The 94,301-nt window shown below is 74.7% G+C and carries 93 protein-coding genes and 2 pseudogenes (1 of these 95 only partly in view); 43 read left to right on the forward strand and 52 right to left on the reverse strand.

Translation table 11 applies throughout. The features are described 5' to 3' along the window. A protein-coding gene (locus ACZ6PY_RS09740) for an erythromycin esterase family protein (protein ID WP_466070881.1) crosses the window boundary here: on the reverse strand, positions 1-57 show its 5' portion. 1,200 nt of this gene lie to the left of the window's left edge; 57 of the gene's 1,257 nt are visible here — the first part of the coding sequence; it begins with the start codon at positions 55-57; its stop codon lies off the left edge, out of view. Positions 58-147: 90 nt separating this feature from the next. On the opposite strand from ACZ6PY_RS09740, the gene ACZ6PY_RS09745 reads away from it, so the two are divergent. Further along, on the forward strand, positions 148-339 hold the full coding sequence (locus ACZ6PY_RS09745; protein WP_313718415.1) for a DUF2795 domain-containing protein: 192 nt from the start codon (positions 148-150) through the stop codon (positions 337-339). Positions 340-345: 6 nt separating this feature from the next. On the opposite strand, the gene erm is transcribed toward ACZ6PY_RS09745, so the two are convergent. Together erm and ACZ6PY_RS09755 are read right to left on the reverse strand one after the other, a co-directional pair. Beyond that, a complete protein-coding gene (gene erm, locus ACZ6PY_RS09750; protein WP_466070882.1) occupies positions 346-1,164 on the reverse strand; it encodes an ErmE/ErmH/ErmO/ErmR family 23S rRNA (adenine(2058)-N(6))-methyltransferase in 819 nt (272 codons plus the stop codon). 367 nt (positions 1,165-1,531) lie between these two features. Then, positions 1,532-2,431, reverse strand: coding sequence for a Gfo/Idh/MocA family protein (locus tag ACZ6PY_RS09755; protein WP_466072028.1), 900 nt, complete (start codon positions 2,429-2,431; stop codon positions 1,532-1,534). A gap of 168 nt (positions 2,432-2,599) precedes the next feature. Between ACZ6PY_RS09755 and ACZ6PY_RS09760 the strand changes: the two genes are divergently transcribed. Both ACZ6PY_RS09760 and ACZ6PY_RS09765 read left to right on the forward strand, forming a co-directional pair. Next, positions 2,600-2,995: a hypothetical protein gene (locus ACZ6PY_RS09760; protein ID WP_355056084.1), complete on the forward strand. Its 396-nt coding sequence runs from the start codon at positions 2,600-2,602 to the stop codon at positions 2,993-2,995. Continuing rightward, positions 2,988-3,447, forward strand: a pseudogene (locus tag ACZ6PY_RS09765) (hypothetical protein). The gene ACZ6PY_RS09760 and the pseudogene ACZ6PY_RS09765 overlap by 8 nt, the downstream one beginning before the upstream one ends. Here ACZ6PY_RS09765 and fabG read toward each other — a convergent pair. Together fabG and ACZ6PY_RS09775 are read right to left on the reverse strand one after the other, a co-directional pair. Further along, positions 3,420-4,178: a 3-oxoacyl-ACP reductase FabG gene (gene fabG / locus ACZ6PY_RS09770; protein WP_262284779.1), complete on the reverse strand. Its 759-nt coding sequence runs from the start codon at positions 4,176-4,178 to the stop codon at positions 3,420-3,422. The pseudogene ACZ6PY_RS09765 and the gene fabG overlap by 28 nt on opposite strands. A 55-nt stretch (positions 4,179-4,233) precedes the next feature. Beyond that, positions 4,234-5,886, reverse strand: coding sequence for an alpha-amylase family protein (locus tag ACZ6PY_RS09775; protein WP_466070885.1), 1,653 nt, complete (start codon positions 5,884-5,886; stop codon positions 4,234-4,236). 72 nt (positions 5,887-5,958) lie between these two features. Between ACZ6PY_RS09775 and ACZ6PY_RS09780 the strand changes: the two genes are divergently transcribed. Both ACZ6PY_RS09780 and ACZ6PY_RS09785 read left to right on the forward strand, forming a co-directional pair. After that, entirely contained in the window at positions 5,959-6,558 is a 600-nt protein-coding gene (locus ACZ6PY_RS09780; RefSeq protein WP_466070886.1) for a DUF1349 domain-containing protein, read from the forward strand. Positions 6,559-6,651: 93 nt separating this feature from the next. Continuing rightward, the gene (locus ACZ6PY_RS09785; protein ID WP_466070888.1) at positions 6,652-7,314 is read left to right on the forward strand and encodes a DedA family protein; all 663 of its coding nucleotides are present in this window, start codon (positions 6,652-6,654) and stop codon (positions 7,312-7,314) included. A gap of 13 nt (positions 7,315-7,327) precedes the next feature. On the opposite strand, the gene ACZ6PY_RS09790 is transcribed toward ACZ6PY_RS09785, so the two are convergent. From ACZ6PY_RS09790 to ACZ6PY_RS09805, 4 genes are all read right to left on the reverse strand, one after another. Further along, on the reverse strand, positions 7,328-8,893 hold the full coding sequence (locus tag ACZ6PY_RS09790) for a cellulose binding domain-containing protein (protein ID WP_466070890.1): 1,566 nt from the start codon (positions 8,891-8,893) through the stop codon (positions 7,328-7,330). A gap of 136 nt (positions 8,894-9,029) precedes the next feature. Beyond that, the gene (locus tag ACZ6PY_RS09795) at positions 9,030-10,454 is read right to left on the reverse strand and encodes a carbohydrate-binding protein (protein ID WP_466070892.1); all 1,425 of its coding nucleotides are present in this window, start codon (positions 10,452-10,454) and stop codon (positions 9,030-9,032) included. Between the two features lie 78 nt (positions 10,455-10,532). Then, positions 10,533-11,276, reverse strand: coding sequence for a YidC/Oxa1 family membrane protein insertase (locus ACZ6PY_RS09800; RefSeq protein ID WP_466070893.1), 744 nt, complete (start codon positions 11,274-11,276; stop codon positions 10,533-10,535). Between the two features lie 120 nt (positions 11,277-11,396). Then, positions 11,397-11,666: a DUF6412 domain-containing protein gene (locus ACZ6PY_RS09805; RefSeq protein WP_466072030.1), complete on the reverse strand. Its 270-nt coding sequence runs from the start codon at positions 11,664-11,666 to the stop codon at positions 11,397-11,399. Between the two features lie 314 nt (positions 11,667-11,980). Here ACZ6PY_RS09805 and ACZ6PY_RS09810 point away from each other — a divergent pair, with 314 nt between their 5' ends. From ACZ6PY_RS09810 to ACZ6PY_RS09825, 4 genes are all read left to right on the forward strand, one after another. Next, positions 11,981-13,129 carry a carboxylate-amine ligase gene (locus ACZ6PY_RS09810; RefSeq protein ID WP_466070895.1) on the forward strand — a complete coding sequence of 383 codons (1,149 nt, stop codon included), beginning with the start codon at positions 11,981-11,983 and terminating at the stop codon, positions 13,127-13,129. 39 nt (positions 13,130-13,168) lie between these two features. Then, positions 13,169-14,548 (forward strand): FAD-dependent oxidoreductase, encoded by a 1,380-nt coding sequence (locus ACZ6PY_RS09815; protein ID WP_466070896.1) that lies wholly within the window; start codon positions 13,169-13,171, stop codon positions 14,546-14,548. 81 nt (positions 14,549-14,629) lie between these two features. After that, on the forward strand, positions 14,630-16,051 hold the full coding sequence (locus tag ACZ6PY_RS09820) for a WGR domain-containing protein (RefSeq protein WP_466070898.1): 1,422 nt from the start codon (positions 14,630-14,632) through the stop codon (positions 16,049-16,051). Between the two features lie 46 nt (positions 16,052-16,097). Further along, positions 16,098-16,964, forward strand: a complete 867-nt coding sequence (locus ACZ6PY_RS09825) for an aminoglycoside phosphotransferase family protein (protein WP_466070900.1) — start codon at positions 16,098-16,100, stop codon at positions 16,962-16,964. Between the two features lie 87 nt (positions 16,965-17,051). Here ACZ6PY_RS09825 and ACZ6PY_RS09830 read toward each other — a convergent pair whose 3' ends face one another. Further along, entirely contained in the window at positions 17,052-17,645 is a 594-nt protein-coding gene (locus ACZ6PY_RS09830; RefSeq protein ID WP_466070902.1) for an NADPH-dependent FMN reductase, read from the reverse strand. A gap of 114 nt (positions 17,646-17,759) precedes the next feature. Between ACZ6PY_RS09830 and ACZ6PY_RS09835 the strand changes: the two genes are divergently transcribed. Beyond that, positions 17,760-18,599, forward strand: a complete 840-nt coding sequence (locus ACZ6PY_RS09835; RefSeq protein ID WP_466070903.1) for a helix-turn-helix domain-containing protein — start codon at positions 17,760-17,762, stop codon at positions 18,597-18,599. Between the two features lie 51 nt (positions 18,600-18,650). Here the strand turns inward: ACZ6PY_RS09835 and ACZ6PY_RS09840 are convergent, their stop codons facing one another. Next, entirely contained in the window at positions 18,651-19,460 is an 810-nt protein-coding gene (locus ACZ6PY_RS09840; RefSeq protein ID WP_466070905.1) for an Fpg/Nei family DNA glycosylase, read from the reverse strand. A gap of 138 nt (positions 19,461-19,598) precedes the next feature. Here ACZ6PY_RS09840 and ACZ6PY_RS09845 point away from each other — a divergent pair, with 138 nt between their 5' ends. The 3 genes from ACZ6PY_RS09845 (at position 19,599) to rocD (ending at position 22,685) form a co-directional block, all read left to right on the forward strand. After that, entirely contained in the window at positions 19,599-20,360 is a 762-nt protein-coding gene (locus tag ACZ6PY_RS09845) for a thrombospondin (protein WP_466070906.1), read from the forward strand. 295 nt (positions 20,361-20,655) lie between these two features. Next, positions 20,656-21,471, forward strand: a complete 816-nt coding sequence (ddaH, locus tag ACZ6PY_RS09850) for a dimethylargininase (protein WP_262284897.1) — start codon at positions 20,656-20,658, stop codon at positions 21,469-21,471. Beyond that, a complete protein-coding gene (rocD, locus tag ACZ6PY_RS09855; protein WP_466072032.1) occupies positions 21,471-22,685 on the forward strand; it encodes an ornithine--oxo-acid transaminase in 1,215 nt (404 codons plus the stop codon). The genes ddaH and rocD overlap by 1 nt, the downstream gene beginning before the upstream one ends. 60 nt (positions 22,686-22,745) lie before the next feature. On the opposite strand, the gene ACZ6PY_RS09860 is transcribed toward rocD, so the two are convergent. The 6 genes from ACZ6PY_RS09860 to ACZ6PY_RS09885 form a co-directional block, all read right to left on the reverse strand. Further along, the gene (locus ACZ6PY_RS09860; RefSeq protein ID WP_466070908.1) at positions 22,746-23,894 is read right to left on the reverse strand and encodes an FHA domain-containing protein; all 1,149 of its coding nucleotides are present in this window, start codon (positions 23,892-23,894) and stop codon (positions 22,746-22,748) included. Positions 23,895-24,063: 169 nt separating this feature from the next. After that, positions 24,064-25,119 carry a fatty acid desaturase family protein gene (locus tag ACZ6PY_RS09865; protein WP_466070910.1) on the reverse strand — a complete coding sequence of 352 codons (1,056 nt, stop codon included), beginning with the start codon at positions 25,117-25,119 and terminating at the stop codon, positions 24,064-24,066. A 121-nt stretch (positions 25,120-25,240) separates the two neighbouring features. Continuing rightward, on the reverse strand, positions 25,241-28,912 hold the full coding sequence (locus ACZ6PY_RS09870) for an SCO7613 C-terminal domain-containing membrane protein (protein ID WP_466070912.1): 3,672 nt from the start codon (positions 28,910-28,912) through the stop codon (positions 25,241-25,243). Between the two features lie 47 nt (positions 28,913-28,959). Beyond that, entirely contained in the window at positions 28,960-29,280 is a 321-nt protein-coding gene (cutA, locus tag ACZ6PY_RS09875; protein ID WP_466070914.1) for a divalent-cation tolerance protein CutA, read from the reverse strand. Positions 29,281-29,334: 54 nt separating this feature from the next. Further along, positions 29,335-30,363: a 1-acyl-sn-glycerol-3-phosphate acyltransferase gene (locus ACZ6PY_RS09880; protein WP_466070915.1), complete on the reverse strand. Its 1,029-nt coding sequence runs from the start codon at positions 30,361-30,363 to the stop codon at positions 29,335-29,337. Beyond that, the gene (locus ACZ6PY_RS09885) at positions 30,363-31,196 is read right to left on the reverse strand and encodes a patatin-like phospholipase family protein (RefSeq protein WP_466070917.1); all 834 of its coding nucleotides are present in this window, start codon (positions 31,194-31,196) and stop codon (positions 30,363-30,365) included. Before ACZ6PY_RS09885 ends, ACZ6PY_RS09880 begins: the two co-directional genes overlap by 1 nt. A gap of 176 nt (positions 31,197-31,372) precedes the next feature. Here ACZ6PY_RS09885 and ACZ6PY_RS09890 point away from each other — a divergent pair, with 176 nt between their 5' ends. Next, positions 31,373-32,824 (forward strand): serine/threonine-protein kinase, encoded by a 1,452-nt coding sequence (locus ACZ6PY_RS09890; protein WP_466070918.1) that lies wholly within the window; start codon positions 31,373-31,375, stop codon positions 32,822-32,824. Positions 32,825-32,828: 4 nt separating this feature from the next. Here the strand turns inward: ACZ6PY_RS09890 and ACZ6PY_RS09895 are convergent, their stop codons facing one another. The 9 genes from ACZ6PY_RS09895 to ACZ6PY_RS09935 form a co-directional block, all read right to left on the reverse strand. After that, positions 32,829-33,947 carry a glycosyltransferase family 4 protein gene (locus ACZ6PY_RS09895; protein WP_466070920.1) on the reverse strand — a complete coding sequence of 373 codons (1,119 nt, stop codon included), beginning with the start codon at positions 33,945-33,947 and terminating at the stop codon, positions 32,829-32,831. Between the two features lie 74 nt (positions 33,948-34,021). After that, positions 34,022-34,693, reverse strand: coding sequence for a BON domain-containing protein (locus ACZ6PY_RS09900; RefSeq protein WP_466070922.1), 672 nt, complete (start codon positions 34,691-34,693; stop codon positions 34,022-34,024). 133 nt (positions 34,694-34,826) lie between these two features. Beyond that, positions 34,827-36,296 carry a S1C family serine protease gene (locus ACZ6PY_RS09905; RefSeq protein WP_466070924.1) on the reverse strand — a complete coding sequence of 490 codons (1,470 nt, stop codon included), beginning with the start codon at positions 36,294-36,296 and terminating at the stop codon, positions 34,827-34,829. Positions 36,297-36,358: 62 nt separating this feature from the next. Next, positions 36,359-37,903, reverse strand: a complete 1,545-nt coding sequence (locus ACZ6PY_RS09910; protein WP_466070927.1) for a HAMP domain-containing sensor histidine kinase — start codon at positions 37,901-37,903, stop codon at positions 36,359-36,361. After that, positions 37,900-38,601, reverse strand: coding sequence for a response regulator transcription factor (locus tag ACZ6PY_RS09915; RefSeq protein ID WP_200206763.1), 702 nt, complete (start codon positions 38,599-38,601; stop codon positions 37,900-37,902). The genes ACZ6PY_RS09910 and ACZ6PY_RS09915 overlap by 4 nt, the downstream gene beginning before the upstream one ends. Positions 38,602-38,725: 124 nt before the next feature. Further along, positions 38,726-39,355, reverse strand: a complete 630-nt coding sequence (locus ACZ6PY_RS09920; RefSeq protein ID WP_466070930.1) for a PadR family transcriptional regulator — start codon at positions 39,353-39,355, stop codon at positions 38,726-38,728. Beyond that, the gene (locus tag ACZ6PY_RS09925; protein WP_262284806.1) at positions 39,352-40,191 is read right to left on the reverse strand and encodes a DUF4097 family beta strand repeat-containing protein; all 840 of its coding nucleotides are present in this window, start codon (positions 40,189-40,191) and stop codon (positions 39,352-39,354) included. Before ACZ6PY_RS09925 ends, ACZ6PY_RS09920 begins: the two co-directional genes overlap by 4 nt. Before the next feature lie 110 nt (positions 40,192-40,301). Then, a complete protein-coding gene (locus tag ACZ6PY_RS09930) occupies positions 40,302-41,213 on the reverse strand; it encodes a lysophospholipid acyltransferase family protein (RefSeq protein ID WP_466070932.1) in 912 nt (303 codons plus the stop codon). Continuing rightward, positions 41,210-42,100: a GNAT family N-acetyltransferase gene (locus ACZ6PY_RS09935; protein WP_466070934.1), complete on the reverse strand. Its 891-nt coding sequence runs from the start codon at positions 42,098-42,100 to the stop codon at positions 41,210-41,212. Before ACZ6PY_RS09935 ends, ACZ6PY_RS09930 begins: the two co-directional genes overlap by 4 nt. A gap of 171 nt (positions 42,101-42,271) precedes the next feature. Here ACZ6PY_RS09935 and ACZ6PY_RS09940 point away from each other — a divergent pair, with 171 nt between their 5' ends. From ACZ6PY_RS09940 to ACZ6PY_RS09960, 5 genes are all read left to right on the forward strand, one after another. Then, on the forward strand, positions 42,272-42,928 hold the full coding sequence (locus tag ACZ6PY_RS09940) for a hypothetical protein (protein WP_466070936.1): 657 nt from the start codon (positions 42,272-42,274) through the stop codon (positions 42,926-42,928). Between the two features lie 164 nt (positions 42,929-43,092). Next, the gene (locus tag ACZ6PY_RS09945) at positions 43,093-44,031 is read left to right on the forward strand and encodes an ABC transporter ATP-binding protein (protein WP_466070938.1); all 939 of its coding nucleotides are present in this window, start codon (positions 43,093-43,095) and stop codon (positions 44,029-44,031) included. Next, positions 44,028-44,852, forward strand: coding sequence for an ABC transporter permease (locus ACZ6PY_RS09950; protein WP_466070939.1), 825 nt, complete (start codon positions 44,028-44,030; stop codon positions 44,850-44,852). Before ACZ6PY_RS09945 ends, ACZ6PY_RS09950 begins: the two co-directional genes overlap by 4 nt. A gap of 256 nt (positions 44,853-45,108) precedes the next feature. Beyond that, positions 45,109-48,846: a multifunctional oxoglutarate decarboxylase/oxoglutarate dehydrogenase thiamine pyrophosphate-binding subunit/dihydrolipoyllysine-residue succinyltransferase subunit gene (locus ACZ6PY_RS09955; RefSeq protein WP_466070940.1), complete on the forward strand. Its 3,738-nt coding sequence runs from the start codon at positions 45,109-45,111 to the stop codon at positions 48,844-48,846. Positions 48,847-48,938: 92 nt separating this feature from the next. Further along, positions 48,939-49,118: a DUF6104 family protein gene (locus ACZ6PY_RS09960; protein ID WP_089009804.1), complete on the forward strand. Its 180-nt coding sequence runs from the start codon at positions 48,939-48,941 to the stop codon at positions 49,116-49,118. A 9-nt stretch (positions 49,119-49,127) separates the two neighbouring features. Here ACZ6PY_RS09960 and ACZ6PY_RS09965 read toward each other — a convergent pair whose 3' ends face one another. Beyond that, complete coding sequence (locus ACZ6PY_RS09965; protein WP_466070942.1) at positions 49,128-49,697, reverse strand: TetR/AcrR family transcriptional regulator; 570 nt, start codon at positions 49,695-49,697, stop codon at positions 49,128-49,130. 49 nt (positions 49,698-49,746) lie between these two features. On the opposite strand from ACZ6PY_RS09965, the gene ACZ6PY_RS09970 reads away from it, so the two are divergent. The 3 genes from ACZ6PY_RS09970 (at position 49,747) to ACZ6PY_RS09980 (ending at position 53,500) form a co-directional block, all read left to right on the forward strand. Next, entirely contained in the window at positions 49,747-50,250 is a 504-nt protein-coding gene (locus ACZ6PY_RS09970) for a GNAT family N-acetyltransferase (RefSeq protein WP_466070943.1), read from the forward strand. A 74-nt stretch (positions 50,251-50,324) separates the two neighbouring features. Further along, on the forward strand, positions 50,325-52,391 hold the full coding sequence (pta, locus tag ACZ6PY_RS09975) for a phosphate acetyltransferase (RefSeq protein ID WP_466070945.1): 2,067 nt from the start codon (positions 50,325-50,327) through the stop codon (positions 52,389-52,391). Beyond that, the gene (locus ACZ6PY_RS09980) at positions 52,388-53,500 is read left to right on the forward strand and encodes an acetate/propionate family kinase (protein WP_466070947.1); all 1,113 of its coding nucleotides are present in this window, start codon (positions 52,388-52,390) and stop codon (positions 53,498-53,500) included. The genes pta and ACZ6PY_RS09980 overlap by 4 nt, the downstream gene beginning before the upstream one ends. 198 nt (positions 53,501-53,698) lie before the next feature. On the opposite strand, the gene ACZ6PY_RS09985 is transcribed toward ACZ6PY_RS09980, so the two are convergent. Further along, positions 53,699-53,875: a hypothetical protein gene (locus ACZ6PY_RS09985; protein ID WP_466070949.1), complete on the reverse strand. Its 177-nt coding sequence runs from the start codon at positions 53,873-53,875 to the stop codon at positions 53,699-53,701. A gap of 136 nt (positions 53,876-54,011) precedes the next feature. On the opposite strand from ACZ6PY_RS09985, the gene ACZ6PY_RS09990 reads away from it, so the two are divergent. The 3 genes from ACZ6PY_RS09990 (at position 54,012) to ACZ6PY_RS10000 (ending at position 56,657) form a co-directional block, all read left to right on the forward strand. Beyond that, positions 54,012-55,064, forward strand: a complete 1,053-nt coding sequence (locus tag ACZ6PY_RS09990; protein WP_466070951.1) for an alpha/beta hydrolase family protein — start codon at positions 54,012-54,014, stop codon at positions 55,062-55,064. A 32-nt stretch (positions 55,065-55,096) separates the two neighbouring features. Continuing rightward, entirely contained in the window at positions 55,097-55,624 is a 528-nt protein-coding gene (locus tag ACZ6PY_RS09995; RefSeq protein WP_466070953.1) for a nucleotidyltransferase domain-containing protein, read from the forward strand. A 67-nt stretch (positions 55,625-55,691) separates the two neighbouring features. Next, on the forward strand, positions 55,692-56,657 hold the full coding sequence (locus tag ACZ6PY_RS10000) for an alpha/beta hydrolase family protein (RefSeq protein WP_466070955.1): 966 nt from the start codon (positions 55,692-55,694) through the stop codon (positions 56,655-56,657). A 26-nt stretch (positions 56,658-56,683) separates the two neighbouring features. On the opposite strand, the gene ACZ6PY_RS10005 is transcribed toward ACZ6PY_RS10000, so the two are convergent. The 3 genes from ACZ6PY_RS10005 to ACZ6PY_RS10015 all read right to left on the reverse strand — a co-directional run bounded on the left by ACZ6PY_RS10005 (position 56,684) and on the right by ACZ6PY_RS10015 (position 59,382). Continuing rightward, positions 56,684-57,646, reverse strand: coding sequence for a zinc-binding dehydrogenase (locus ACZ6PY_RS10005; protein WP_466070956.1), 963 nt, complete (start codon positions 57,644-57,646; stop codon positions 56,684-56,686). A gap of 75 nt (positions 57,647-57,721) precedes the next feature. Next, positions 57,722-58,897 (reverse strand): NAD(P)-dependent malic enzyme, encoded by a 1,176-nt coding sequence (locus ACZ6PY_RS10010; RefSeq protein ID WP_466070958.1) that lies wholly within the window; start codon positions 58,895-58,897, stop codon positions 57,722-57,724. 140 nt (positions 58,898-59,037) lie between these two features. Next, positions 59,038-59,382, reverse strand: coding sequence for a S24 family peptidase (locus tag ACZ6PY_RS10015; protein WP_466070960.1), 345 nt, complete (start codon positions 59,380-59,382; stop codon positions 59,038-59,040). Between the two features lie 84 nt (positions 59,383-59,466). Between ACZ6PY_RS10015 and sodN the strand changes: the two genes are divergently transcribed. The 3 genes from sodN to ACZ6PY_RS10030 all read left to right on the forward strand — a co-directional run bounded on the left by sodN (position 59,467) and on the right by ACZ6PY_RS10030 (position 60,844). Then, positions 59,467-59,871 carry a superoxide dismutase, Ni gene (gene sodN, locus ACZ6PY_RS10020; protein WP_091262331.1) on the forward strand — a complete coding sequence of 135 codons (405 nt, stop codon included), beginning with the start codon at positions 59,467-59,469 and terminating at the stop codon, positions 59,869-59,871. 65 nt (positions 59,872-59,936) lie between these two features. Then, the gene (locus ACZ6PY_RS10025) at positions 59,937-60,404 is read left to right on the forward strand and encodes a GNAT family N-acetyltransferase (RefSeq protein WP_466072034.1); all 468 of its coding nucleotides are present in this window, start codon (positions 59,937-59,939) and stop codon (positions 60,402-60,404) included. 32 nt (positions 60,405-60,436) lie between these two features. Beyond that, entirely contained in the window at positions 60,437-60,844 is a 408-nt protein-coding gene (locus ACZ6PY_RS10030) for an ATP-binding protein (RefSeq protein WP_466070963.1), read from the forward strand. A 20-nt stretch (positions 60,845-60,864) separates the two neighbouring features. On the opposite strand, the gene ACZ6PY_RS10035 is transcribed toward ACZ6PY_RS10030, so the two are convergent. Beyond that, positions 60,865-61,254 (reverse strand): hypothetical protein, encoded by a 390-nt coding sequence (locus ACZ6PY_RS10035; RefSeq protein ID WP_466070965.1) that lies wholly within the window; start codon positions 61,252-61,254, stop codon positions 60,865-60,867. 43 nt (positions 61,255-61,297) lie between these two features. Between ACZ6PY_RS10035 and ACZ6PY_RS10040 the strand changes: the two genes are divergently transcribed. Further along, positions 61,298-62,248, forward strand: coding sequence for a diacylglycerol/lipid kinase family protein (locus tag ACZ6PY_RS10040; protein WP_433283273.1), 951 nt, complete (start codon positions 61,298-61,300; stop codon positions 62,246-62,248). 447 nt (positions 62,249-62,695) lie between these two features. Next, positions 62,696-62,953, forward strand: a complete 258-nt coding sequence (locus tag ACZ6PY_RS10045; RefSeq protein ID WP_088975879.1) for a WhiB family transcriptional regulator — start codon at positions 62,696-62,698, stop codon at positions 62,951-62,953. 114 nt (positions 62,954-63,067) lie between these two features. Here ACZ6PY_RS10045 and ACZ6PY_RS10050 read toward each other — a convergent pair whose 3' ends face one another. The 4 genes from ACZ6PY_RS10050 to ACZ6PY_RS10065 are packed head-to-tail and all read right to left on the reverse strand — an operon-like array spanning position 63,068 to position 66,439. Continuing rightward, positions 63,068-63,829: a sirohydrochlorin chelatase gene (locus ACZ6PY_RS10050; protein WP_466070966.1), complete on the reverse strand. Its 762-nt coding sequence runs from the start codon at positions 63,827-63,829 to the stop codon at positions 63,068-63,070. Then, complete coding sequence (locus ACZ6PY_RS10055; RefSeq protein ID WP_466070968.1) at positions 63,811-64,575, reverse strand: phosphoadenylyl-sulfate reductase; 765 nt, start codon at positions 64,573-64,575, stop codon at positions 63,811-63,813. The genes ACZ6PY_RS10050 and ACZ6PY_RS10055 overlap by 19 nt, the downstream gene beginning before the upstream one ends. Then, entirely contained in the window at positions 64,572-64,730 is a 159-nt protein-coding gene (locus ACZ6PY_RS10060) for a hypothetical protein (RefSeq protein WP_466070970.1), read from the reverse strand. The genes ACZ6PY_RS10055 and ACZ6PY_RS10060 overlap by 4 nt, the downstream gene beginning before the upstream one ends. Then, the gene (locus ACZ6PY_RS10065; RefSeq protein WP_313718345.1) at positions 64,727-66,439 is read right to left on the reverse strand and encodes a nitrite/sulfite reductase; all 1,713 of its coding nucleotides are present in this window, start codon (positions 66,437-66,439) and stop codon (positions 64,727-64,729) included. The genes ACZ6PY_RS10060 and ACZ6PY_RS10065 overlap by 4 nt, the downstream gene beginning before the upstream one ends. Positions 66,440-66,781: 342 nt before the next feature. On the opposite strand from ACZ6PY_RS10065, the gene ACZ6PY_RS10070 reads away from it, so the two are divergent. Continuing rightward, entirely contained in the window at positions 66,782-68,347 is a 1,566-nt protein-coding gene (locus ACZ6PY_RS10070; protein ID WP_466070972.1) for a glycosyltransferase family 39 protein, read from the forward strand. A 17-nt stretch (positions 68,348-68,364) separates the two neighbouring features. Here the strand turns inward: ACZ6PY_RS10070 and ACZ6PY_RS10075 are convergent, their stop codons facing one another. Both ACZ6PY_RS10075 and ACZ6PY_RS10080 read right to left on the reverse strand, forming a co-directional pair. Beyond that, a complete protein-coding gene (locus ACZ6PY_RS10075; protein ID WP_466070974.1) occupies positions 68,365-69,912 on the reverse strand; it encodes a sensor histidine kinase in 1,548 nt (515 codons plus the stop codon). A gap of 25 nt (positions 69,913-69,937) precedes the next feature. After that, entirely contained in the window at positions 69,938-70,969 is a 1,032-nt protein-coding gene (locus ACZ6PY_RS10080) for an SIS domain-containing protein (RefSeq protein ID WP_466072036.1), read from the reverse strand. A 184-nt stretch (positions 70,970-71,153) separates the two neighbouring features. Between ACZ6PY_RS10080 and ACZ6PY_RS10085 the strand changes: the two genes are divergently transcribed. Next, positions 71,154-72,974 (forward strand): tetratricopeptide repeat protein, encoded by a 1,821-nt coding sequence (locus ACZ6PY_RS10085; RefSeq protein ID WP_466070976.1) that lies wholly within the window; start codon positions 71,154-71,156, stop codon positions 72,972-72,974. A 94-nt stretch (positions 72,975-73,068) separates the two neighbouring features. Here ACZ6PY_RS10085 and ACZ6PY_RS10090 read toward each other — a convergent pair whose 3' ends face one another. Next, positions 73,069-74,661 carry an MDR family MFS transporter gene (locus tag ACZ6PY_RS10090; RefSeq protein WP_466070978.1) on the reverse strand — a complete coding sequence of 531 codons (1,593 nt, stop codon included), beginning with the start codon at positions 74,659-74,661 and terminating at the stop codon, positions 73,069-73,071. A gap of 115 nt (positions 74,662-74,776) precedes the next feature. Between ACZ6PY_RS10090 and ACZ6PY_RS10095 the strand changes: the two genes are divergently transcribed. Continuing rightward, positions 74,777-75,346 carry a TetR/AcrR family transcriptional regulator gene (locus ACZ6PY_RS10095; RefSeq protein WP_466070980.1) on the forward strand — a complete coding sequence of 190 codons (570 nt, stop codon included), beginning with the start codon at positions 74,777-74,779 and terminating at the stop codon, positions 75,344-75,346. 28 nt (positions 75,347-75,374) lie between these two features. Here the strand turns inward: ACZ6PY_RS10095 and ACZ6PY_RS10100 are convergent, their stop codons facing one another. Beyond that, positions 75,375-75,887, reverse strand: coding sequence for a GNAT family N-acetyltransferase (locus ACZ6PY_RS10100; RefSeq protein ID WP_466070981.1), 513 nt, complete (start codon positions 75,885-75,887; stop codon positions 75,375-75,377). Next, positions 75,884-76,099, reverse strand: coding sequence for a biotin/lipoyl-binding carrier protein (locus tag ACZ6PY_RS10105; protein WP_466072038.1), 216 nt, complete (start codon positions 76,097-76,099; stop codon positions 75,884-75,886). Before ACZ6PY_RS10105 ends, ACZ6PY_RS10100 begins: the two co-directional genes overlap by 4 nt. 228 nt (positions 76,100-76,327) lie before the next feature. On the opposite strand from ACZ6PY_RS10105, the gene ACZ6PY_RS10110 reads away from it, so the two are divergent. Next, positions 76,328-76,402, forward strand: coding sequence for a 50S ribosomal protein bL37 (locus ACZ6PY_RS10110; protein WP_369700219.1), 75 nt, complete (start codon positions 76,328-76,330; stop codon positions 76,400-76,402). Between the two features lie 101 nt (positions 76,403-76,503). On the opposite strand, the gene rsrA is transcribed toward ACZ6PY_RS10110, so the two are convergent. The 5 genes from rsrA to ACZ6PY_RS10135 all read right to left on the reverse strand — a co-directional run bounded on the left by rsrA (position 76,504) and on the right by ACZ6PY_RS10135 (position 79,928). After that, the gene (rsrA, locus tag ACZ6PY_RS10115; RefSeq protein WP_154228517.1) at positions 76,504-76,791 is read right to left on the reverse strand and encodes a mycothiol system anti-sigma-R factor; all 288 of its coding nucleotides are present in this window, start codon (positions 76,789-76,791) and stop codon (positions 76,504-76,506) included. 2 nt (positions 76,792-76,793) lie between these two features. After that, on the reverse strand, positions 76,794-77,600 hold the full coding sequence (locus tag ACZ6PY_RS10120; protein ID WP_313718336.1) for a sigma-70 family RNA polymerase sigma factor: 807 nt from the start codon (positions 77,598-77,600) through the stop codon (positions 76,794-76,796). A gap of 298 nt (positions 77,601-77,898) precedes the next feature. Next, on the reverse strand, positions 77,899-78,516 hold the full coding sequence (locus ACZ6PY_RS10125) for an alpha/beta hydrolase family protein (protein WP_466070982.1): 618 nt from the start codon (positions 78,514-78,516) through the stop codon (positions 77,899-77,901). A gap of 102 nt (positions 78,517-78,618) precedes the next feature. Then, complete coding sequence (locus ACZ6PY_RS10130; protein WP_355056140.1) at positions 78,619-79,011, reverse strand: WhiB family transcriptional regulator; 393 nt, start codon at positions 79,009-79,011, stop codon at positions 78,619-78,621. Between the two features lie 209 nt (positions 79,012-79,220). Beyond that, positions 79,221-79,928 carry an SOS response-associated peptidase gene (locus tag ACZ6PY_RS10135; RefSeq protein ID WP_466070984.1) on the reverse strand — a complete coding sequence of 236 codons (708 nt, stop codon included), beginning with the start codon at positions 79,926-79,928 and terminating at the stop codon, positions 79,221-79,223. Between the two features lie 102 nt (positions 79,929-80,030). Here ACZ6PY_RS10135 and aroA point away from each other — a divergent pair, with 102 nt between their 5' ends. The 4 genes and pseudogenes from aroA (at position 80,031) to ACZ6PY_RS10155 (ending at position 84,358) form a co-directional block, all read left to right on the forward strand. Continuing rightward, positions 80,031-81,332 carry a 3-phosphoshikimate 1-carboxyvinyltransferase gene (aroA, locus tag ACZ6PY_RS10140; protein ID WP_466070986.1) on the forward strand — a complete coding sequence of 434 codons (1,302 nt, stop codon included), beginning with the start codon at positions 80,031-80,033 and terminating at the stop codon, positions 81,330-81,332. 162 nt (positions 81,333-81,494) lie between these two features. Continuing rightward, on the forward strand, positions 81,495-82,445 hold the full coding sequence (gene rsgA, locus ACZ6PY_RS10145) for a ribosome small subunit-dependent GTPase A (RefSeq protein WP_466072040.1): 951 nt from the start codon (positions 81,495-81,497) through the stop codon (positions 82,443-82,445). Positions 82,446-82,505: 60 nt separating this feature from the next. Continuing rightward, positions 82,506-83,324 (forward strand): histidinol-phosphatase, encoded by an 819-nt coding sequence (gene hisN / locus ACZ6PY_RS10150; RefSeq protein WP_466070987.1) that lies wholly within the window; start codon positions 82,506-82,508, stop codon positions 83,322-83,324. Positions 83,325-83,384: 60 nt separating this feature from the next. Next, positions 83,385-84,358 (forward strand): annotated as a pseudogene (locus tag ACZ6PY_RS10155) (hypothetical protein). Here the strand turns inward: ACZ6PY_RS10155 and ACZ6PY_RS10160 are convergent. Next, positions 84,253-85,506 carry a glycosyltransferase gene (locus tag ACZ6PY_RS10160; protein WP_466070989.1) on the reverse strand — a complete coding sequence of 418 codons (1,254 nt, stop codon included), beginning with the start codon at positions 85,504-85,506 and terminating at the stop codon, positions 84,253-84,255. The pseudogene ACZ6PY_RS10155 and the gene ACZ6PY_RS10160 sit on opposite strands and share 106 nt — an antisense overlap. Positions 85,507-85,743: 237 nt before the next feature. Here ACZ6PY_RS10160 and ACZ6PY_RS10165 point away from each other — a divergent pair, with 237 nt between their 5' ends. The 3 genes from ACZ6PY_RS10165 (at position 85,744) to ACZ6PY_RS10175 (ending at position 88,182) form a co-directional block, all read left to right on the forward strand. Further along, positions 85,744-86,742: an SDR family oxidoreductase gene (locus ACZ6PY_RS10165; RefSeq protein ID WP_466070991.1), complete on the forward strand. Its 999-nt coding sequence runs from the start codon at positions 85,744-85,746 to the stop codon at positions 86,740-86,742. Positions 86,743-86,801: 59 nt separating this feature from the next. Next, positions 86,802-87,530: an ATP-binding protein gene (locus ACZ6PY_RS10170; RefSeq protein WP_466070992.1), complete on the forward strand. Its 729-nt coding sequence runs from the start codon at positions 86,802-86,804 to the stop codon at positions 87,528-87,530. A gap of 79 nt (positions 87,531-87,609) precedes the next feature. Further along, complete coding sequence (locus ACZ6PY_RS10175) at positions 87,610-88,182, forward strand: DUF5709 domain-containing protein (RefSeq protein WP_313724605.1); 573 nt, start codon at positions 87,610-87,612, stop codon at positions 88,180-88,182. A 3-nt stretch (positions 88,183-88,185) separates the two neighbouring features. On the opposite strand, the gene ACZ6PY_RS10180 is transcribed toward ACZ6PY_RS10175, so the two are convergent. After that, the gene (locus ACZ6PY_RS10180) at positions 88,186-88,818 is read right to left on the reverse strand and encodes a response regulator (RefSeq protein ID WP_466072042.1); all 633 of its coding nucleotides are present in this window, start codon (positions 88,816-88,818) and stop codon (positions 88,186-88,188) included. An 11-nt stretch (positions 88,819-88,829) separates the two neighbouring features. Continuing rightward, positions 88,830-89,954 carry a MacS family sensor histidine kinase gene (macS, locus tag ACZ6PY_RS10185; protein WP_466070994.1) on the reverse strand — a complete coding sequence of 375 codons (1,125 nt, stop codon included), beginning with the start codon at positions 89,952-89,954 and terminating at the stop codon, positions 88,830-88,832. Between the two features lie 115 nt (positions 89,955-90,069). Between macS and ACZ6PY_RS10190 the strand changes: the two genes are divergently transcribed. Next, positions 90,070-90,534: an ATP-binding protein gene (locus tag ACZ6PY_RS10190; RefSeq protein ID WP_466070996.1), complete on the forward strand. Its 465-nt coding sequence runs from the start codon at positions 90,070-90,072 to the stop codon at positions 90,532-90,534. 21 nt (positions 90,535-90,555) lie between these two features. Here the strand turns inward: ACZ6PY_RS10190 and ACZ6PY_RS10195 are convergent, their stop codons facing one another. Together ACZ6PY_RS10195 and ACZ6PY_RS10200 are read right to left on the reverse strand one after the other, a co-directional pair. Beyond that, on the reverse strand, positions 90,556-91,494 hold the full coding sequence (locus ACZ6PY_RS10195; protein ID WP_466070997.1) for a ribose-phosphate diphosphokinase: 939 nt from the start codon (positions 91,492-91,494) through the stop codon (positions 90,556-90,558). A 53-nt stretch (positions 91,495-91,547) separates the two neighbouring features. After that, positions 91,548-92,381, reverse strand: a complete 834-nt coding sequence (locus ACZ6PY_RS10200) for a phosphoribosylaminoimidazolesuccinocarboxamide synthase (protein ID WP_466070999.1) — start codon at positions 92,379-92,381, stop codon at positions 91,548-91,550. Positions 92,382-92,585: 204 nt separating this feature from the next. On the opposite strand from ACZ6PY_RS10200, the gene ACZ6PY_RS10205 reads away from it, so the two are divergent. Continuing rightward, complete coding sequence (locus tag ACZ6PY_RS10205) at positions 92,586-93,908, forward strand: ABC transporter substrate-binding protein (RefSeq protein ID WP_466071001.1); 1,323 nt, start codon at positions 92,586-92,588, stop codon at positions 93,906-93,908. A 45-nt stretch (positions 93,909-93,953) separates the two neighbouring features. Here ACZ6PY_RS10205 and ACZ6PY_RS10210 read toward each other — a convergent pair whose 3' ends face one another. Further along, positions 93,954-94,202 carry a hypothetical protein gene (locus ACZ6PY_RS10210; protein WP_262284856.1) on the reverse strand — a complete coding sequence of 83 codons (249 nt, stop codon included), beginning with the start codon at positions 94,200-94,202 and terminating at the stop codon, positions 93,954-93,956. Between the last annotated feature and the right edge of the window lie 99 nt (positions 94,203-94,301).

Raw genomic sequence — 94,301 nt, forward strand, 5'->3', positions numbered from 1 at the left:
GACGCGTTCCAGCAGCGGGTCGAAGTCGCTCGGCGCGCCGAGCCGCTGTACCAGCATGCGAGCGGCTACCCGGGACCCGTCCGGGCAAACCGTCGCCACGGCCGGGCCGGCGGGCATGGCGCCCGGCACAGCGGGTAGCCCGCCGGCATGACCGTCACCGGGGCGCAGTTGCAGGAGTTCCTGGCCGGGCTCGACTACCCGGTCTCCCGAGCGGACCTGGTCCGCTGGGGCCAGGAGAACGGCGCCAGCACCGAGATGTTGCAGATGCTCAGGGCGCTGCCGGCGGAGGAGTTCGACTCCCCCGCCGAGCTCGGCGAGGCCCTCAACACCCTGGTCTGAGCCGGGTCACCACCCACCCGCGCCGGGGTGCCCGGCGTGCAGCAGCCGGAACAGCACCAGCCACTGCTCGGGCCAGACCAGCCCGACCGGGGTGTCCGGCCCGAGCCGGGCGGCCCGCAGCGCACCGTCGACCCGCCGGCGCGGATAGCCGGTCCGCAGCGAGGCGGCCAGCGAGCCGCCGACCCCGCCGAAGCCCAGCTCCACCATCCGCCGGTACGCGGGCAGCGCCGCCCGCGGCAGCAGGGGCTCCGGGCGGCGCTCCACGCGCAGCAGCCCGCCGTCGGCGGCGGGCACCGGCCGGAACGCGTTCCGGGGCACCCGGCCGGCCAGCCGCCAGTGGTGCTCGGGCCAGGTGAGCACGGTGAGCCGGCTCCACCGGCCGTGGTCGCCGGTGCGCTTGCGCGCGTAGTCGAGCTGGGTGAGCAGGGTGGCCGACCGCAGGCGCGGCGCGGCGAGGCACCAGCGGACCACGGCGGCGGTCAGCGACCAGGGAATGTTGCCGACCACCGCGAACGGCTCGGCGGGGGCGACGGCGGCCAGGAAGTCGGCCGCCCGGACCTCGACGTGCGGCAGGTCCGCGCAGGCCGCGGCCAGCTCCGGCAGCACGGTCGGGTCCACCTCGTACGCGACCAGCCGGCCGCACCGGGCGGCGAGCGGCCGGGTCAGCTGGCCGCGCCCGGCGCCCACCTCCAGCAGCAGGTCGTCCGGGCCGGGGCGGGCGGCCCGGAGCACCCGCGCGACGGCGGCCGGGTCGGCGAGGAAGTTCTGGGACAGCGCGCGACGGGACCGGTCGCGTGCGGTGGTACGGAATCGGCGGGGCGCCACGGGATCGTCCTGTCTGTCGCCGGACGGCGACGGGAACGGACAGGCGGCGCGGAGGCGGGCCTGTCCGAGCGGATCGGGACTCGGACGACCCTGGAGATTCGGCGGGGACGCGGTGGCCACACCCCGATCGGGGCGGGCGGCGGCGCGCCGGGCAGCCGGCGGCGGCCGGCCCGGTCAGGGGCCGGCGGTGCGGACGGTCAGGTCAGGCGCGGTGGGCGTCCCGGCCGGCCAGGGCCGGGCGCCGGACCCGCGGGCGGGCGACCAGGAGGAGCCCCCGCGCGGCCGGCGCGACGGCCACGTCGATCAGGGCATGCGTGAACATGCCGGCCAGGCTAGCGGCGGCCCGGCCGGCACGCGACGGAATTCCTCAGAGGTCGACGGTGCGCCGCTCGCTGCGGGCGGTCTCGGCGGCGTCCAGCACCGCCACCACCTCACGCCCGAACCGGACGTCGCAGCGGTGGTCGCGGGTGCCCGCGTCGACCTCCTCCAGCAGCTGGTCGATGGCCGTGCCGAACGCCTGGAGCACGCTGCCGTCGCCAGGCGGGACGGTCTCGGTGCCGTTCTCGCCGAAGAAGACGAAGTCCCGGGTGACCGCCTCGGCCGGCGCGTCGAGGGTGAGGGAGAGGGTGCTGGTGGCGCCGCCGTCGTGGGTGAGCAGCAGGTGCACCAGGCCGCTCGGGCCGTCCATGGCGGCGACCCGGGTGACCCGGCCGAGCACCGGCAGGATCAGCGACAGCGCGTGCGGGCCGATGTCCCAGAGCGCGCCCCGGTCGCGCCGCCACTGCGAGTTCCCGTACGGGTTTCCCGGCTGGTAGATCGAGGCGAACATGGTCGCCCGGGCGTGCTGCCAGCCGCCGGCCGCCGCCGTCGAGGCGAGGAAGCCGGTGACGTTCGGGTGGAACCGCTGGGTGAAGAAGACCACCGAGGCCACCCCGGACGCCTGCGCGGCGGCGACCACCCGGTCGGCGTCGGCGAGGCTCAGCGCCAGCGGCTTGTCCAGCAGCAGGTGCCGCCCGGCGGCGGCGGCCCGGACGGCGATCTCGGCCTGCACGTCCGGCGGCAGCGCCACGGCGATCGCGTCGCAGGCGGCGAGCAGCGCGTCCACGTCCTCGAAGACCGGTACGCCGTGCCGGGTGGCCAGCGTGGCGGCCTTCGCCGGGTCACGCCCCCAGACCCCGGCCAGCTCGGCCCGCGGGTGCGCGTCGATGGCCGCGGCGTGCGTCTCCGCCGCCCAGTGACCCGTGCCGAACAAGCCGAACCGCACCAGGACCCCCTGCTGTCGTCCTCCGCCACGGCGTACGCCGGTGGCCGTGATCCACGCTAGTCGCCCGGCCGGGCCGGCGCGCCGCGACCCCGGCGGAGAGCCGGGCGACGGTGGCTACTACGCCGATTAGTAGGCTGTGCCGGTGAACTCGACTGCGCCGGAACGGCGTCGATGACCACCGCGGCGGCGGCCGGCTCGCCGGTGGACGGGATCCTCGCGACGGCCTCGATCGTGCTGTCGCTCCTCATCGCGGTCTGGGCGCTCGTGGCGGCCGTGCGCCACCGCGCGCCCGACCGGCTCCAGTTCGTCGGCCTGGCCGTGCTGGAGGTGGCCCTGCTGGCGCTCGCCGTGGTGGCACTGGTCGCGCTCGGTGGCGGCGAGCGGCCGGGCGAGCCGGGGGCGTTCTTCGGCTACCTGGTGACGCTGGTGTGCCTGCCGCCGCTCGCCTGGGTGCTGGCCCGGATGGAGCCGACCCGGTGGGGCTCGGCGATCGTCTGCGCCGTCTGCCTGGTCACCCCGGTGGTGGTGGTCCGGTTGCAGCAGACCTGGGAGGTCGTCGGTGGCTGAGCAGCGGGCGACCAACCGGGGGCCGGGCCGGTTGCTGATCGCGGTCTACATCCTCTTCGCCATCGCCGCGACCTCGCGGGCCGGGCTCCAGATCGCCACGAAGTTCGACGAGGCGCCGGTGGCGTACCTGCTCTCCGCGCTGGCCGCGCTCATCTACATCGTGGCGGCGGTCGGGCTGGCCCGGGCCGGGCACACCGGCCGCCGGGTCGCGCTCGCCTGCTGCTCGGTGGAGCTGGTCGGGGTGGTCGGGGTCGGCATCCTCAGCCTGGCCGACCGGAAGCTGTTCCCGGACGAGACGGTCTGGTCGGGCTTCGGCAGCGGCTACGGCTACATCCCGCTGGTGCTGCCGGTGCTCGGCCTGTTCTGGCTCTGGCGTACCCGGCACGACCCCGCCTGAGGGCCGTGCCGGGCGCACCCGCCCGGATCAGTCCTTGGGACCGCCGGCGACGTAGATGACCTGGCCGGAGACGAAGGACGCGCCCTCGCTGGCCAGGAACGAGATGGTGTGCGCGACGTCCTCCGGCCGGCCGGTGCGGCGTACCGGGATCTCCGCGGCGGCGTGCTGCTGGAGCGCCTCGAAGTCGACCTTCATGCGGGCCGCCGTGGCGGCGGTCATGTCGGTGACGATGAAGCCCGGCGCGACCGCGTTGACGGTCACCCCGAACGGGCCCAGCTCGATGGCGAGGGTCTTGGTGAAGCCCTGCAAGCCGGCCTTGGCCGCCGAGTAGTTCGCCTGGCCCCGGTTGCCCAGCGCCGAGGTGCTGGAGAGGTTGACGATCCGGCCCCACTTCCGCTCGACCATGTGCTTCTGGGTGGCCTGGCTGAACAGGAACGCGCCGCGCAGGTGCACGCCCATGACGGTGTCCCAGTCGGCGTCGGTCATCTTGAACAGCAGGTTGTCGCGGAGCACGCCGGCGTTGTTGACGAGCACGGTCGGCGCGCCCAGCCCGGCGGCGACCCGCTCCACGGCGGCCTCCACCTGGGCCCGGTCGGACACGTCGGCGCCGACGCCGAGCGCCCGCCCGCCGGCGGCGGCGATGGCGTCCACGGTCTCCTTGGTCGCCGACTCCTCGATGTCGACCACGGCGACGGCCATGCCGTCGGCGGCCAGCCGGCGGGCGGTGGCCGCCCCGATGCCGCGCGCGGCTCCGGTCACGATGGCGACGCGGGGCTCCTCCGACATGATTACCTCCCGGTAACTTGGGCTCGATCGAAGGAGCTTAACGCCGGGCCGGCCGTCAGAGGCCGCTGCCCCGGCAGATGCGGATCCACCGGTAGCCGTAGCCGGCGAGCTTCAGCCGGTCCAGCTTGCCGACCTCCTCGTAGTTGCGGTCGGTGAGCACGTCGATCGGCAGGTCGGCCTCGGGGGCGAGGACGCTCAGGTCGACCTCGGCGTCCTCGGTGCCGAGGTTGTGCAGGAAGACCATCGTCCCGGTCGGCCCGTCGGCCCGGTGCGCGAGCACCCCGGGCGGCATCGGCACGTCGATGTGGCTGGTGCTTCCCGAGCCGATCTCCGGGGCCTCCCGGAGGGTGCGGATCATCCGCTCGAACCAGCCGAGCAGCGACCTCGGGTCCTTGCGCTGGGCGGTCACGTTGACCTTCTGGTAGCCGTACTCGCCCTTGTCGAGGACGGGGCGGACCAGCTTCTCCGGGTCGGCCGTGGAGAAACCGCCGTTCTCCTTGTACGACCACTGCATCGGGGTGCGGATCGCCTCCCGACCGGGCAGCGACAGGTCCTCGCCCATCCCGATCTCCTCGCCGTAGCGCAGCACCGGCGTGCCGCGCAGCGAGAACTGGAGCGCGTACGCCAGCTCGATCCGGCGGCGGTCGTTGCCGAGCATCGGGGCCAGCCGGCGGCGGATGCCCCGGCCGTAGAGGCGCATGTCCTCGTCCGGGCCGAACTGCGCGTACACCTGGTTGCGCTGTTCGGCGGTGAGCCGGGACAGGTCGATCTCGTCGTGGTTGCGCAGGAAGGTGGCCCACTGCCCGCCCTCGGGCAGGGCCGGGGTGTCGCGCAGCGCCTCGATCACCGGCTCCGGGTCCTGCCGCGCCAGGGCCAGCATGAGCCGCCCGTTCATCATGAAGTCGAAGAGCATGTGGATCCGGTTGGCCGAGCCGCCGCTGTCGCCGAAGTAGACCGGCAGCTGGTCGGGCTCCACGTTCGCCTCGGCCAGCAGGACGGCGTCGCCCCGCCGCCACTGCACGTGCTGGCGCAGCTCGGTGAGGAAGTCCAGGTCCTTGGGCGAGTTCGGGTTGCCGGGCTCGGTCAGCTCGATGATGAAGGGCACCGCGTCCATCCGGAAACCGGAGACGCCGAGCTGCAGCCAGAACGACATGACCTTCTTGATCTCGGCGCGGACCTCGGGGTTCGCGACGTTCAGGTCCGGCTGGAACTTGTAGAAGCGGTGGTAGTACCAGGCCTTCGCGGTGCGGTCGTAGGTCCACGTCTCGTTCTGCTCGCCGGGGAAGACCATGCCCTGGTGCCGGTCCGGCGGCGCCGCGTCGCTCCACACGTACCAGTTGCGGTACGGCGAGTCGGGCGAGGACCGCGCGGACTGGAACCAGGGGTGCTCGTCCGAGGTGTGGTTGACCACCAGGTCGATGATCACCCGGATGCCCCGGTTCCGCGCCTGGTGCAGCAGCTCGGCGAAGTCGCCGAGGGTGCCCAGGCGGGGGCTGACGTTGTAGAAGTCGGTGGCGTCGTAGCCGTCGTCCCGGTTCGGCGACGGGTGGATCGGGTGCAGCCAGAGGCAGGTCACCCCGAGCCGGGCCAGGTAGTCCAGCCGGCCGATGAGGCCCCGGAAGTCACCCACCCCGTCGCCGTCGGAGTCGGCGAACGTGTCCACGTCGAGGCAGTAGACGACCGCCTCCTGGTACCACCTGTCACCCATGCTGCGTCTACTTCTCCGGTCCGCGGCTGCGGCAAACCCCACGGTCCGCCGCCCGGCCGGTACGGTGCCCGCATGAACGCCGAAGCACATGTCCTCGACTGGTCCGTGGGCACCTGGCTCAACCCGCCGGAGCGGGCCGAGTCCGCCGGTGACGCGCTGCTGGTGCAGCCGCGCGGAGGCAGCGACTTCTGGCGGCGGACCAGTTACGGCTTCGTGCACGACGACGGTTCGGCGCTGCTCGCCCCGTTCCCCGTGGACAGTGCCGTGGAGGTGAGCTTCCGGCTCGACTACGCCGCCCAGTTCGACCAGGCCGGGGTGCTGGTCCGGGTGGACGAGCGGCGGTGGACCAAGGCCGGCGTGGAGGTCAGTGACGGGCAGCCGCAGGTCGGCGCCGTGGTCACCGACGAGCGGTCGGACTGGTCGGTGGCGCCGGTGCCGGAGTGGTCGGGGCGGGACGTGACGGTCCGGGTCAGCCGGGCCGGGGACGCGCTGACCGTCCGCGCGCGGGTGGACGCCGAGCCGTGGCGGCTGGTCCGGGTGGCCCCGCTGGACCCGGAGGCCGGGGCGGCGGCCGGGCCGTACTGCTGCTCGCCGAGCCGGGGTGGCCTGGTGGTCCGCTTCACCGGCTGGCGGCGGGGGCCGGCGGACGCCGCGCTGCACCCGGAGGGCTGAGCCCGCGGTCCGTGGGGCCGATCACCGGCAGGTGTGACCGGCCCGGCTCGGGGTACCTGTTCCGGATCCCCGGCACCGCACGGAAGGACGCCCATGGCACACGCCCAAGACGTCGATCCGAACCAGTTCACCGGGCTGACCGGCTGGGTGGCGACCGTGATCGACTCGTTCGGTGCGGTCGGGGTGGCTCTGCTGGTCGCCCTGGAGAGCATCATCCCGCCGATCCCGAGCGAGGTCGTGCTGGCCATGGCGGGTTACCTCGCCGCCGAGGGCCGGTTCAACGTGGTGCTGATCGTGCTGGCCGCGACGGCCGGCTCGCTGCTCGGCGCGCTGGTCCTCTACTGGCTCGGCGCGGCGCTCGGCGAGGAGCGGCTGAAGCGCTGGCTGGACCACATCCCGCTGGTGGACCGGGAGGACCTGGAGAAGGCCGACCGCTGGTTCGAGCGGCACGGCCGGTGGGCGGTGCTGTTCGGCCGGGTGGTGCCGGTGGTGCGCAGCCTGGTCTCCGTGCCGGCCGGTGCCAACCGCATGCCGCTGGGCGAGTTCGTCCTGCTCACCACGCTGGGCAGCGGGGTGTGGAACGCGCTGATCGTCGGGGCCGGTTTCGCGCTCGGCTCCCGCTGGCAGGAGGTCGACCGCTACAGCCACTGGTTCAACTACGCGATCTTCGCGGTCTTCGGCGTGACCGTCGCGGCGTGGGTGATCAAGAAGGTACGCCGGCGGCGCGCCCGGCAGTCGGTGACCGCCGGGCGCTGACCGCGGCGCGGGATCAGAATCCCGCGGTGATGCTGGTGAACTCCCAGGTGTTCTGGGCGGTGCCGGAGCAGTTGGACACCACGCCGCCGCCCGGGCAGGGCCGGTCCCGGTTGACCGACCAGAAGGTGAACCGGGCGAGGCCGCGGGCCTTGGCCCAGTCCCGGATCTGCGTCCAGGTGGCCGGGGAGGTCAGCTCCTGCTGGTCGGACAGGCCGTTCATGCCGGAGATGCCCATGTGGGCGTAGGCGGTGGCGTCGGACCAGCCGAAGGCCGTCTTCAGCGCGTTCTTCAGGCCCTCGGCGGCGTTGACCGTGCTCTGGTACATGTTGGCGCCGCCGCCGAAGTCGAACGGCATGATGGTGAAGACGTCGATGTTGGCGCCCCTCGCGGCGGCCTGGTTGATCAGCCGGGTGCCGTAGTACGACGGCCCGGTGGTCGAGGTGCCGAAGGTGACGATCGTCTTGATCCCGGGGTTGTTCTGCTTGACGATCTTCAGGGCGTCCAGGATCCGGTCCTGCACCACCTCGTTCTCGAACTCGTCGCTGTTCTCGATGTCGATGTCGATCGCCTTGAGGCCGTAGGCGTTGATGACCTGCTGGTAGGCGCCGGCCAGCGCGCTGGCCGAGGAGCAGTTCGGGCCGAGCTTGTTGCCGCTCCAGCCGCCGAAGGACGGGATGACGTCGCCGCCGGCCGCCTTGATCGCGGCGATGGTGCTGGCGTGCGCGCCGCCGGTGAGCGGGCCGCTGCCGTCCCAGGCCGGGGTGCAGCCGCCGCCGGAGAGCACGAACGCGATGGTGAACCACTTGATCCCGGTCGCGCCCATCACGGTCGACGGCGCGGGCGGGTCGCCCCAGCCGGGGTAGAGGTAGGGCGCGGCGGCCATGGCGCCGCCACCGCCGCCGGTGCAGCCGGTGGTGGTGGCCGACACCGCCGGGGACTTCGCCGACTCGCCACTGGCGTTGTACGCGGCCACGGTGTAGCTGTGCCCGGTGCAGGCGGCCAGCCCGGAGACGGTGGCCGAGGTGCCGGTGACGGTGGCCCGCACGGTGGTGCCCTCGTAGACGCGGTAGCCGGTGACCGTGCCGGAGACGGCGTTCCAGGCCAGCGAGACCGAGGTGTTGGTGGTGCCGGTGACCCGGAGGCCGCCCGGGGTGGCCGGGGCGCCCGGGTTGCCGCCGCCCCCGCCGGTGCACGAGCCGCCGTTGACCGTGCAGTTGGTCGGGTTGCCGGTGCCGTTCACGTTGAAGCCGAAGGTGGTGCTGGCGCCCGGGGCGAGGGTGCCGTTCCAGGACTGGTTCACCGCGGTGACGTGCTGGCCGGAGGTGGTCAGCCGGGCGTCCCAGAACGAGCCGAGGGTGCTGCCGGCGGGCAGGTCGAACTGGACGTTCCACGAGGAGATGCTGGCCGAGGTGTTGTTGGTGACGGTGAACTTGCCCTCGTACCCGGTGTCCCAGGTGGTGGTGCGGACGAAGGCGGCGGTGGCGGCGGAGGCGGGCGGCGCGGCCAGCACGGTGCCCGCCACCAGGGCGGTGGCGAGCGCGACGGCGAATGTCGCCAGGCGGGTGGAGCGGAGTCTCACGGCGTCCTCCAGGGGGACCGTTGTGGTGGAGGGTGGGCATTTACGACCGTCGACGTGCGCTCATTATTAAGACTGTTAACTGTTTCTGTCCAGAGGCAGACCGGGGGTCCCCCGCGGGGACCCCCGGTCCGGCCGCTCAGCGGCGGAAGGTGAACCAGTTGACGTTGAGGAAGTCGGCCGGCTGGCCGCTGCTGAAGGTCAGGTAGACGGTGTGCCGGCCGGTGACGGCGGCGACGTTCCCCGGCACCGAGCGCCAGCTCTGCCAGCCGCCGGTGTTGGCGACCGCGAAGCTGCCGATCGGCGCGTTGGTCGGGCTGTCCACGCGGACCTGGACCAGCCCGCTCACCCCGCCGGGCGCGCCCGAGGCGACCCGGGCCACGAAGTCCTTCGGCGGGGTGGCGCCGAAGTCGACGTTGTCGTATCGGGCCCAGTCGCCGTTGGCCAGCCAGCCGATGTCCTGGCCGCCCTCGGCGCACGTCTCCACCTGCACCCCGTTCTGCCCGGTGAACGCCTCGGCCTGGATGGTCGAGTACGCGTCCACGACTCCGCCGGGCGGGGGCGTGGTCGGGGTCGGCGACGGCGTGCCGCCACCACCGCGGGTGTAGGCGGCCACGTAGTCGACGACCATGGGCCGGCCGGAGACGGTCGACGCGGTGGGCGTGGCGGAGCCGGCCACGCCGTCCGGGAAGCCACCGCCCATCGCCACGTTGAGCAACAGGAAGTAGCCGGCGTGGTTGGTCATCTGACCCCAGTACGGTTCGCCGACCTGGCTCTGGCTCACCGTGTGGAACAGTTGGCCGTCGACGTACCAGCGCAACTGCTGAGGGCTGGTCGAGGCGTCCCACTCGAAGCGGTAGGTGTGGAACGCCGACTGGCAGGTGCTGCCCGGGCAGGCGCGGGACGCCCCGATGCCGTTGAACTCGTTGCACGGCCCGCCCGGGGCGACGCCGCAGTGCAGCACCCCCCAGACCGAGTTGATCCCGTTGACGTTCTCCATGATGTCGAACTCGCCGATGCCCGGCCAGTTCTGGTAGTTGCCCCGGTACGGCGAGCCGAGCGCCCAGAAGGCCGGCCAGTAGCCGGCGGCCTGCGCCCCGGTCACGTTGGGCATCTGGATCCGGCCCTCCAGGGCCAGGACTCCCCCGGCCGGTGGCTTGAAGTTGGCGCGGACCGTCTCGATCCGGGCCGAGGTCCACCGCCCGGAGGCGTCCTTGAGCGGGGTGATCCGGAGGTTGCCGGCACCGTCGTGGGCCAGGTTGGCGGTGCTGGAGGTGTAGGTCTGGATCTCACCGGTGCCCCAGTTCGCCGGGCCACCCGGGTAGCTGGTGCCGGTGTCGATGATCCAGTTGGCCGATGAGGGCAGGGTGCCGGCCGCGCCGGTGAAGTCGTCGCTCCACACCAGACTCCAGCCGGAGGGCGGCGGCGGCACGGCGGCGTGCGCGGTCATCGTGACGGTGGCGAGGGCGGTGGTGGTGGCGAGCACGGCGGCCGCCAGGGAGAGCCGCCGGCGGGACCGGCGCACGGCGGAGGGGGCGGCCGTGGCCGCCGGGACAGGGTTCATCGGGGTGCCTCTCTGCGGGGACGGGCAGGAGAGAGCGCTCTCTTGAGAGCGATTTCTACGCGCCCGTCCCCACAGTTGTCAACGTGCGTCGATGCCTTCGGGCTGCGGCCGGCGCAGCACCGCCTGCTCCAGCACGGTCCACGCCGTCGTGGTGACCAGGTAGATGACCGCCGCGAGCGGCACCACCAGCGCCACCAGCACCGTGGTGAAGGGCAGCAGCGGCACCAGCCGACCCAGCACCGCGGCGCCCGGGCCCTCCGTCGGCGCACCGGCGATGGTCCCGGTGGCCGCGGCCGTCCGGCGCGCCCGCCGGGCGGACCACCAGGCCAGCACCAGCAGCACCGCCAGCAGCACCCCGAAGACCGCCACCACCGGGCCGGTCAGCCCGTCGCCGAGATGCCATCCCAGGGGTACGCCCGCCAGCTTCTCGTCCAGCAGGTGCGGGTGCCCGTCGCCGGTGGCGAAGAGGCGGTACATGACCAGGAAGAACGGCGCCTGCAACAGCGCCGGCAGGCAGCCCGCGACCGGGCTCGCCCCGGCCCGCCGGTAGAGCGCGAACAGCTCGCTCTGCAGGCGGCCGGGGTCGTCGGCGTACCGCCGCTGGAGGTCGCGGACCTCCGGGGCGAGTGCCGCGCGGCGCCGCTCCCCGCGGACCTGGGCCAGGGTGAGCGGCGAGATCAGCAGCCGGACCCCGACGGTGAACAGGACGATCGCGGCGGCCGTGGCGGCCCCGCCGGCCAGCGGGGCGAGCGTGTCGGCCAACCAGGTGACGACGGCACCGGCGGCGGACGCCGCGGCGTGCAGTGGTGCGAAGGCGAGCATGGGAAGACCCCTCGGTCCGATTCCGGGTGCCCCGGCGGGACGGCGCGTACCGCGCGGGACGGATGACGACGGAACCGGCCGCGCGGCGGGCCTGCGCCGGCGGAGGACCCGGCGAGGTGGCTACGCGGCCGAGGGGCGCAGCCCGGGCGCGCGGGGGCGCGGTCGCCCCGGCGCGTCCGGGTCGACCTGGCGCGGCACCCGGCGGCGCCGGGCCCGGGCCCGCAGGGCGACGGCGAGCGGGCCGGCGGGCGGCGTGGGCAGCGCCCGGACCCGCAGCGCGAGCAGCGTGGCCAGCAGCAGCGCCGCGGCCACCGCCGCGCCGGCCAGCAGGCCGGCCGGGCGGTCCGCGAGCAGGGTGAGGGCGTACGCCCACGTCCCGCTCGCCAGCATCCCGATCACACGCCGACTCTAGAACCCGCTGTCACGTCCCGGGACACGATCGCGACGCCGCCGCCCGCTCGGCCCCGTCGTCACCGTCCGCGATGGGGCGCCGCAGGTGGGCCCGACCGCCGGTACGCGGCCGGGAAGCCCGCCCGCGCGGGCGGAATCCCTGTCCCCGCCGGGGCTCGGCGACCACCCGAACGGGGGACGTGAACCGGCGCGTAGCCGACGACACGCCGTCCGGCGCGTTTCCCCGCGCCGACACGGTGGGTAACAGTGCGTCGACCGCGCGGCACGGTGCCGCGGCCGGTACGGAGCGGACGGTGGTCTCGATGAGCGGGTCAGTGGCGGAGCGGGAACGGAGCGCCGCACCGGGCGGCACGGACCTGCTGACAGTCGGCGTGGAGGAGGAGTTCCTGCTCGTCGACCCGCACACCGGGACCGCGGTGCCCGCCGTCGACCTGGTCATGGAACAGGTGCCGGCCGAACTGCGGGGGCAGGTCGAGCGGGAGTTCCAGACCAGCCAGATCGAGATCGGCAGCCCGCCCGGGCTGGAACTCTCCTCGATCCGGCACTCGCTGGGCATGCTCCGCGCCGAACTGTCGGCCGCCGCCGAGCGGGCCGGCGTCCGGCTGCTGGCCATCGGGACCGGCCCGGTGGACGGGCCGGTGCCGCCGGTGGTGGACAAGCCCCGCTTCGACCGGATGATCGAGCGGTTCCGGCTGCTGGTGCCCGGGCCGGGCAACAACGGCATGCACGTGCACGTCGGCATCCCCGACGCGGAGATCGGGGTGCAGGTGCTCAACCACGTCCGGCCCTGGTTGCCGATCCTGCACGCGGTCACCACCAACTCCCCGTTCGCCAAGGGCGAGGACACCGGCTACGCGAGCTGGCGCTCGGTGGAGTGGGAACGCTGGCCGTCGGTGGCGCCCACCCCCTGGCTCGAGTCGCACGAGCACTACGAGCGGCTGATCCGGCAGCTCATCGCCAGCGGCGTGATGCTCGACGAGGGAATGCTCTACTGGTACGCCCGGCTCTCCGCCAAGTACCCGACCGTGGAGATCCGGATCGGTGACGTCTGCCCGTCGGTGGACGACGCGGTGCTGGTCGCCGCCCTGGTCCGGGCCCTGGTGGCCACCGCCATGACGGAGATCGCCGAGGGGCGGCCGGCCATCAACACCGACCACCACCTGCTGGTCGCCGCGCACTGGCGGGCGGCCCACGACGGGCTGGAGGGCGACGGCGTCGACCTCACCGACGGCGAGCTGCGCCCGGCCTGGGAGCTGCTGAATGGGCTGGTCGAGCGGGTCCGCCCGGAACTGGAGCGGCACGGCGACCTCGACCGGGTGACCGACCTGCTGGGCGGGCTGCGCCGGCACGGCAGCGGCGCGGCCCGGCAACGGGCGGTCTTCGCGCGTACCGGCAGGATGGTCGACGTGGTCGCGGACGTGGCGCGGCAGACCCGCGGCTGAGCGCCCCGCCGACCGGGCCGGCGTGACAGGATGAGCGTCGTGGCGGAGCGGATGGTCGTCGTCGGCGGGGACGCCGCCGGCATGTCGGCGGCGTCCCAGGCCAGACGCCTCCGCGACCGGGCCGACCTGGAGATCGTCGCCTTCGAGCGCGGCCACTTCACCTCCTACTCGGCGTGCGGCATCCCCTACTGGGTCAGCGGGCTGGTCGGGGGGCGGGACCAGCTCGTCGCCCGCGACCCGGCCACGTTCCGGGACAACTTCGACGTCGACGTCCGGCTGCGCCACGAGGTCACCGAGATCGACCTGGACCGCCGCGAGGTGGTCGCCCGGGACCTGGAGGGCGGCGGCGAGGCCCGCACCGGCTTCGACACCCTCGTGTACGCCACCGGCGCGCGCCCCGTCCAGCCCGAGTGGGCCCTCGGCGGCGTGGCCGGCGTGTTCGGCATGCAGACCCTCGACGACGGCACCGCCCTGCTGGACTGGCTGGACAGCGATCCCCGCCCCCGCCGCGCCGTGGTGGTCGGCGGCGGCTACATCGGGGTCGAGATGGCCGAGGCGCTGCTGCACCACGGCCTCTCGGTCGACCTGGTCGAGCAGGCCGACCAGCCGATGTCCACCGTGGACCCGGACATGGGCGAGCTGGTGGCCGAGGCGATGCGCGGCACCGGCATCGGCATCCGCACCGGCCTGACCGTCACCGGGCTCGACGAGCGGGACGGCCGGATCGCCGCGGTGGTCACCAACGAGGGGCCGATCCCCGCCGACGTCGTGGTGCTGGGCCTGGGCGTACGCCCGAACACCGCGCTCGGCGAGGCCGCCGGCCTGCCGGTCGGCCCGTCCGGGGCGATCCGCGTCGACCGGAGAATGCGGGTGCCCGGGGCGCCCGGCGTCTTCGCGGCCGGCGACTGCGTGGAGACCCTGCACCGGGTCAGCGGCCTGCCGGTGCACATCCCGCTCGGCACCCACGCCAACAAGCAGGGCCGCGTCGCCGGCATCAACATCGGCGGCGGGTACGCGACGTTCCCCGGCGTGATCGGCACGGCGGTGACCAAGGTCTGCGAGTTGGAGGTCGGGCGCACCGGCCTGCGCGAGCGGGACGCCACCGCGGCCGGGTTCGAGTTCGTCACCGTGCTCGCCGAGTCGACCAACCGGGCCGGCTACTACCCGGGCGCCCGGCCCATGACGGTCAAGCTGATCGCCGAGCGGCCCAGCGGCCGGCTCCTGGGCGCCCAGATCGTCGGCTGGTCCGAGGCGGCCAAGCGGATCGACGCGCTGGCCGTGGCGCTGTGGAACAACATGACGGTGGACGAGATGACCGCGCTCGACCTGGGCTACGCGCCGCCGTACGCCCCGGTCTGGGATCCGGTGCTGATCGCCGCCCGCAAGGCCGTCGACGCCCTCTCCCACGCCGGCCGGTAGTCGAGCCCCCGATCCTGTCGGGGGGCGGCGTTAGTTTGTGCGGGCTGTCGCCGGTTCCGGCCCTTCCCCTCGGAGGCTTTCATGTCGCAGGAGACGACGTACCTCGAACTGTCCGAAGTGGACGGTGGAGCGCACAAGTTCTACGAGGTGGTGGTCGACGGCACCACGATGACCGTGCGCTACGGCCGGATCGGCGACCAGGGCCAGGTGAAGATCAGCAACCATCCGGACAACGCCCGCGCCCGGGCCGCCGCCGCCAAGAAGATCGGCGAGAAGGTCCGCAAGGGCTACGCGCCCGCGGTGCCCGGCGTACGCCAGAAGCGGGCCGTCTCCCGCCGGCAGATCGTCAGCACCCGCTCGACCGCCCGCACCGCCCCGGTCCTCTGGCGCTACGCCTCCGGCGCGCCCGCGTTCGGCATCTTCGTCGACGGGCGGACCTGCATGGTGGGCAACGAGCACGGCGTGATCACCACCCTCGACCACGACGCCCGGGTGCTCCACCAGGTCCGCCTCCCCGACGGGGTGAAGTGCATCGTGGCCGACGACGCCTGGATCTACGCGGGCTGCGACGACGGCAACGTCTACGACCTCTCCGGCAAGGTGCCCCGGGTGGCGTACGCGATCGCCCCCGACATCGACATCTACTGGCTGGACATCCACGACGGCGTGCTGGGCGTCTCCGACCGCGAGGGCGGCATCGCGGCGGTCGACCACGAGGACGAGTTCCTCTGGCGCCGGCCGGGGCGCGGCCGTTCCGCCTGGATGGTGCGGTGCGACACCGACGCCCTCTACCACGGTCACTCCCAGGGGGTCACCGGCTACGACTGGCGGACCGGGCGGGAGCTGTGGCACACCCGCACCGGGGCGGTGCTCTTCGGCTGGCAGGAGCGCGACGCCGTGTTCGCCGGCACCGGCACCCGCGAGGTGGTGCGCCTGCGCAAGGACGGGCGCGCCGAACGCACCTACCGGTGCGACTCGGCGGTCTTCTCCTGCGCCACCGCCGAGGGTGGCCGGTACGTCTTCGCAGGCGACAGCGCCTCCTCGGTCTACTGCTTCGACGAGGCCGGCAACCGGCTGTGGAAGCTCGGCACCGGCTGCGGCTCGGCCTACTCGATGCAGTACCACGACGAGCGGCTGTACGTGGTGACCACCGGTGGCTACCTGGCCTGCATCGACGCGAGCGAGCCGGCGATCCGGGCGGCCGAGGCGGGCAGCGTGCCCGAGGTGGTCGACGTGAAGGCCCCGGCCCGGCTGCCCGGGCCGGCCGCCTGGACCACCGTCGAGGTGACCACCGACGACCGGGCCGGCGTCGTGGTGCAGTGCGTCGAGCAGGGTGGCCGGATGCGCATCCAGGTGCTCTCCGACGGCTACCGGCGGGACTGGTCGGTGCAGTTCCCCAAGGGCATCCGGGAGCCGGGCGCGCGCTACCTGGTCACCGAGGTCCGGGAGGCCGGTCGGGGCGGCTTCTACCGGGCGTACGGCGACATCCGCCGGCTGCGCTGAGCGTTATCGCGTTGTCGGTGCCCGCTCACACCCGCAGGATGGCCGGGTGGAGATCCCCGAGGGGTTGCGCTGGACCGAGCGGACGCCGGTCGGTCGGGCCTGGCTTGCCGAGTTGCCCGACCGGCTGGCCGGGTGTGTCACGCGCTGGGAGCTGCGGGTCGGCCAACCCTTCGCGTACGCGTTCGCGTCGCTGGCGCTTCCGGCGGAACTGCCCGACGGCACGCGGGCGGTGCTGAAGCTCCAGTACCCGGACGACGACAGCGTGCACGAGGCGACAGCGCTGGCGCACTGGGCCGGCCGGGGAGCGATCCGGCTGCTGGCCCACGACGCGGCGCGGCGCGCGCTGCTGGTCGAGCGGTGCGACCCCGGCACCCCGCTGCACGGCCTGCCCCCCGATGCGGCGCTGGACGTGGCGGTCGGGCTGCTCCCCCGGCTCGGCGTGCCGGCCGGCCCGCCGTTCACCCCGCTCGCCGAGGAGGCGGCCGGCTGGGCCGAGCGGATGCCGGCCAAGTGGGAGCGCCTGAACCGGCCGTACGAGCGGCGGCTGCTCGACACCGCGCTCGGGATGCTCGCCGACCTGGCGCCCAGCCAGGGCGCGCAGGTGCTGGTCAACCAGGACCTGCACGCCGGCAACGTGCTGGCGGCCGGCCGCGAGCCGTGGCTGGTCATCGACCCGAAGCCACTCGTCGGCGAGCGGGAGTTCGCGGTGGTGCCGCTGGTGCGCGGCCCCGAGCTGGGCCACTCGCCGGCGGCGCTGCGGCACCGGCTCGACCGGCTCAGCGGCGAGCTGGCCCTGGACCGGGAGCGGGTCCGCGGCTGGGCGGTCGGGCAGACGCTCGCCTGGAGCATGGGCGAGGACGAGGTGTTCCCGCACCAGGTCGAGACGGTCCGCTGGCTGCTCGACCTGACGTGACCGGTCCTCGCGGGCCCGCCAGCCAGGTCCGTCGGCTGCCCGGCCCGGCGTGACCGGTCTGGGGACCGGTCACGCCGCGGACGGCGGTCAGGCCGGGTACGGGACCGCCGCGCGGGCCGTCCGCAGGGCCCCGGCCCACCAGGCGAGCTGGTCCAGCAGGGTCTTGGCGTATCCCGGCGCCGCCGGGTCGAGCGGCTGGCCGTCCTGCCACGCCATGTAGTAGTTCGGGAAGGCCAGCCCGTCGCGGATGGTCACCGCGTGCAGTTCGGTGAGCACGTTCTCCAGGTGCAGCACGGCGTGCCGGCCGCCGGCCGCGCCGCCGTAGCTCACGAAGGCGACCGGCTTGGCCGTCCACTGGGTGAAGTGCCAGTCGATGGCGGCCTTCAGCCCGGCCGGATAGCTGTGGTTGTACTCCGGGGTGACCAGGATGACCGCGTCCGCGTCCTCGAGCGCGGCGGTCAGCGGCGCCATGGCCGCCGGGCGCGGGTACGCGTCGCTCGCGCCCTTCGGTGACTGCGCCGGCAGCGCCAGCGGGATCTCGACCTCGGCCAGGTCGACGACGTCGACGTCGAACCCGCCGTGCTCGCGCGCCCGCTCGGCGACCCAGGACGCGACGACCGGCCCGAACCGGCCCTCGCGGACACTTCCGATGAGGATGACCAACCTGTGCTTCTCGTTCATGCGCTCCACGGTCCGCCGCCACGGCGGCGGTAACCAGACCGGGCGCAGGCTGGCCCCCGCAGGGCCACGCTACGCGGGCCGGGGCGGCCGGAATCCGACCTAGACTTCCCACCCATGGGTACGCCACTGGGCGACTTCGTCCGTGCCAAGCGCGACAGCATCCAGCCGGAGTCCTTCGGCCTGCCCGATCGGGGCCGGCGCCGCTCCCCCGGCCTGACCCGGGCGGAGGTTGCCACCCGCTCGGGGATCAGCGTGGAGTACCTGACCCGCATCGAGCAGGGCCGGGACCGCAACCCCTCGCACGCGGTGCTGCACGCCCTCGCGGACGGCCTGAGCCTCGACGCCGGGGAGCGGCACCACCTGCGCTATCTCGCCAAGATCACCGGCGGGGGCTGCCCCGGGCACCGGCCGCCGGCGCCGCCCAACCGCGAGGTACGGCCCACCGTGCGGGAGACCCTCCGGCTGCTCGAACCCGGGGTGGCGTTCGTCACCAACCGGCTGGGCGACGTGCTCGCGCACACGGGCGCGTTCGGGCTGGTCATGGGCGGGATCGGGCTGCTCGACACCGACGAGCCGAACCTGACCCGCTACGTGTTCACCGATCCGCGCGCCCGGAGCGTGTTCCCCGACTGGGACCAGGTGGCCGACGAGCGGGCCTTCGACCTGTGGCTCGGGCCCTCCGCGGAAAGCTCCGAGTGGTTCCGGGTCCAGCTCGCCCCCGTCGCCGGGCCGGAGTTCACCCGGCGGCTCCAACGGCACCTGCCGCCGCCACAGGTCCCGCTCCGGCTCGACCATCCCGCCGCAGGCGAGCTGCGCTGGCACCGGGAGAGGCTGGAGCTGCCGAGCACGGATGCCCAGGAGTTGGTCGTCCTCCTGCCCGCCGACGAGACGACGGCGCGGGCGGTCGAGCGGCTCCGGCACCACCGCCACGGCGCCCTCCGCGCCGTCGGCTGACCGGGCCGGTCAGCCCGGCCGGCAGGTGGCACACGTCGTTGACGGGACAGGTCAGCCGGCCTGGCAGGTGGCGCACCAGTAGAGGTTGCGGCCGGCGAGGGCACCCCGGCTCACCTCGGTGCCGCAGACGTGGCAGGGGTCGCCCGGCCGGCGGTAGACGTAGACCTCGCCGCCGTGCCGGTCGACCCGGGGCGCCCGCCCCATTGCCTCCGGCAGGTGCTCGTCGCGCACGGTGTCGATCCGGCCCCGCTCGACGGCGACGGCCATCAGCGCGACCAGGTCGGCCCAGAGTTCCGCCCAGCCGGCCGGGGTCAGCTCCCGCCCGGGCAGCAGCGGCGGCAGCCCGGCCCGGAACAGCGCCTCGACCACGAAGATCAGGCCGGTGCCGGCCACCACCGACTGGTCCAGCAGCAGCGCCGCCAGCGGGGTGGGGCTGCGCCGGATCCGGGCGTACGCCCGCTCGGGGTCGGCGTCGGCGCGCAGCGGGTCGGGGCCGAGCCGGTCGCGCAGCGCGGCCACCTCGGGCGGGGTGAGCAGCTCGCACGCGGTCGGCCCGCGCAGGTCCAGCCAGTGCCGGTCGCTGTTGAGCCGCAGCCGGATCTGGCCGATCGGGGGCGGTGGCTCGCCGGGCCCGTCGGTCACCTTGCCGTAGAGCCCGAGGTGGATGTGCAGGGTCAGCTCGCCGGCGTAGTGGTGCAGCAGGTGCTTGCCGTACGCCTCGGTGCCGTCCAGGACGGTGCCGGTGAGCCGGGCCGCACCCTCGGCGAAACGGCCCTGCGGGCTGGTGGCGTGCACCTTGTCGCCGGCGAAGAGCTCGGCGTGCCGGGCCGCCAGGCGGTGGATGGTGTGTCCCTCTGGCACGACGGCAACCGTAGCCCGCCGGGCGGCACGCCGCCGACCAGGAGCGGCGGCGACGTCGACGGGTGTCGACGTGTCCGCCACGGGGTACCTCAGGAGTGTCACGCGCGGTCTCCGCGCCGGAGATCAGGAGGTGTCCCAGTGAAGATTCTGTCCCGCCGGAACGATCCGGCGCGTACCGATGACGTCAACGGCGACGGGGTGGTCGACGACCGCGACCGGGTGGCGGACCGGCCGGTGGTCACCGACCGGGACGCGGAGCGCACCACCTACCGCGGCGCCGCCACTGCGACCGACGGCGAGCGCGCCCGCGACGCCGCCCCGCCCGTCGGGGGCGAGTCCACCACCGCGACCGAGGGCGAGCCCGCCACGGACGCGCGGCGGCGCGCGGCGGACCGGGCCGCGGCGGCCCGCGCGGTCACCGGCCGGCGGCCGGACACGGGCGCCCGGCCCGTGGGGCCGACGGCCGTCCCGGAACCGGCCGCGGAGCGCACCGTCGACCTCGACCGTGACGGCCGGCCGGACCGGCCGGCCGACCGGGACCCGGCCGCGGAGCGGGTCGAGCCGGTCACCACGAAGCGGCCCCGGGCCAGCCTGCTCGCCACCCTGGGCCTGATCGTCTCGGTGGTCGGCGCGCTGTTCGTCGTCTCCGGCACCCTCGCCGGCTACGGGATCGGCCTCGGCGCGGTCGGCGCGGTGCTCGCCGTGCTCGGCCTGATCGCCACCCGCCGCCGGCACGTGGCCGGCAAGACCGACGCGCTGATCGGCATCGTCGTCGGCCTCGCCGCCGTGGTGCTCGGCATCGTGGCGATGACCGGCCAGTTCGACTGGCCGACCACCGACGGCGACTGGGTCGGCCGGTTCCGGGAGTGGCTCGACTCACAGTTTGCGGATCTCTTCTGACGGGCAGTTTTCCGGTCGCCGGCGCAGCGCCGGCACGCCCGATCAGCTCTGGTGGTTCACCAGCCGGGCAACCTCTTTCGGGGGCGGCGGTTCGCCGCCCCCGAAGTATGTCCGGGGTCGGTCGCCCTTGACGCAACGATCGGTCGCGCAGTGGCGGGCAGACGCAACGATCCGTCGCTGAACGCAACTTCCGGCGGTGGATGTCGTCGACCCGAGCCGCATACCGTTGGACCACGGCGCCAGCCCGTGGGCCACGGTGGCCGGGCGCGCCCGACCCTGGGAGCACGACATGACGATGGACGCGACCCGCCAGCGCTTTCTGATGTGCCGGCCGACGTACTTCGCCGTCGACTACGCGATCAACCCGTGGATGGACCCCACCGCCCCGGTCGACGCCGACCTGGCGATCCGGCAGTGGGAGCAGCTCCGCCGCACCTACCTCGACCTGGGCCACGAGGTCGAGCTGATCGACCCGGTCAGCGGCCTGCCGGACATGGTCTTCGCGGCCAACGGCGGCACGGTGATCGACGGCAAGGCCATGGCCGTGCAGTTCCGCGACCCGCAGCGCGCCGACGAGGCGCCCGCCTACCGGGCCTGGTTCGAGGCGGCCGGCTTCGAGATGTACGACCCGAAGCACGTCAACGAGGGTGAGGGCGACGTCCTGCTGGTCGGCGACCACCTGCTCGCCGGCACCGGGTTCCGCACCGCGCACGCCTCGCACGCGCAGCTCCAGGAGGTCTTCGGCTACCCGGTGATCACCATGCAGCTGGTGGACGCGCGCTTCTACCACCTGGACACCGCGCTCACCGTTCTCGACGAGCGGACCGTGGCGTACCTGCCGGAGGCGTTCTCCCCGGGCAGCCGCGCGGTGCTGCGCCGGCTCTTCCCCGACGCGATCCACGCCACCATGGCCGACGCCGAGGTGCTGGGGCTGAACGCGGTCAGCGACGGCCGGCACGTGGTGCTGCCCGCGCAGGCCACCGACCTGGCCGCGAAGCTGCGCGACCGGGGCTACGAGACCATCGGTATCGACCTGTCCGAGCTGCGCAAGGCCGGCGGCGGACCGAAGTGCTGCACGTTGCGACTCCGTCAGGGAAAGGCACTCAAGTGATCATCGACGACATGCTGCGGACGCCCGCCGCGGTGCGGGACGCGGAGCGTCACACGGCGCACAACTACCACCCGCTGCCCGTGGTGATCTCGTCGGCCGAGGGCGCCTGGCTGACCGACGTGGACGGCCGGCGCTACCTGGACTGCCTGGCCGGCTACTCGGCGCTGAACTTCGGCCACCGCCACCCGAAGCTGATCGAGGCCGCGCACGCGCAGCTCGACCGGCTCACCCTGACCAGCCGCGCGTTCATCCACGACCAGTTCGCCGACTTCTGCCGGGAGCTGGCCGCGCTCTGCGGCAAGGACCTGGTGCTGCCGATGAACACCGGCGCCGAGGCGGTGGAGACCGGCATCAAGGTCGCCCGCAAGTGGGGCTACCAGGTCAAGGGCGTGACCCCGGGCCAGGCCAACATCGTGGTCGCCGAGGGGAACTTCCACGGCCGGACCACCACCATCGTCAGCTTCTCCACCGACGAGGACGCCCGCGCCGACTTCGGGCCGTACACGCCGGGCTTCACCGTGGTGCCCTACGGCGACCTGGCCGCGCTGACCGCCGCGATCGACGAGAACACGGTGGCCGTGCTGCTCGAGCCGATCCAGGGCGAGCAGGGCGTCGTGGTGCCGCCGGAGGGCTACCTGCCGGGCGTCCGCGAGCTCTGCACCGAGCGGAACGTGCTCTTCATCGCCGACGAGATCCAGTCGGGCCTGGGCCGCACCGGCGCCACGTTCGCGTGCGAGCACGAGGGTGTCGTCCCGGACATGTACCTGCTGGGCAAGGCGCTCGGCGGCGGCATCGTGCCGGTCTCGGCGGTCGCCGCGAACGCCGACGTGCTCGGGGTGCTCAAGCCGGGCCAGCACGGCTCGACCTTCGGCGGCAACCCGCTGGCCTGCGCGGTCGCCACCGAGGTGGTCCGGCTGCTGGCCACCGGCGAGTTCCAGCGCCGCTCGGCCGAGCTGGGCGAGCGGCTGCACGCCGGCCTGCGCGGTCTGATCGGCAGGGGCCTGGTCGCGGTCCGGGGCCGGGGCCTCTGGGCCGGCCTGGACATCGACCCGGCGCTGATGACCGGCCGGGAGGCCTGCGAGCGGCTCATGGAGCGGGGCGTCCTGGCCAAGGACACCCACGGCTCGACCATCCGGCTCGCCCCGCCGCTGGTCATCACCGAGGAGGAGATCGACCACGCGGTGGCGCAGCTCGCCGCCGTGCTGGCCGGCTGATCCGCGTACGCGAGGGAGGGCGCCGGGACCACGACGGTCCCGGCGCCCTTCCGCGTCGCGTCAGGGGCGCGGCAGCCGCATCGCCATGGTCGGCGCCTCGGCCATCACCGAGGTCGGGCTGAACTTCGCGTCGCTGGCCATCGCGTCGGCGCGGCCGATCTGCACGCCCGGGTAGAGCTCGACGAGGTCGCCCTCGCCGAGCACCCGGGACTGCTGCGGGGCCAGCGCGACCCGGTCCGGCTCGGCCATCGAGCCGCCCGGCCGCACGCCCGAGCCGTTGGTGCTGGTGTCGGTGACCACCACCTCACCCACCCGGAGTTCGAGACGGATGTGGTTGCGGCTGATCCAGCGCCGCGCCTCGTCGTTGAGCCACTGGCCGAGCACGATCCCGCCGGTGGCCTCGGGCGCCCGCCCGACCGCGACCGGCTGGTTCTCGGTGAGCGCGAACCGCTGCCGGACCAGCCCGCCGATCCGCACCGCCAGCACGGCGGTACGCGGCCGCGGCCCGGCGTCACCGAGCCGGGTGCCGTGCCGGGGGCAGGTCGGCACGCCGTTGCGCAGCGTGGGTGGCGGCTGCCCGGCCGGGGCGCGGTCCACCCGGGCCAGGTCGGCGAAGGCGCCGCCGCCCCCGCTGCCGCCGAACAGGGCGCAGCCCGGCTCGGGGCAGCGCCACTGCCGGGCGAGCAGCTTCGCGCCGACCGGCGAGCGGCTGCCGGTGGCCGGGTTCTGCCCTCCGCCGACATGCGCGATGAAGACCGGGCCGCCCGCGCCGGGCACCGGGGCGAGCACCCGGCCGGCCTGGCCGAGCCACGGCCACCGGCCGCCCAGCCCGTCGAACCGGACCCGGGTGAGCACCGGCAGGCCGAGCAGGTCGGCCACCTCCAGCATCCGGTCACCGGGGTGGTCGAGCACCTCGACCAGGCCGTCGTCGGCCCACCGCCGGACGACCATCCGCTCGTTGGAGGTCAGGTCCGCGTCGGAGAGCAGGGCCCGGTGCACGATCGCGTAGACCGGGACGCTGTCCTCCTCCATCTGCCGGGACAGCGCGTCGATCACCATGCCGAGCCGCAGCAGGCTGGCCGGCCGCCCGCCGTCCAGGTCCTGCCAGCGGATCACCTCGGCGAGGTCGACCACCGCCCGGGCCAGCGAGGGATCGGTGCAGACCCGACCCTCGATGGCGTCCAGCACCTTGCTGATCTCGAATCTCATGCCGCGCTCCGGACGGTGTCGTCGGTCCGCCGGGCCGGGGCCGGCCGCCCCGCCTCGGCTCGCACCGCCGCCGCGGTGAGCAGGTCTGCCATGCGACGACCCTACCGGCAGCCCCGACCGGCTCCCCGCGACGCACGCCGGAAATCGAGCCTCGTCGCTCACCGGCGGCTCAGCCCTGCCGCAGCGGCCGGCCCACCTCGTGCATGTGCGCGAGCGCCTGCCGGTACGACTCGACCAGGCCGGTCTCCGCGTACGGGATGTCGTGCTCGGCGCAGTAGGCGCGGACGATCGGCCGGGCCCGCCGCAGGTTGGCCCGGGGCATGTTCGGGAAGAGGTGGTGCTCGATCTGGTAGTTGAGCGCCCCCAGCGCCACGTCGACGAACCGCCCGCCGCGCACGTTGCGCGAGGTGAGCACCTGCTTGCGCAGGTAGTCGAGCTCGTCCTCGGCGGTGGGCATCGGCATGCCCTTGTGGTTCGGTGCGAACGCGCAGCCCATGTAGAGGCCCCACAGCCCCTGGTGGACGGCCGCGAAGAGCAGCGCCTTGCCGGGCGACATCACGGCGAACAGCAGGCCGAGGTAGCCGACGGTGTGCGCGAGGAGCAGCACCCCTTCCACCGCGCGGTGGCGGACCGGGGTGCGCCAGCGACCGTCCGGCTCCCGGCCGACCAGCGCCCGGACGCTGGCCACGTGCAGTGCCAGCCCCTCCAGGAGCAGCAACGGGAAGAACAGCCACGCCTGCCGCCGGGCCATCCACCGGCTCAGGCCGCGGGTCGCCGCCGCCTGCTCGTACGTCCAGACCAGCGCGCCCGCCCCGACGTCGGGATCCTCGTCGGCGTGGTTCGGGTTGGCGTGGTGCCGGTTGTGCTTGTCCACCCACCAGCCGTAGCTGAGCCCGACCGCGAGGTTCCCGGTGACCATGCCGGCGGCCTCGCTCGGCCCGCGCCGGCGGAACATCTGCCGGTGGCCGGCGTCGTGGCCGAGGAACGCCACCTGGGTGGTGGCCACCGCCATGAGCGCCGCCAGCGGCACCTGCCACCAGGAGTCGCCGACCGCCACCACCACGGCCCAGCCGGCCAGGAAGGCGCCCAGGGTGAGCGCGATCCGGGCCGCGTACCGGCCGGGTCGCCGGTCGAACAGGCCGGCGGCGGCGACCCGGCGGGACAGCCGCGCGTAGTCGCTGCCCCGCCGGGTCTCCGCCGGTGCCGTCACCGTCGATGAGGTCATCCGCTCCCCCGCTCCTCGGTTCGCGCGCCACGCCGGCGACACGACTCTGCGTAACCGATTCTGCGGGAATTGACTGCGGTGGGTAATCCTGGCAACCCCCCAGCCCGGGGTGGTGCTAGCCCTACCTCATCCCGCCCACCGCGGCCCGGAGTCGGACCAGGTCCCGCCGGCGCCGCTCGTAGGTCGCCGCGAGCGCGATCAGCGCCAGGCCGCCCAGGCCGAGGAAGATCCAGCGGGGCAGCAGGTCCCAGCCGCGGGCCAGCTCGTGCAGGGCCAGCGGGACCAGGGTCGCCGTGCCGAGCAGGACCGGCGCCTGCCAGCGCCGGACCGCCCCGCCGAGCACCGCGCCCAGCGCCACCAGGCCGAGGGCCAGCCGGCGGGCCGGCTGCGCGTCCGGCGCGGCCAGCACCGACACGAGGCTGGGCAGCAGCGCCGCGCCGAGCCCCGGGCCGAGCGCCAGCCAGCTGTTCAGCCCCGGCCGGGTCCGCAGTGCCAGCAGGCCCGCGCCGAGGGCGAGCGCCGCCGCCGGCAGGGTGTACGCCTCCAGCACCGCCACCCCACCGGCGGCCAGCAGCAGCCAGCCGCCGAGCAGTTCGCTGCCCCCGGCGACCGCCGCGAGGCCCCACCGCCGGGCCGGCGTCTCGCCCCGGCGCAGCACCCGGACGGCCACCACCACGCCCCACAGCACGCAGACGGCCGCCGCGTGCCGCAGCGCGCCGCCGGTGAGCAGCAACGCCAGCAGCGCCACCGCCTGGGCCGCCGCCTCCAGCGCCACGGCACCGACCGCCACGCCCGCGCGGGCCGGGGCGGCCGCCCGTGCCGCTTCCCCACCCGCCGGCTGCGACGGTCCGGACGCGCCGGCGACCCGGGCGCGCAGCGCCGGCACCGCGTGCAGGGTCACCGCCGCGACGGCCAGCACCGCGAACCCGGCGGTACGCAGCGGCAGCCCGCCGGCCAGCGCCGCGGTGACCGCGAAGCCGGTGGCCGTCGCCACGGCGCTCAGCCAGCCCGCCAGCCGTGCCTCGGCCGGCCGGCCGGCAGCACCCACCACGGCCGCCGCCACCACCAGCACCCCCAGACCGGCGAGGGTCCCGGCCCGGGTGGCGACGAGCCCACCCAGCCCGGGCGCGGTGAGGGCGAACCCCAGCGGGAGCAGGACCAGCGGCGCGGCCGGGCGAGGGCCGCCCAGCGCGGCCAGCAGCAGCACGGCCACCCCGGTCCCGAAGACCAGCGCGGGCACCACCGGCCAGGGCGCGCCGGCCGCCGCCAGCAGCACCGGCAGGGCCACCGCGCCGAACGGCAGCCCGGCCAGCGCGGGCAGCCACCGGCCGTCGCTCCCGCGAATCCAGGTCGGCGCGTCCGACGCGGCGCGGTCACCCGGCGCGGGCGCCATCCGGGCGTACGCCGCCGCGGCGGCACCGAGCAGCAGCAGCACCAGCCCCGCGCGCCAGGCACCCGGCGCCGGCTCGACGGCGGGCACCCCGGACCAGGGCCGGACCGGCAGGTCCAGCAGCGTCGCCAGGGCGGCCGGGGCGGCGGCGAGCAGCGCCAGGCCGGCCAGCACGGCGCCGACCGCCCGCGGGGCGGGACCGGGCCGGACGCCGCCCCCGGCGGCCAGCGCCAGCAGCGCCCCGGCGGCCGCGTAGAGCGCCACGGGCTCCCCGGCCACCAGGGCCAGCGGCCCGAGACCGACCGCCGCGACCGCCACGGCGAGGCCGGTCGAGGCGTACCCGTGCAGGTCGGGCCAGTGGCGACGGACGGCGAGGACGGCGACCACCGGCACCGCGACGGCGGCGGTCGCGCCCCGGAGCTGCCACCAGGGCGGCGCGCCGAGGCCGAAGAGCGCGACGGCCACCCCCGCCGGTACGGCGAGCAGCGCCACGGCCAGCGCCACCCCGGCGACGACCGGCTGCGCGCCCCGGCCCCGGCGGCCCCGTGCCGCCACGACCGGGCCGAGCACCGCCAGGACGGCGAGCACGGCGCCCGCGCCGCCCGGCGCGGCGCAGCCGACCAGCAGGGCGTGCCCGAGCAGGACGGCCGCGGTGAACGCGGTGACCACCACGGTGGGGAACCGGCGGCGCGGCCGGGCCACGACCACCAGCAGCAGCGCGGTGGCCGCCGCCAGGTCCGCGACCAGCACCAGCGGCCACGGCGTGGCCGCCACGGCCGGCGCGGCCAGCACGGCCAGCGCGCCACCGACCACGCCGACCAGCGGCCGGGCCGCCCGGGGTGCCAGCAGGGCGAGCGCGACGGCCGTGCCCAGCACGGCGACCGGGAGCTGCCACCCCCAGGACGGGACCGTGGCGGCCCGCCCGCCCTGCCAGGCGGGGAAGGAGGCGGTCACGGTGGCCGTGGCGACCAGTCCGGTGAGGACGGTGGCGACCTGGCCGAGACCGGCGGCCACCAGGACGGCGCCCAGTCGCGGGCCGGTCCGCGGACCGGCCGGCAGGGCCCGGACCGCACCGGCCAGCGCGACCACCACCAGACCCGCCGCCAGCAGCAGCAACCCGGGCCGCAGCGCGGCGACCGGCCGGATCAGCGCGGCGGCCAGCACGGGCACCAGCAGCCCGGCGGTGACCGCCCGGTAGGTCCGGCCACCCGCGGCCAGGGCCCCGGCGGTCAGGGCGAGCGCCACCACCAGCAGCGGACCGCCGGCCAGCAGCGGCGTCCCGGCCGCCCGCCCGAGGGCCAGCGGCACCAGCGCGCAGCCGGCCGCCAAGGCCAGCGCGACGCCGTGCCCGGCCCAGGCGAGCACCCACCCGGCCAGCAGCGCGGACGGCACACCGGACCGGACCGGGAGGGGCGGCGGTGCGGCGGCCGGCCCCCCGCCGGCCGCCGCTCCCCCGGCCCCCGGCCCCGCGTCGGGCTGGACCGGCCCCCCGCCGGCCAACCCGACCCCGCCCACCGGACCGGCCCCCACCCCGGCCACCCGACCGGCCACCGGGCCGGTCGAGGCGACCCGGCCGCGCAGGGCGACCACCACCACGAGGTCGCCCAGCGCCAGCGCGGTCAGGACCAGCGCCCAGGCGGCGGCGGACGGCTCGACGGACACCGCGGCCAGGGGCAGCACCGGCTGGGCGGTCAGCAGCGCCGCGAACCAGGGCACGGTCAGCCGGCTCAGGCGCGCGTACCCGGCCGCGACCGCGGCGCCGATCCCCCCGACCAGCGCGGCATACCGGGTCCCCGGCCAGCCGGCCACCCCGAACAGGTCCACCGACCAGGCGGCGTACCCGTCGAGAAGCACCAGGAGCAGGCCCACCGCCGCGAAGGTCTCGGCGGTGCCGCGCAGCCCGCGCGCCCGGGCCACCAGCGGCGCGGCGAGGGCCAGGGCGGTGAAGGCGAGCAGGATCAGCGCCCGCCCGGCGACCCCGAACGCGGCCCAGGCGACGGCGGTGAAGACCACCGCCGCGGTGCCGAGCAGCAGTCCACCGAGGACGAAGAGCAGGCTCTGCACGGCCCGGGTGGAGGTCTCCGCCCCGCCGGGGCGGGCCGGGACGGCGGCCGGCTGCGGGCGCACCGCCGGCGCGACCGGGACCGGGCGCGGCGCCGGGATCTCCAGGCGGATCCGGGCGGCCAGGTCGGCACGCCGCTGCCGGGCCGTGGACAGCCGGCCGGACAGCTCCTGGTACGCGGCCCGGGCCGCCTCGACCCGCGGCGCCAGCTCGGCGATCTCGTGGTCCAGCCGGACCACCTCGGCGGCCGGCGGGTACGGCGGACGGCCGCAACCGGGGCAGCCGGAGGCGAGGTCGGCGGGGGCGCCGCAGCCGGGGCAGGGGTAGCCGGTGTTCTCCACCCCGCCAGCATCCTGAGCGGCGGGGCGGGGAGACAGAGTAGGCGTACCTAGGGACGGGTGTGGTCGTGCACCCAGGCCGCGTAGTCGGGGTTGCCGCTCTCCACCCGGGTGACCAGAATCTCCGGCACCTCGTACGGGTGGTTGGCGCGGAGCTGGTCGACCAGCGCGTCCACCCGGTCCGGCGCGGTCTTCAACTGGATCGACCACTCGGCGGTGGTCTGGATCGCCGACTGCCACCAGTAGGTGCTGTCCACCTGCCCGCCGACCTGGGCGCACGCCGCCAGCCGACCGGCGACGGCCGCGGCCGCCAGCACGTCCGCGACGGAGCGGGCGTCCACCACCGTCGTCACCACGCAGATCTGCTCCACCAGCGCACCCTACGTGGCGTTCCGGCCGGTCGCTGCACGCAGACCGAACCCGGGTCAGTCGGCGGCCGCGGCCGCCCCGTTCCGGTTGGCGGCGATCCACCTGTCGATCCGGGCCCACCAGTCGAACAACCAGTCGATGCGCTCCTGCTTGCCGGCCGGCACCTCCTCGGGCGGCACCGACCAGAAGCGCATCACGATCCGCTTGTCCATCGGCAGCTCGCGCCACACGTCGGCGACGGTGAGCATCTGGTCCAGCCCGGTGTGCGCCACGAAGACCACCCCGGCGTCCGGGGCGGCGTCGAGGGCGGCGAGCACCCCGCCCGGCTGCGGGGCGAGCACGTGCCGCATCCGCTCGGCGCGCCGTGCCATCCGCTCCAGGCCGAGGGCGCGCAGCCGGGCGATGGCCCGGAGCCGGCGCTTCGGCGTGAAGTTGCCGCCCTCCGGGAAGATCACGAACGCGTCGTCGTCGTCCAGGCCGGTGGCGAGGTGGCCGACCTGCCGGATCGCGGACTCCCGCCCGTCGGGCCCCGGTGCGATGAACCGGTTGGGCAGCCGGTTGAGCAGGACGTCGATCGCCGGGTCCCACTGGAGGGTCTCCTTGAGCACGATCCGGGGCTCCCGGTGGAACCAGTTGACCAGCGCGTGGATCAGGATGAACGAGTCGCCCGGCCCGGCGTGCCGGCAGAGCACCAGTTCGGGCCGGCCGGGCAGGGCGGTGTCCGGGTCGGTGCCGACCACGTCGATGCGCAGCCGCAGGGTCCAGCGGGCCTGCCAGAACAGCACCCGCAGGAAGTGGCCGGCGAGCACGTAGTGGGCCCGCTGGAAGGCCGGTGACCGCTTGCGCGCGCCGAAACCCGAGGCCAGCCAGAGCACGAAGAGGGCGAGCAGCGCGGTCGCGTCCCAGATCAGGTAGACGGTGCCGATCCAGAGCAGCCGCAGCGGGCGCAGGTGTCCCGGCACCAGCGGTGACGCGGCCAGGGCCAGCAGCGCCCAGGCCGGCAGGGTGGTCACCACCGCCACGGCGAGCAGCACCACGCCGGGCGCGAGCAGCATCCGGCGTACCCACCGCGGCGGCAGCGGCATCAGCGTTCCAGCGCGGTGTCCAGGTAGCGGCGGGATGCCGTGTACGCCCGGCTGATCCGCCGCCCCACCGCCGCGATGTCCCGGTACGCCCAGGGGCTGTCGTCGCGCGGCTCCAGACCGCCGGTCGGCAGCACGTGCACCTCCACCCCCTCCGGCAGCGCCGCCATCTCCCGGGCGAACCGGTGCCGGCGGGCGATCTCGAAGGCCACCTGGGCGATCTCCCAGGGCCGGCGCGGCGGGCTCAGCTCGCGCTCGATCCGGCCCACCTGCAGCACGAAGATCCGGGTCGCGCCGGCCGCGACGGCCTCGCCGACCGGGATGGAGTTGACCACCCCGCCGTCGATGTAGTGCAGGCCGTCGATCTGGGTCGGCGGCAGCAGCCCGGGCACCGAGGCGGAGGCGAGCACGGCCGGCACCACCGGTCCGCTGTGGAACCAGTGCTCGGCGGCGCGCTCGATGTTCGCCGCGCAGCAGCGGAACGGCACCTTCAGGTCGGCGAAGGTGGTCTCCTCGCCCAGTTCGCTCTCCAGCAGCCGGCGCAGCGGCCGGGGCGAGTGCAGGTGGGTACGCGCCGCGAAGCGCCGTAGTTGCCGGGCGACCGAGTCGCCGTACACCTCGCTGGCCTCGGGCGAGGCCCAGAGGCGGACCAGCCGGTCGGTGACCGCCTCGGTGGGGTCGGCGGCGACCAGGGCGCCGTTGACCGCGCCGATCGAGGTGCCGAGCACCATGTCGGGCCGGATCCGCGCCCGGAACAGGGCCCGGAGCATGCCCACCTCGACGGCGCCGAGCACTCCCCCGCCGCCGAGCACGAACGCCACCGGACCGCCTGCCATGCCGTTCATCCTGGCACGCCCCGCACAGTCCGCCTCGCCGAGCCGGTCGGGGCCGGTCGCCACGTCACGGCGCGCGACCGGCGCGGCGCGGGACGCGACCGGAGAACGGACACCCGTTGACAGGCCGGACACATTCCCGCAACCTGATAGCGCTCCCAAGCCCAGGCAGGTGCGATGTGAAGGCGACGCTGCACGCCGGCCGGCTGCTGGCCCGCAGGTACCGGCTCATCGACCAGATCGGGGCCGGCGGCATGTCGGTGATCTGGCGGGCCCGCGACGAGGTGCTGGACCGGGTGGTGGCGGTGAAGGTGCTCGCCCCCTCGCTCGCCGCCGACGCCCGGTTCCGGGACATGGTGCGCGAGGAGGCCCGTTCCGCCGCCCAGCTCGTCCACCCGCACGTCACCGCCGTGCACGACTACGGCGAGACGGTGGCGCCGGACGGCTCGATCACGTCGTTCGTGGTGATGGAACTGCTCAGCGGCGAGGAGCTGGAACACCGGCTCACCGAGGGGCCGCTGCCCTGGCCGGCGGCGGTGGAGACGGGCGCGCAGGTGGCCGAGGCGGTGGCCGCCGCGCACCGGCTGGGCATCGTGCACCGGGACATCACTCCGTCGAACGTGATGATGACCCGGGTCGGCGCGAAGGTGCTCGACTTCGGGATCGCCACCCGGGTCGGCGCCCCCGACGAGGACGAGGACGGCGGCACGTTCGGCACCCCGGCGTACGTGGCGCCGGAACGGCTGGACGGGGCGCCGGCGCAACCGGCCACCGACGTCTACTCGCTGGGTGTGCTGCTGTTCGAGACGCTGACCGGGCAGCCGCCGTACCCGGCGGACACCTGGGAGCAGCTCAGCGCCGCGCTGGCCGAGGACGCCGCGCCCACGCTGGACGGCGTACCCGGCCTGCCCGCGCCGGTCGCGGAGATCTGCCTGCGCTGCCTGGCCCGCGACCCGCGCCGGCGGCCCACCGCGCACCAGGTGGCGGCCGTGCTCCGCGACCAGCTGCTGCCCGCCGACCCGCAGGCCGCCACCATGCTGGCCCCGACCGTGACCCTCCCGGCGCTGCCCGCCCCGCCGCGACCGCCGGCCGATCCCGCCCGTCCCGCGCCCGTCGCCGCCGGGGCGTCCCGACCTCGCCGGGTGCTGCCCCTGGTGGCGGCCGGCGTGGTGGTGGTCGCCGGCGCCGCCCTGCTGGTGCCCGCACTGCTGCCCGACCGGCAGGCGCCGTCGCGGTCGGCGCCGACCGCCGGGCCCGTGGTGGTCCCGTCCACCGCGACGCCGAGCCGCGACGGGCCGGCCACCAGCGAGCCGCCCGGCCCGACCCGCCGGCCGCCCGCGACCGGCACGCCGACCCCGCCCGCCGGCGGCGACCTCAGCGAGGCGGCGCACCGGGTGGAGGGGCTCATCGACGCCGGGCTGGCCGCCGGCCAGATCCGCGACGACGTGGGCGTGGACCTGCGCAACCTGTTGCGCAACGCCAGCGCCGCGACCGGCGAGGGCGCCCTCACCGGCGCCGTGGACCGGCTCCGCGACAAGATCGCCGACCGGCGGCGCGAGGGCAGCATCAGCCCCGGGTACGCCCGCGAACTCGACGAGGCCGCCGCGGACCTGGCGACGGGACGCACCTGAGGAGTCAGCCGGCGGTGACCGGCGCGGCCTCGGGCCGCCCGGCGAACGCGGCCCGGTCGGCGAGGAAGGCCCGGTAGACCGCCTCGTAACCGGCGGCCATCCGCTCGACCGAGAAGTGCTGCGCCACGTGCATGATGCAGTCGGCCGGGTCGAGGCCGGCCACGTCGCGCAGCGCGGCCGGCAGTTCCTCCGCGCGGTCGCGGACGAACCCGGTGATCCCGTCCCGGACCAGCTCCGGCACGGCACCCCGGCGCAGCGCCACCACCGGGGTGCCGGTTGCCATGGCCTCCACCATCACCATGCCGAACGGCTCCGCCCACTGGATCGGCATGATGAGGCAGCGGGCGTCGTACAGGAGCCGCTGGGTGGCCTCGCGGTCGGCGTTGAGGACCACGGTGACGTCCTCGCCCAGCATCGGCTCGACCACCTGCTCGAAGTAGCGGCGCTCGGCCGGCTCGTTGCACTTGCCGGCCAGGGTGAGCGGCACGCCGGCCGCCCGGCAGGCGCGGATCGCCACGTCGGGGCCCTTGTCCGGGCTGAACCGGGCCAGCCAGAGCACCGGCCCGCGGCCGGGGCCCCGCTTGCGCGGCACCTCCCGCAGCGCCATGGCGTTGTGCACCGTGCCCACCCAGGGCAGGTCCGGGTTGGCCTCGCGCTGGGCGTGCGAGATCGCCACCAGGCCCACCCCCTCGTCGGTGTTGCTCAGCACGGTGCCGTACTCGCCCACCGGGTTGCCGTGCACGGTGGCCACCGTGGGCACGCGGCGGCGGCCGGCGAGCAGCGGGCCGATGGTGCTGTGGTCGTGCACCAGGTCGAAGTCGGCCGGATCCACCAACCGGTTCACATGGGCCAGGTGGGCCAGCTCGGGCAGCGACTCGCCGAGCCGGTGGAACTGGAGGTCCGCGCAGGTGGAGACGAAGTCACCGGCCGTGCCGTTCTCCCGGCCGGCGCCGAACAGGGTCACCGCGTGCCCCCGGTCCACCAGGGCGTCGACCAGCCCGGCCACCAGGTGCTCCAGGCCGCCGTACCCGGCCGGCGGCACGGACAGCCAGGGCGGCACCACCATGGCGAGCCGCAGGTGCCCGGTTCGGGTACGGTCCGACGGCGGCTGGTTCACGGCCACGAGTCCTCCCCGATGGGTCCCCGGCGTACGTGACCGGCGGCGGTTTCCCGGCGCTCCGAGCGGTAAACGGCCGCTCAGCCGGCCACCACGAGCCGGTCGTGCACCTCGCGCACGCCCGGCGTGGCCCAGGCCGCCCGCTCCGCCTCCTCCCGTTGCCACCACCGGCGGACCACCCCGTCGAGCACCACCGTGTCGCCGCTGACCCGCACCTCGATGCGCTCGGTGCCGGTCCGCCGGAACAGCAGGCGTTGCAGGTCGCGGCGGTTCTGCTCGTCGCTGGGCGGGGTCGGCGGGCGCACCTCGACGAGGTTCGTCACCCCGCGTACGCCCCGCAGCCGGCGCAGCTCCCGCTCGGCGGTGCGGCGCTGGAAGCCGTACTCGACCTGGCCGCGGAGCATGACCCAGCCGTCGGCGACCGTGAGGTCCAGCCGCTCGGCGGGGACGAAGCTGTCCCACTCCAGGGCCCGGCTGGCCGCGATCGCGATGTCGGCGTCGGTGCGCTCGTCGGCGACCGGCAACCGCACCTCCAGGTCACTGGCGACCGCGCGGACCCCGCGGACCCGGTGCGCGCAGCGCTCGGCGGCCCAACGCCGGGCGTAGCTGTCCACCTGGCCGGTCAGCGTGACCACGCCGTCGGCGACGGTCACCCCGATCTCGGTGGGCCGGGTCTGCGCGTCCCAGTCGAGCTCGGCGAGCACGTCCCGCTGGATGTCCTGGTCGGTGCGGACGGCGGAGGTGGTCGTCATGCCCCGAGGGTGCCGCCGGACGGGGTGAGCCCGGCTCACCCGGACCGGGTGAGGCACGAAAATAGGCGGCGGGTGACGGAACCAACCCCCTTGGCTCCGTCACCCGCCGCCCGTGGAGGAGGCAGGTCTGGTGTTATGACGTCTCGGCGAGCGTCACGGTTGCCGTCTCGGCCGATCCGTTCCGCTTGAACTGGACCTCGACCCGGTCGCCGACCTTGCCGGCCTGCACGGCGCCGACCAGGTCGTTGGAGTCGTTGATCACCTTGTCGCCGAACTTGGTGATCACGTCGCCCCGCTGGAGCCCGGCCTTGTCGGCGGCGCTGCCCGCGACCACGTCGGAGACCAGCGCGCCGCCGTCCTCCGCCGCGGCCACGCTGACGCCGAGGGACGGGTGGCTGACCTTCTCGCCGCGCTGGAGCTTCTCGGCCACGTCCTTGGCCTTGTTGCTCGGGATGGCGAAGCCGACGCCGATGTTGCCGTTGCTACCCTGCCCGGCCGTGGCGATGGCGGTGTTGATGCCGATCACCTCGCCCCGGGTGTTGACCAGCGCGCCGCCGGAGTTGCCCGGGTTGATCGGGGCGTCGGTCTGGAGCAGGCCGGAGATCGAGCTGGCGCCCTGCTGCGGGGCCTGCTGCTGGCCGCCCTCGCCGGCCTGGATGGTGCGGTCGCGGGCGCTCAGGATGCCGGCGGTGACCGAGCCCTGGAGGCCGAGCGGGCTGCCCAGGGCGAGCACCTGGTCGCCGACCTGCATGGCGTCGCTGTCGCCGAACTTGGCCGCCTTCAGGTCGCTCACCCCGCTGGCCTTGACCACGCCCAGGTCGGTCTTCGGGTCGGTGCCGACGATCTTCGCCTGGGCGGTCTTGCCGTCGGCGAAGACCACCTTCACCGTGTCGCCGCTGGCGGAGGCGACCACGTGGTTGTTGGTCAGGACGTACCCGTCGGCGCTGAGGATCACCCCGGAGCCCTCACCGCTGTCCGTCATGATCGTGACGATGCTGTCCTGGACGGCGGCCGCGATCTTCGGCAGGTCGGCGCTGTTGAGCACGGGGGCGGCCGTGTAGGTGCGGGTCACGGTCCCGTCGCCGTCGAGGGCGAGGGCGAGCGCGCCCCCGGCCACGCCGGAGCCGAGCATCAGCGCCAGCGCGAGCGCCCCGGCGCCGATGAACTTCCCGGCCCGGCTGGGCCGCGCCGGCTGCTGCGGGCCCCACGGCGGGACCGGCTGCCCGGCCTGGTGCTGCTGGTACGGCTGGTGCGTCTGGTACGGCGGGACCGGCCCGCCGGCCTGCGGCGCGTAGCCGGTGCCGCCCTGGTGCGCCCAGCCGCTCTGCTGCTGCGCCCCGTACCAGGGCTGCGGCTGCCCGGACACCGGGTACGGCGTGGCCGCCGGCGGCGCGTACGGGCTGGCCGGCGTGGTCGCCTCGGTGTGTCCGGCCGGGGCGGTGGTTCCGGCGGCCGGGGAGTCGGCCGGAACCGGCGCGGTGGCCGGGGTGACGGTGGGGTCCGACTGCCCGCTCTCGGTGCGGGGCAGCTCGGCGGTCGGGTGCGACGGCTCGGCGTCGGCGGGAACCGGCGACCGCTGCGGATCGGTTTCGTGGTCGGTCATGACTCCACCTTCTCCCTCGGCACTGCAACCAGGCTGGAACCCGCCTGAATGTTTTCTGAAAGTCACTCGCCGGGCTCGGGCGCCTCGGGCAGCAGCGGCAGCTTCACCCGGAAGGTGGCCCCGCCACCCGGCGTCTCGGCCACCTCGACGGTGCCGTGGTGCGCGGCCACCAGCGCGGCGACGATGGCCAGCCCGAGACCCGTACTGGTCGGCCCGCCCGCCCGCCGGGTGCGCGCCGCGTCCACCCGGTAGAACCGCTCGAACACCCGCTCGGCCTGCTCCGGGGTAAGCCCGGGACCGGTGTCGGCCACCTCCACCACGGCCAGGTTCCCCGGCTCCGTCCGCAGCCGCAGGGTCACCGCGGTGTCCGGCGGGGTGTGCGTGAGCGCGTTGGTCATGAGGTTGCCGATCACCTGGCGCAGCCGGGCGTCGTCGCCGAGCACCACCAGCGGGCCGACGCCCGGCTCGATCTCCAGCGTGATGCTCCGGTCCGGCTCCACGGCCCGCGCCGCCTGCACGGCGTCCGAGGCGAGCACCGGCAGCTCGACCGGCGCCAGCGCGATGGGCCGCTCGCGGTCCATCCGGGCCAGCAGCAGCAGGTCCTCCACGAGCAGGCCCATCCGGGACGCCTCGTCCTCGATCCGGCGCAGCAGCCCGGCGGTCTGCTCGGGCGCCCGGGCCGCGCCCTGCCGGTACAGCTCGGCGAAGCCCCGGATGGTGGTCAGCGGCGTGCGCAGCTCGTGCGAGGCGTCGGCGATGAACTGCCGCATCCGCTCCTCGGAGCGGCGGGCCCGCGCCTCGGACGCCTGCGCCGCGGCGGCGGCATCCCGGGCGCTGACCTCGGCGCTGCGCGCCGCCGCCTCGGAGGCCGCCCGCGCCGTGAACGCCGCCTCGATCTGGGCGAGCATGGCGTTCAGCGCCCGGGAGAGCCGACCCAGCTCGGAGGTCGGGCAGGGCCGGCCCTCCTCGGGGTCGGGCACCCGCTGGGTCAGGTCGCCGCCGGCGATGGCCGCCGCGGTCCGCTCGATCTCCACGAGGGGCTTCAGGCTGGTACGCACGATGCCCGCGCCGACCGAGGCCAGGATGATCAGGACCGCCCCACCCACCAGCAGGTCGATCCAGACGAGCTGCTTCACCGCGAGGTCGACGTCGGTCAGGTGCTCGCCGATCACGGCCATCTGCCCGTTCGGCAGCTGGGTGTAGAGCACCCGCCAGCGGACCGAGCTGTCCCGGGCGCGGACGGTGAACGGGTCACCCTCCAGCTTCTGGAAGCCGACCGCGTCGGCCGGCCAGTTGGGCAGATCCCGTTCCTGGAAGCGCGTGGTGTCGTAGGCGACGCCCTTGATCTCCCCGGTGCCCCGGTCGGTCAGCACCACGAGGTAGTCGCTGGGCAGGGTGATGCCGGTCGGCGGAATCGACTCGAACCGGTTCACCGAGTCACGCAGCTCGGAGTCGATCTGACCGACCAGGTAGCTGTGCAGGAAGTACGCGGTGGAGACGCTGATCACCACCAGCGCCGCGGCGACCAGCGCGAGCACCGAGGCGACCAGCTTCACCCGCAGCGGGATGCTGCGCAGCCGGCCCTTCGCGTCGTGGACGGCGTTCACGCCGCCGGCTTGCGCAACACGTATCCGACCCCGCGCAGCGTGTGGATGAGCCGGGGCTGGGTGTTGTCGACCTTGCGCCGCAGGTAGGAGATGTAGGACTCGACGATGTTGTCGTCGCCGCGGAAGTCGTAGTTCCAGACGTGGTCGAGGATCTGCGCCTTGGAGAGCACCCGGTTGGCGTTGAGCATCAGATAACGCAACAGCTTGAACTCGGTGGGCGAGAGCTGCACCCGCTGGCCGGCGCGGTGCACCTCGTGGGTCTCCTCGTCCAGCTCCAGGTCGGCGAAGGTCAGCCGGGAGGGCGCGTGCTCGCCGGTGGCGGTGCGCCGCAGCACCGCCCGGATCCGGGCGGTCAGCTCCTCCAGGCTGAACGGCTTGGTGACGTAGTCGTCGCCGCCCAGGGTCAACCCCCGGATCTTGTCGTCGGTGGCGTCCCGGGCGGTGAGGAAGACCACCGGGGTGCGCGTGCCACCCTCGCGGAGCATCCTGATGACCTCGAAGCCGTCCAGGTCGGGCAGCATCACGTCGAGCACGACCAGGTCGGGCCGGTGGTCCTTGGCGGCGTGGAGCGCCGCGCTGCCGCTGGTCGCGGTGGCGACGTCGAAGCCGGCGAAGCGCAGGCTCGCGGAGAGCAGTTCGAGGATGTTGGGGTCGTCCTCGACGACGAGCAGTCTGGCCTCGGTCTGGGTAGCCACCATGGCACCCATCATCCGCGCTCCGGCTGCGGCCACGCTGGGTGGATCCTGGAAACAACCTGTGAGCCGCCGCGCCCCGCCACCCCGACCGCCGAGGGTGCCTCCCCGGTGGGGGGCACCCTCGGCGTCACGTCTGGCGGAGCAGCCGGCGGAGCCCGTCCAGGGCCCCGTCGAGCAGGCGGATGGCCGTGCGGAGCTGGGTGTCGGTGAGCCGGCCCGCCCGTACCAGCGCGCCGACCTCGACGGTGAACGCGGCCAGCCGCTTGTCGAACTCGGCCAGCAGGGGCGACTCGGCGGTCCGGCCCGGGCCGCCGTTGGCGGGTGGTCGGGTGGTCGGCGGCGGGGGCGCCCAGCGGGCCTGCCGGGTCTGCCGCGCCGCCTCGCGCAGCTCCCGCTTGAGGTCGCGCACCGAGCCGCTCACTTCGGTGCGGATCTCGCCGGCGAGCGTGGAGAGGTCCGCCACCGAGGCGGTGATGTCGGATTCCAGGGTGGCCAGCTCGTCGGCGCGCTGCCGCAGCTCGGCCCGGCCCGCCTCGGTGATCTCGTAGACCTTGCGGCCACCGGCGGCGGTGTGGCTGACCAGCCCCTCCACCTCCAGCCGTTGCAGGCGGGGATAGATGGTGCCGGCACTGGGCGCGTAGAGGCCGAGGAAACGGTCCTCCAGCAGGCGGATCAGCTCGTACCCGTGCTTCGGGCCGTCGTCGAGCAGCTTGAGCAGGTAGAGCCGGAGCCGCCCGTGACTGAACACGGCGGTCACGGCAGCTCCTCCAGGTCGTCGGCGTCCTCGACGGGTCGGGCGAGCAGCGCGATGCTGCCGGACGTCGCGGACGCCCAGAGCTTACCGGCGCCGCCGCCGAGCACCCCGTGGCTGTCCTTCACCGCGCCGAACCCGTGCTGGCCGCCGCAGATCTGCGGGAAGCCGCTGGTGATCCGGCCGGAGGTGGTGTGCAGGTGGACGGTGAGGTCGCTGTCCTCGCGGACCCGGACCGTGATGCTGCCGGAGATCGCGCTGAGCCGGATGTCGCTGCCCCGCGGGTTGTCCAGGTCGCAGGTGATCGACCCCGAGACGGCGTGGGCGCGGACGCGCTCGGGCGCGCTGTCGGCGAGGATCAGCTCGCCGGAGACCGTCTCCAGGTTGAGGTCGCCGCCGACGCCGAGCGCCTCGACGGGACCGGAGATGACCTTCGCGGAGGTGTGACCGCGCAGCCCCATGAGGGTGACCTGGCCGGAGGTGACGTCGACCCGGGTGTCCCGGCGCAGGCCGGAGGCGACCAGCGAGCCGTCCACCAGTTGCAGGTCGGCCAGCACGTGCGCGGGTACGGCGATGGAGACCTCGGCCCGGAACCGGCGGCCGAGCTGGCCGAGCCACCAGAGCATCCCCGGCCAGCGGGGCATCCGCTCGTGGCCGACGGTGAGCCGGCCGTCGCGCAGCTCGACGCGGACCGGCCGACGGCTGATCCGGGTGACGTCCACCCGGGCCGGTCCGTCGGTGCCGACCACGTTGAGCCGGCCGCTGACGAGTCGGACGTCCAGCCGGGTGACCGGCTCGTCCATGGTGAGCCGTTGCGGGCTGTCGACCATCCAGGTGGTCATGGCGTCCTCCCCTCGGTGACGCGCCGATCGGCGGTGCGTCGCGTGACGGGGGAAGCATAACGCGATACATCGCGACTGAACAAGACTGTCGCGACTGTGTCGCGTACGCGTCAGGCGGCCAGGTCCAGCTCCGCCTCCACCCCGACCCGGACCGGCGCCGCCGGCCGGACGATCCGCCCGCCGGTCACCGCCCGCCGGGCGGGCGTCCGGACCGGACTCGGGTGGACGGCCGACTCGGCCGCCCGGGCCAGCATCCGCCGGTCCGCCCCGGCGGCCGGGTACAGCGCGGCGGCCACCGTCACCGCGACGCTCAGGTCCCGCGCGCCGAGCACCCGGCGGACCGACGCCCAGAGCGTCTCCTCACCGAGGAACGCGGGCAGGGTGCTCGCGTCGCCCGCGTACCGGTAGGCGAGCCGGAGCGGGACCACCGGCGCGCCCGCGTCCACCGCGGCCTGGAACACCGCCGGGCGGAAGCCCCGGCCCGGCCGGCAGCCGGCCGCCACCCCGCACCAGGTCGTGCCCTCCGGGAACACCGCCACGGAGTGGCCGGCACGCAGCGCGCCGGCCACCCGGCCGACGGTGGCCGGCAGGTCGCGCGGCCGGGACCGGTCCACGAAGACCGTGCCGGCCGCGGCGGCCAGCGGGCCCAGCACCGGCCAGTCGCGGACCTCCCGCTTCGCCAGCATCCGGGCCGGGGCGACCGCGAGCACCGCGAGGATGTCCAGCCAGGAGACGTGGTTGGCGACCAGCAGCGCCGGTGGGCGCGGCAGCCGGCCGCGCACCGCCAGCCGCACGCCGAGGGCGCGCAGCGTGCCCCGGGCCCAGCGGCGCAGCGCGGCCCGCCGGCCGCGGGCCGGCAGCAGCGGCAACAGCGCGGCCAGGCCGACCCCGGCCGACAGCATCCCGAGTACGCCGAGCAGCCGCCCCACCCGGCGCGGCAGCGACACGTCCGGCGCGGGGGCCGCCGGCAGGCAGCCCGGCCCGCAGCCCGAGGCGGGACGCCAGAGCCCGTCGCCGGTCACGACGCCGCCCCGCCCAGGAAGTGCCTCAGGTAGCGGGGGTTCATCCGGTCCAGGGAGAACAGCACGTAGAAGTCGGCGCAGCCGAAGTCCGGGTCGTACGCCGGCTCCCCGCCGACCCAGGCGCCGAGCCGCAGGTAACCGCGGAGCAGCGGCGGGACGAGCGCGCGCCTCTCGGCGGGCGACAACTCCAGCTCGGCGCGTCTGACGCCGCGCTGCGACCTGGAGCCGTCGGGCGACAACTCCAGCTCGGCGCGTCTGACGCCGCGCCGCGACCTGGAGCCGTCGGGCGACAACTCCGGCTCGGCGCGTCCGGCGGCGGCCGGCTCGGCGAACCAGGGGCGGCGGGGCGTCACGCGCAGGGGCGGCGGGGCCAGGTGCCGCGCGGTGACCTGGGACCACACCTCGGCGGCCGCGATCCCGCCGTCGGCCACCGGCACCGAGGCGCAGCCACCCAGCCACCGGGAGCCGCGCAGGTGCAGGTAGCGGGTGATCCCGGCCCACATCAGGTTGATCACGGCGCCGGAGCGGTGGTCCGGGTGCACGCAGGACCGGCCCGCCTCGACCAGGCCGTCGCGGAGCGGGGCCAGCGGGGTCAGGTCGAACTCGCCGTCGGCGTACCGGCGGTCGGTGCGTCCGGGCGGCAGCAGCCGGTAGGTGCCGACCACCTCGTCGGTGCCCTCGCGCAGCACGACCAGGTGGTCGCAGTACGCGTCGAACTCGTCGGTGTCGAGCCCGGCGGCCCCCGGGTGCAGGGTGGCGCCGAGTTCGCTGGCGAACACCTCGTGGCGCAGGCGTTGCGCGGCCGCGACCAGGGTCGGGTCGTCGGCGATCAGCAGGGTGTATCCGCTGGTCGTGAGGGGTGCGCCAGCGGCGTGCAGAACGGCCATGGGTATCTGTGTAAGGTGCCCGGGTGCCGGCCCCGGGGATGAGGGGTGTCGATCCGGTGAACGCCGGTCGGCGCTCCGGCACGCCCCTCACCCGCGGCGGGCCGGCACCGGCGTGCGAGGCTGCCCGGGCGGACCCGGCGACGACGCCGGCCGACCCCCGGGAGGTGCCACGTGATCATCGAGTCCCGTTTCCACGGACCGGACGGCTCGGGCAACGGCGGCTGGAGCGCCGGGATCTTCGCCGCCGCGGTGGACGACCGGGGTCCGGTGGAGGTCACGTTGCGCAAGCCGCCACCGCTGGAGACCCCGCTGACCGTCGTCGACGGCGAGGTCCGTGACCCGGACGGCCAGGTGATCGCCCAGGTACGCCGGGTCGAGCCGGTCGACGCCGTGGTCCCGCCGGTCGACCGGTCCACGGCCGCGGCGGCGGCCGCCGCGTACCCGGGGCTGGTGGACCATCCCTTCCCCGGCTGCTACGTCTGCGGGCCGGCGAACCCGGCGGGGCTGCGGATCTTCCCCGGCCGGCTGCCGGACGGGCGGACCGCCGCGCCGTTCCGGGTCCCGGACGGGGTGGTGCCGGCGACCGTGTGGGCGGCGCTGGACTGCCCCGGCGGCTGGGCGGTGATCGCGCCCGGCCGCCCGTACGTGCTGGGCCGGATCGCCGCGCAGGTCACCGCGCTGCCGCGACCCGGCGACGAGTGCGTGGTGACCGGGGCGATGGTCGGCGGCGCGGGACGCAAGGCCGAGGTGCACTCCAGCCTCTACGGCCCGGACGGCGCGCTGCTCGGCCAGGCGCGGGCCACCTGGATCGCGCTGCCGCCGGCCTGATCTCTCCTCCCTGCGGATGATCCGCTCCTGCCCCCGGGGGAGGAGGGCGTACGCATCCCGCCTGATTGACCCCCTTGCGCCGGGTTGGAAGGCTGTGCACGGCGCCCCCGCAACGGCGCACCCACCGGCGTGCGTCGAGCCCGCCGGGGCAGGAGAGGAGAACGATGTCCGACGGGCAGCCAAGCCCCAGTGCCGGGACCGGCCAGATCGTGGTGTCGGGACTGACGAAGGTATACAAGAACGTCCGGGCGGTGGACAACCTGTCCTTCACCGTCCAGCCGGGCCGGGTCACCGGCTTCCTCGGCCCGAACGGCGCCGGCAAGACGACCACCCTGCGCATGCTGCTCAACCTGGTCACGCCGACCGCGGGTGAGGCCACGATCGGCGGCCAGCGGTACGCCGACCTGCCCGACCCGCTGCGCACGGTGGGCGCGGTGCTGGAGGCGTCCAGCGCGCACAAGGGCCGGACCGGGATCAACCACCTGCGGGTGATCTGCGCGGCCGCGGGCCTGCCCCGCGGTCGGGCCGACGAGGCGCTCGCCCTGGTCGGGCTGACCCCGGCCGCGAAGCGCAAGTTCAAGGGCTACTCGCTGGGCATGAAGCAGCGGCTCGGTATCGCCGCGGCCATGCTCGGCGACCCGCGGGTGCTGATCCTCGACGAGCCGGCCAACGGCCTGGACCCGGAGGGGATCCGCTGGATGCGCGGCTTCCTCAAGGGGCTGGCCACCGAGGGGCGCACGGTGCTGGTCTCCAGCCACCTGCTCTCCGAGATGCAGTTGCTCGCCGACGACGTGGTGATCATCGCGGCCGGCAAGCTGGTCCGGCAGGGGACGGTCGAGCAGGTGATCGGCTCGATGACGCACGGCGCCCGGGTCCGGGTGCGCACCCCGCAGGGCGACGAGCTGGCCGCGGCGCTGCGCGAGCAGTCGGCCACGGTGGACGCCGACGGGCAGGGCGCGCTGCTGGTGACCGGGGTGGACGCGCCGACGGTCGGCCGGGTGGCCCTGGCCGCCAAGGTGGAGCTGCACGAGCTGACCACCGAACGCCCCGACCTCGAAGGGGTCTTCCTGGAGCTGACGGCCGGAAAGGCGGAGATCCGATGAATCTGGTCCGATCCGAGCTCCTCAAGATCCGTTCCACCAACACCTGGTGGATCTTCGCGCTGATCACGGTGCCGCTGTGGGCGCTCGCGATGGCCTTCAACTGGTTGCAGACCGAGGCGCTGACCAGCGGCAACATCGGCGAGGTGCCGGCCGACCAGGCCGACCAGGTGCAGGCCGTGTCCAGCGCCGACAGCCTGGCCGCGAACCTCTACACCAACGGCCAGTTCTTCGGTCTGCTCATCGTGATGCTGCTCGGCATCGTGGTGGTGACCAGCGAGTTCTTCCACCAGACGGTGACCACCACGTTTCTCACCGCGCCCCACCGCACCGCGGTGATGCTGGCCAAGCTGGTCGCCGCCGGCGTGCTGGCACTGCTCTTCTGGGTGGGCACCACGGTGCTGAACCTGGTCTTCGCGCCGCTGATCCTGAACGCCACGGACGTCGGCGCCCAGTTCGGCAGCGGCGCAGTCTGGCGGGCGGTGGCCCTCAACGGGCTGGCCTACCTGCTCTGGTCGGTGCTCGGCGTCGGGCTCGGTGTGCTGATCCGCAGCCAGATCGGCGCCACGGTGACCGGCATCCTGCTCTACCTGGGCGGCGCCATCGGCGCGGCCATCGCGATCGGGCTGCTGGCCGCGAAGTTCGGTGACTGGATCAACCAGCTCCAGCTGCTCGTCCCGTCGCTGGCGTCGTCGCTGATGGTGAGCGGCGCCGAGATCCCGGGCAACCCGCCGCGCTGGGCGGGGGCCGCCGTGCTGGTCGGCTACGCCGTGGTGGCCGGGGTGATCGGCGTGCTGACCATCCGGCGCCGCGACATCTCCTGAGTCGGCTACCCGACACGGCCCCGGCCGGTGACTCTGTGTCACCGGCCGGGGCCGTCGCTGTCTAGCAGGAGTGGGCGGGACACGCAGCGTTTGCCGAACTTCTGGCATCTTCTGTGAAACGGACCACCAGCCGGAGGCGAGAATGCCTGCGTCGATCGCACGGCGTAGCCTGGGACCCGTCTCTCGTGCGCCCGGGAACGGGCTCGGGAGCGCCCGCGTGACATTCACAACCGCGTGAAAGAGGCGATTAGCGGCCGTGTCGACCCAGCAGACTTCGCAGGAGAACCCACTGGCGGGTTTCGGCCCGAACGAGTGGATCGTCGAGGAGATGTACCAGCGCTATCTCGCCGACCCCTCGAGCGTCGACTCGGCCTGGCACGACTTCTTCGCCGACTACCGGCCGGCGCCCGGTGCCGCCACCCCGCGCCCCGAGGCCCAGGCCGCCCCGGCCAAGCCGGCCGTCCGCCCCGAGCCGGGCGAGCAGCAGGAGGCCGTCGCCACGGTCACCCAGGAGCCCGCCGCCAAGCCCGCGCCCGCCCCCGCGAAGCCGGCCGCCAAGCCGGCGGCGAAGGCCCCGGAGCCGGCTCCGGCGAAGAAGGCCGCCCCGGCCAAGCCGGCCGCCAAGGCGCCGACGGCGAGCGCCGCCGGCACCACCCCGCTGCGCGGGGTCGCTGCCAAGATCGTGCAGAACATGGACGCCTCGCTCGCCGTGCCGACCGCGACCAGCGTCCGGGCGGTGCCGGCGAAGCTGCTGGTGGACAACCGCATCGTGATCAACAACCACCTGGCCCGCGGCCGCGGCGGCAAGGTGAGCTTCACCCACCTGATCGGCTACGCGATGGTCCGGGCGCTGGTCGAGCACCCGGAGATGAACAACTCCTTCGCCGAGGTCGACGGCAAGCCCGCGATGGTCCGCCCCGAGCACGTCAACCTGGGCATCGCCATCGACCTGGCCAAGCCGGACGGCTCCCGCAACCTGGTGGTGCCCTCCATCAAGGGCTGCGAGCAGATGGACTTCCGGCAGTTCTGGCAGGCGTACGAGGACGTGGTCCGGCGCGCCCGCCGCAACGAGCTGACCATGGAGGACTACGCCGGCACCACGATCTCGCTGACCAACCCGGGCGGCATCGGCACGGTCCACTCGATCCCGCGTCTCATGCAGGGTCAGAGCGCCATCATCGGCGTCGGCGCGATGGAGTACCCGGCGCCCTACCAGGGCATGAGCGAGGCGACCCTGGCCGACCTCGCGGTCAGCAAGATCATCACGCTGACCAGCACGTACGACCACCGGATCATCCAGGGCGCGCAGTCCGGCGAGTTCCTCAAGGTGATGCACGAGCTGCTGCTCGGCGAGCGCGGCTTCTACGACCAGATCTTCACCTCGCTGCGCCTGCCCTACGAGCCGGTGCGCTGGGTGCAGGACGTGGCCGTCGACTCCGAGGGCCAGATCAACAAGACCGCGCGGGTGCACGAGCTGATCCACGCGTACCGGGTGCGCGGCCACCTCATGGCCGACACCGACCCGCTGGAGTTCAAGATCCGGAAGCACCCCGACCTGGACGTCCTCCAGCACGGGCTGACCCTGTGGGACCTGGACCGGGTCTTCCCGGTCAACGGCTTCGCCGGCCGGCAGCGGATGAAGCTGCGCTCGATCCTCGGCGTGCTGCGCGACTCCTACTGCCGCCGCGTCGGCATCGAGTACATGCACATCCAGGACCCGGAGGAGCGGCGCTGGATCCAGGAGCGGGTCGAGCGCAAGTACGAGAAGCCCAGCGCGGACGAGCAGAAGCACGTGCTCAACCGGCTCAACGCCGCCGAGGCGTTCGAGACCTTCCTCCAGACCAAGTACGTCGGCCAGAAGCGCTTCTCGCTGGAGGGCGGCGAGTCGCTGATCCCGCTGCTCGGCGAGGTCCTGGAGTGCTCCGCCGAGGGCGGCCTGGACGAGGTCGTGATCGGCATGGCCCACCGCGGCCGGCTCAACGTGCTGGCCAACATCGTCGGCAAGCCGTACGAGAAGATCTTCTCGGAGTTCGAGGGGCACCTCGACCCGCGCTCCACCCAGGGCTCGGGCGACGTGAAGTACCACCTCGGCCAGAACGGCAAGTTCACCACCCCGGACGGCGCGCACGCGGTCAAGGTGTCGGTGGTGGCGAACCCGTCGCACCTGGAGGCCGTGGACCCGGTGCTGGAGGGCATCGTCCGGGCCAAGCAGGACCGGATCGACCTCAAGCTGGAGGGCTACACCGTGCTGCCGCTGGCGGTGCACGGTGACGCCGCCTTCGCCGGCCAGGGCGTGGTCGCCGAGACGCTCAACCTGTCGCAGCTGCGCGGCTACCGCACCGGCGGCACCGTGCACGTGGTGGTCAACAACCAGGTCGGCTTCACCACCGCCCCGGAATACAGCCGGTCCAGCCTCTACAGCACCGATGTCGCCCGGATGATCCAGGCGCCGATCTTCCACGTCAACGGCGACGACCCCGAGGCCGTCGTCCGGGTGGCCCGGCTCGCCTTCGAGTACCGGCAGGCGTTCAACAAGGACGTCGTCATCGACATGGTCTGCTACCGCCGGCGCGGGCACAACGAGGGCGACGACCCGTCGATGTCCAACCCCCAGATGTACAAGATCATTGACTCGAAGCGCTCGGTCCGGAAGCTCTACACCGAGGAGCTCATCGGGCGGGGCGACATCACCGTGGAGGACGCGGAGGAGCTGCTGCGCGACTACCAGTCGCAGCTGGAGCGGGTCTTCAAGGCCACCCGGGACGCCGCCACCACGCCGCGCCAGCTCAGCCGGCCGCGCCGCGAGGAGGAGCCGGAGCCGCAGGTCGACACCGCCACCGACGCCGCCGTGGTCAAGGCGATCGGCGAGGCGCACGTCAACCTGCCGGAGGGCTTCACCCCGCACAAGCGGATCCAGCAGCTGCTGGAGCGGCGGCGCAAGATGTCCGTCGAGGGCGGCATCGACTGGGGCTTCGGCGAGATCATCGCGTTCGGCGCGCTGCTGCACGACGGGGTCACCGTCCGGCTCGCCGGGCAGGACTCCCGCCGGGGCACCTTCGTCCAGCGGCACGCGTCGGTGGTCGACGCGAAGACCGGCGACGACTACCTGCCGCTGAAGTCGCTCACCGGCGACGGCGAGCGGTCCCGCTTCTTCGTGCACGACTCGCTGCTCTCGGAATACGCCGCCATGGGCTTCGAGTACGGCTACTCGGTGGAGAACATCAACGCGCTGGTCGCCTGGGAGGCCCAGTTCGGTGACTTCGTCAACGGCGCCCAGTCGGTGATCGACGAGTTCATCTCGTCGGGCGAGGTGAAGTGGGGCCAGCGCTCCGCGGTCACCCTGCTGCTGCCGCACGGCCACGAGGGCCAGGGCCCGGACCACACCTCCGGTCGCCCGGAGCGGTTCCTCCAGCTCTGCGCCGAGGACAACATGCGGGTGGCCATCCCGACCACCCCGGCGAACTACTTCCACCTGCTGCGCCGCCAGGCCCTGTCGCCGAAGCGCAAGCCGCTGGTGGTGTTCACCCCGAAGTCGCTGCTGCGCCACAAGCTCTGCGTGTCGCAGGTGGAGGACTTCACCACGGGCACCTTCCAGCCGGTGCTGGCCGACACCGCCGCCCCGGCCGCGGAGCAGGTGAAGCGGGTGCTGCTCTGCTCGGGCAAGGTCTACTACGACCTGTTCCAGGCCCGGCAGGAGCGGGGCGTGACCGACACGGTGATCCTGCGGATGGAGCAGCTCTACCCGCTGCCCGTCGAGGAGGTCCGGGCCGCCCTGTCGCAGTACCCGAACGCCGAGGACTTCGCCTGGGTCCAGGAGGAGCCGGCCAACCAGGGCGCCTGGTCGTTCGTCGCGCTCAACCTGCTGGAGCACCTGCCCGAGGTCCGGCTGCGCCGCATCTCGCGCCCGGCCGCCGCCGCGCCGGCGGTCGGCTCGGCGAAGATGCACGAGGTCGAGCAGAACGCGCTGATCGAGGCGGCTCTCCCCCGCCCGTGACCTGACCGCACCGCCGGCACGAGGGGCAGCGACCGTACGACGGCCGCTGCCCCTCGTCCCGTGGCGGCCCCTACTTCCGCGAGAGGACGCAGATGTACTTCACCGACCGTGGCATCGAGGAACTGGTCGAGCGCCGGGGCGACGAGCAGGTCAGCCTGGAGTGGCTGGGCGAGCGGCTCCGTGACTTCGTCGACCTGAACCCGGAGTTCGAGACCCCGATCGAGCGGTTCGCCACCTGGCTGGCGCGACTCGACGACGAGGACGACGAGTAGGTCGGCGGTTCAGCCCGCCGCCGCGACCAGGCGCAGGTAGCGCTCGACGACCGCCGTGGCCCGCTCGGCGTCGCCGGTGGCCAGCAGGTCGAGCAGGGCGCCGCGCAGCAGCGCCAGGCCGAGCGCCGGATCCCCACCGGCGGCCGCTGCGCCGTCGACGTCGGCCAGCAGCCCGAGCCAGTCCTCCACGGTCTGCCGGGCGAATCCCGCCCACGGCCCGTCGGGCTCGCCCAGCGAGCGGGCGTACGCCTGGACCCAGAGGACCAGCATCGGCCGGTGGGCCGGGTCTACGAGCCAGCCCCACGTCGCCCGCACCGCCGCGGCGAAGTCGCCGGTGCCGCCGGCCTCCCGGGCCCGCCGGAGCGCGGCCAGTTCGTCGGCCCTGGCCCGGCCGAGCAGGGCACGGATGAGCTGGTCCTTGGAGCCGAAGAGGAACAGCAGGACCCGGGGGCTGCTGCCGATGGCGGCGGCGAGCGGGCGCAGCGACAGTTCGGCCAGCCCGTGCGCCAGGGCGTACCGGTACGCCCGCTCCAGGAGTTCGTCGCGGCGGGGACTCCCGGGTCGCTCGTGCTGGCTCACAGCGCTACTCTGCCACTGAAACGAGTGTTTCAGTAGTGGAGGGTTGACGATGAGCGCGGAGGTTCTCATTCGACCGTTGGGCCGCCCCGGCGACCTCGGCTGGGTGGTGCTGGCCCATGGCGAGACGTACGCCGCCGAATTCGGCTGGGACACCAGCTTCGAGGCGCTCGTGGCACGGATCGTCGCCGACTACGCCGCCGGCCACGACCCGGCACGGGAGGCCGCCTGGATCGCCGAGGTCGACGGCGAGCGGGTCGGCTGCGTCTTCTGCGTCGCGGCCGACGAGCGGACCGCCCAGCTGCGGATCCTGCTGGTCGACCGGGCGGCCCGGGGCCGGCGACTCGGCGAGCGGCTGGTCGACGAGTGCCTGGCCTTCGCCCGGCGGGCGGGATACGCCCGCATCCGGCTCTGGACCAACCACCCGCTGGTCGCCGCCCGCCGGATCTACCTCTCCCGGGGCTTCCGCCTGGTCGAGGAGGAGCACCACCACAGCTTCGGCGCCGAGCTGACCGGGCAGGTGTACGAACGGGAGCTGGCACCGACCGGCGCGTGAGCCGCCGTGCCCGGGACCGGATGACGGGTCGGAGGACCCGGGCGGGGCACCCCGCGATCTTGTAGCGTGAGGTCGTGGCGCGCAGCGTGTACCTGACCAGCGTGGGGTCCGGCGGGGGCAAGTCGACTGTCGCGCTCGGGCTGGCCGAGCTGCTGTCCCGGCAGGTCGAGCGGATCGGCGCCTTCCGGCCGCTGGTCTCCGGGCAGCGCCCCGACCCGATCCTCGCCCTGCTCACCGAGCGCTACCGGGTGGAGCTGCCGGTCGACGAGCTGCACGGCGCGACCTACGCCGAGGCCGCCGCCCTGGTCGCCGACGGCCACCGGGAGGAGCTGATCGCCCGCATCGTGGCCCGCTACCGCGCGGTCGAGCGGCACTGCCCCGCGGTGGTCGTGGTGGGCAGCGACTTCGCCGACGGGGACGGCGCCGGCGCCCGCGAGCTGGCGTTCAACGCCCGCCTGGCGACCGAGTTCAGCAGCGTGGTGGTGCCCGTGGTGGACGGGTTCGGGCAGCCGCCCGAGGCGATCGCGGCGGCGCTGCGCGGGGCGTACCACGACCTGGAGGACCTGGGGGCGACGGTGGTGGCGGCGGTCGCCAACCGCGTGCCCGAGCCGATGACGCTCCCCGAGCTGCCCGTCCCCGCGTACGCCATCCCGGAGGTGCCGACCGTGTCGGCGCCGACGGTGGCGGAGGTGGCGGCGGCGCTCGGCGCCACCCTGCTCGCCGGCGACCAGGCCGCGCTGGACCGGGACGTGCTCGACTACGTGGTCGGCGCGGCGCACGTGCCCACCCTGCTGGACCACCTCACCGACGGCGCGCTGGTGATCACGCCGGGCGACCGGGCCGACCTGCTGGTGGCCGCCGGCGCGGCGCACGTGGCCGGCCAGGTCTCCCTGGCCGGGCTGGTGCTGACGCTCGGCGAGCAGCCCGACCCGCGCGCCATGCGGCTTGTCGAGCGGCTGAACACCGGCTTGGCCGTGCTGTCGGTGACCAGCGACAGCTACGACACGGTGGCGGCGTCCAGCCGGATCGAGGGCCGGCCCAGCGTGGCGAACCCCCGCAAGGTGGAGGCGGCGCTGGGCGCCTTCGAACGCTGCGTGGACACCGTCGACCTGGCCCGCCGGCTGCGGGTCAGCCGGTCGGAGCGGGTCACCCCGCTGATGTTCGAGAACGACCTCATCGACCGGGCGCGGGCGCAGCGCCGGCGGCTGGTGCTGCCCGAGGGCACCGAGGAGCGCATCCTCCGCGCCGCGGAGGTGCTGCTGCGCCGGGGCGTCGCGGACCTGACCCTGCTCGGGCGGCCCGACGAGGTGGCGCGGCGCACCCGCGAGCTGGGCATCGACGTCGGCGACGCGCAGGTGGTCGACCCGGTGACCAGCGAGTGGCGGGACGAGTTCGCGGCCGGCTACGCGGAGCTGCGCGCGCACCGCGGCGTCACCGCCGAGCTGGCGCACGACATCGTGGCCCAGCCCAACTACTTCGGCACCATGATGGTGCAGACCGGCCGCGCCGACGGCATGGTCTCCGGGGCCACCCACACCACGGCGGCCACCATCCGGCCGGCCTTCGAGATCATCCGGACCGTGCCGGGCGTCTCCGTCGCCTCCAGCGTGTTCTTCATGCTGCTCGCCGACCGCGTGCTGGTCTACGGCGACTGCGCGGTCAACCCCGACCCGGACGCCGCCCAGCTCGCCGACATCGCCGTCTCCTCGGCCGACACGGCCGCCCGGTTCGGCATCGAGCCCCGGGTGGCCATGCTGTCCTACTCGACCGGCGACTCCGGCTTCGGGGCCGACGTGGAGAAGGTCGCGGCGGCCACCAAGCTGGTCCGGGAGCGCCGGCCGGAGCTGCTCGTGGAGGGCCCCATCCAGTACGACGCGGCGATCGACCCGCAGGTCGCGGCCACCAAGCTGCCGGACAGCCCGGTGGCGGGGCGGGCCACGGTGTTCATCTTCCCGGACCTGAACACCGGCAACAACACCTACAAGGCGGTGCAGCGCTCGGCCGGCGCGGTGGCGGTCGGCCCGGTCATGCAGGGCCTGCGCCGGCCGGTCAACGACCTGTCCCGGGGCGCCACCGTGCCGGACATCGTCAACACGGTGGCGATCACCGCCATCCAGGCCGCCGCCGGGGAGTCGCGATGAGCCGGATCCTGGTCCTCAACTGCGGATCCTCGTCGGTCAAGTACCGGCTCTACGACGGCGACAAGGTCCGCGACAAGGGCACCGTCGAGCGGGTCGGCGAGCCGGGCGGCGGGCCGGCCGACCACGAGAGCGCGGTGCGGCAGATCATCGAGGGGCTCGACCTGGCCGGACTGGCCGGGGTCGGGCACCGGGTGGTGCACGGCGGGCGCAGGTTCAGCGCGCCGGTGCGGATCGACGACGCGGTGGTCGCCGCCATCGAGGACCTCGTCCCGCTCGCACCGCTGCACAACCCGGCGAACCTGGCCGGCATCCGGGTGGCCCGGGAGGCGCTGCCGGACGTCCCGCAGGTGGCCGTCTTCGACACCGCGTTCCACCACACGCTGCCCGAGGCCGCCGCCACCTACGCCATCGACCGGGAGATCGCCGAGCGGTACGGCGTGCGCCGGTACGGCTTCCACGGCACCTCGCACGCGTACGTCTCGCGGCGCACGGCGGAACTGCTCGACCGGCCGTACGGCGAGCTGAACACGATCACCCTGCACCTGGGCAACGGGGCGAGCGCCTGCGCGGTCGAGGGTGGGCGGAGCGTGGCCACCTCGATGGGCATGTCACCGCTGGAGGGCCTGGTCATGGGCACCCGCAGCGGCGACCTCGACCCGACGATCATCTTCCACCTGCGCCGGGAGGCCGGGATGGGCGTGGACGACATCGACGACCTGCTCAACCACCGCAGCGGCCTGCTCGGGCTGACCGGGGCCAACGACATGCGGGAGGTGCTGGCCCGCCGGGACGCCGGCGACCCGGACGCCGCGCTCGCGTTCGACGTCTACCGCCGCCGGATCACCGGCTACGTGGGCGCGTACTACGCCCTGCTCGGGCGGGTCGACGCGGTCACCTTCACGGCCGGGGTCGGCGAGCACGCCGCCCCGGTGCGCGCCGCGGCGCTGGCCGGCCTGGAGCGGCTCGGCATCGCCGTGGACCCGGCCCGCAACGCCGGCAGCGGCGACCGCGTCATCTCCCCCGACGGCGCCGAGGTCACGGTCTGCGTGATCGCCACCGACGAGGAACGCGAGATCGCCCAACAAACCCGCGAGGTCCTCACCCTCTGACCCCCGTTCCCCGCGCCCCCACCGCCCGTCCGCCCGTCCGCGCCCGCTTGCCCGCCCGCCCGCCCGCCCCGACGATCATGAAGTTGGCGGCACGGAACCGGGCGATTCGCGCCGCCAACCTCATGATCAACGCGCGGGGTGGCGCGGGGTGGCGCGGGGTGGCGCGGGGTGGGGTGCGGTGGGTGGGCGGCGGGTGGGTCAGCCCAGCGCCAGCCAGAGGATGACGGCGACCACCACGACGGCGGCCACGCCGATGCCGGCGAACAGCGGCAGCCGGGACGGTGTCTCCGGCGCCGTCGACGCGCTTTCCGGCGAGTCCACGAAGGCGCGGAACTGCGCGGTGTTGCCACTCGGGTCGGTGTAGTTCTCAGCCATGGGCGTGACCCTAGCGAAGCGGCGCGACCGGAATGATCCCGCCGGGCCGGTGACGTCCACCCCCGTCCGGGCGGTGGAGGCGCGTCGGCCCGGTCGGCGGGGCCGGACCGGCCGGCCGGCCGCCTACCGTGAGGGGGTGAGGGTGCAGCGGCTGGCCGCCGCGCTGCTGGTGGCGCTGGCGGCGGGTTGCGCCCCGGCCGCCGCCACCGACCGGGTCCCGCCCTTCCGGCCGGCGCCACCGCGGCCGTACGCCGTGGGCGTGCGCCACCTCGTCGTCGACCCCGACGGCCCCCGGCCGCTGCCGGTCACCGTCTGGTATCCGGCCGAGCCCGGCACCCGGCCGCCCGCCACCGCCCGCACGGCGGCCGGACGGACCGGCGGCGCGGTGACAGCCGGGCCGACCAGCGACGCGGCCGCAGCCGACATGACCAGCGGCGCCGCCCCAGCCGACCCCGCCGGCGGCGCGGTGACGGCCGGGCCCGTCCCCCGGCCCGGCGCCCCGGTGGCTGCCGGGCGGTTCCCGGTGGTCGTCTACAGCCACGGCCTGCGCAGTCTCCCCGAACTGCACGCCCCGTTGACGACCCGCTGGGCGGCGGCCGGGTTCGTGGTGGCCGCGCCGGCCTACCCGCGGACCAACCTGCGGGCGCGCGACTTCACCCGGGCCGACGTGCGGAACCAGCCCGCCGACGGCTGGCGGCTGATCCGCCACCTGGTCGGCCTCGACGCCCGGGCCGGGGACCCGCTGGCCGGGCACCTCGCGGTGGACCGGTTCGCCGCGGCCGGGCACTCGGCGGGCGGCTTCACCACGGCCGGCATGTTCACCTCGGGGCACTCCGCCCGGCTGCGCGCCGGCATCGTCATCGCCGGTGGCGGGCTGGCCGGCAGCTTCGCCGGCCCGGTGGCGCCCCTGCTCTTCGTGCACGGCGGCGCGGACCCGGTCGTGCCCGAGTCGGTCGGCCGGGCCGCGTACGCCCGCAGCCTCGGACCGGCCGCGTTCCTGAGCCTGCCCGGCCAGGGCCACGGCGCGTACCTGACCCCGGGCCGCACCGGGTTCGCGCAGGTCCTCGCCGCCACCACCGACTTCCTCCGCTGGACCCTCTACGACGACGGGCGCGCCCGGGACCGGCTGCCCGCCGACGCCCTCCGCCCCGGCGTCACCACCCTGACCACCCGGGCCCTCCCCGGGTGAACGTGCGCCCCCGCCTCGGTAGCCTCCCCCGGATGGACGGGCTGGCCGGGCGGCAACTCGACGCGATCCGCGAGGTGGTGGCGCTGACCGGCGCGGCCGGGATCGCGGTGTGGCTGCGCGGCGGGTGGGCGATGGACTTCCACCTCGGCGCGGTGAGCCGGCCGCACGTGGACGTCGACTGGTACTGCTGGCGGCGCGACGCCGGCCCGCTGGCGGCCCGGCTCGGCGGGCTGGGCTGGGCCCCCGACCCCCGGATGCCTGTCGAGAAGCAGCTCGACCTCGTCCGGGGCGACGTCGAGCTGAGCTTCGCGTACCTGGACCGGGACCCGGAGGGACGGGTGGTGGTCGGGGCCGGGCCGTGGGCCGGCACCCCGCTGCCGGAGGGGATGCTGGACGCCCCGCCGGGCCGGATCGGCCCGCGGACCGCCCCGGTGATCAGCGTGGCCGCCCAGATCGAGTTCAAGGAGATGTACCCGGTCTGGATGCCCGACCGGCCCCGCCGGGCGAAGGACGCCGCCGACCTGGACCGGCTGCGGGCGGGGCGGCCGCCGACCGGTTGAGGCGATCGCGTCACGCGGGGGTGCGATGCCGACCGGTCGCCCGGCAGCGCGAGGCACAATCGTGTTCATGCGCCGTCGTCCTGCCGCCCTCGTCACCGCCGCCGCCCTGCTCAGCACGGGTCTGGTCGGCTGCTCGGGCGGCTCCGCCCCGGCCGGGCGCGCCGCCCCCGACGCCCCGCCGAAGGCCACCACGCCCGCGCCGCAGGTGCCCGCCGGGCACGCACCCACGGAGAGCTTCGCGGTCGGCGTACGCCAGGTGAAGCTGAACCGCGACGGCGACCGCCCGCTGCCGGTGACCCTCTGGTACCCGGCGCGGGGTGCGGCCGGCGGCGCGCCGGAGCGGTCCGCGCCGGCGGCGTCCGGCCGGTTCCCCGTGGTGCTGTTCAGCCACGGCCTGGGCGGCCGGCCGGAGGACTACCAGGTGCTGCTGACCCGCTGGGCGGCGGCCGGGTTCGTGGTGGCCGCGCCGAAGTTCCCGCACACCGGCGCCGGCGGCGACGGCAACCCGCTCGACGTGCTCAACCAGCCGGCCGACGTGTCGTACGTGCTGACCCAGGTGCTCGCCCTCGACGGGAAGGCGGGCGACCCGCTGCACGGCCGGCTGGACCCGGAGCGGGTGGCCGCGACCGGGCACAGCGCGGGTGGGGTGACCACGATCGGGCTGTTCACCGCGGGCCGGGACGAGCGCCTGGACGCCGGGATCGTCTTCGCCGGCACGGCGCTCGGCGTCGGCACCGCGTTCGCCGGGGCGGCGGCGCCGCAGCTCTTCGTGCACGGTGAGGCCGACGAGGTGGTGGGTTACGCCGCCGGCAAGGCGGTCTACGACGCGGTGCCGTGGCCGAAGGCGATGCTCAGCCTGCCCGACGGCGACCACGGGCGGGCCCTGCTCACCGACGGCCGGGCTCTGCGGGTGGTCGCCGACACCACCGTCGAGTTCCTCCGCTGGACGCTCTACGGCGACGCGGCGGCGAAGAAGCGGCTCCCGGCCGACGCCACCCGCGGCGGCGTGGCCACCCTGGACGACCATCTCTGACCGGTCGCCCAGGGCGGCGTGGCCGGTCAGGCGGTGTGGTCGACGACGACCTTGCCGAAGGCGTCACCGGACTGCAGGCGGGCGAACGCCTCCTCGATCCGGCTGAACGGCACCACGCTGTCCACCACCGGGCGCACCTCGTGCTCGGCGCAGAACGCCAGCAGCTCGGTCAGCTCGTCGGGGGTGCCCATCGAGGTGCCGAGGATCTCCAGCTGCATGGCGAAGACGCGACGCAGGTTCACCTTGGGCTCGTGGCCGGCGGTGGCGCCGGAGACCACGATCCGGGCCATCGGGGCGGCCGACTTCAGCGAGTGGTCGAAGGTGGCCGCGCCGACCGTCTCGATCACCACGTCGACCCGCTCGGGCAGCCGGGCGCCGGGCTCCAGGGCGGTCGCGCCCAGCTCGGTGATCCGCTCCCGCTTGGTGGCGTCGCGGCTCGTCGCGTACACCCGCTTGCCGAGTGCGACGCCGAGCGCCACGGCCGCGGTGGCCACGCCCCCGCCGGCCCCCTGGACCAGCACGGACTCGCCGTCGCCGACCCGGCCCCGGGTGGTGAGCATCCGCCACGCGGTGAGCCAGGCCGTCGGCAGGCAGGCCGCGTCGGTCGCCGAGAGGCCGTCGGGCAGCGGCAGCAGGTTCATCCTGGGTACGGCCACCCGCTCGGCGAAGGTGCCGGCGAAGTGCTCGGAGAGGATCGAGACCCCGCGCGGGTCGCCCCGGGTGGGCACCACGGGGTAGACGACCACCTCGTTGCCGTCCGGGTCGGTGCCGACCGCGTCGCAGCCGAGGATCATGGGGAGCTGGTCGGCGCTGAGGCCCACCCCGCGCAGCGACCAGAGGTCGTGGTGGTTGAGCGAGCTGGCCCGGACCTGCACGGTGACCCAGTCGTCCTCGGGGTGGATCGGCTCGGGGCGGTCGCCGACGGTGAGCGCGGCGAGCGGGTTGTCGGCGTCGAAGGCCGAGGCGAAGGCAGCACGCATGATCGGCACCGTAACAAGCTGAGCGCTCGTTCAGAAGGGGACCTTCCCCACAAAAGCCGTGCGGATGGTCCCCTTCCGCGATGCTCAGCGGCGGGCGACCCCGTCGCGGCGGGCCGCCTCGGCGACCGCCTCGGCCACCGCGGGAGCGACCCGCGGGTCGAGCGGGGAGGGCACGATGGCCTCCGCCGTCAGCGACTCGGCCACCACGTTGGCGATGGCGTCGGCGGCGGCCACCTTCATCCCGTCGGTGATCCGGGTGGCGCGGGCGTCCAGCGCGCCCCGAAACACGCCCGGGAAGGCCAGCACGTTGTTGATCTGGTTGGGGTAGTCGCTGCGCCCGGTGGCCACCACGGCCACGTGCCGGGCGGCCACCTCCGGGTGCACCTCCGGGGTGGGGTTGGCCAGCGCGAAGACGATGCCCCCCGGGGCCATGCCGGCCACCGCCGCCTCGGGAATCTGCCCGCCGGAGACGCCGACCAGGACGTCCGCGCCGCGCAGCGCCTCGGTGATGTCGCCCTGCCGGCCGCCGGCGTTGGTGGTCTCGGCCAGCTCGGACTTGGTCCCGGTCAGCTCGCGGTGCCGGCCGATGATGCCCTTGGAGTCGCAGACCACCACCTGGTCCGGGTTGACGCCACCGGCGACCAGCATCTTCGTCACGGCCACGCCGGCGGCGCCGGCCCCGCTGACCGCCACCCGCAGGTCGCCCAGCTTGCGGTTGAGCAGGGTGGCGGCGTTGCGCAGGGCGGCCAGCACCACGATGGCGGTGCCGTGCTGGTCGTCGTGGAAGACCGGGATGGGGAGCGCCTCGTCCAGCCGGCGCTCCACCTCGAAGCAACGCGGGGCGCTGATGTCCTCCAGGTTGATCCCGCCGAACGAGGGGGCGAGCGCCCGCACCGTCGCCACGATCTCGTCCACGTCCTGCGTGTCCAGGCAGATCGGGACGGCATCGACGCCCGCGAACTGCTTGAACAGCACCGCCTTGCCCTCCATCACCGGCAGCGCCGCGCGCGGACCGATGTTGCCCAGGCCGAGTACGGCGGAACCGTCGGTGACCACGGCGACGGTGTGCGACACCCAGGTGTAGTCGTCGGCCAGGTCCGGGTCGGCGGCGATCGCCTCGCAGACCCGGGCCACTCCCGGGGTGTACGCGAGGGAGAGGTCCTCCCGGCTGGTGAGCGGCACGGTCGAGGCGACGGCCATCTTGCCGCCGAGGTGCAGCCGGAAAACGGGATCAGCGGGGTCCGGGGTGGACGTAGACATTGGTGACTCCAGGATCTGTCGAGCAGACGGACCGGCCGGCTCGGCACGCGTGGTCAGCGGCCAGCGGGGCGGCGGTGCGGGGGGTCACCCGGGCACTTTCCGAGCATAGTCAGGCATGCGGCACCGGGGTGTGATCGGGGTCATATCCGACGCGGCCCGCCGGTGACCCGCCCCGGACGCGGCCAGTACCGGAGGACCACCCGACCGCGCACGTCGGCCACCCCGTACGCCCGCGAGTCGTCGGTGACCAGGTCGTTGTCGCCGCGCAGCCACCACCCGCCGTCCTGCCGGCGGACCGCGCGCTTGACCACGAGCAGGTCGGGGCGGCTGCGGAAGACCGCCACCACCACGTCGCCGGGGCGCACCGGCCGGCCCCCCGTCCGCACCAGCACGGCGTCGCCGTGCCGCAGGGTCGGGGCCATGGAGGGTCCGGTGACGAGGACGGGTACCAGCGGCCGGCGCAGCCGGTGATCCACAGCACCCACGGGGTTTCACCTCCCGCCCGCCGGGGAGCATCTCCAGGAGTAGTGTCGTCTTGGATCATCGCAAACATCCCATGGAGGACCCTGATGCGCCTTCCTCGCATCCTTACGCCCCGTGTGACCGCCAGCGCGCACTGCGACCTGCCGTGCGGCGTCTACGACCCGGCGCAGGCCCGGATCGAGGCCGAGTCGGTCAAAATGATCTGCGAGAAGTACCAGGCCAACACCGACCCGGAGTACCGCACGCGCGCCATCCTGATCAAGGAGCAGCGGGCGGAGCTGGTCAAGCACCACCTGTGGGTGCTCTGGACCGACTACTTCAAGCCGCAGCACTTCGAGAAGTACCCGCACCTGCACCAGCTCTTCAACGAGACCACCAAGCTCGCCGGCTCGGCCGGCGCCAAGGGCAGCATGGACCCGGCCGTCGCCGACCAGCTGCTGCAGAAGATCGACGAGATCGCCAAGATCTTCTGGGAGACCAAGCAGGCGTGAGCCTGCCCGCCCAGGCACCGACGATCCGGCCGGCGCGTCCCGAGGACGTGCCGGCCGTCGTCGCCATGGTGCACGAACTCGCCGACTACGAACGCGCACCCGAGCAGTGCCATCTCACCGAGGAACAGCTCACCGACGCCCTCTTCCCGACCGCTCCCGGCCGTGGCGCGGCGCTGTTCGGGCACGTCGCGGTGGATCCCGCCGACCAGCCGATCGGCTTCGCCCTGTGGTTCCTCAACTTCTCCACCTGGGAGGGCGTGCACGGCATCTACCTGGAGGACCTGTACGTCCGGCCCTCCGCCCGCGGCACCGGCGCGGGCCGGTTGCTGCTCGCCACCCTCGCCGCGATCTGCGTCGAGCGCGGCTACCGGCGGCTCGAGTGGTGGATGATCAACTGGAACCCGGCCGCCCGCTTCTACGCCGCGATCGGCGCCACCCCGATGGACGAGTGGGTGCCGTACCGGCTGGCCGGGACGGCGCTGCGCGATCTCGCGGGGCGGGCGACGGCCGCCCCCACGCGGGCGGAGGCCTGACCGGGTAGAGTCCCGCACCGGGGGGATGAGGCGTGACTCAACTGACCGGCCAGCCGACCACGGACGACGACATCGTGCACCTCACGGTGCCCGCCGACGGCGGCTACCTGGGCGTGCTGCGCACCGCCACCGCCGGTCTCGCGGCCCGGCTCCAGTTCGCCCTCGACGAGATCGAGGACCTGCGCATCGCCGTCGACGAGGCGTGCGCCATGCTGCTCGCCATCGCCACCCGCGACGCCGAGTTGGAGTGCCGCTTCGCGGTCACCGACGACGCGCTCACCGTCGAGGTGACCGTGCCGACCGTGCGGGGCGCGACGCTCCCCTCGGAGTCGTCCTTCGCCTGGAAGGTGCTCACCGCGCTGACCACGGCGGCGAACGCCCGGGCCGCCGAGGGGCGGGCCACCATCTCCCTGCTCACCCGGCGCGCCTCCGGCTACTGACCGTCCCGCGCGGCGCGGCGTCAGTCGAAGCCGAGCGCCCGGTTGGTCGGCGTGCTGACCAGCAGGCCGGTGACCCCGAGGCCGAGGGCCATCAGCGGCACGCCCAGCCAGCCCAGGCCGCCCTGGATCATGTACCAGCCGATCGGCAGCAGCATGAGCTGGAGCACGATGGCCGGCGCCCGGGCTCCGGACCGGCGGCGGGCCAGCGCGGTGCCGAGGGCCCAGAGCGCGACGGCCCCGGCGACCGCGAACGCGGTCACCAGCAGCGCCGAGGTCAGGTCGGTGGCGTGCGCCGTCAGGTCGGACCAGACCAGCCAGGCCGCGACCAGGCCGAGGGCCACCGCCTCGGCGCGCAGCAGGAGCACCGCCCCACGGAGCGTGCCGGGGGCCGGGCCGGAGTCGATCGTCACGCGCGACACGATACCCGTGGGTAGGCGCGGTACAGTGCCGCCCATGCGGGCCGTCCTGGTGGTCAATCCGAAGGCCACCACCACCAGCGAGCGCAGCCGGGACGTGCTGGTCCGGGCGTTGCGCAGCGAAGTCGACCTGTCGGTGCGGTACACGCGCCGGCGGGGTCACGCCATGGACCTCGCGCGGGAGGCCGCGCAGGAGGGCGTCGACCTGGTGGTGACGCTCGGTGGCGACGGCACGGTCAACGAGGTGGTGAACGGCCTGATGGCCGCCGAGCCGCCGACCTTCCGCACCGGGCGGACCACGGCGGAGCGGCTGCCGGCGCTGGCCACCGTCCCGGGCGGGTCGACGAACGTCTTCGCCCGGGCTCTGGGCCTGCCGCGGGAGTGGCCGGACGGGACCAGCATGATCCTGGAGGGGCTGCGGCTTGGTCGCTCCCGCACCATCGGTCTGGGCCGGGCCGACGACCGCTACTTCACCTTCTGCGCGGGCTTCGGCATCGACGCGGCCGTCATCCAGCGGGTCGAGCGGGCCCGCAAGCGGGGCCGGGTGTCCACGCCGGCGCTCTACTTCCGCTCCACGGTGAGCCAGTACTTCCTCGCCTCGGACCGGCGGCACCCGTCGATCTCGCTGGAGCGCCCGGGGGAGGCGGCCGAGACCGACCTCGGGACGGTCATCATCCAGAACACCGCGCCGTGGACGTACCTGGGCGACCGGGAGATCAACCCGAATCCCGAGGCCTCGTTCGACCTGGGGCTCGACGTGCTCGCGATGCGGCAGCTGAAGGTGGCCAGTACGGCACGCACGGTGACCCAGTTCTTCGCCCGGGAACCCGATCCGCACGGCCGGCAGGTGCTCCGGCTGCACGACGTGGCCGAGTTCACCCTGCTCTCGGCCCGACCGCTGGCCTTCCAGCTGGACGGCGACTACCTCGGCGAGCGGGAAAAAGTCAGATTCGCATCCATCCCTGCCGCACTGAGAGTAATCTGCTAGGTCTCGGGTACTGCCGTCGGTTGACGCGGACCACCGCAACCGCTTCGCGCGGGGCCGCCACGCCGAGGGAAGGTGCCGGAAATGTCAGCAACGTCACGCAGACCGTACTATATTGATCCTCGACTGTGGCACGCCGGGTAACCAGAGCGCTCTGAAACCCGGACAAAAGGGTGGTGAGCCCGCTCACTGTTCGGAGTTTTTCCGAGCGCCACCCTTGACATCGCGACAGTTCGTGAAAGTATTCACAAGCGAAAGCGTGTTACCGGGACATTGCCTGGATATGCTCGGCAGGTTGAGCTGTTCCGGCAGGTCCACGGGTCGCAAGCCTGCTCACGCAGCGCCGAATTGATGGATGCTGACCGTCACCGATCGGCAATGCGGACGCATATAGGAATAGCAACGAAGCGTAATCTGGCCACCCATTTGAGAATGAGGAGTGTTGCCGCCATGGACTGGCGCCACGATGCCGTCTGCCGCGACGAGGACCCGGAGCTGTTCTTCCCGATCGGGACGTCCGGCCCGGCCCTCCTGCAGGTGGAGCAGGCCAAGGCCGTCTGCCGGCGCTGCCCGGTGACCGACCACTGCCTTCAGTGGGCGCTGGAGTCCGGTCAGGACGCCGGTGTCTGGGGTGGGATGAGCGAGGAGGAGCGCCGCGCGGTGAAGCGCCGCGGCGGGCTCCGGGTGCTGCGCGCTCACTCCGCCTGATTCGCACGCACGCGCACGCCCCGGCCGGGATACCGGCCGGGGCGTTCTGCTGTCCGGACGCATGACCGCCGGCTACCCCGCCGGCACCCTTGCTGATCATGATGGCGACGCGCGTCACACCGGGCTGCCGACCGGTGCCGCGTCGACCCGACGCAGCACCAGGTCGGCGAGTTCGGGCAGGTCGGTCAGCGGATCGGCGACCGCCACCGCGCCGGCCCGCTCCGCCGACGCGCGGACCGCGTCGTGGAACAGGCCCGGGGCGAGGAAGTAGGCGGCCACGGCCACCCGGCGGGCGCCCGCCGCACGCAGCCGGGTCACCGCGACCCCGGCCCCCGGGGGCGCCGCCGAGGCGTACGACACCTGGCAGGGGACGCCCAGCTCGGCGCCGAGGGCGGCGGCCACCCGCCCCACCGAGCCCCGCGCCCGCGGATCCCGCGTGCCCGCCGCCGCCAGCACCACGCCGTCGAACCGGCCCGGCTGCGCCTCGGCCAGCCGCCGGCGCAGCCCCGCCAGCAGCCGGGCGTCCACCACCCCGTCCGCCGGGCCCAGCACGTCGGTCACCCGCACCTCGATGTCCGCCCCCCGCGCGCGGGCCGCCGCCACCGCCGCCGGGACGTCGACCTTCCGGTGGTACGCGGCGGTCAGCAGCAACGGCACCAGCACCGCCCGGGAGTGGCCGGCGGACGCCAGGTCCCGCAGCACCGCGGCGGGACCGGGGTCGGTGTGGTCCAGCCAGCTCGGCAGCACCGGCACGCCCGGACGGGCGGCCGCCACGGCCCGGGCCAGCGCCCGGGTCGCCGCCGCCGCCCGCGGGTCCCGGCTGCCGTGCGCGACCAGCACCACCGGCGGCTCGGCGGTCAGGTGTGCAGGCCGCACTCGGTCTTCTCGAACATGGCCCAGCGGCCCGCCCGCGGATCCTCCCCCGCCTTCGTGCGGCGGGTGCAGGGCCAGCAGCCGATCGAGCCGTAGCCCCGGGCGAACAGCTCGTTCACCGGGATGTCGTAGCGGGCGATGTAGGCGTCCACGTCCCGCTGGGTCCACGCCGCGATCGGGTTGACCTTGACCTTGCCGCGCCGCGCGTCGAACGCCACCACCGGCGTGTTCGCACGGGTCGGCGACTCGTCCCGGCGCAGCCCGGCGGCCCAGGCGTCGTAGCCGGTCAGCGCCCGCTCCAGCGGCTCGACCTTGCGCAGCTGGCAGCAGTCGTCCGGGGATTTGCTGAACAGCCGGGGACCGTACTGGCCGTCCTGCTGCCCCACCGTCATCCGGGGGCGGATCGAGCGCACGTTCACGGGCAGCCGCCGGGCCACCTCGTCGCGGACCCGGAGCGTCTCCGGGAAGTGCAGGCCGGTGTCCAGGAACACCACGTCGACCCCGGGGGCGACCCGGGAGACCAGGTGGGCCAGCACCCCGTCGGCCATCGAGCTGGTCACGCAGAACCGGTCGCCGAAGGTCTCGGCGGCCCAGCGGGCGATCTCCAGCGCCGGCGCGCCCTCCAGCTCCCGGCCGGCCCGCTCGGCCAGCGCGCGCAGCTCCTCCGGGTCGCGCCGGGCCGGGTCCGCCGGGGCCGGCCCGGCGACCCCGACCAGGCCCAGGCCGGCGGCGGAGCGCAGGGCGCTCACCGGGCCACCGCCCGGCTCAGCAGGCCGGTGAACCGCACGGTGAAGACCCGGGCGCAGGCGTGGCACTCCCAGGCGCCGTGCCCGGCTTCGTGCGGCCGCAGGTCCTCCTCGCCGCAGTAGGGGCAGTAGAGAGGCGCAGATCGGGCATCGCTCATCGCAATTCCTCCTCGTCGACCCTGATCACCCAGTTGGCGAAGCTCTCGCCCTCGCTCCGGCCGGCCAGGTAGCGGCGGGCCAGCCGTTCCACGTACTCCGGAAGCTCGTCGGCGGTGGTCTTCAGGCCGCGCAGCTTGCGGCCGAAGCCGGCGGTCTGCCCCGCGGCCATGCCCAGGCCGCCGCCGAGGTGCACCTGGAAGCCCTCCACCTGCCGGCCGTCCGGGCCCACCACGAGCTGACCCTTCAGGCCGATGTCGGCCACCTGGGTGCGGGCGCAGGCGTTGGGGCAGCCGTTGAGGTGGATGGAGATGTCGGCGTCGAAGTCGCGCAACCGCTCCTCCAGCCGGGCCACCAGTTCCTCGCCGCGCCGCTTCGTCTCGACGATGGCGAGCTTGCAGAACTCGATGCCGGTGCAGGCCATGGTGCCGCGCCGCCAGGCCGAGGGCCGGGCCTCCAGGCCGATCCCGCGCAGCTCCGCCACCAGCGAGTCGGTGCGCTCCGGCGCCACGTCCAGCACGAGCAGCTTCTGGTACGGGGTGAGCCGCACCCGGCCGCTGCCGTGCGCCTCGGCGACGTCGGCCAGCCGGGCGAGCTGGGTGCCGGAGACCCGGCCCACCACCGGGGCGGCGCCCACGTAGTTGGCGCCGTCGCGCTGCGGGTGCACGCCGATGTGGTCGACCGGCTTCGCCGGCAGCGCCGCGGCCGGGCCGTCGAGCAGCGCCCGGCCCAGGTACTCCTTCTCCAGCACCTCGCGGAACTTCGCCACGCCCCAGTCGGCGACCAGGAACTTCAGCCGCGCCCGGTTGCGCAGCCGGCGGTAGCCGTAGTCGCGGAAGATGCCGACCACGCCGGCCCAGACGTCCGGCACCTCGGCCAGCGGCACCCAGACGCCGAGGCGCTTGGCCAGCATCGGGTTGGTGGACAGCCCGCCGCCCACCCAGACGTCGAAGCCGGGACCGTGGTCGGGGTGCTCGACGCCGAGGAACGCGATGTCGTTCGCCTCGTACGGGGTGTCGACCAGCCAGGAGATCGAGGTCTTGAACTTGCGGGGCAGGTTGGAGTACGCCTTGTCCCCGACGTACCGGCGGACGATCTCGTCGACCGCGGGCGTCGGGTCGAGCACCTCGTCCCGGGCCACCCCGGCGACCGGGCTGCCCAGCACGACCCGGGGGCAGTCGCCGCACGCCTCGGTGGTCTGCAGGCCGACCGCCTCCAGCCGGCGCCAGATCTCCGGCACGTCCTCGACCCGGATCCAGTGGTACTGGATGTTCTGCCGGTCGGTGATGTCGGCCGTGTCCCGGGCGAACTCCCGGGAGATGTCCGCGACGACCCGGAGCTGGGCGAGGCTCAGCTCACCGCCGTCCACCCGCACCCGGAGCATGAAGAACTCGTCCTCCAGCTCGTGCGGCTCCAGCACGGCGGTGCGCCCGCCGTCGATGCCCGCCCTGCGCTGGGTGTAGAGGCCCCACCAGCGGAACCGGCCGCGCAGGTCCTGCGGGTCGATCGAGGCGAAGCCCCGGTGCGCGTAGATGTTCTCGATCCGGGCCCGCACGTTCAGCGGGTCGTCGTCCTTCTTGATCCGCTCGTTGGGGTTGAGCGGCTCGCGGTGCCCGAGCGCCCACTGTCCCTCACCACGCGGCCGGCGGGGGGCCCGGGCGGCCGGTGCCGGGGTGTCGGGCCGGGTCGTGGTGGTGCTGCTGACCGCCATCGCGGCGTCCTCCGTTGTCTGCTGTGCCTGAAAGCGCGGACGCGGCGGCCGGCCCTGGATAGGGGCCGAGGACGGCGATGTCGATGACGGCCGGCGCGGAACGCGCCCGAGACGGATGGGTCGGGCGTCGTCAGTGGGCCGGACAGATCGCGCTGCGGACACGGCCGTAATCGACGTGGCGACGGGCCACGAAGCGGCGGATGACAGCGGCGGTCATAGCCCACATGCTCCCACAGCCGTCGATGACCGGCCAATGACCGAGTGTGTGATCCCACATCACGGGCAGCGCGCGGATCGGTTTACCGGCCCGGCGGGCGGTCCCGTTGTGTGACGCTGCGGGATGTGACCCCGCCCGCCGAGCCCCCGCCGTCGCACGGCCGCCGGGACTGGCCGGTGTGGGCGATCCCCGGCCTGCTCACCCTGGTGGTCACGCTCGCCGGGATCGGGCACGCGCAGCCGTGGCGGGACGAGCTGGCGACCTGGAGCGCGGCCACCCGCCCGGTCCCCGACCTGATCCGGCTGGCCGGCACGATCGACGCCGCCACCGGGCCGTACTACCTGCTCATGCACGGCTGGACGGCGCTGTCCGGCACCTCGCCGACCGCGTTGCGGCTGCCGTCCGCGCTGGCCATGGCCGGGGCCGCCGCGCTCACCGCCCGCCTCGGCGCCCGGCTGGTCGGCCCCCGGGCCGGCCTGCTCGCCGGGCTGCTCCTGGCCGTGCTGCCGGCCACCTCCCGGTACGGCCAGGAGGCCCGCCCGTACGCGCCGGCCACCCTGCTCGCCGTGCTCGCCACGCTGCTGCTCGTCGGCGCGCTGCGCCGGCCGGCCCGGGGACGCTGGGCCTGGTACGCGGTGGCCGTCGCCGCGCTCGGCCTGCTCCACCTGATCGCCCTCACCCTGCTCGCCGCACACGCCCTCGTGGTGGTGCTGGCGGCCGTGCGGGGCCGGCCGGCGGCCGGCGTGGCGCCGCCACACGACCCGTCGGACCGGGCCGCGGATGCCCGGGCGCGCGAGGCGGCCCCGGACACCGGTGCGCGCGAGGACGCGCCGCGAGCCGGCGGCGGGGACATCGGCCTGCTGTGGCGATGGCTGGTGGCGCTGCTGCCGGCAGCCGTGCTGGTCGTGCCGCTGGTGCTGGTGGCCGGGGGGCAGCGCGGCCGCCAACTCGACTGGGTACGCCTGGTCCGCGTCGACGACCTGGCCGCGCTGCCCGGCGCGCTGGCGCAGAGCGGGGTGGTCGGCGGCCTGCTGGCCGGTCTCGCCGCGCTGGGGGCGGCCCGGCTCGGTCGGCGGGCGCTGCTGCCCGGTGCCGCCGTCGTGCTGCCGGTGCTGCTGCTCTTCGCCGCCGGCACGGCGGTGCCGCTCTGGGTGACCCGGTACCTCGTCTTCACGGTGCCGTTCGCCTGCCTGCTGGCCGGGGCGGCGCTGGCCGGCGTACGGCTGGTGCCGGCGCTGGCCGTGGTGACCCTGGCCGGCCTGCTGGGGCTGCCGGACCAGGCGGCGCTGCGGCGCACCCACGAGTGGCCGCGGAGCGCCCCGGTGGACTACGCGGGCGTGGCCCGGATCGTCGCCGACCGGCAGCAGCCGGGCGACGCGGTCGTCTACTCGCCCCGGGACAGCTGGCTCTTTCCGGACCTGGGGCTGGCGTACCACCTGGGGGCGCGCCGGCCCCGCGACGTGCTGGTGGTCCGCGACCAGCGGCAGCGCGCGGACCTCTGGGCGGCCGAGTGCGACCGCCCGGCCGAGTGCCTGGCCGGGGTGGACCGGGTCTGGCTGATCGTCACCGGCCGGCGCGCCGACCCGCTGGCGGCGGTGCCCGGGGCGAAGGGCGACGCCCTGCGCGACGCGTTCACGGTCCGCCAGGTGTGGCCCCGCCCCGGCCTGACCGTCGCCCTGCTCACCCGGTGAGCGGCGAGGGCGGCCGGTCAGCCGGCGAGCCGGTCGGCGGTGCCGCGCGCCAGGGGTACGACAAGCATGGCCTCGGTGCCGCCCTCGGTGCCGTTCCGCAGCTCGATGGTGCCGCGCAGCTCGCCGGTGACCAGGGCCCGCACGATCTGGAGGCCGAGGTTGCCGCCCTTCTCCGCGTCGAAGTGGGCGGGCAGGCCCCGGCCGTTGTCGGCGACCGAGACGTGCAGCTGCTTGCGGAACCGGTGCGCGGAGACCACCACCACCGGCTCCGGCCCGCCCTCGGGGCCGGGCGCGCCCTCCTCGCCGGCCGGCGGGAAGCCGTGCTCGACGGCGTTGAGGAGCAGCTCGTTGAGGACCATCACCAGCGAGGTGGCGATCTCGGCGGGCAGCACGCCGAAGCTGCCCCGGCGGCGCATGCCGACGGTCACCTCGGTGGCGGCGACCTCGGTGGCCGCGCTGGCCACCCGGTCGACGATGCCGTCGAACTCGACCGCCTCGTCGCTGGACATCGAGAGCGTCTCGTGGACCAGGGCGATGGAGGCCACCCGGCGTACCGACTCCTCCAGGGCGACCCGGGCCTCCGGCATGGACACCCGGCGGGCCTGGAGGCGCAGCAGCGCGGCAACGGTCTGCAGGTTGTTCTTCACCCGGTGGTGGATCTCCCGGATGGTGGCGTCCTTGGTGATGAGGGCACGGTCGCGGCGGCGTACCTCGGTGATGTCGCGGACCAGCACCAGCGCGCCGATCGGCACGCCCGCGGGCATCAGCGGCAGCGCGCGGGTGAGCATGGTGGCGCCCCGGGCGTCGATCTCCCGCCGGGGCGGGGCCTCGCCGCGCAGCGCGGCGAGCACCGCGTTGCCCGCGTCGGTGCCCTCCAGGGGGTCGCCGGCCAGCCGGCGGTGCAGCTTGGCCAGGTCCTCTCCCACGAGATGGGAGGCGAAGCCCAGCCGGCGGTACGCGGACTGCGCGTTGGGACTGGCGTAGGTGACCTTGCCGTTGGCGTCGAGCCGGACCAGGCCGTCGCCGACCCGGGGCGCCGAGGTGGTCTCGCCCGGGTGCCGGGGCGGCGGGAAGGTGCCGTCGGCGATCATCTGCGCCAGGTCGTCGGCGGTGGTCAGGTAGTTCAGTTCGAGCTGGCTGGGCGTGCGGGCGGTGGAGAGGTTGGTGTCCCGGCCCACCACCGCGACGACCTCACCGGACTCTCCGTCGGCGGTGCGCAGCCGCACCGGGATGGCCTCGTGCCGCGCGGGCACGTCGCCGTACCAGACCGGGTCGCCCTCCCGCCAGATCCGGCCCTGCCGGTGGGCGACCTCCAGGTGCGCCACCTCGGGCCCGCCGACGATCCGGCCGACCTGGTCGTCCAGGTACGCGGTCGGCGCGGTCGTCGGGCGGACCTGGGCCACGCAGAGGAACGTGCCGTCGCCGTCGACCGGCACCCAGAGCAGCAGGTCGGCGAAGGACAGGTCGGAGAGGAGCTGCCAGTCGCCCGCGATCCGGTGCAGGTGATCGATGTCGGCCGGCCGGAGCGAGGTGTGCTCCTCGGCGAGGTCACGGAGGGTGGACACGCTGAACAGCGTGCCACGCCGGGGCTCACATCGTCGCGGTGACCTTCTTCAACCCGCGCGGGGCGTCCGGGTCCTCGCCCCGGGCCAGGGCCAGGGCCAGGGCGAGCCGCTGGAGCGGCAGGATGTCGAGCAGCGGGGCGTACCGCTCGTCGACCTCGGGCACGGCCATCCGGGCGGTCGCCCCGACGTCGGCGGAGCCGACCACCACGACGTCGGCGCGGCGCTCGCCGAGGCGGGGCAGCACCTCGCGCATCGACCGACCGCCGGGACCCGACCCGACCACGGCGAGCACCGGCACGTCCGGGTCGGTCATGGCGAGCGGGCCGTGCAGCAGGTCGGCGCCGGAGAACGCGAGCGCCGGCAGGTAGGACGTCTCCATCAGCTTCAGCGCCGCCTCGCGGGCCGTCGGGTACGCGTAGCCCCGGCCGGTGGTGACGAGCTGGCCGGCGAACCGGTAGCGCGGGGCGAGCTGGGCCGGGGTGGCGTCGGACAGGGTGCGCTCGGCCAGCTCGGGCAGGCGGGCCAGGCACTCCCGCTCCTCGGCGGGGAGCACGCCGTCGCCGGCGCGTACGCCCTCGACGAGCATGAGCAGCGCGAGCAACTCGGCCGTGTAGGTCTTGGTGGCCGCGACGGCCCGTTCGTGCCCGGCGGCGATGTCCACGCTCAGCTCGGCGGTGTCCACCAGCCGCGAGTCGGGGTTGTTGGTCACGGCCAGGGTGAGCGCGCCGGTTTCCCGGGCCACCCGCAGCACCTCGGCCAGGTCGGGCGAGCCGCCGCTCTGGCTGACCCCGACCACCAGGGCGTCGGAGAGGTCGGGCCGGGCGCCGAAGACGGTGACGGTGCTGGGCGAGGCGAGCCCGGCGGGCAGGCCGAGCCGGATCTCGGTGAGGTAGGCCGCGTAGAGCGCCGCGTGGTCGGACGTGCCCCGGGCGGTGAAGACCACGTGGCGGGGCCGGCGCTCGGCGATCACCGCCGCGACCCGGGCGATCGCCCCGGCGTGCTCGGCGGAGAGCAGGCGGTCGTAGCCGGCCGGCTGCTCGTCGATGTCGGCGGCCATCCCGGCCCCTGGACGCGTCACGAAAGACCCCCTCCTGCGCGATTGCCGCGCGTTCGGTGCTCAGTCTTGCACCTTTCGGAGACAGTGAGCAATCGAACGAACAGGAGTGCGCAGTGGATCACCATCTGGCCGCATGATCCCCTAGGCTTGCCCGGCTGGCGGACCGACCACCCGAGAGGACGACGTGCCCGAGGACGACCCCGTGCTCTCGGCGGAGGAGGAACTCGCGCTGGCCCGGCTGGCGCTGGCCGAGGGAGACCTCCGGCACGCCGCCGGACACGTTGCCGCCGCCCTCGTCCGGGCCCCCACGCTGCCCGAGGTGCACGAGGTGCTCGCCCGGCTCGCCGCGGCCAGCGGCGGCGACCTGGAGCTCTTCCCGCTCGGCCACCACGCCTTCGTCGGCGCGGTGGTGGCCCGCGCCCACCTGCTCGCCGCCGCCGGCCGCCCCGCCGAGGGGCTCGACCTGCTCGCCGCGGCGACCGGCTACGCCCCCGCCGCCGAGTGGGCCGCCGTGCCCTGGGTGACCGCGCCCGACCTGCCCGAACGGCTCGACCCCGAGCGCACCGCCAGGATCCTCATGCAGGTCTGCGCGACCGCGCCCGACCCGGTCCCCCGCCGGCTGCGCGACCCGCTGCGCCCGTACCTCACCCTGGCCCGCAACGCGGTCACCGTGCACCCGGCCCATCCGCTGCTGCTGGGCGCGGCCTCCGCGCTGGCCCGGCGCCTCGGCGAGGTCGCCCTCGCCGTCACCTGGGCCTCCCGGGGGGTACGCGCACAGCCCACCAAACTCGGCGAGGTGTGGCTCGGGTACGCGTACCGCAGCGCCGGCCGGACCCGGGACGCGCTCGCCGCGCTCCAGCGGGCCGTCGCCCTCGACCCCGACGACCTGGCGGTCTACGCGGACATCGCCGGCACGCTGGCCGACCACGGCCGGCTCGACGAGGCGCTGGATTGGATCGACCGGGCACTGGCCAGGGACCCGACCTTCGACTGTGCCGTGCACACCGCCCACCGGCTGCGCTTCCAGCGCGACGGGGACGTGGCCCACCTGGTGGCCCTCGCCGACTTCGTGCGGGAACATCCCGACGACACCCACGAGCACGGGGACCTGGCCGAGTGCTGCCGGGGCCGCCCCTGGTTGGGCCAGGTGACCCCGGCCGGCGGCGCGGTGCTGGACGCGCTGCGCCAGGCGCTCACCGCCGACACACCCCTGGCCGTACGCCTGGACGGGCTGGAACCACCGAGCGCCATGCGGACCGCGGCCGAGGCGGCGCCGGGGCTGGCCGTCGAGGTGACCGCGGTGGCCGAACCCGACCCGCGCGAACCCCGCCGGGCCACCACCTGCCAGCTCTGGCGGTACGACGGCACGGTGGCCGCGCCCACCCTGCCCACCCCGTCGGCCGAGGCGGCGGAACGGATCCGGCAGCTCGCGCACCCGGCCTGGCCACACCCGCCGGCCGCGTACGACGCCGCGGTGGGACTGGCCACCCTGGACCTGGCCGACCTGCTGGGCGTGCTGGTGCACCCGCCGGCGGCGCCGGCCACCGCCCTCGGGCGGGTGCTCGCCGGCCAGGACCCGTCGCTCTGGGTGCGCTGCGTGCAGGTGTGGGCCTGTCTCGGCCTGCTGCACCACCGCACCGACGAGCCGTGGGCGGAGTCCACCCGGCGGCGGGTGCTGCTGGAACTGCTCTGGGGCGTGGAGGACTGGATCACCGAGGCGGCGATGTTCGCGCTGGTCACCGCCGCCTGGGTGGATCCCGCGGTCCGCCCCGACGTGGCCCGGGTGGTGGCCGAACGGCTCGCCGACGTGGCGGCCGTGGCCCGCGAGCGCCCGGTGCCGATCGCGGTGTCGCTGGGTCACCTGGCGCTGGCCACCCCGGACCTGGACCCGCCGAGCCGCGCCCTGGCCGACAGCCTGGCCGCCGGCCCGGTCCCGGCCGCCCCGCCCGGCGCCCTGCGCCGCCTCTGGCGCCGCCTGGCCGGGCTCTTCCGCCGGCGTCCCTGACCCGCCACCACCTCCGGCCGAGCCTCGGCCGCAGCCCGGAAACGCCGCGGCCACGCCGGCCCGGGAACGGGTCGGCGTGGCCGCGGCGGACGGGTCAGGCGACGGGAGACCTGCCGAGGGCGGCCTCGGCCTGGTCCTCCGGGGTGGTGTCGGCGGGCGGGGCCTCGTTCGCCGAGCGCAGCGGGACCTCCTTGATGAACCAGGCGAGCACCGGGACCGCCACGGTGAAGAAGACCGCCCAGAAGAAGACGTGCGAGATGGCGTCGGAGAGCGCGCCGAGCACGACCTCCCGCACCGGCCCGGACAGCTCCTTGAGCTTCTCCAGGTTCATGGCGCCGCCTTCGCCGCCACCCCCGCCGGCGAAGGCCGGACCGGCGGCGGAGTCGGCGAGCCGGTTCGCGAAGATCGCGCCGAACAGCGAGACGCCGAACGAGCCGCCGATGGACCGGAAGAAGGTGGCCGCGCCGCTCGCCGCGCCCAGGTCCCTCTGCTCCACGCTGTTCTGCGCGATCAGCATCGAGGTCTGCATGAGGAAGCCCATGCCGACGCCGAGCACGACCATGTAGAGCGAGGAGACGGTCTTGCTGGTGCCCAGGTCGAGCTGGGTCAGCAGGCCCATGCCGGCGGTCATCACCACGCCGCCGATGATCGGGAAGGCGCGGTAGCGCCCGGTCTTCGTGATGGCCCGGCCGACGACGAGCGAGACCACCAGCATGCCGAACATCAGCGGGAGCAGCAGCAGGCCGCTGTTGGTGGCCGAGGCGCCCTGCACGGTCTGCTGGTAGAGCGGCAGGAAGTTCATGGCGCCGAACATGGCGAAGCCGAGCAGGAAGCCGATGATCGAGATGAGAGCGAAGTTCCGGTTGCTGAACAGGCTCAGCGGCAGGATCGGCTCCGGGGCACGCCGCTCGACCAGGCCGAAGGCCACCAGGGTGACCAGTGCGAGGGCGGCGAGGCCGAGGATCTGCGGGGAGGCCCAGTCGTACTGGTTGCCGCCCCACGTGGTGACGAGCACGATCGCGGTGATGCCGACGGAGAGCAGCGCGGCGCCCAGCCAGTCGATCTTGTGCTCGGTGCGGTACTTCGGCAGGTGCATGGTGGTGGCGAGCACCAGCAGGGCAACGCCGCCGAGCGGCAGGTTGACGTAGAACGCCCAGCGCCAGGAGAGGTGGTCGGTGATGAAGCCGCCGACCAGCGGGCCGGCCACCATGGCGATGGCCATGATGCCGGCGATCATGCCCTGGTAGCGACCCCGCTCGCGGGGCGGCACCAGGTCACCGATGATCGCCATGACGCCGACCATCAGGCCGCCCGCGCCGAGACCCTGGACGGCCCGGAAGGCGATCAGCTCGATCATGCCGGTGTCGTTGCCGCCGAACACGCTGGACCCGGACATGCCGCAGAGCGCGGAGCCGACCAGGAAGACGACCACCGAGGTCAGGAAGACGGCCTTGCGGCCGTAGAGGTCACCGAGCTTGCCCCAGATCGGGGTGGAGACCGTGGTGCCCAGCACGTACGCGGTGACCACCCAGGTGAAGTGGTCCGCCCCGCCGAACTCGAAGACGATCCGCGGCAGCGCGGTGCTGACGATCATGTTGTCGAGCATCGCGAGCATCATCGCGATCATCAGGCCGAAGAGGACGACCCGGACATTGGGTCTGGTCGCCACCTGGGCTGGTTGACTCATGGGTAAGCTCCCCCGAAGATCTGTGACGTACTTACTTGCCGTCCGGCTAGTTACCTTACTAGCCGGACGGTAAGTTGGTCAGTAGGAACCGTCAAACGAATTGGGTGAGGCACGGGTGAGGGAGAGCACAGGCGGCACGCGGCAACGCATTCAAGCCGTCGCGCTGGAGCTCTTCACCGAGCAGGGCTACGAGAAGACCTCGCTCCGGGAGATCGCCGAGCGACTCGGCGTGACCAAGGCCGCCCTCTACTACCACTTCAAGAGCAAGGACGAGATCGTCAGCAGCTTCGTCGACGACCGGCTGCGCCGGATGGACGAGCTCATCGAGTGGGCCGACACCCAGCCGGCCACCCTGGCGACCCGGCGCGCGCTGCTGAGCCGGTACGCCGACGCCATGTTCGCCGGTGAACTGCCGCGGGTCATGCGGTTCTTCGAGCAGAACCAGACGGTGCTCAAGAGCCTCACCGCCGGGCAGCAGATGCGCGACCGGATGATGCGGCTGGCGCACGAGCTGAGCCGGGGCGACGACTCCCCGGCCGCCCAGCTGCGCGCCACGTTGACCCTGTTCGCCGTGCACAGCAGCTGGTTCGCGGTCCGCACACCCGGCATCAGCGACGACGAGCGCAAGAAGATCGCCCTCGAGGTCGCCGACGAGCTGCTCGCGAAGATCGCCGACGCCTCCTGACCGGAGCGGCCGGCGGGCCGGACCCGGGTCAGGCCGGGCGGGTCAGGTCCAGGCGGAGGCCGAGCAGCTCCACACCGGGCAGCGGGGCCCAGTCCTTCTCCGGCGCCCGCACGAAGCCCAGCCGCCCGTAGAGCCGCCGCGCCACGGCGGCCATCCCGCTGCGTACGCAGATCACCACCGCCGAGCAGCCCAGCTCGGTGGCGCGCGCCACGCACGCCTCGACCAGGACCGCCCCGGCACCGCGACCCTGCGCGGCCGGGTCGACCGCCAGCATCCGGAACTCGGCCTCACCCGGGCCGGCGAGTTCGGCGAACGGGGTGCCGGGCAGCACGAACGTCACGGCGCCCACCACCTCGCCGGTCACCTCGTCGACGGCGACCAGCACCTCACCGGTCTCCGCCCGGGTGGCCACGTCGGCCAGCACCGGCGCGTAGCCCGTCTCGCCCTTGAGCTGCCCGTCGGCCTCGTACGCAGCGACCGTCAGGCGGGCCACCGCCGGGAAGTCGGCCGGCTCCGCCCGTCGGACGCGCAGCCCGCTCAACCGATCACCGCGATCAGGTCGCCGTCCTGCACGACGTCGCCCTCGTTGACCGCGATCTGCCGCACCACGCCGTCGGACTCGGCGACGACCGGGATCTCCATCTTCATCGACTCCAGGATCACCAGCGTGTCCCCCTCGGACACGGTGTCCCCGGCCGACGCGACGACCTTCCAGACGTTCGCCACCATCTCGGCGCGGATCTCCTCGGCCATCTCCGGGCCCTCCCTCTCCACCGCTGTTCCTGCGAACGGTATCCAATCATGAGCCCGCTCACGCTCCGGCACAGCGCGCCCGGCACGCCGGTTCCGCCCCCGCCGGTCCCCCGCGACCCGCGTCGGCACTAGCATCAGCGCGGTCGGCTCCCGGTGCCCGGGAACCGGCACGCGACCTCCGCCGCGCTCGCCCGCGGCCGGACCGTGACCAGCACAAGGAGGCAGAGCATGGCGAAGAAGGCCCGTAAGAAGAAGGCCCGTAAGAAGAGCGGCGCCAACCACGGCAAGCGCCCCAACTCCTGATCCCGGATCGGAGTCGGTGCCGGCCCCCGGGCCGGACACACGGGTGGCCCGGGTCCAGACGGACCCGGGCCACCGGTGTCTTCAGCTCGTTGCCGCTGCCGTCAGTCGGCCAGCTCACGGGACTCGGTGGTCTCGAAGACCACCAGCTCGGACAGGCGGACCCGCAGCCGCTCACGCAACTGCTCCGGCGCGGTCTCGTTGCCGCAGCAACGGGCGACCAGCGCCTTCACCTCCTGCTCGATGCCGTACTCGTGCAGGCAGGGCCCGCACTCCTCCAGGTGCTCCCGGATGAGGACGCGGCGCTCCTCACCGCACTCCAGGTCCAGGTAGAGGTAGACCTCGGCGAGCACCTCGCGGCAGTCCGTCTCGTGCGGCTTCCCACAGCTCACGGTCACACCTCCCGGCTGGCGGCGGCGGTCGAGCCCTTCGACGGCGCGGAGGTGAAGCCCCGCTCCGCCGCGTACTGCTCGAGCAGCTTGCGCAGATTACGACGCCCGCGGTGCAGCCGCGACATCACGGTGCCGATCGGCGTGCCCATGACGTCGGCGACCTCCTTGTAGGAGAAGCCCTCGACGTCGGTGAGGTAGACCGCCATGCGGAACTCCTCCGGCAGCTGCTGGAGGGCCTCCTTGACGTCGCTGTCCGGCAGCCGGTCCAGCGCCTCGGTCTCCGCCGAGCGCAACCCGCTGGACGTGTGCGACTCCGCCTCGGCGAGCTGCCAGTCGGTGATCTCGTCCGTGGGCGCCTGGACGGGCTGGCGCTGCCGCTTCCGGTAGGAGTTGATGTAGGTGTTGGTCAGGATCCGGTACAGCCAGGCCTTCAGGTTCGTGCCCTGCTCGAACTGGTGGAAGGCGGCGTACGCCTTCAGGTACGTCTCCTGGACCAGGTCCTCGGCATCCGCCGGGTTGCGGGTCATCCGCAGCCCGGCAGCGTAGAGCTGGTCGACGAAGGGCATCGCGTCCCGCTCGAAGCGGGCCCTGCGCTCGTCCGTCTTCTCGGTCGTCAACCGCACGTCCCCTCGCGTCGGATGCTTTCCCGCCGAGGATACGCGTACCCACCTGTCGGCAGATTCACTTCCGGACTGTGTGCTGGTGCTCACGGCCGACGCCGTGGCGGGCCAGTCCGGCGCGTCCAGCAGCCGCTTGAGCTGCCGCGCGTCCCGTTCGTCCCGCTCCCGGCTCCGTGTCTCGGTCGGCACCGGTCACCCCCCTCGGCTGGAAAACGCATCCGGGGGTAGTAACGCTCGCCGCCGGGCCGGACATTCCACGCCGCCCCACCCGTTCCTGGTCCCCGCCTCGGCCGCGACCGACGCTGGGACCAGGAAGGGCCTGGGAGGGTGGCCCCGGACGCCCGAACCGGGCGCCCGACACCATCCGTAGCAACGACCCGCCGCCACCGACGGTCACGCCGACCCCTCCGCCGCCGCGTGTCGCCCCTCCGCCGCGCGGCGCCCCGGGCCTTGCGAGCCGGGTCGCCGGGCGACGTCGCGGGGACGGTCAGGCGGGAAGCCAGCCCTGGGCGCGGAGCCAGTCGCGGACGACTCCCGCCGTGGCCGCCGGGTCCCCGCGGAGGTCGTGCCGCTCGCCCGGACGGGTCACCACCTCGACGCCGGGCCCGGGCTCGGGCACCCCGAACGGGTCCCGGTCCCCGTTGACCACCAGCGTGGGCAGGCCGGTGCGCAGTTCCTCCGCCCGCGAGCGTTCCGGCCGCCCCGGCGGGTGCAGCGGGAACGCCAGCGCGACGACGCCGGCCGCGCCGACCGCGTGAGCGGTGCGGCAGGCGACCCGGGCACCGCTGGACCGGCCGCCGACCACCCAGCGGGCCACCTCCGGGTGTCGGGTGCGGAGTTCGGCCAGCACGGCCGTCCACGCCTCGTCGAGGTGCCCGGCCGGGGCGGGGGCGCGCCGGCCGGCGACCCGGTACGGCTGGGTCACCCGGACCACACCCGCGCCGGCGTCGACAAGCGCGTCCCGGACCGCCACCAGGTCCGGGGCGTCCACGTCGCCGCCGGCCCCGTGACCGAGCACCAGCACGGTGGCGCCGCCGGCCACCGGCGGGTCGACGTGGACCCGGGCCGGTCCGCGGGGTGTCCCGATCTCGTCACTGTGCCGCACGGGCCCATTCTGCGGGCGGTCCGGTGAGCGGCGGTCGCCCGGTGCGAAAACGGCGTCGCCCGCGCCGGCCGGCGGGCAGGCGCGGGCGACGGCCGAACGCGATCAGCTCGACGGCACCAGTGTGAGCAGGCGGTCGCGGACCGGTGGGCCGGCCTCGTCGAGGGCGTCCGGATCCGGCTGCACCTCGCTGCGCCAGGCGACCAGCATGGCCCGCCGCTCGCGCGGTGTGGTGCCGCCCCAGACGCCGTGGCAGTCACCCACCTCCAGGGCCCAGGCGAGGCAGGACCCCTGGACGTCGCAACTGCGGCAGAGCGCCACGGCCGCGTCGGCCGGCTCGTTGGGCGCCGGAAAGAACGTCTCCGGATCCACGCTCTGGCAGGTTCCCCTGGTCCGCCACGCCTCGTCGTGGCGCCGCTCGCGCAGGGCCCGCAGCAGTCGCGGATCCCGCCGCGCGGCGGCCACCTCGTGCGGGCGGGGCATGCGTGCCCGTGTCAATACACCCACCTCCCCCGTGGGGCCGGCAAAGATCATGAAAGATCGATGGGTGTCATCCGCCCCGTGCGAACAGACCCCAACACCGGCGCTGTGTTCTATCGCACTTGCGCGGGCGGGGACAAGAGCCTCCGGTAAACATGGCTAAACGGCCGGGCGACGTTTCAGGCGCAACCCCGGCAAATCAGCACACGACAATGTGCTGAGCGTGATCAGAACAGTGTCATTTCCGTCTCGGCCTCCGCGCGCGCCAGGGGGACCCGGGCGGTCAGCTCCGGGCCGTCGTTGCGGACGTCGCCGACCGCAGGCGAGACCGGGCGGATCTCCAGCCCCGCCAGCCAGGCCGGGGCGGGCGGCGCGAGCAGCTCGGCGGGCTCGGCGGCGGCGCCGAGCCAGGACGCCCAGCGCTCCCGGGGCAGCACCAGGGGCATCCGGTCGTGCACCTCGGCCAGCTCGCCCACCGCCGCGGTGGTCAGCACGCTGAACGTGAGCCGCGCCTCGCCGGCTGGTTCCCAGACCGACCAGATGCCCGCGAAGGCCAGCACCGAGCCGTCGCGCGGGGTCATGAAGTAGGGCTGCCGCCGGCCGTCGGCCTGCCGGACCCACTCGTACCAGCCGTCGGCCGGGACCAGGCAGCGGCGGCGGGCGAACGACGGGGCGTACGCCCGGCTGGTGGCGACCGTCTCCACCCGCGCGTTGATCATGCGGGCGGCGCCGGCGGCGCTGCGGGACCAGTGCGGCACCAGCCCCCAGCGGCCGACGGAGAGCAGCCGGTGCCCCTCCGGAGCCAGCCGGACGAGCGGCACGGGATCGGTCGGGGCGACGTTGAAGTCCGGGCCGACCCCGCCGGTCTCGTCGGACGACTCGAACAGCGCGCTCAGGTCGCCCGCGCTCCGGGTCGTCGCGTACCTCCCGCACATGGCGCCAACGCTAACCCGCCGGCGGCGTTCCGGCTGTCCCGCCAACCGGGAGCAGGGGCGACGGGCGGTTCCACCGGCCCGCGGAGTTGGCAGAATGTGAGCGTGGGGAATCTGACCGCGACGCGGCCGCCGCAGCCGTGGACCGCGCCGACCGCGAGCGACCCGGTCGCCGCGACGCTGCGCCTGCCCGGCTCCAAGTCGATGACCGCCCGGGCCCTGGTGCTCGGCGCGCTGGCCAGCGGCCCGTCGACGCTCGACCGGCCGCTGCGCGCCCGGGACACCGAGCTGATGGCCGGCGGCCTGCGCGAGCTGGGCGCGCACATGTCCGTCTCCGACGACGACCGCTGGCTGGTCCGGCCGCACCCACTGGTCGGCCCGGCGCACGTCGACGTCGGCCTGGCCGGCACGGTGATGCGGTTCCTGCCGCCGGTGGCCGGCCTGGCCGAGGGCCGGGTCACCTTCGACGGCGACCCGCACGCCCGGACCCGCCCGCTCGGCCCGCTGATCGGCGCGCTGCGCTCCCTCGGCGTCCGCATCGACGCCCCGCCGGTCGGCAGCCTGCCGCTGGTCGTCCTCGGCGCCGGCCGGGTCACCGGCGGCGAGGTGGTCATCGACGCCTCCGCCTCCAGCCAGCTCGTCTCCGGGCTGCTGCTGGCCGGGCCGCGCTTCGACCGGGGCGTGGTGGTCCGGCACGAGGGGCCGCCGGTGCCGTCCGCCCCGCACCTGCGGATGACCGTGCAGATGCTGCGCGCCGCCGGGGCGGCGGTCGACGACACCACGCCCGACGTCTGGGCGGTCGAGCCCGGCCCGCTGACCGGGCGCGGCTGGGAGATCGAGCCCGACCTGTCCGGAGCGGCGCCGTTCTTCGCCGCCGCCCTGGTCACCGGCGGCGAGGTGACTCTCCAGGGCTGGCCGCGCAGCAGCCTCCAGCCGGTCGAACAGCTGCGCGGGCTGCTGCACCGGATGGGCGGCGAGGTGATCCTGGGCACCGACGGGCTGACCGTGCGGGGCACCGGGACGGTCCGCGGGCTGGACGCCGACCTCTCCGACGTCGGCGAGCTGACCCCGGTGCTGACCGCGCTGGCCATGCTGGCCGACTCCCCGTCCCGGCTGACCGGCGTGGGGCACATCCGGGGGCACGAGACCGACCGGGTCGCCGCCCTGGCCAAGGAGTTCGCCGCGCTGGGCGCGGACCTCACCGAGACCACCGACGGGCTGGAGATCCGGCCCCGCCCGCTGCGCGGCGGGACCTTCCGGACGTACGACGACCACCGGATGGCGCACGCCGCGGCGGTGGCCGGGCTGGCGGTCCCCGGCATCGAGGTCGACGACGTGTCGTGCACCTCGAAGACCATGCCGGAGTTCCCGGCGCTATGGTCGGGGATGGTGACCGGCAAGAGCTGACGACGGGGGGACGTCCTGGCGACGAAGCGGCGGGAGTACGACGAGGACGACGTCCGGGTCCGACCCGGCAGGTCGTCGCGCCCGCGCACGCGCACCCGTCCCCGTCACGAGGACGCCGTGGACGGATTCGTCATCGCCGTCGACCGGGGGCGCTACACCTGCGTGTTCCTCGACGCCGGGCCCGACTCCCCGACCGTGACCGCCATGCGCGCCCGCGAGCTGGGCCGCAAGTCGGTGGTGGTGGGCGACCGGGTGGGCCTGGTCGGCGACACCTCGGGCGCTCCCGGGGCGCTGGCCCGGATCGTCCGCATCGCCGAGCGCCGCTCGGTGCTGCGGCGGACGGCGGAGGACGACGCCACCACCGCCGAGGGGCGGCTGGAACGGGTGGTCGTGGCGAACGCCGATCAGCTCGTGATCGTCAGCGCGCTGGCCGACCCGCCGCCGCGCACCGGGTTCATCGACCGCTGCCTGGTGGCCGCGTACGACGCCGGCATCGAGCCGCTGCTCTGCCTCACCAAGGCCGACCTGGCCGGCCCGGAGGCGGTGCTCGGCTACTACACCGAACTGGAACTGCCGTACGTGCTGATCCGGCCGGACTCCGACCTGGCCGCGCTCCGCGCGCTGCTCGCCGGGCGGGTGTCGGTCATGGTCGGTCACTCCGGGGTGGGCAAGTCGACGCTTGTCAACCGCCTCGTGCCGGAGGCCGACCGGGCGGTCGGCACGGTCAGCGCGATCGGCCGGGGCCGGCACACCTCGACCAGCGCCGTGGCACTCGGGCTGCCCCCGCACCCGGCCGGCAACTCCGGCTCGGCGCAGTCGGCGCCGGGCTGGATCATCGACACCCCGGGCGTGCGCAGCTTCGGGCTGGCGCACGTCTCCGCGGAGAGCCTGCTGCACGGCTTCCCGGACCTGGTGGAGGCGACTGTCGACTGCCCGGCCAACTGCCAGCACACCGCCGAGGAGGCGGACTGCGCGCTGGACGCCTGGGTGTCCGCCGGCAAGGCGGACCCGCGCCGGCTGGCCTCGTACCGCCGGCTGCTGGCCTCCCGCAGCGGCGAGGGCGACACGCGCGAGCCGGAGCGCAACCCCGGCGACCCGCTCGCCGGTTCCTGACCGGCGGAACCCGGGCGACCCGCGCGGCACGGCGGCACGGGCGTCGCTAGCGTGTCCGGCATGACCGGGTACGCCGACGACCTCGCCCTCGCCCACCGGCTCGCCGACGCCGCCGACGCGGTCGCCACAGCCCGGTTCCGCGCCCTCGACCTGCGGGTCGAGTCGAAGCCCGACCTGACCCCGGTGTCCGACGCGGACACCGCCGTGGAGCGGGAGATCCGCGCCCTGCTGGCCGCCCACCGTCCCGGCGACGGCCTGCTCGGCGAGGAGTACGGCGAGCAGCCCGCCACCGGCCCCGACGGGCGGCGCTGGGTCGTCGACCCGATCGACGGCACCAAGAACTTCGTCCGGGGCGTACCCGTGTGGGCCACCCTGATCGCGCTGCTGGAGGGTGACCGGCCGGTGCTCGGCCTGGTGTCCGCCCCGGCGCTGCACCGGCGCTGGTGGGCCGCCCGCGGCGCGGGCGCCTTCGCCGGCCCCGACGCGGCCTCCGGCGCGCCGATCCGGGTCTCCGGGGTGACCACCCTGGCCGACGCCAGCTTCTGCTACTCCTCGCTGACCGGGTGGGAGGAGGCCGGCCGGCTCGACGCGGTGCTCCAGATCATGCGGGACGCCTGGCGCAGCCGGGCCTACGGCGACTTCTACGGCTACATGCTGCTGGCCGAGGGGGCGCTGGACGTGATGGTCGAGCCGGAACTGTCGCTCTGGGACATCGCGGCGCTGGTCCCGATCGTCACCGAGGCGGGCGGCACGGTCACCGATCTGGCCGGGCGGCCGGCCCCGGCCGGGGACGGCTCCGGCGAGCACAGCGCCGTCGCCAGCAACGGCGCGCTGCACGACGACATCCTGGCCCGGCTCGGCCGGCCGGCCGAGCGCTGACCCGCCGGCAACCTCTATCCTCGCCAGGTGGTGTCCTCCGGTTGGTGCTTCCTGGCGGCGATGATCGTCGCGTACGGCTTCGCCAACCTTCTCCAGTCGGTGGCCGCGGCGCGGACCACCGTGCACCACACCTTCGACCCGGGGCTGCTGCTCCGGCTGGCCGGCCACCGGACGTACCTGGTCGGGCTCTCCTGTCAGGTGGTCGGTTTCGTGCTGGCCTTCCTGGCCCGCCGGGACCTGCCGCTGTTCCTGGTCCAGGCCAGCGTGGCGGCCGGGCTGGGCGTGACCGCCGTGCTCGGTGTGCTGGTGCTCAAGTGGCGCCTGCCGGCCGCCGAGGTGGCGCTGCTGGTGCTCCTGTTCGGGGGGATCATCGCGCTGGTGCTGGCCGCCGAGCCGGCGCCGTCCCGGCAGCTCGGCACGGCCGGGCTGGTCGGCCTGGCGGTGGCGCTGGGGGTGATCGCCGTGCTCGGTTTCTTCGCCGCCCGTCTGCACGGCGCGCCCGGCTCGGTGGCGCTGGGCGCGCTGGCCGGGATGGCGTTCTCCGCCGCCGCGGTGGCGGCCCGGCCGCTCGCCTCGGCCGACTCGGCGGAGGCGTTCGTCCGCGACCCGCTGCTCTACCTGCTGATCGCCCACTCGGTGGTCGGCCAGCTCCTGCTCGGGCTGGCCATGCAGCGCGGCTCGACGACGGCGGCCGTGGCCGCCATGGACGCCGCCGGGGCGGTGCCCGCGGCGATCGTCGGCCTGCTGCTGCTCAACGACCGGATCTGGCCGGGCCGGGAGTGGCTGGCCGGGGTCGGCTTCCTGGCCACGCTGGCCGCGGTGGTCGGCCTGACCCGGTACGCCGAGCCGCAGCACCACCACGCGGTGGCCCGGAACCGGGAGCGTTCCATGATCGGGGCCGGCTCGGCCGTCCGCGCCCGGCGCTGACTCAGGCCGCCTCGACCGGTCCGCGCTGGTCGGCGGCGACCTCGACGGGGCGCGTGACCTGGACCGCCGGCTCGGCCGGCTTGCGGCGCCCGATCACCCGCTCGTAGAGCCGCTCCAGCGCGCCGGCCGTCCGTTCCCAGGTGTAGCTGCACCGGACCCGGTCCACGGCGGCGTGCCCGTACGCGAACCGCCCGGCGTTGTCGGCGAGGATCCGGCGCAGGGTGACCCCGAGGGTGCGCACATCCCCGGGCGGCACCAGCTTGCCGGTCACCTCGTCGACCACCGCGTCGGCGATGCCGCCCATGGCGTAGCCGACCACCGGGACGCCGCAGGCCATCGCCTCCAGCGACACCCGGCCGGCCGACGAGTAGTGCGGGGTGCAGGCGACCACGTCGGCGGAGCGGTACCAGGTGGCCATCTGGTCGTGCGGGACCGCGCCGACCAGCTTCACCTGGTCGGCCACCCCGGTCCGCTCGGCCAGCTCGCGCAGCCGGCGCGCCTCGGCGTGGTCGGCGAGCTGCTCGGCCGGCGGGCCGCCGGCGATGACCAGTTCGGCGTCGCCGACGAGCCGCATGGCCCGGATCAGGTCCTCCTGGCCGTGGCCGGCGGCGAGCCCGCCGACGGAGAGGATGCGGGCACGCTGGTCGCGGGGGGCCGCCTCGCCGTCCGGGTGGAACTGGGCGGTGTCGACCCCGGTAGGCACCATGGCCACCGAGGTGCGTTGCAGTCCCATCCGGGTCAGCTCGTCGACCTCGTCGTTGCACTGGGCCACCGCGATGTCGACGGCCCGGGTCAGCGCCCGTTCCAGCGGGATCCGCTCCCCCGGCCCGTCGTACCGGCCGCCGAGGTGGCGCAGCTGCTCGACGCCGAGGGAGTGGAAGGTCTGCACCACCGGGATGTCGGTCTCCCGGACGGCGTGGGCGGCGGCCAGACCACCGACCCAGTAGTGCCCGTGCACCACCTCGGGGGCCCAGTCGTCGGACCACCGCTGCGCCAGCCAGCGGCCGAACTCGGTGACGTACGGGACCAGTTCGGCGGTGGGCAGCGGGGCGGGCGGGCCGACGGGGACGCGCTCCAGGTGGTAGCCGTCCACGTCCACGGACTCCTGGCCCCGCGCGTCACGGCGCTCGTACACGCGGACGTCGTGGCCCCGTGCGGCGAGTTCGGCCGCCACCCGCGCGATGTGCTGGTGGGTCCCGACGGTGGGACCGTCGACGGACGGGCCGGCGTGCGCGCACACAAGACCGACGCGCATGGTGCACCTCCATGCGTTTTCGCGAGCGGTGGGTCCTCCGGTCAGAGGGTCCCATTAACCCGGCCCCGCTGCGCCGAAACCTGGCAGATCGGGTGCGGGCCGGCGGGCCGTTCCACGGGTGGGACAGCGTGGCGGCCGGTCGGGTTGGTGACAATCTGCCCCGGTCGGGAGCGCGGCAACCGTGATCCGGGCGACTCCGGCGGCATGACCGGGCCGGACCGGGGGTACCGGCGAAGAATGCCTCTCACCCGCAGCCTCGACGACGCCACCGTCGTGATCACCGGCGCCTCCAGCGGGATCGGCGCGGCCACGGCGTACGCGCTGGCCCGGCGGGGCGCCGACGTGGTGCTGGCCGCCCGGACCGAGGAGGCGCTGCGCCGGGTCGCCGACCGCTGCCGGGAGCTGGGCGGGCGGGCCCTGGTGGTGCCGACCGACGTGACCGACCCGGAGGCGGTGGAGCGGCTCGCGGCGCGGGCGGCCGGCGAGTTCGGGCGGATCGACGCCTGGGTCAACAACGCGGCGGTGGGCACGGTGGGGCTCTTCGACGAGATCCCGGTGACCGAGTTCCGCCGGGTGGTCGAGGTGAACCTGCTCGGCACCGTCCACGGGACCAGGGCCGCGCTGCCCTGGCTCGACGCGGCGGGCGGCGGGGTGCTGGTCAACAACGCCTCGGTGCTGGCCGAGGTGGCCATGCCGTACCAGTCGGCGTACAACGCCACGAAGCACGCCATCCGGGGGCTGGCCGACACCGTCCGGCAGGAGCTGCGGGTCACCGGCCGCGGCCACATCTCGCTCTGCACGGTGCTGCCGGCCAGCATCGACACCCCGTTCTTCCGGCACGCCGCCAACCACACCGGGCGGGAGCTGACCCCGCCGCCGCCGGTCTACCCGCCGGACCTGGTGGCCGAGACGATCGTCCGGCTGCTGCGCCGGCCACGCCGCGAGGCGTACGCCGGGGGCGCGGCCCGGCTCATGGGGCTCCAGTGGCGGCTCGCCCCGGCGCTGGCCGAGCGGGTGCTCGGCTGGTACACGGCGCGCACCCAGTTCGGCCCGGGCGTACGCCTGGACGCCACCGGCAACGTGTTCCACGCCGACGCGGCGGCCGAGCGGACCGACGGCTGGCAGGGCCGCCGGGCGCAGCTGCTCCGGCTGACGGCGGCCTTCGGGCTGGCGGCGGCCGGCACCGCCGTCGGCACCATGGCGGCGATGAATCGGCGTTCCCGGACGGAACGCTGATGGGTCCCGCCGACCGGACTGATGCGCGACGGGGGGCGGCCGTGCACAATGGGACGATCATGCCGACGGACGTGCGCTGCCTGGTCGAGACCGACGAGTCCTCGGCGGTCGTCCGGCTGACCGGCGTGCTGGACCGGGCCGGGCTCGACGCCGTCCGGGACGCGCTGCTCGCCCGGCTGTGGCAGCGGCCGGGCGCGGCGATCGTCGACCTGTCCGGGGTGCGGATCGTCGATCCGGCCGCCCGGGGCCTTCTCGACGAGGTGCACCGCGTCGCCGTCGACTGGCCCGCCGCCGGCCTGCTGGTGTGCGACCCGGCCGGCCAGCCGGACGGCGTCCCGCCGGTCCACCGGTCCCTCGACTCGGCGCAGGCCGCCCTGGGCGACGCGCCGCAGGCCGCGGTGCTCGCCGCCGACCTGCCCCCGGTGGTGGCGGCGGCCCGGGAGGCCCGGGCCCTGGTCACCGAGGGCTGCGCCCGCTGGGGCGTGCCGGAGCTGGCCGAGCCGGCGTCCATCGCGGTCACCGAGATGGTCAACAACGTGGTGGCGCACGCCGGGACCCCGATGACGGTCCGGCTGGCGCCCCGCGACAGCGCCCTGCACCTGGCGGTCCGGGACCACTCCGCGCGGCGGCCGGCCTACGCCGGGCTGGCCCCGGTCACCTCCACCGGCGGCCGGGGGCTGCTGCTCATCGACACGGTGGCCCGCCGCTGGGGCAGCACTCCGCTTCCGGACGGCAAGGTCGTCTGGTGCGTCCTGCACGCCGAGGACGAGGCCACGCTCCGGAACTGAGGCCCTTTTCGCCCCGTTCCTCCCGATCCACCCCGCCGGTGGCGGTTAATGCGGCGAGCCCAGTGGGTAGTTCCCCGTCATGCGCGACAACGAGTTCCCCACCCCCGTGTCCGACACCGAGGCGAACGGCCTGCCCGACACCGCCGACGACGACTCGACCGCCAACGACGACGTCCTGACCGGGCGCGAGGCCGACGGACCGGATCCCGCCCAGCTGCCCGCCGACCGCACCCCCGTCGCCGTGGACCGCTTCGGCACCACCGCCGAGGAGCAGCTCGACGGCGAGTCGCTGGACTACAAGCTCCAGCGCGAGCAGTACGAGCGGCCCGCCGACGACCCGCTGGCCGGCACGGTCGACCCGGACATCGCCGCCGAGGCGGACAGCGAGGAGGCCGCCGCGCAGGCCCAGCTCGACGCCGACGTGATCGACCCGGGCCCGACCTCCGACCCGCACTCCCCGGTCTCCATCTACGACCACGGCCAGCTCGGCACCGTCGCCGACCACGAGGTGGGGCGGCTGGTCGAGCCGGACGAGGGCGCACACACCGACCAGGAGACCGACAACGTCGCGTACGACGCCGGCGCGGCCGGTGGCGGGGCGACCGCGGAGGAGCTGGCCATCCACGAGACCCGGCCGCCCGAGGCGACCTGAGCCTCAGCCGTCCAGGCCCCGCTCGATCGCGTACCGGGTCAGCTCGACCCGGTTGTGCAGCTGGAGCTTGCCGAGCGTGTTCTGCACGTGGTTCTGCACCGTGCGGTGGGACAGCCCGAGCCGCTCGGCGATCTGCTTGTACGACAGGCCCTTCGCCACCAGACGCAGCACCTCGGTCTCCCGCTCGGTGAGCCGGGGTGCCTCGTCGTGCGGTGCGGCCGGCGTCGCGGCCAGCCGCCGGTACTCCCCCAGTACCAGCCCGGCCAGGCCCGGGGTGAAGACCGGCTCGCCGGCCGCCGTGCGGCGCACCGCGTCCAGGAACTCGGCCGGCGCGGCCGACTTCAGCAGGTAGCCGGTGGCGCCGGCCTTGACCGCGTCCAGCACGCTCTGCGGCTCGCCGCTGGCCGACAGCATGAGCACCCGCACCTCGGGCAGCGCGGCGCGCAGCCCCTGGATCACCTCGACGCCGGAGACGTCCGGCAGTTGCAGGTCGAGCACGACCACGTCGGGGCGGGCCGCCGCGGCCACCCGCACCGCCTGCCGCCCCTCCCCGCTGGTCGCCACCACCAGGTGGCCGGCCTCGGTCAGGTCGCGGGCCACGCCCTCGCGCCACATCGGGTGGTCGTCGACCACCATCACCCGGATGCTCACCGGCCGTCCCGCGGGACGGTCAGCTCGATCTCCGTGCCGGCGCCCGGGGCGGAGACGATCCGCACCTCGCCGCCGAGGTCGGCGACCCGGCCCCGGATCGACTGCGCCACCCCGAGCCGGCCCTGCGCGGCGGCCTGGGCCAGCCGCCCCTCCGGGATGCCCGGCCCCTCGTCGCGTACCGAGACGGTCACCGTCTCCCCCTCGTCCTCGATCAGCACCCAGGCCCGCCCGCCGGCGTGCCGGGCCACGTTGTCCAGCGTCGCACCGACGGCGGCGGCCAGTTCGCCGGCCACCCGTGCGGGCAGCGGCACGGGGGTGGCCGGCGCGGCCACCTGGACCGTCGCCGAGGCGTACCGGTCGAGCAGGTCACGCAGGTCCCGGGCGTCACCCGCGCCGTCCGGCGCGGCGCCCGCCCGGCCGATGAGCGCGCGCAGCGCGGCCTCCTGCTCGCCGGCCAGCCGGGCCAGCTCGGCGGCCTCACCGTCCAGGTCCGCCCCCCGCCGCCGGACCAGGGCCAGCACCTGGAGCACCGAGTCGTGGATGTCCCGGGCCAGCCGCTCCCGCTCCCGGGTGGCCGCCTCCAGCTCCACCGCCCGCTGCAGCCGCGCCTCGGCCTCCACGGCGAGCCGGGCCACGTGCCCCACCACCACGCCGGCCAACAGCATGAGGATCACCCCGGTGAGCGAGGACTGGCTGATCCGCTCCCGGGTGGCCAGGTCGGCCCCGCCGAGCACCAGCGCGGCCACCGCGCCGCGCCGCCGGCCGCCGGACACCGCCCAGGCCAGCACCGGTCCGGCCAGCCAGGCGACGGTCAGGGTGGGCACGCCGGCGGCGAGCGCCGCGCGGCCGACCACCCACGGCGTGGCCAGCATGATCGCCAGCACCACGCCGAGGTCGGCCAGGAGCAGCGGCCACCGCCGCCCGGCCGGGCGCGCGTAGCCGGCCGTGGCCGCCCCGGACCAGGCCAGCATCCCCAGGAGTACGCCGCCGGCGGCGACCGGATGCGCGTAGCGGTCGGCGTCGCGGAGCACCAGCACACCCACGTACGCCAGCGACGCGAAGCGGAACACCGCGATGGACCGCCAGAGCGGGACCTCCAGGCCACCCGGGGACGACGGCATGCCGGACACCCTGCCACAGCCGCGCACGGGCGGGCCGTGAGGTGCGGTGCGAGAAACCCTGACGTACGGTGGAAATGCCGCGAAAATCACCGCACGCCATCGCCGGGACGGGGCCATGACAAACGCAGAACCCCCCGCACCGCGTACGGTTGTGCCCATCGAACCTTCCCTCCTCATCGCCGAGGCCTTCGACCAGGCCCAGGTGACCGCCCTACGCCACTCGGTCACCTCGTGCTCGCACGCGGCGGGGTTGACCGGGCAACGGCTGGACGACTTCGTGCTGGCGGTCAACGAGCTGATCACCAACGCGGTCCGGCACGGCGGCGGCCAGGGCCGGCTGCGGCTGTGGCGCCGGCCCGGCGAGCTGCTCTGCGAGGTCGCCGACCACGGCCAGGGCATCAGCGTGCGGCGGCTCAGCGAGCGCGCCCGGCCGGCCCCGGACACGGCCGGCGGCTGGGGGCTGTGGCTGGCCCGGGAGCTGAGCGACACCATGGCGGTGGAGACCGGCGAGGCCGGCACGATCGTGCGGATCACCGCGGCGCTGGCCGCCCGGCCCGTCACCCGCCCGGCCGACGACTGACCGGGCGGGGCGCGCCCGGCCTCAGCCGAAGAGGGCGCTCACCGACTCGCCGTTGTGGATCCGCCGCATCGCCTCGGCCAGGGCCGGCGCCACCGACAGCACCTCCAGCTTCGGCACCCGCTTCTCCTCCGGGATCGGCACCGTGTTGGTGCAGACGACCTCCAGCACCCCGTCCTGCTCGCTCAGCCGCTTCAGCGCACCGCTGGAGAAGAGGCCGTGGGTGCAGGCCAGCCGGATCGACCGGACCTTCCGCTCGCGGAGGTGGCTCATCAGCTCGATGACCGTGCTGCCCTTGGCGATCTCGTCGTCCAGCACGATCACGTCCCGGTCCGCCACGTCACCGATGACCGTGCTGATCTGCACCCGGTCGTCGCTGTACCGCTGCTTCGCGCCGGCCGCCACCGGGGTGCCGAGCATCCGCGCGAACGCCGCCGCCTCCTTGGCGTTGCCCAGGTCCGGCGAGACCACGACGGTGTTGCTCAGGTCCCGCCCCTGGAAGTGGGCGGCCAGCTCGCGCAGCGCGTGCAGGTGGTCCACCGGCACGCTGAAGAAGCCGTGCACCTGCGGCGAGTGCAGGGTCATGGCGAGCACCCGGTGCGCGCCGGCCGAGGTGAGCAGGTCGGCGACCAGCCGGCCGCCGATGGAGATGCGCGGGGCGTCCTTCTTGTCCGACCGCGCGTACGCGTAGTGCGGCAGCACCACGGTGATCCGGCCGGCGGAGGCGCCGCGGGCCGCGTCGATCATGAGCAGCAGCTCGACCAGGTGCTCCTGCACCGGCGGCACCAGCGGCTGGATGAGGAAGACGTCGCGTTCCCGGCAGTTCGCCTGCAACTGCACCTCGAGGCAGTCGTTAGCGAACCGGGACACCCGCACCGGGTGCAGGGGGACGTCGAGGTGGGCGCAGATCTCGGCGGCGAGGTCCGGGTGGGCGGTCCCGCTGAACACGGCAATGTCACGCACGTCTGTTGATCGTACGGGTGGGTCGTGCCGCGGCGGTGGACCCTCGGCGTGGCTCAGGCCCAGCGGTTGCCGGTGAGCTTCTCGTAGACCTCGACGTAGCGGGCCCGGGTCGCCTCGACCACCTCGGCGGGCACCTCGGGGGCGGGCGGCTGCCGGTTCCAGCCGCCGCCGGTGGCCCAGTCGCGCACGTACTGCTTGTCGAACGAGAACTGGGCGCGACCCGGCTGGTAGGACTCGGCCGGCCAGAACCGGGACGAGTCGGAGGTGAGCAGCTCGTCGGCGAGGACCAGGGTGCCGTCCGGCGCCCAACCCAGCTCGATCTTGGTGTCGGCGATCAGGATGCCCCGGTCGGCGGCGATCTCCGCGCCCCGCCGGTAGACGTCGATGGTGATCTGCCGCAGCCGCTCGGCCGTCTCGGCACCCACCTTGTCGACCACCTCGGCGTAGGTGATCGGCTCGTCGTGCTCGCCCTTGGGCGCCTTGGTCGACGGGGTGAAGATCGGCTCGGGCAGGATCGACGCCTCCACCAGGCCACGCGGCAACTCGACGCCGGAGACCGCCCCGGTGCGCTGGTACTCGGCGAAGCCGCCCCCGGTGAGGTAGCCCCGGGCGACGCACTCGACCGGGACCATGTCCAGCCGCCGGCAGCGGATCGCCCGGCCGGCGAACTCCGCGGGCACGTCGGTGGCCGAGATGACGTGGTTCGGCGCCAGATCGGACAGCTGCTCGAACCACCACAGCGACAGCGCGGTGAGCAGGCGGCCCTTGTCCGGGATCGGGGTCGGCAGCGCCACGTCGTAGATCGAGACGCGGTCGGAGGCGACCAGGATGAGATCCTCGCCGTCGGCGTAGACGTCCCGAACCTTGCCGGAGTGCAGAAGTTCCACGGCGCTAGTACACCATGCGGGCACGGGACGCCCGGCCCGGCCACCGGCCGTCCCGACGGACGGGGATTCTGGCCTGCCGAGAGGCGAGCAGGCGCGGGACGTGGTGCGGCGCGGGCGGTGCGGGACGGCCGGCGTTGACACCCGAGCCCGGGGCCTGTGTAAATGATCCGTCCGCAGCAGCCGCCCGCACCCCCGGAGAGACCCGTGCGCGCACCGCAGTCCGTACCCCGCCCCGGCATCGGCCGGCGGCGGCTGCTCGGCGCGCTGACCGGGCTGCCGCTGCTCGCCGGCGGGCTGGCCGGCTGCGGCCCGGAGGAGGAGGACGCTCCGGTCGAGGACGGCCCGATCGAGCTGTCGGTGTTCTGGTGGGGCGGGACCCGCCGGGCCGAGGCCACCGAGAAGGCGCTACGCCTCTACTCGCAGCAGAACCCCCGGGTGAGCTTCCGCGTGACCTGGCAGGGGTTGGCCGGCTACTACGACCGGCTGGCGACCCAGGCCACCGGGGGCAACGTGCCCGACCTGTTCCAGATCGACGACACCCTGCTCACCGAGTACGCCCGCCGCCAGATCGTCCTCGACCTCAGCCCCTGGGTCGCCGACAACCGGCTCGACCTGCGCGGCCTGCCCGAGCACCTGGCCCGGTACAGCCGGGTGGACGAGCGGACCGTGGCGGTGCCCGCCGCGCAGACCAGCGCGGCGCTGGTCTACAACCGCGACCTGCTGCGCCGACTGCGGCTGCCCGCACCGCACACCGGCATGTCCTGGCGGGAGTACGCGCGCTGGGCCGCCCGGGTCACCCGCACCTCCGGCAACCGGGTGGCCGGGACCATGGACCCGTCCGGCGACTACCGGGCGCTGTGGCTCTGGCTTCGCGGCCAGGGCAGCGAGCTGTACCAGGGGCGGCAGCTCGGCTTCAGCTCCGGGGAGCTGCTCGACTGGTTCGAGTTCTGGGAGGTCGCCCGGTACGACCGGGCCACCCCCAGCGCCGCCCTGGTCGAGCAGGCGGACAGCGGCGAGCTGGCCCGCCAGCTCGTGGTCACCGGGCACGCGGCCGCGTCGTTCGCCTGGTCCCACCAGTTGCCGGAGCTGCAACGGCTCACCGACGACGAGCTGGGCCTGGCCGCCTTCCCGGGCACGCCTGCGGCGCAGTGGCCCCGGGCGTCGATGTACTGGGCCGCCTACCGCGGCAGCCGCCACCCCGAGGTGGTGGTCGACGTGATCAACTTCCTGACCACCAACGTGGCCGCCGGCCGGATCCTCGGCATCGAGCGCGGCCTGAACGCCGCCGTGCCGGTCCGCACGTTCGTCGTCGACGGCGTCACCGACCGCACCGAGAAGCGGGTGGTGGCGCTCGGTGCCGACCTGGACGAGCTGTCCGGGCCCGCGCCCACGCCACCGCCGAAGGGGCACGCCAAGGTGCGAACCCTGCTCATCGACGCGGCCGAGAGCATCCGCGCCAAGCGCTCCGGCGCCCGGACCGCGACCTCGCGGTTCATCGCGCAGGCGACCGCCGCCCTGGCCGAATGAGGGCCGCCCGCCGCGCCCCGGGCGCGGCGGGCGGACCGGTTCCCGTCAGCGCGGCGGTCCGCCGCGCCGGCCCCGCATGAGGCGCAGCACCAGCAGCACGATCACCACGACCACCACCAGGCAGCAGAGCAGCCCGAGGAAGCCGAAACCGCCCCGGGACCGCCGCCGGGCGGCCTCCACCACCAACTCGCCCGTGCCCGTGGAGGCCCAGGCCGCGACCGGCACGAACACCGAGAGCACGACCGCACCGAGGACCGCGCTGAGGCGGCCCCACCACTTGTTCCAACCAGACATGCACCCATCCTTGCCGAGAGACGCAACAGCGGCAGGACGGACGGGCCGGATCACGTCGCCCGGAGAAAGCGAAAGGCCCCGGAGTTCCCTCCGGGGCCT

The organism is Micromonospora sp. NPDC048907, assembly GCF_055586885.1.

What these genes read in the sequence shown, in the direction of transcription:
- ACZ6PY_RS09745 (WP_313718415.1), top strand. Translation starts at nt 148, where the DNA reads ATGACCGTCACCGGGGCGCAGTTGCAGGAGTTCCTGGCCGGGCTCGAC.
- ACZ6PY_RS09760 (WP_355056084.1), top strand. Translation starts at nt 2,600, where the DNA reads ATGACCACCGCGGCGGCGGCCGGCTCGCCGGTGGACGGGATCCTCGCG.
- fabG (WP_262284779.1), bottom strand. Translation starts at nt 4,178, where the DNA reads ATGTCGGAGGAGCCCCGCGTCGCCATCGTGACCGGAGCCGCGCGCGGC.
- ACZ6PY_RS09775 (WP_466070885.1), bottom strand. Translation starts at nt 5,886, where the DNA reads ATGGGTGACAGGTGGTACCAGGAGGCGGTCGTCTACTGCCTCGACGTG.
- ACZ6PY_RS09780 (WP_466070886.1), top strand. Translation starts at nt 5,959, where the DNA reads ATGAACGCCGAAGCACATGTCCTCGACTGGTCCGTGGGCACCTGGCTC.
- ACZ6PY_RS09785 (WP_466070888.1), top strand. Translation starts at nt 6,652, where the DNA reads ATGGCACACGCCCAAGACGTCGATCCGAACCAGTTCACCGGGCTGACC.
- ACZ6PY_RS09795 (WP_466070892.1), bottom strand. Translation starts at nt 10,454, where the DNA reads ATGAACCCTGTCCCGGCGGCCACGGCCGCCCCCTCCGCCGTGCGCCGG.
- ACZ6PY_RS09800 (WP_466070893.1), bottom strand. Translation starts at nt 11,276, where the DNA reads ATGCTCGCCTTCGCACCACTGCACGCCGCGGCGTCCGCCGCCGGTGCC.
- ACZ6PY_RS09805 (WP_466072030.1), bottom strand. Translation starts at nt 11,666, where the DNA reads ATGCTGGCGAGCGGGACGTGGGCGTACGCCCTCACCCTGCTCGCGGAC.
- ACZ6PY_RS09820 (WP_466070898.1), top strand. Translation starts at nt 14,630, where the DNA reads ATGTCGCAGGAGACGACGTACCTCGAACTGTCCGAAGTGGACGGTGGA.
- ACZ6PY_RS09830 (WP_466070902.1), bottom strand. Translation starts at nt 17,645, where the DNA reads ATGAACGAGAAGCACAGGTTGGTCATCCTCATCGGAAGTGTCCGCGAG.
- ACZ6PY_RS09835 (WP_466070903.1), top strand. Translation starts at nt 17,760, where the DNA reads ATGGGTACGCCACTGGGCGACTTCGTCCGTGCCAAGCGCGACAGCATC.
- ddaH (WP_262284897.1), top strand. Translation starts at nt 20,656, where the DNA reads ATGGACGCGACCCGCCAGCGCTTTCTGATGTGCCGGCCGACGTACTTC.
- ACZ6PY_RS09860 (WP_466070908.1), bottom strand. Translation starts at nt 23,894, where the DNA reads ATGAGATTCGAGATCAGCAAGGTGCTGGACGCCATCGAGGGTCGGGTC.
- ACZ6PY_RS09865 (WP_466070910.1), bottom strand. Translation starts at nt 25,119, where the DNA reads ATGACCTCATCGACGGTGACGGCACCGGCGGAGACCCGGCGGGGCAGC.
- ACZ6PY_RS09880 (WP_466070915.1), bottom strand. Translation starts at nt 30,363, where the DNA reads ATGCCGCTGCCGCCGCGGTGGGTACGCCGGATGCTGCTCGCGCCCGGC.
- ACZ6PY_RS09885 (WP_466070917.1), bottom strand. Translation starts at nt 31,196, where the DNA reads ATGGCAGGCGGTCCGGTGGCGTTCGTGCTCGGCGGCGGGGGAGTGCTC.
- ACZ6PY_RS09900 (WP_466070922.1), bottom strand. Translation starts at nt 34,693, where the DNA reads ATGACGACCACCTCCGCCGTCCGCACCGACCAGGACATCCAGCGGGAC.
- ACZ6PY_RS09905 (WP_466070924.1), bottom strand. Translation starts at nt 36,296, where the DNA reads ATGACCGACCACGAAACCGATCCGCAGCGGTCGCCGGTTCCCGCCGAC.
- ACZ6PY_RS09915 (WP_200206763.1), bottom strand. Translation starts at nt 38,601, where the DNA reads ATGGTGGCTACCCAGACCGAGGCCAGACTGCTCGTCGTCGAGGACGAC.
- ACZ6PY_RS09925 (WP_262284806.1), bottom strand. Translation starts at nt 40,191, where the DNA reads ATGACCACCTGGATGGTCGACAGCCCGCAACGGCTCACCATGGACGAG.
- ACZ6PY_RS09935 (WP_466070934.1), bottom strand. Translation starts at nt 42,100, where the DNA reads ATGGCCGTTCTGCACGCCGCTGGCGCACCCCTCACGACCAGCGGATAC.
- ACZ6PY_RS09945 (WP_466070938.1), top strand. Translation starts at nt 43,093, where the DNA reads ATGTCCGACGGGCAGCCAAGCCCCAGTGCCGGGACCGGCCAGATCGTG.
- ACZ6PY_RS09950 (WP_466070939.1), top strand. Translation starts at nt 44,028, where the DNA reads ATGAATCTGGTCCGATCCGAGCTCCTCAAGATCCGTTCCACCAACACC.
- ACZ6PY_RS09960 (WP_089009804.1), top strand. Translation starts at nt 48,939, where the DNA reads ATGTACTTCACCGACCGTGGCATCGAGGAACTGGTCGAGCGCCGGGGC.
- ACZ6PY_RS09970 (WP_466070943.1), top strand. Translation starts at nt 49,747, where the DNA reads ATGAGCGCGGAGGTTCTCATTCGACCGTTGGGCCGCCCCGGCGACCTC.
- ACZ6PY_RS09980 (WP_466070947.1), top strand. Translation starts at nt 52,388, where the DNA reads ATGAGCCGGATCCTGGTCCTCAACTGCGGATCCTCGTCGGTCAAGTAC.
- ACZ6PY_RS09985 (WP_466070949.1), bottom strand. Translation starts at nt 53,875, where the DNA reads ATGGCTGAGAACTACACCGACCCGAGTGGCAACACCGCGCAGTTCCGC.
- ACZ6PY_RS09995 (WP_466070953.1), top strand. Translation starts at nt 55,097, where the DNA reads ATGGACGGGCTGGCCGGGCGGCAACTCGACGCGATCCGCGAGGTGGTG.
- ACZ6PY_RS10000 (WP_466070955.1), top strand. Translation starts at nt 55,692, where the DNA reads ATGCGCCGTCGTCCTGCCGCCCTCGTCACCGCCGCCGCCCTGCTCAGC.
- ACZ6PY_RS10010 (WP_466070958.1), bottom strand. Translation starts at nt 58,897, where the DNA reads ATGTCTACGTCCACCCCGGACCCCGCTGATCCCGTTTTCCGGCTGCAC.
- sodN (WP_091262331.1), top strand. Translation starts at nt 59,467, where the DNA reads ATGCGCCTTCCTCGCATCCTTACGCCCCGTGTGACCGCCAGCGCGCAC.
- ACZ6PY_RS10025 (WP_466072034.1), top strand. Translation starts at nt 59,937, where the DNA reads ATGGTGCACGAACTCGCCGACTACGAACGCGCACCCGAGCAGTGCCAT.
- ACZ6PY_RS10040 (WP_433283273.1), top strand. Translation starts at nt 61,298, where the DNA reads ATGCGGGCCGTCCTGGTGGTCAATCCGAAGGCCACCACCACCAGCGAG.
- ACZ6PY_RS10045 (WP_088975879.1), top strand. Translation starts at nt 62,696, where the DNA reads ATGGACTGGCGCCACGATGCCGTCTGCCGCGACGAGGACCCGGAGCTG.
- ACZ6PY_RS10060 (WP_466070970.1), bottom strand. Translation starts at nt 64,730, where the DNA reads ATGAGCGATGCCCGATCTGCGCCTCTCTACTGCCCCTACTGCGGCGAG.
- ACZ6PY_RS10065 (WP_313718345.1), bottom strand. Translation starts at nt 66,439, where the DNA reads ATGGCGGTCAGCAGCACCACCACGACCCGGCCCGACACCCCGGCACCG.
- ACZ6PY_RS10080 (WP_466072036.1), bottom strand. Translation starts at nt 70,969, where the DNA reads ATGGCCGCCGACATCGACGAGCAGCCGGCCGGCTACGACCGCCTGCTC.
- ACZ6PY_RS10090 (WP_466070978.1), bottom strand. Translation starts at nt 74,661, where the DNA reads ATGAGTCAACCAGCCCAGGTGGCGACCAGACCCAATGTCCGGGTCGTC.
- ACZ6PY_RS10105 (WP_466072038.1), bottom strand. Translation starts at nt 76,099, where the DNA reads ATGGCCGAGGAGATCCGCGCCGAGATGGTGGCGAACGTCTGGAAGGTC.
- ACZ6PY_RS10135 (WP_466070984.1), bottom strand. Translation starts at nt 79,928, where the DNA reads ATGTGCGGGAGGTACGCGACGACCCGGAGCGCGGGCGACCTGAGCGCG.
- hisN (WP_466070987.1), top strand. Translation starts at nt 82,506, where the DNA reads ATGACCGGGTACGCCGACGACCTCGCCCTCGCCCACCGGCTCGCCGAC.
- ACZ6PY_RS10160 (WP_466070989.1), bottom strand. Translation starts at nt 85,506, where the DNA reads ATGCGCGTCGGTCTTGTGTGCGCGCACGCCGGCCCGTCCGTCGACGGT.
- ACZ6PY_RS10165 (WP_466070991.1), top strand. Translation starts at nt 85,744, where the DNA reads ATGCCTCTCACCCGCAGCCTCGACGACGCCACCGTCGTGATCACCGGC.
- ACZ6PY_RS10170 (WP_466070992.1), top strand. Translation starts at nt 86,802, where the DNA reads ATGCCGACGGACGTGCGCTGCCTGGTCGAGACCGACGAGTCCTCGGCG.
- ACZ6PY_RS10175 (WP_313724605.1), top strand. Translation starts at nt 87,610, where the DNA reads ATGCGCGACAACGAGTTCCCCACCCCCGTGTCCGACACCGAGGCGAAC.
- ACZ6PY_RS10180 (WP_466072042.1), bottom strand. Translation starts at nt 88,818, where the DNA reads ATGGTGGTCGACGACCACCCGATGTGGCGCGAGGGCGTGGCCCGCGAC.
- macS (WP_466070994.1), bottom strand. Translation starts at nt 89,954, where the DNA reads ATGCCGTCGTCCCCGGGTGGCCTGGAGGTCCCGCTCTGGCGGTCCATC.
- ACZ6PY_RS10190 (WP_466070996.1), top strand. Translation starts at nt 90,070, where the DNA reads ATGACAAACGCAGAACCCCCCGCACCGCGTACGGTTGTGCCCATCGAA.
- ACZ6PY_RS10210 (WP_262284856.1), bottom strand. Translation starts at nt 94,202, where the DNA reads ATGTCTGGTTGGAACAAGTGGTGGGGCCGCCTCAGCGCGGTCCTCGGT.